Origin of the sequence: Micromonospora sp. NPDC050495 (genome assembly GCF_040655175.1) — a bacterium.
Lineage (GTDB): Bacteria > Actinomycetota > Actinomycetes > Mycobacteriales > Micromonosporaceae > Micromonospora.
Genome location: NZ_JBFAJK010000008.1, coordinates 1 through 112,107, shown reverse-complemented (window position 1 = coordinate 112,107; position 112,107 = coordinate 1). Strand labels below are relative to the sequence as shown.

The following is a 112,107-nucleotide window of genomic DNA, read 5'->3' as shown; positions in this document are numbered from 1 at the left end:
CGACGGTCTCCAGGTCTTCCGGCACGAAGCCGGCGGCGCGCAGCCGGTCGCCCAGGTCGGCCGGCTCGTCGTGGCCGGTCAGCTTCCACTCGACCGACTCGCCCCGGGCGCGGAAGAACTCGACCTGCCGGGCGATCAGGGCGTCCAGCTCGGCGCCGGCCAGCCCGTCCAGGGTCCGGTACGTGATGAAGCCGCCCCGGTCCAGGTTGAGGACCCGGAACAGCGGGCCGTCCCGGTCGATGATCACCCCGGCCGGCACCGGGTCCGGCAGCTCGGGTCGGATCTGCGTGTCATAGGCGTCGCGCAGGCGTCGCGCGTCAAGATCGGTCATCCCCTCAGGCTAGGCACCGGGCAAAGCGGATAATCGACGACGTGTGGCAGATGATCAGACGCTGGTTCGACCCGCGCGAGCTGCGGTCGGTCGGCACCACCCCCGACTACCGCTTCTCGCTGGCCAACGAGCGGACGTTCCTGGCCTGGCTGCGGACCGGGCTGGCGCTGATCGCCGGCGGGCTCGCCGCCGCACAGTTCCTGCCGCAGCTGGCCCTGGAACACCTGCGCGAGGTGATCGCCGTCACGCTGCTGCTGCTCGGGGCCGCCGTGGCCATCCGGGCGGTGGACCACTGGGCCCGGACCGAGCGGGCGATCCGGCTGGGCGAGGAACTGCCCGCCTCCCGCTTCCCGGCCATCCTCGCCCTGGTCGTGGCGCTCGGCGCGCTGCTGCTGGTCGCCGCCGTGCTGACCCGGGCCCTCGGGTGACCCGCGACCCCGGGCTGCAGCCGGAACGGACCCGGTTGGCCTGGCGGCGCACCCTGCTCTCGCTCACCGCGGTCACCGTGCTGGAGGTGCGGCTCTCGCTCACCGGCGGGACCGTGGACGCGCTGCTGGGCGGGGTGGCCGTGCTCGGCTGGCTGGCCATCCTGCTGGTCACCTGGCGCCCGGCCACCGGCACCGGGCTGCGCCGCGGGCCGCGCTGGGCGCTCCCGCTCACCGCGCTGGCCGCCGCCGGGTCCGCCCTGCTCGGCGTTCTGCACGTGCTGAGCGGGCTGCGCTGACCGCCACCGGTGGTCCATGATGACCGGCATGGTTCGCCTGTACGGGCTTCTCTTCCTCGCCGAGGTCGTGCTCGCCGTCTGTGCCCTGATCAGCTGCCTCTCCGCCGAGGAGGGGGAGATCCGGGCCCTGCCGCGGGTCGCCTGGGTGCTGATCATCCTGTTCTTCCCGCTGGTCGGGTCGATCGCCTGGTTCGTCGCCGGGCGGGAGCCGGCCGGGCGGCGTCCCCGTACCGCCTGGCCGGTCGGGAACGGCTTCGCCGAAACCGAGCGCCGCCGGCCGCTCGCGCCGGACGACGACCCGGAGTTCCTGGCCGGGCTGAAGGAGCGGGCCCGCCGCGACGACCAGGACCTGCTCCGCCAGTGGGAGGCGGACCTGCGCCGCCGCGAGGAGGAGTTGCGGCGCCGCACCGACGACCGGGACCGGCCGGAGGTCTGAGCGCCGCCGGCGTGCCCCGGGCGGGCAGAATCGACGCCGTGCGGATCAACCTGCTCGGGCCCCTGGAGCTGCGCACCGACGCCGGCACACCGGTCGAGGTCGGCGGCGCCCGGCTGCGCCGGCTGCTGATCCTGCTGGCGCTGGAGCCGGGCCGCACGGTCACCGTCGGGCGGCTGGCCGACCAGGTCTGGGCGGGCGACCCCCCGGCGGGGCCCGCCAACGCGTTGCAGGCCCTCGTCTCCCGGCTACGCCGCGCCGCGCCCGGGCTGCCCGTGGAGGCCCGGCCCGGCGGCTACCGGCTGGCGGTCGCGCCGGACGAGGTCGACCTGCACCGGTTCGAGACCGCCGTGCTGGCCGGGCGGACCCGGCTCGCCGCGGACCCGGCCGGCGGGCGCCGGCAACTCGCCGAGGCGCTGGCGCTGTGGCGGGGGCCGGCCCTCGCCGACGTGGCCGAGGCCGACTTCGCCCGGGCCCCGGTGGCCCGCCTCACCGAGCTGCGACTGGCCGCCACCGAGGACCTGGTCGAGGCGGGCCTGGCCACGGCGGAGGTGCCGGCGGCCCTGCTGCCCCAGCTACGCGAGCTGGCCGCCGCCCACCCGCTGCGGGAACGCCTGGCCGAGCTGCTGATCCGGGCCCTGCACCGGGCCGGCCGGCCGGCCGAGGCGCTGGCCGAGTACGGCCGGCTGCGCAGCGCGCTGGCCGACACCCTCGGCACCGATCCCGGACCCGGGCTGGCCGCCCTGCACCTGGAGATCCTCCGTGGCACGCCGCCGGCCGCCCCGGCCGACCCGGCACCCGCGCCCGCCCCGGCCGGCTCGGCCCCGCCGACCGCCCCGGCCGAGCCGGCCCCGCCGACCGTCCCGGCTCACCGGGCGCCCCAGGCCGGCAACCTGCCCGCCACCCTGACCAGCTTCGTCGGGCGGGCGGAGGCGGTGGCGCGGGTCGCCGCGCTGCTCGACCGGCACCGGCTGGCCACGCTCACCGGCCCGGGCGGGGCGGGCAAGACCCGGCTGGCCGTGGAGTCGGGCCGGGCGGTGGCCGGGCGCTTCCCGGGCGGGGTGTGGCTGGTCGAACTGGCCCCGGTCACCGACCCGGCCGAGGTGCCGCCGGCCGTCCTCGCCGCGCTGGGGCTGCGCGAACACGCGCTGCTGGCCCGCGCCGGGCGCGGCGCTCCCGAACCGGCCGATCCGGTCGACCGGCTCGTCGAAGCGCTCGCCGGCCGGACCGCCCTGCTCCTGCTGGACAACTGCGAGCACCTGCTCGACGCGGCGGCGGCGCTGGCCGAACGGCTGCTCACCGCCGGGCCGGGACTACGGGTACTGGCCACCAGCCGGGAGCCGCTGGGCGTCACCGGCGAGGCGCTGTGCCCGGTCGAGTCGCTGGCGCTGCCGCCGGCCGACGCCGACCCGGCGACCGCGCTGGCGTACCCGGCGGTGCGGCTCTTCGCCGACCGGGCCGGCGCGGCCCGCCCGGACTTCGCGGTGGACGGCGGCACGGTCGGCCCGGTGGTGCGGATCTGCCGCGCCCTGGACGGCATGCCGCTCGCCATCGAGCTGGCCGCCGCCCGGCTGCGCGGGATGACCGCGGCGCAGGTCGACGCCCGGCTGGACGACCGGTTCCGGCTGCTCACCGGCGGCAGCCGGACCGCGCTGCCCCGCCACCAGACGCTGCGCGCGGTGGTGGACTGGAGCTGGGACCTGCTCGACGGCGGGGAACGGGCGCTGTGGCGGCGGCTGGCCGTCTTCGCCGGCGGCGCGACCCTCGACGCGATCGAGCGGGTCTGCGCCGACCCGCCCGACGGGACGGCCGACGGGGCCGGGCCGGGAGCCGTCGCCGACGTGCTCGACCGGCTCGCCGCGCTGGTGGAGAAGTCACTGGTAGTGGCGGGCGGTGGCGAGCCGCGGTACCGGATGCTGGAGACCATCCGGGAGTACGGGCTGGACCGGCTCGCCGAGGCGGGCGAGGCCGACCGGCTCCGGCGGGCACACGCCACCGAGTACCTGGCGCTCGCCGAGACCGCCGAGCCGTGGCTGCGTACCGGCGCGCAGCTCGACTGGCTGCGCCGGCTCGCCGCGGACCACGACAACCTGCACGCCGGCCTGCGGTACGCCGTCGCCACCGGGGACGCCCCGGTCGCCGTCCGGTACGCCGCCACGCTCGGCTGGTACTGGTGGCTCAGCGGCCAGCGGGCCGAGGGCGCGGAGCTGGCCGCCCAGGTCTTCGCGCTGCCCGGGCTGGCCGGCCGGACCGCCCCGGACCGGCTCGCGGTGGCCCTGACCATGGCGGCGCTGAATCTGATCTCCACCCGCAACGACGTGCCCACCGGCATGGGCTGGCTGGAGCAGGCGGCGGAGCTGTCCGTCGGCCAGGAGTCGCGGCATCCCGTGCTGCGGCTGGTCGGGCTGGTCGTCGCGGCGTTCCGCCACGGGCTGCCGCCGCAGGCCCCGAACGAGCTGGCCGCGCTCTTCGCCGACCCCGACCCGTGGGTGGCCGGCACCGCCCGGCTGTTCCAGGCGCACACCACGTTGAACGCGGGCCTGCCCGACGAGGCGGCCGAGGCGGACCTGCGCATCGCGCTCGACCACTTCCGCATGGTCGGGGACCGCTGGGGGATGTCCTTCGTCCTCACCTCGCTGGCCGACCTGTTGGACCGGCGGGGCGAGGCGGCCCGAGCCACCCCGTTCCACGAGGAGGCGCTCGGCTACTTCGAGGAGCTGGGAGTCCAGGACGACGTACCGGAGATGCGGCTGCGGCTGGCACACAACCTGTGGCGGCGCGGGGACCACGACCGGGCGCTGGCGGTGCTGTCCGAGGCCGCGCGGGAGGCGGCGAGCGGCTCCGACGAGACCCGGGCGGCGGTGGCGCACGGCCGGGCGGAGGTGCTGCGCGCGCAGGGCGACCGGGCCGGGGCGCGGGACTGCCTGCGGGAGAGCTTCCGGCTGATCGGCGACCGGACGGTCGCGCCGCAGTGGCGGGCGTTGCACGCCACCAGCCTGGCCATGCTGGACGCGCTCGACGGGGATCTGGTGGCCGCGCGCACCCACCACGACCGGGCGCTGGAGCTGGCCCTCGGCTCGCAGGACGCCCCGGTCGTCGGCGCGGTGCTGGTCGGCTACGCCGACCTGGCGGTCCGGCTGCGCCGCCCGGCCGCCGCCGCCGCGCTGCTGGGCGCGGCGAGCGGCGTGCGGGGCGGCCCGGACCACGCCATCCTGGACCGCCCGGCGGTGGAGGCCGCCGCCCGCGCCTCGCTCGGCGAGGCGGGCTTCGCCGAGGCGTACGCGGGCGGCCTGGGTTACCGGTTGGAGACCGCCGCCGAGGCGGTCCGGGTCACACTCGGCGGCTGAGCGCCCGCACCGACAGCGGCGCGAACACCAGCAGGATCCCGGCGGCCCAGAGCAGCGACTGCCCGACCGGGCTGGCCACCGGCCCGCCGACCAGCAGCCCGCGCAGCGCGTCGGCCAGGATCGTCACCGGGTTGACCTCCACCCAGTGCTGCAACCAGGTCGGCATCTGGTCGGTCGGCACGAAGACGTTGCTGGTGAAGGTCAACGGGAAGATCACCGTGAAACCGAAGATCTGCACCTTGTCGGGCTCGCTGACCAGCACGCCGACCAGCACCGAGATCCACGAGGCGGCGAGGGAGAAGACGAGCAGCAGGACCAGCGCGCCGAGCAGCCCGGCCGGGCCGTTGCCGAGCCGGAACCCGAGGATCATGCCGACCCCGAGCAGCAGCGCCAGCGACCAGGCCTGCTTGACCGTGTCGGCGACGATCCGGCCGGCCAGCGGCGCCCAGCGCGCCACCGGCAGCGCGCGGAGCCGGTCGAAGACGCCCTTGGTGAGGTCCTGGTTGAGCCCGAACCCGGTGGTCATGGTGGCGAAGAGCGCGGTCTGCACGATGATGCCGGGCAGCGCGAACTTCAGGTACGTCCCGGGTGAGCCGGAGATCGCCGTGCCGAAGACGTAGGTGAACAGCAGCACGAACATGACCGGTTGCACGCTCAGGTCGAGCAGCTCCATCGGGTTGTGCTTGATCTGCACCAGGCTGCGCCAGGCCAGGGTGAGGGTGTGCCGCACGCCGGCGAGCAGCCCCGGCCTGCGGGCCGGCGCGACCGGGGACGCGGTGGCGGTGAGGGTGCTCATGCCGGGCTCCCTTCCAGGGTCGGGGTGTCCTCCTCGGCCCGGTGGCCGGTGAGGGAGAGGAAGACCTCGTCGAGGCTGGAGCCGCGCAGGGCCAGTTCGGCCACGCGTACCCCGGCGTCGTCGAGGCGGCGGACCACGGCGGGCAGCACCTCCGGGTCGCTGACCCCGACGGTGACGGTCTGGTTGGCCACCTCCGGGGTGGCCCGGGCCACCTCGCCGGCGACGGCGAGCACCGTGGGCAGGTCGGCCGGGTCCGCCGGCCGGACGGCGAGCACCTGCCCGCCCACCTTCGCCTTCAGCTCCTCGGGGGTGCCCTGGGCGATGACCCGGCCGTGGTCGACCACGGCGATCTCGCCGGCGAGCTGGTCGGCCTCCTCCAGGTACTGCGTGGTCAGCAGCACGGTCACCCCGTCGGCGACCAGGGTGCGGACGATGTCCCACAGCTCGTTGCGGCTGCGCGGGTCGAGGCCGGTGGTCGGCTCGTCGAGGAAGAGCACCTGCGGCCGGCCGACCAGGCTGGCCGCCAGGTCGAGGCGGCGGCGCATGCCGCCGGAGTAGGTCTTGGCCGCCCGGGCGGCGGCGTCGGTGAGCTGGAAGTCGGCGAGCAGCTGCCCGGCCCGGGTCCGGGCGTCGGCCCGGGACAGCCCGAGCAGCCGGCCGATCAGCAGCAGGTTCTCGGTGCCGGTCAGGTTCTCGTCCACCGAGGCGTACTGGCCGGTGAGACCGATCAGCTGGCGCACCCGGTGGCCCTCGCGGCGCACGTCGTACCCGCCGACGGTGGCATGCCCCTCGTCGGCGGCGAGCAGGGTGGCCAGCACCCGGACGGCGGTGGTCTTGCCCGCGCCGTTCGGCCCGAGCAGCCCGAACACGGTCCCGGTGGGCACCGCCAGGTCCACGCCGGCCAGCGCGGTGGTCGCGCCGAAGCGGCGCACCAGACCCTCCGCGCGGATCGCGTATGTCATCGACAACTCCTGTCGTTCTCGGTGGTCACCCCACGATGAGCGACGGCGCTGACGTTACGGCGACGGCCGCTGACATTCCGCTGATTTAGCCCCGGGCAGCACGACGCGACCGCCGCCACCGGTCACCCGGCGACGGCGGTCGCGGTGTCGAGATCAGGCCAGGTTCGAGGAGCGGGGGTACGCGTCGGCCGGGTCGGTCAGCACATTGACCAGGTACGGCACGCCGGCGTCGAAGGCGCGGGCCAGGGCCGGGCCGAGGTCGGCGGCCTTCTCCACCGTCTCGCCCGCGCCGCCGAGCGCCTCGACCACCCGGTCGTAGCGCAGGCCGGGCTGGAGGTCGGCGGCGACGTCGTAGCCGTACATGGCCCGCATCGGGTGCTTCTCCAGCCCCCAGATGCCGTTGTTGCCGACCACGATGACCACGGGCAGCCGCTGCCGGGCCAGGGACTCGACGTCCATCAGCGAGAACCCGGCCGCGCCGTCACCCATCAGCACGCAGATCTGCCGGTCCGGGTGGCTGACCCGGGCGCCCATGGCGTACCCCAGGCCGGTGCCGAGGCAGCCGTACGGGCCGGGGTCGAGCCAGGTGCCGGGCTGGGCCGGCTCCAGGTACTTCCCGGCGTACGAGACGAAGTCGCCGCCGTCGCCGATGGTGATCGCGTCGGGGGCGAGCACCCTGCGCAGCTCCCCGTAGACCCGGGCCGGGCGGATCGGGTCGGAGTCGGCGGCCATCGCCTCGGCGTCGCGGGCCTTCGCGGCGTCCTCGGCGGTACGCAGCTCGGCGATCCAGCCGGCGTGGTCGGCCCGGTCGCCGGGGTGGTCGGCGAAGGCGGTGAGGATCAGCCGGAGGTCGCCGGCCGGGGCGGCGGCCGGCGTGACGTGCCCGGCGCGCTGGCTCGGCGCGTCGACCACGTGCACCACCCGGGCGTCGCCGAAGTCGCCGAAGGCGAGCCGGAAGTCCAGTGGGGTGCCGATCACCACGACCACGTCGGCGCCCTTGAGCGCGACCCGGCGGGCCTTGGCGAAGGCGAGCGGGTGCTGCGGCGGCAGGGCGCCCCGGCCCATGCCGTTGGTGAAGACCGGCACCTGGAGGGACTCGGCGGCGGCCCGCAGGGCGTCGACCGCGTCGCCCGCGTAGACGTCGGAGCCGGCGATGATCACCGGGCGGGACGCGGCGGCGATCAGCCGGGCCGCCTTCGTGACCTCCTCCGGGTCGGCCTCGATCGGGGCGACCGGGGTGACCGCGGGCAGCTCGGCGTCGCCGACGGAGAAGACCGCCTCGAGGGGGAAGTCGAGGAAGACCGGGCCGCGGTGCGGGGTGAGCGCCGTGGTCAGCGCCGCGGACACGGCGCGCGGGATGTCGTCGGCGCCGAACACGGTCTCGGCGTGCTTGGTGACCGGGGCGACCAGCGGCAGGTGGTCCATCTCCTGGAGGCTGCCGGAGCCCCAGCGGAACTGCGGGGCCCGCCCGCCGAGCACCAGCACCGGGGAGGCGTTGAAGTAGGCGCTGGTCAGGCCGGACACGCCGTTGGTGACGCCGGGGCCGGCGGTGAGCACGGCCAGGCCGGGCCGACGCTGGAGCTTGGCGACCGCCTCGGCGGCGAAGACCGCGGACTGCTCGTGCCGGACGTCGTAGATCGGGAAGCCGGTCCGGTGCGCCGCGTCGTAGAGCGGGAAGACGTGCCCGCCGGAGAGGGTGAACATCTCCCGTACGCCGTGCGCGCGGAGCGCCGCCAGCGCCAGCTCCCCGCCGTGCCCCTCGACCCGTTCCGTCATGGTCACTCCCCTTCGTCCAGGACCGGAGTCACACGCTACTGGCCGGTAGGCGAGATGTGAACAGCTCTCGGGTCGGCGGCGGGTGGCGCCGCCGACCCGGGAACGCGGTTCAGCGGCCGGTGAAGCCGGGCTTGCGCTTCTCGACGAAGGCGACCATTCCCTCGCGCCGGTCCTCGGTGGCGAAGAGCGCCGCGAAGAGCTGGCTCTCCCAGGCCAGACCCGAGTTGAGGTCCATGTCCAGGCCGCCGTCGACGGCCAGCTTGGCGGCCCGCAGCGCCTGCACGGGACCGGTCAGGAACGGCGTCACGTAGGCGACGGCCGCCTGGTAGACCTCGGCGGCCGGGACCACCTGGTCGGCCAGGCCGATCCGCAGGGCCTCCCGCGCGTCGACCATCCGGCCGGTCATGACCAGGTCCTTGGCGCGGGCCGGGCCGACCAGCCGGGCCAGCCGCTGGGTGCCCCCGGCGCCCGGGATGATGCCCAGCTTGATCTCGGGCTGGCCGAGCTTGGCGTCCTCGGCCACGATCCGCCAGTCGCACGCCAGGGCCAGCTCGCAGCCGCCACCGAGGGCGTATCCGGTGATCGCGGCGACCACCGGCTTGGGGATCCGGGCGATCGCGCCGAGCGCGCTGGACAGGTCGGCGGCCCGCTCCGCCATGTCCACGTAGGACATGTCGGCCATCTCCTTGATGTCCGCGCCGGCCGCGAAGACCTTCTCCCCGCCGTACACGATGACCGCGCGGACCTCGGCGTCGGCGGTGGCCGCGGCCGCGGCGGCGCGCAACTCCTCCTGCACCTGGGTGTTGAGCGCGTTCATCGGCGGCCGCTCCAGCCGGATGGTGCCGATGCCGTCCTTCACTTCCAGCCTGACCAGCTCGCCCACGCTGCCCTCACTTCCTCGTCGAAGTCGCGTGCCAACCTTACGACCCGGCTCGTTGGGGTAGACAGTGTGGTATCGACGGCTCCAGGTCGCTGCCCGGCGTCAGCCGCGCCGAGCTGGAGTTGCCGCAGCCGCGACACCCGGAGTGAGGCCATGACCACCTACTATGACGATCGAGCGGTGCAGGTGACCTCCACCGCGCTGCGGGTCGACGGCCGAACCTATCCGCTCGCCGAGCTGGGCATGGTGTGGCACCGGCGGGGCGGCCGCTCCTGGCGGGTGCTCGCCGGGCGGGGCGCCGTCGGCGCCGCCCTGGCCGGGCCGCTCGTGGCCGCCGTGCTCGGCATCGGGCTGGCCGTCTGGCTGCACCGCTCCGCCGTGGTCACGATCGCCATCGTGGGCGCCTCGGTGCTGATCGGCCTCGGCGTCGGTCCGCTCGCCGACGTGCTCTTCGAGCGCCTGGACCGCTCCTACGCCCGGGGCAGCCGGGAGCTGGAGATGTGGGCGCGCTGGCGCGGGCAGCCGGTGCGGCTGCTGCAGACCCGCGACGCGCTGCGGTTCGGGAAGATCTACCGGGCCATGCAGCGGGCGATGGAGCAGACGCCTCAGTCGAAGGTGATCGGCGCGTCCGGCAGCAGACCCAGGCCGCGCAGCAGGCCGTAGGTGTCCTGCTCGCCCCAGAACTGCACGATCCGCCCGCCGGCCAGCCGGTACATCTTGCAGGCGCTCTGCACCGTGGTGGCGCCCGTCGCGTCCCGCCGGTACGTCTGCGCCAGCGACACCACCACCCGGTCCTCGGCGGCGAAGATCTCCCGGATCTCCTGGTCGAGCACGGTGAGCCCGGGCGAGGAGACCGCCGCCTCGGGGTAGTGCCGGCCGCGCACCGCCGTGCCGGAGCCGTAGATCTCCACGTCCTCGGCGACCACCTCGGCCAGCTCGGCCAGATCCTTGGTGACGAAGGTCCGCAGATACCGCCGGACCACCTCGACGTTGCGCTCCTGCTCGCTCCCGACCGTCCCGGCCCCGCCCCGCTCCGCCATGCCGGCGACGCTACCCGGGCCAGGTCGGCCACGCCGCTCCACGCCCCGCCGCCCCCACCCTGCACCGCCCCCACCCTGCGCCGCCCCACGTCCCGCCGCCCCACGCCGTGCCGCTCCACGCTGCGCCGCCCGCACGCTGCGCCGCCCCCACACTGCGCCCGTCCCACGTCCCGCCGCCCCAGGGCCCGCCGCCCCACCCTGCAGCGCCTCCACCCGGTACCGCCCCCACCCTGCACCGCCCCACGCTGCACCGCCGCCATTTTTCGCCGATCCACGCTGCGCCGCTCCACGCTGCGCTGCCTCCGGTGAGGTCGTTCGTTGCCTTTGGAGCTGATATCACCAACGACTCGCCGGCCCGGCCCGGAGGCTCTCGTGCGCCCGCTCCGGGCCGGCAGGGGCGGTGGCGACCGGCGCGGCGATATCGCGAACGACTCAGCTCCACAGGGGCCATGAACCCACCCCGGCCCCAACGATCCCGCAGGCCCGCGCCGAGATACGGCCCCCGTCCAGCCCTCGTCCAGCCCTCGCGCCGGCCGATGGCCCGCCGGCGGGAGCTGCGGGCGAGAGCTGCCGGCGAGAGCTGCCGGCGAGAGCTGCGGGCGAGAGCTGCGGGCGATCCGCCGTGGGGATTCGCCGTAGGAAGCCGTCGAACATCCGCCGTGGGGAGTCGCGGTAGGAAGCCGCCGGCAATCCGCCGTCGGAGCCGCCGGAAACCGCACGATCCGGGCTTGAAGTCGGGTGGTTAGGCTTAGTGATGGTCCTCTATTACCGGGACGACGCCGTACAGGTCACCTCCGAGGCCATCCACGCCGGCGGCCACGTCGTCCGGCTCGCCGACCTCGGGTACGTCTGGCACGCGCGCGGCGTGACCACCCTGGCGGTGCGGGGACGGGTCCTCGGCCGGGGCGTGCTGGTCCTGCTCCTGTCGCTGCCGCCGCTGGTCGCCCTGGTCTGCGTGCTCTCGCTGGCCTGGGCCGCCCAGGACCGGGGCAACTGGAAGCTGGCCCTGCTCGTCCTGGGCGCGTTCGTGGCGGTCGGGCTGGTGCTCGCCCCGTTCCTGGAGCTGCCGCTCGGCTGGCTCGACCGCTCCTACGAGCGGGGCAGTCGGGTGCACGAGCTGTGGGTGCAGCACCACGGGCAGGAGGTGCTGCTGCTGCGTACGCCGGACGCGTTGCGGTTCGGGCAGATCTACCGGGCGGTGCAGCGGGCGATCGAGCAGCAGGGTGAACTCCGGCCCTGACCTCGCCTCCGAGCCGGCGCGGGTGTGGCCGCCGCCGCACCCCGCCACCCGGCGGCGCTGGCCGGGACCACGCACACTGGTGGGCATGGCGATTCCGCTCCCCCGGCCCGGCGCCGTCGTCGGGCTCACCCGCTCCGCCCTGGACCAGGCGCTCGGCTCGGCCGCCGCGTTCGCCGCCGTACCGGCCCGCGCCTTCGCCGTGCTCGACGAGGTGGAGGCGCTGCTGCGCCGGATCAACGGGGTGGTCGACCGGATCGAGGAGACCCTGGACCGCACCGACCGGGTACTCACCGACGCGGAGGGGGCGGTCCGGGAGGTCGCCGTGATCAGCGCCGCCGCGACCGAGGCGATCGGTACGGCGACCGAGGTCGCCGCGGCCGCCGCCGTGGTGGTCGGCGAGGCCGAGCAGGTCTCCGCCGCCGCTGGCGTGGTGGTCGGCGAGGCCGAGCGGGTGGCGCGTACGGCCGGGGTGGTGGTCGCCGACGTCGAGGCGGTGGCCGGGCGGGCCGCCGGCACGGTGACCGCCGCCGAGCAGGCGGCCGGCACCGCCACCGAACTGCTGGCGGCGTACGAGCCCGCGCTGCGCCGGGCCGCGCCGATGGCGGCCCGCTTCGTCGAGCAACTCAGCCCGGAGGAGGTGACCGCCGCCATCCGGCTCGTCGACGAGCTGCCGAAGCTCAAGGAGCACCTGACCTCGGACGTGCTGCCGATCCTGGCCACCCTGGACCGGGTCGGCCCGGACCTGCACGACCTGCTCGCCGTCACCCGCGACCTCAAGCTGGCCGTGGCGGGCATCCCGGGCCTCGGCATGCTGCGCCGCCGGGGCGAGCGGCTCACCGACGAACCGGACCGCGACGCCGCCGCCAACTGAACGGCAGCCGCGCCTCAGCAGTCGCAGACCACGGCGGAGCGGGGCGCAGTCAGCTCGTCCACCCGGCGGCGGACGGTCCCTTCCGGGGTGACCACCGGCAGCCCTTCCCGGGCCCAGTACTCGAAGCCGCCGATCATCTCCCGCACCGGCCAGCCGAGCCGGGCGAACTCCAGCGCGGCCCGGGTCGCGCCGTTGCAGCCCGGCCCCCAGCAGTAGGTGACCACGGTCGATCCGGGCGGCACCACCGCCGCGGCCCGGGTGGCGATCTGCGCGGTGGGCAGGTGCACGGCCCCCGGCAGGTGTCCCTGCCGCCAGGCCGCGTCGCCCCGCGAGTCGACCACCACCAGGCCGGGCCGGCCGGCCTCCAGGGCGGCGTGCACGTCGCTGACGTCGGTCTCGAAGCTGAGCCGGGCGAGGAAGTGGGCGGCGGCGGTCGCCGGGTCGGCCGGCGGTACGTCGAAGGTCATGCCTCGATCCTGCGGCTCGTCCCGCCGGCCCTGGGAGTGGCGTGATCGCCGACCACCGTTAACATCCCGCCATGGCTGCCGTGGACCGGAGCGTGGCGGTGCTCGCCTACCCGGGGATGTCCGTCTTCGAGACCGGCATCGTCACCGAGGTCTTCGGGCTGCCCCGGCCCGAGCTGGGCGTCGAGTGGTACCGGCTCACCGTCTGCGCGGAGCGCCCCGGGCCGGTGCCGGTGGTCGGCGGCGCCGCCCTGCACACCCCGTACGGCCTGGCGGAGCTGGCGGCGGCCGGCACGGTGATCCTGCCCGGGGTGCCCGACGTGACCGCCGACCCGTCTCCGGAGCTGGTGGCCGCGCTGCGCCGGGCGCACCGTCGGGGCGCCCGGCTGATGTCGATCTGCTCCGGGGCGTTCGCCCTGGCCGGGGCGGGTCTGCTCGACGGGCGGCGGGCCACCACCCACTGGCGGTACGCGGACCTGCTGGCCCGCCGCCACCCGGCGGTCACCGTCGACCCGGACGTGCTCTACCTCGACGACGGCGACATCCTCACCAGCGCCGGCAGCGCCGCCGGGCTGGACCTCTGCGTGCACGTGGTCCGCCGCGACCTCGGCGCGGCGGTGGCCAACGCGGTGGCCCGCCGGCTGGTCATCCCGCCGCACCGGGACGGCGGGCAGGCCCAGTTCATCGAGGCGCCGGTGAGCGTGGACCCGGACGACGACCGGATCTCGGCCAGCATGGCCTGGGCGGTCCGGCACCTGGCCGAGCCGCTGACCGTGGCGGCGCTGGCCCGGCACGCGCACATGTCGACCCGCAGCTACCTGCGCCACTTCGCCCGGGCCACCGGGACCAGCCCGATCCGCTGGCTGCTCGACCAGCGGGTCCGGGCCAGCCTGGCCCTGCTGGAGACGACCGACGCGCCGGTGGCGGAGATCGCAACCGCCGTCGGGTTCGACAGCCCGGTCACCTACCGGCACCACTTCGGCCGGGCGATGCGGACCGCACCGTCGGCGTACCGGCGGGCGTTCCGGGCCGGCGCGGCCTGCGGGAAGCGGCCCGCGGGTCAGGCCGGCCGGGCGTAGAGCTCGTCGATCTCGGCCCGGTAAGGCAGCGCCACCGAGGCGCCGAGCCGGCGTACGCAGGCCGCGCCGGCGGCCGCCGCCCAGCGCACCGCGTCGAGCAGTTCGCGCCCTTCGCCCCAGGCCACCGCGAGGGCGGCGGTGAAGGCGTCGCCGGCCGCGGTGGAGTCGACCACGTCGACCCGGACCGCCGGCACGTGCGTCGCGTGCCCCGCCCGGTCGACGTACCAGGCGCCGTTGCCGCCGAGCGTGACCACCGCCCGGGGCACCAGCTCCAGCAGCGCCGTCGGCTCGTCCAGGCCGCGGCCGGTCAGCGTGTGCGCCTCGCTCTCGTTGACCACCAGCAGGTCCACGGCGGCCAGCAGCTCCGCCGGCACCGGCCGGGCGGGCGCCGCGTTGAGCACCACGCGGGTGCCGGCCGCGCGGGCCGCGACGGCCGCCTCCGTCACCGTCTCGACCGGCACCTCCAGCTGCGCGACCAGCACGTCCGCCTCGCGTACGGCGGCCAGCTCGGCCGCGGTGAGGCCGGTGAACGCGCCGTTCGCGCCGGGGGTGACCAGGATCGCGTTCTCGCCGGCGGCGCCGACCAGGACCAGGGCGACCCCGGAGGCGCCGTAGACCACCCGGAGCTGGCTGGTGTCCACGCCGGCGGCGGTGATCCGCGCCTTGAGGGTCACCCCGAAGGCGTCCGACCCGATGGCGCCGAGGAAGACGCAGGACGCGCCGGCCCGGACCGCGGCGACGGCCTGGTTGGCGCCCTTGCCGCCGGGGAGCATCACGAACTCGCTGCCCAGCACCGCCTCGCCCGGCCGGGGCAGCGCGGGGGCGGTGCCGACCAGGTCCATGTTGGCGCTGCCCACCACGGCCACCCGGGTCTGCCGCACGTGTTCCTCCGTCGGCTCAGGCGGCCCGGGCGGTCCAGCGTTCGCCGGCCCGCTCGACGACCAGGGGCAGGCCGAAGGTCTTCGACAGGTTGTCGGCGGTGAGGGTCTCGGAGAGCAGGCCCTGGGCCACCACCCCACCCTCGCGCAGCAGCAGCGCGTGGGTGAAGCCGGGCGGGATCTCCTCGACGTGGTGGGTGACCAGCACCAGGGCCGGGGCGTCCGGGTCGTACGCCAGCTCGGCGAGCCGGGCGACCAGGTCCTCGCGCCCGCCCAGGTCGAGCCCGGCGGCCGGCTCGTCGAGGAGCAGCAGCTCGGGGTCGGTCATCAGGGCCCGGGAGATCTGCACCCGCTTGCGCTCCCCCTCGGACAGGGTGCCGTAGGCCCGGTCGGCGAGGTGGCCGATGCCGAGCTGGCTCAGCAGCGCGTGCGCGCGGGCCTCGTCGGCGCGGTCGTAGTTCTCCCGCCAGCGGCCCACGACGGCCCACGCGGCGGTGACCACCACGTCGGCGACCCGCTCGTCGGCGGGGATCCGCTCGGCCAGGGTGGCGGTGGAGAGCCCGATCCGGGTCCGCAGCTCGTTGACGTCCGTGCGGCCGATCCGCTCGCCGAGCACGTACGCGGTCCCGGTGGTCGGGTGCAGCCGACCAGCCGCGAGGTTGAGCAGGGTGGTCTTGCCGGCCCCGTTCGGGCCCAGCACCACCCAGCGCTCGTCCAGCTCGACCCGCCAGTCGACGTCGCGCACCAGCGCGGTGCCGGAGCGCTTGACGCCGACCCCGTCGAGGCTGACCACCAGATCCGCGTCCACGTGCGAGGGGGCGGCGGGGGCGCCGGCGGCGCCGGGGATCAGGTCACGAGTCACCGGTCCATCCAACCACGCAGCCCGCGAGGTGCCCCCCACGGGCGGCGTCACCGCCATATGGTGGGTCGCCATGCCCTTGCTCACCTCGCCCGGGAGGTCGTTGATGCCCGACCGCTGCCAGGAGCGGCGCCGATGAACGCGGTCATCGAGATCGCCGGGCTGCGCAAGTCGTTCCACACCGCACGTCAGGGGCGGCGGGTCGCCGTCGACGGCTTCGACCTGCTGGTCGAGGCCGGGCAGATCCACGGCTTCCTCGGGCCCAACGGCTCCGGCAAGACCACCACGCTGCGCGCCCTGCTCGGGCTGGTCAGGGCCGACGAGGGGCGGATGAGCGTGCTCGGGGCCAGCTCGCCCGAGCGGTTGCCGGAGGTGGCCGGCCGGGTCGGCGCGATCGTGGAGAGCCCCCAGTTCTTCGGCAACTTCACCGCCCGTAAGACGCTGCGGCTGCTGGCCGTCGCCGGCGGGGTGCCCACCAGCCGGGTGGACGAGGTGCTGGAGCAGGTGGGGCTGCGCGACCGGGGTGGCGAGCGGGTCAAGGGCTACTCGCTGGGCATGCGGCAGCGGCTGGCGGTCGCCTCGGCCCTGCTGAAGAACCCCGAGCTGCTCATCCTCGACGAGCCGGCGAACGGCCTGGACCCGGCCGGGATCCGGGAGATGCGGGACCTGATGCGGTCGCTGGCCGCGGCCGGGGTCACCGTGCTGCTCTCCAGCCACATCCTGGCCGAGATCCAGCTGATCTGCGACCACGTGACGATCATCAGCCGCGGCCGCCGGGTGGCCCACGGCCGGGTCGACGAGGTGCTGGCCGGCTTCGACCAGCACCAGTGGCGGGTCGGGGTGGCGGCGCCCGAGCAGGCCGCCGAACTGCTCGGCATGGCCGGGGTGTCGGTCACCACCCTCGCCGACCACCTGGTGGTCACCGGTGTGGACGACCCCGAGCTGATCAGCCGCACCCTGGGCGAGCAGGGCTTGTGGGTACGCGAGCTGGTCCCGCTCCGGCCGGACCTGGAGAGCGTCTTCCTGGAACTGACCGGCGCCCACCCGCAGCCGGCGGTGCCCCGCCAGGTGGACGGTGGGGTCCCGCCCGAGGGGCCGGACGGCCCGCTCATCGACCTCGACGTACGCGAGACCCGGGAGGTGGGCGCGTGAGGCTGGTCCGTGCCGAGTTGGAGCGGCTGGCCGCCCGCCGCTTCGTGCAGTTGATGGTGGTGCTGCTGCTCGGCGCCTTCGCGGTGACCGTGGTGACCACCCTGGGCGGGTCGCACCGGCCCAGCGTGGCCGAGTTGAGCCAGGCCCAGGCGCAGGCGGCCGAGGCGGTACGCGAGCTGGAGCTGCAGCACGACCGCTGCCTGGCGATCAAGGCGGGCACGGTCACCCCGGTGGAGACCGACTACATCCCCCGGAACTGCTCCGAGGTGGACCCGGCCCTCATGGAGCGGCTGCCCATGACGGCGGACTACCTGAGCGGGGTGTTCGTCTTCGGCCAGGAGGCGGAAGGGCTGCTCTACTTCCTCATCGCGTTCCTGGCGCTCTTCGGGTTCCTGGTCGGCGCCTCGTACATCGGTGCGGACCTGAACTCCGGCGGGGTGGTCAACCTGCTGTTGTGGCGGCCGCAGCGGCGGGCCGTGCTCGGCGCCAAGCTCGGCACCCTGCTCGGCGCGGTGCTGGTGCTGGCCGTCGTGGCGTCGGCGGCGTACCTCGCGGTGTTCTGGCTGATCGGCCAGCTCGCCGGGCGGCCCGGGCGGCCGGACTGGGCCGCGCTCGGGGTCACCCACGGGCGGGGCATGGTGCTGGTGCTGCTCGCCGCGGCGCTCGGGTTCGCCATCGCCACCCTGGGCCGGCACACCTCGGCGGCGCTCGGCACCGTCGCGGCGTACCTGGTGGTGTGGGAGCTGGGCGCCCGGCTGGTGTTCGACATCCTCTCGGTGAGTCGCCCGGAGCGGCTGATGCTCTCCACCTACCTGGGCGCCTGGTTGGCCGGGGAGGTCCGGTTCTTCGACAGCGCGTCCTGCGCGCGGGTGACCGAGACGTTCTGCGACGCCTCCTACACGGTCGGCTGGGCCCCCGGGATGGTGGTGCTGGTCGGGCTGACCGTGGCACTGGTGGTGGCCGCGTTCGCCGCGTTCCGCCGGCGGGACCTGATCTGAGCCGCCGGTGCGGCCCCCGGGGGCCGCACCGGCAACTCCTTGCAGACCAATGCCGCGTCGTGAAGAATTCCTTCACATGGCGGCAGGGGTGGCGGGCGACGGGCGGTCAGCCGACCGTCGAGCCGAACACCTCGTCGCGCACCGCGTCCAGCGCGGTCCGCAGCGCGCCCCGCAGGATCGGCTCCTCGGTGAGGCCGGTGCTGACCACCCGCGGCCGGACCAGCGTGATCGCCGCCACCTCGTGCTGCACCCGCTCGGCCAGCGCCGCCCCGCCGGCCCGGCCCACCTCGCCGGCGAGCACCACCAGCGGCGGGTCCAGCACCACGCAGGTGCTGGCCACGCCGAGGGCCAGCCGGCGGGCCAGTTCGTCCAGCATCGGGCCACCGGCCGTACCGGCGGCGACCGCCGCGCGGACCGCGTCGGCGGCGTGCTCGGCCGGGAAGCCGTGCTCGCTGGCCACCGCCCGGACCGCGTCGGCCCCGGCGAGCTGCTGGAACGCCGGCTTGGCCCGCTTCGACACGTCGCGCGGGATGGGTGCGCCGGGCACCGGGAGGTAACCGATCTCGCCGGCCGCACCGCTGCTGCCGTGGTGCAGCCGCCCGCCCAACATGATCGCCAGGCCGACGCCCGCGTCCACCCAGACCAGCACGAAGTCCCCGGTTTCCTGGGCGGCGCCGGACTGCGCCTCGGCGACGGCGGCCAGGTTGACGTCGTTCTCGAAGACCACCGGGATGCGCAGGTCCTCGCGGAGCGCGGCGAGCAGCCCGCTGTGCCAGCGCGGCAGGTTGAAGGCGAAGGTGATGTCGCCGCTGCCCGGGTCCACCAGGCCGGGGGTGCCCAGCACCACCCGGCGCACGCTGGACAGCTCCGCGCCGGCGCTGCTGGCCGCCTGCATCACGGCGTTGTGCACCACGCCGACCGGGTCGTCGGTGTCCTTCGTCGACTGCTCGGCCCGGCCGGCGACCGTGCCGGTGATGTCCGCGCAGGCGGCCACCACCCGCTCGGCGCCGACGTCCACGCCGACCACGTAGGCGCTGCCCGGGCGGACGGCGTAGAGCTGGGCGTTCGGGCCCCGCCCGCCGGCCTGCTCGCCCACCCGGGCGACCAGCCCGCGCTCCTCCAGCCGTTCGACCAGCTGGGAGGCGGTGACCTTGGACAGCCCGGTGAGTTCGCCGAGCCGGGCCCGGGTGAGCGGCCCGCGCTCGAGGAGCAGCTCCAGCGCCGCGCGGTCGTTCAGCGCCCGCAACAGGCGGGGGGTGCCGGGCAGCCGGGTCGCACTCATGCCACGTCCTCAATTTTCAGTAAAGTTTGCTAACCACCAAACGCCTGCAGCGGGGCGCCCGCTAGCGTATCGGCCGCCCCGGTACGGAGTCGTCGGACGACCCGGCAGGGAAAGGGGAAGACTCGTGGGATCCGATCCGGGACTGCGCCGCCTCGCGCTGGGCACCCTGCTGGCCGCGTACCCGGGACCGGTCCCGCCCGACTGGGCGGTCGACCTGCTCGCCGAGGGGCTCGCCGGGCACACGCTGTTCGGCACCAACATCCACGACCCGGCCCAGGTGGCGGCCAGCACCGCCGCGCTGCGCGCCGGTCGCCCGGACGTGATCCTCGCGATCGACGAGGAGGGCGGCGACGTCACCCGGCTGGCCCACGCCACCGGCAGCCCGTACCCGGGCAACGCCGCGCTCGGCGCGGTCGACGACCCGGCCCTGACCCGCCAGGTGTACGCCGCGATCGGCGCCGAACTGGCCGCCCTGGGCCTCACCCTCGACCTCGCCCCCACGGTCGACGTGAACAGCGCCGACGAGAACCCGGTGATCGGCACCCGCTCGTTCGGTGCCGACCCGGCCCGGGTGGCCCGCCACTCCGCCGCCGCGGTCGCCGGCCTCCAGTCGACCGGGGTGGCCGCCTGCGCCAAGCACTTCCCGGGGCACGGCGCGACGGTCGCCGACTCCCACTACGAGCTGCCGACCGTGGACGTGCCGCCGGCGGTGCTGCGCGAGCGGGACCTGCCCCCCTTCGCGGCGGTGATCGACGCCGGGGTCCGGGCGATCATGACCGCGCACATCCGGGTGCCGGCGTTGACCGGCGACGGGCCGGCGACGTTCAGCCGGGCGGTCCTGGTCGACCTGCTGCGGCACGAGTACGGCTTCACCGGCGCCGTGATCACCGACGCGCTGGAGATGAAGGGCGCCGCCCTGGCCGCCGGCGGGACCGGGCCGGCGGCGGTCCGCGCCCTGGCCGCCGGGGCGGACCTGCTCTGCATCGGCGCCAAGGTCGACGCCGGGCTGGTCGAGCTGGTGGTCACCGAGATCGTCGGCGCGCTCGGCGACGGCCGGCTGGACCGGGCCCGGGTCGAGCAGGCCGCCGGCCGGGCCGCCGAGCTGGCGAGCCACCGGCCCGGCCCCGGCGTACCGGCCGCCACCGCGGACGGCCTCGGGTACGCCGCCGCGCTGCGCGCGGTCCGCGTCGAGGGCGACCTCACCGGCCTGGTTCGGCCGCTCGTGGTGCAGGTGCACGCCACCTCCACCATCGCCGAGGGGCGGGTGCCGTGGGGGCTGGGTCCGCACCTGCGCGGGGTCGAGGAGGTCCGCGCCGTCGCCGGCGAGACCGCGCCGGACGAGCTGCGCCGGCGCGCCGGGGACCGGCCGATCGTGCTGGTCGGCCGCCACCTGCACCGGCTGCCGGGGGCGCGCGAGCTGGTCACGGCGCTGGCCGCCGCGCACCCGGTGATCGTGGTCGAGATGGGCTGGCCGGGTGACTGGCGGCCGGCCGGCGCCCGCGCCTTCGTCAGCACGTACGGCGCCAGCCACGCCAACGGGCACGCCGCGGCGGAGGTGCTCGGTCTGACCGGGTGAACCGGGCCGCGGTGGGTACTTGTTCCGGGTGGCCACCACCGACGCCTGGCTCCGCGCCCTCGCCGACCTGCTGTCCCGGTCGCACCGCGTCCCACCGGACCGGCTGCCGGCGGCGATCGACGAGGCGCTGCGCCCGCTCGGCGTCACCGCCACGGCCTACCTGATCGACGTGGAGCAGGACCTGCTGCGCCCGGTGACCGCCCCGGGCCGCCCCCGGCCCGAACCCCTGCCGGTGGACGCCAGCCTGCCCGGCCGGGCGTACACGGAGGTGCGGATCCGGGCCGGGCAGGACGGCCGGCTCTGGGTGCCGGTGGTGGACGGGACCGAGCGGCTGGGCCTGCTGGAGTTCGTCCTGCCGGCCGGGTCGGACCCGGGCGACGGCAGCGTGTGGGACGGCGCGCGGGCCATTGCCGGGCTGGTCGGGCACCTGCTGGCCGGCAAGCTGCGCTACGCCGACGCGCTGCACCGGGTGCGGCGCAGCAGGCCGATGGCGGTCTCCGCCGAGCTGCTCTGGCAACTGCTGCCGCCGCTGACCTTCGCCACCGACACGTTCGTGGTCAGCGCGGTCCTCGAGCCCTGCTACGAGGTGGGCGGCGACGCCTTCGACTACGCCCTGGACGGGGGCCGGCTCACCCTCGCCGTCCTGGACGGGGTCGGGCACGGCCTCCCGGCGACGCTGACCACCTCGGTGGCGCTCGCCGCGCTGCGGGCCGCCCGGCGGGTCCAGCCCGGGCTGCCGGAGCTGGCGGCGGCCATGGACGCGGCGCTGCGCAGCCAGTGGGCGGACGGGCGGTTCGTGACGGCCGTGCTGGCCCAGGTCGACCTGGACAGCGGGCGGCTGCGCTACGTCAACGCCGGCCATCCCGCCCCGGTGCTGCTGCGCCACGGCCGGGCCGTGCGCGCGCTGACCGGCGGGCGGCGGCTGCCGCTCGGCCTGGCGCCGGCCACCACCACCCCGGACGAGGTGCGGTTGGAGCCGGGCGACCGGTTGCTGCTCTACACCGACGGGGTCACCGAGGCGCGGAGCCGGGCCGGGGAGATGTTCGGGCTGCCCCGGTTGGCGGACCTCGCCGAACGGCACACCGGGTCGGGCCTGCCCGCGCCCGAGACGCTGCGCCGGTTGATCCGCGCCGTGACCGCGCACGCCGACGGCCCGCCCCGCGACGACGCCAGCCTGGTGCTGCTGGAGTGGTCCGGCGAGGCGGCTGAGCGGACGGAGCCCTGAGGCGGCTCAGCGCAGCTTGCGCCAGCCGCGGCCGGCGCTCGGGCTGTCGTCGCCCGCGCCGCCGGGAAGGCCGAGCAGGACGTCGACCGCGGTGATCCGGAGCACCCGGGCCACCACCGGCCGGGGACGGGTCGCCCGCAGGGTGGCGCCGCGACCGACGGCCTCCGCCGCGGCGCGCAACAGGGCGGCCACCCCGGTCGAGTCGACGAACCCGACGGCGCCGAGGTCGACCTCGACCGCCGCCAGGCCGGGCCGGTCCAGGACGGCCGCGAACGCGCGGTCGAACGCCGGCACGCCGGCCAGGTCGAGGTCGCCGGCGGGGGTGACGACCACCCGTCCGGGCCCCGCGTCCCGCGTACCGATTTCCATGACCCGCCCGTGTCCCGCGCCGATGCCGCCGCCCGGCACCCTACCCGGCGGGTACGTCACTCACGCTTGTTGACCGTGTTCAGGTCTTGTCGCGCGCACGGGACCGGTGTTGCGGCGGCCGGTGACCCGCCGGGCGCCCGGCCTCATCCATACGCTCCGTCACCGACCGCTCCGGACCTGAATCTGGCCTTATCGCAGGTCAAGTCCACTACCGGACAGCGGAAATCCGCTCAACACCCCTTGCTCGCACCTTTTTCGACACCTAGCGTTACCAAACAACGGGACCTGGGAGGAGAAGGCTGCGGACCGTGGATCCGGCCCGGGATCCACGGTCCGCGCCCGTTGCCCGGCCCGCGGCACCGCCGGCCCGGGCGGGACCGCCGCCCCGCGTCCGGTCAGCGCGGGAAGACCCCGAACGACGTCCAGCCCCGGTCCGGGAAGCCGGCGGCCTCGGCCACCCGGGCCGAGGCGTGGTTGCCGGCGTCGTGCAGGTAGGTCGGGACCGCCCCCTCGTCGAGCACCCGGCGGGCCGCCCGGGCCACCAGCCGCCGGGCCAGCCCCCGCCCCCGGGCCGCCGGCACCGTGCCGACGGCCAGTTCGTGCCCGTACGCGTCGTGCCGCTTGATGCCGACGCCCGCCAGGTAGCGCCCGTCGTCGTCCCGGACCACCAGCACCTCCCGGTCGAACAGGCGCAGCCAGGGCGGCAGCCAGGGCCCGGTCGGCGGCTCCCACTCGCCGGCGTCCGGCAGCCGCGCCGGGGCGGTGCACCAGCGGAACGAACCGGTGTGCGCGGCGAACTCGGGAGCGCCGACCACCGCCGGCAGCACGGGCAGCAGCTCCGCCCGCGCCCGCTCGCGGACCAGAGCCCGGACGGCGCCGACCCGGTCGGGCGGCACCGACAGGACGGCGCAGTCGGGTGCGGCCACGGCGATCGCGGGGCGCAGCCGGCCGTCCCACGCCGGCCGGGCGCGGCGGTGCGAGCGGACCACGTGCAGCCCCGGGCCGGCCGGCCACTGCCCGAGCCAGGTCGCCAGGTGCAGGAACAACCGCCGGTCGAGCACCGCGGCCCACCTCCTCCCCCGCCCGCCGTCGCGTTCGTGATCACGGTACGCCGGGCCGCGCGGCCCGGCGCGGCGGATCCGCGACGGCCGACGTAAGAACCTGGCAATGGTTCGACCCGGCCTGACCTGGCTAGGCTGGCCGCGCGACGGGAGGTACGCGGTGACGCAGCGGGTGCTGGTGGTCGACGACGACCGGACGGTCGCCGACGTGGTCTGCCGCTACCTGACGCACGCCGGTTACGAGGTCGACCACGTCGGCGACGGGCTGGGCGCGCTGGCCGCCGTGGCCCGCCAACCGCCGCACCTGGTGGTGCTGGACCTGATGCTGCCCGGGCTGGACGGGTTGGCGGTCTGCCGCCGGCTGCGGGAGCGCCCGGACGGCGTACCCATCGTGATGCTCACCGCGCGCGGCGACGAGGCGGACCGGGTGCTCGGCCTGCAACTCGGCGCCGACGACTACCTGAGCAAGCCGTTCTCCCCCCGCGAGCTGGTGCTGCGGGTCCAGTCGGTGCTGCGCCGCGCCGGCGGCGAGCCGGCCGCCGTCGCCCCGGCGGTGCTGCGCGACGACGGCCTGGAGGTGGCGACCGGGCCCCGGGTGGCCCGCCTGCACGGCCGGGAGCTGGCCCTCACCGTGCGCGAGTTCGACCTGCTCGCCCACCTGATGCGCCACCCGGCGCGGGCGTTCCGCCGGGCCGAGTTGCTGGACCGGGTGTGGGGGTGGAACTTCGGCGACCAGTCCACGGTGACCGTCCACGTCCGGCGGTTGCGGGAGAAGATCGAGGTCGACCCGGCGAACCCCCGACGCATCCTCACCGTGTGGGGCGTCGGCTACCGGTACCAGCGGGCCGATGGGTGACCTGGCGCTGATCTTCGGGGCCGCGCTGCTCGCCGCGCTCGCGGTCGGGCTGGCCGGCGCGGTCGCCCTGCGGCTGCTGCGCGTCCGGTCGATCACCGGGCACATCTTCGTGCTGCTGACCATGACGGTGGCCGCGGTGGCCGCCGGAGTGGCGGTGGTCGCCGAGGCGATGTTCCTCTCCCGGCACGACCTGGAGGTCGTGCTGATCACGGTCTCCGCCGCCGCCGTGGTGAGCCTCGCGGTCGGGCTGCTCTTCGGCCGCCGGCTCGCCGCCGCGGCGGTCTGGGCCGACCAGGCGCGGGAGCGGGAACGCCGGGTCGAGAAGGGCCGCCGGGACCTGGTCGCCTGGGTGTCGCACGACCTGCGCACCCCGCTCGCCGGGCTGCGGGCGATGGCCGAGGCGCTGGAGGACGGCGTGGTCGGCGACCCGGTGACGGTGGCCGAGTACCACCGGCGGATCCGGGTGGAGACCGACCGGATGACCCGGCTGGTCGACGACCTGTTCGAACTGTCCCGGATCAACGCGGGCGCGCTGCGGCTGTCGCTGTCGGCGGTGCCGCTGGGCGACGTGGTGTCCGACGCCCTGGCCAGCACGGCGCCGCTGGCCGCCGCCCGCCGGATCCGGCTGGTCGCCGCCGAGTCGGGCTGGCCGACGGTGGTCGCCAGCGAGCCGGAACTGGCCCGCGCGGTGGGCAACCTGCTGCTCAACGCGATCCGCTACACCCCGGACGACGGCACGGTACGCGTTGACGCCGGCCGCGACGCGGACACCGCGTGGCTGGCCGTGGCGGACACCTGCGGCGGCATTCCGGAGGACGACCTGCCCCGGCTGTTCGACGTGGCGTTCCGTGGTGAGCCGGCGCGCACCCCGCGCCCGGGCGACGGCGGGCCGGAGGGATCGGGCGGATTGGGCCTGGCAATCGTGCGCGGGCTGGTTGAGGCGCACGGCGGACGGGTAGACGTGCAGAACATCACCGATGGCTGCCGGTTCGTGCTCCGGCTGCCGGCAACGGGAACCTGACGCATCGATCATGCGTCATATTCATTTCCATACATGGACACCTTTCTCTGGGACGGTAATGGTCATGCCGATTCAGCCGAATGACCGGTACCAGCAGGACACCGAACGCAGCTGGGGGGCCGTCGATGACCCCGGGCGGTTCCCGGCGCAGCCCCGCTACCGGGAGGCCCGGGCCGGGAGCCCACTCTCCTGGGCCGAACTGAACGCGCTGCCGGCCCGGGTCTCCACCCGGAGCGGCCTGAACACCCGCTGAGGCGCCGGTGGCTGGCCGCCCACGCCGGGGCGACCCGCCGGCGGAGGAAAGCGACGACACACCCCCGGCGCTCCGAGCCGGCGTTGGAACACCTGTCGGGTAGCGTCTCCTGGTCCGAATCCCGGCCAACGACAGGAGATGCTCCGCGCATGGGCAAGAAGACGATCCACGTCTCCGACTTCAGTGGTCAGCTGCTGAGCCCCGACGACGAGGTGGCCAAGGTCGTCGTGCTCGAGCACCCCGACCTGGTCGCCGGGCCCGTGCAGCTGGACGCCACCCCGCTGGAGGTGGAGAGCATCGACGACGCGGCGCTGGACGTGGCGGTGGTGGAGATCCATGACCGGCACGGCAACGGCGAGCCGCGCCGGGTGGTGCTGACCGCCAGCGAGTTCGACGCCATGGCCACCGATGCGCCGATGGCGCAGCTGCTGCGGACCGCCGAGCGGGTCAAGCCGCCCAAGGCCCGCCGGGGCGCGGAGAAGGTCGACTACGGCACCATCGAGCACGCCGGCAAGCCGCACCGGGGCCGGGTCACCGAGGAGGAGGCCCGACTGGTCCGGGAACGGCTCGACGAGGTCAACAAGCGGCTCGCCGACGCCGGCATCCGCCAGGTCGACCCGACCGATCCCGAGCACGCCGCCCGGTACGGCTTCCCGACCGCCGACTGATCCACCGGCGGACCCGCGCCCCCGTGCCGCGGGCCCGCCGCCGACTCATGCCCGGACGGCGGGCCAGCGCGGCGGGCCGGGCGGCAGGGCAGGCGGCGGGCCGGACGGCAGGGCAGGGCGGGCCGGAGGCCCGTCAGGCCGTCTTGCGGGCGATCTCGGCGAGCGCACTGCCGACCGCGGCCTCCATGGCGTCCTTCTCCAGCCCGAGCCCGGCGAGCGCCCCGTCGCCGCCCTCCTCCTCGAGCAGGGCGAGCAGGATGTGCTCCGTGCCGATGTAGTTGTGGCCGAGCCGCAGCGCCTCGCGGAAGGTCAGCTCCAGGACCTTCTTGCCCCGCGCGTCGTAGGGGATCAGGTCCGGCACCTGCTCGACCCGTTCCGGCAGGGTCGCGGTGACCGCCTCGCGGAGCTGCTCCAGCGACACCCCGCGGGCCTCGATCAGCTTGGCTGCGAGGGCGTCCGGATCCGCGAGCAGGCCGAGCGTCAGGTGCCCCGGGCCGATCTCGGCGTTCCCGGCCGCCCGCGCCTCCTCCTGCGAGGCCACCACCACCTGGCGCGCCCGGTGGGTGAACCGCCCGAAGCCGGCGTTCGGATCAAGCGCCGCGGCCGTCTCGGCCTTGGCGGCCGAACGCTTCTGCGCGGCCTGCTTGCTGACACCCATGCTGCGGCCGATCTCCGTCCACGAGGCGCCGGAGCGGCGGGCCTGGTCGACGAAGTGACCGATCAGATGGTCGGCGACGTCGTCGAGGTGGTCGGCGATCACCACGGCGTCGGCGAGCTGGTCCAGCGCGTCGGTGCGCGCCTTCTTGATGCCCTCGATCAGGTCGTCGAGGCGTACCGGGTGGGTCATCTTGAACGGTTCACTCATGCGTCAACCATAGGTTGACGACGTCAGATCGTCAACCCTTGGTTGACGCTCATCGGGTGCCGAGCCGGTCCACTCCCCCGGCCGCGTTTCGCGCCGTGTACGTCCAGTCCGTCGCCGCGTCGGGGAACGCCATGACGAAGAACTTGGCCGCCCCGCTTCCGCCCGGCATGGCGCGCGCCGGCACCACGACGGGATCCCGACCGGCTGCCGAGGCCTCCACCGAGCCGACCGTCTCCCGCAGCGGCCCGTAGGCGAACTCCGTGACGCCGGGGCCGGTGCCGTCCACGTAGGCGCCACTGCCCGGCTCCGCCGCCCAGCCACCGCACCCACCGCTGTAGCTGCGCTTCATCGCCGCGTCCCGCAGGTCGAGGCAGAGCTCACCGGCCTCGTTTCGGAAGGCGACCAGAGTCCAGCCGCCACCGTCCACCACGCCGGAGGCGAGCGCCACGGGCTCGGTGCTCCGGTCGCCGGAGCAGCCGACGAGCCCGGCGCAGGCGACCGCCACGCCGGTCAGCCCGGCCAGCCACCTGCGCCGCTGACGTCCGCCGCCCGCGGCTGACGAGCCTCGTTGTCTCCGCGCCACAGCACCCCTCCGCGTCCGTCCACAGCGTCGTACCAGCCGGTCGAGGAGCACGGTACCGATGAACGGGACGGGCCGATATGGCCTGCCAGGTGGTTCGCCTCCTCAGCCTCACCCCGGTGAGGTCGAGCGCGGCGATGGTCAGCCTGGTCGCGGCGGGGCCGCTCCGGGAAAGGAGCGGCCCCGCGGTTCGCCGTTCAGCCCATTCGATCGGTCCGGCCGGCGTCCAGGATCACCTGGTACGAGCTGATCCGCACGGGCGACAGCGTCAGTCGCTCGTGGGCGAGCAGCTCACCCGTCTCCGGGTCGAAGATCAGCAGAGACTGCGCATCGTGTTCGCGGTCGTCAAAGGTGACGGCGACCCCGGCCCGACCGGCCCGGTCCGTCACCTGCCCCCGCCAGCGGAAGCCGGGCAGGTCGGCGAGGACCCGCAGGACCTCCGCCCGGATCGCACGCGGGACGACGTACTGCCCGTAGAGCGTGCTGACCTCCTTGCTGGCCGCCCCCGGCCCGTACTTGACCTTGAGCAGTTCGCGCAGCCGCGACGGGTCGGCCGGCGGTGGCGTGAGCTCCATGGGCGGCAGCGGGATCATGGTCGGATTCGCATGGAGACCGGCCGCCGGACGACGATCCAGTTCGCGTCGCCAGTAGTCGCGGGACTCCTGATCGGGGTACTCCGGCTCCAACTGCTTGTTCACCTGGCCGCCGGTCCCGTCCGCGGCCTGCCAGACCTTCGTCTCGCTGGCGAAGGCGACGTGGTGACGGCCGTCGGCGGAACTCATCACCGGATCGCCCCACACCTTCGTGTGGTGGTACGTGTACCGCCCGCCCTGGTGGTCGTACTCCGCGTCCTTGATCCTGCCGGCCAGCGCACGCAGGTGCGGGCCGGCCGCCGGCGGGTCGGCGGCGAACTGGTACGCGACCGGCACGAGCACCGGTCCCGCCGCGCTCCCCGACCCGCGCGGACCGTCCGGTGCGGGCCTGTCGAACGGCTGGAGAACGGCCACGGCACCGGCCGCGACCGCCAGCGTCCCCGCCGCCAGGACCAGCCGGCGGGTCGGGCGTACCGGGCGGCGCCGGGCGGCCATCGCGGTGCCGCCGGCCTGGTTGATCAGGTCGTGTGCCGAGACGCGCGGCGGTGCGACGGCGGCGGTCCGGGCCGGGTCGGCCGGGCCGAGGAGGGTACGGGTGCGCTCTGCTCCGAACATCACAGTTCCTCTCGCGTGGTGGCCAGCGCGGGGTGGCGCCGCGGCTGGGCGGGCCGGTCCGACATCGCCTCGGCGAGGCGGCGGCGGGCGCGATGCAGGCGCACCGCCGCGGTCGCCCGGGTGCAGCCGAGAACCTGGGCCGCCTCGGACACCGTCAACTCCTCCCAGCCGACCAGCCGGAGGATTTCCTGATCCAGTTCGCTGAGGCCGGTCAACGCGGCCAGGACGTCGGCGACCCCCACGGTGGCGTCGGCACCCGACGAGCCGGCCGCCCCGGCCAGGTCGGCACCGGTGATGGGCAGGACGTCGGGGGCGCCACGTCGCGACCGCCAGTGGTTCGCGAGGAGCCGGCGGGCCACCCCGTACAGCCAGGGCAGGCCGCGGTCCGGCACCTCCTGGCGACGGCGCCAGGCGACGACGAAGACCTCCTGGGCCAACTCCGCCGACGCGTCGGCGTCCGCGAGCCGGCGCAGGCCGTACCGCACGACATTCGCGTACTCCGCGACGTAGAGGCTGGTGAACCAGCCCTCGTCCCGGTTCCTCGGTGGACCCACCCGAACCCCCATTGCCTCGACGACTCTCACCCAGATTTGTGTCGTGACGGGGCCAACGATTACCGGCGAGCCGGCATCAGGGTATGGACGTCGGCGGCTCACCGCTGGCGTCGACGGGGCGGGTGCCGTTCACGAGGAGGGCTCCTCGATGCGGACGGCCGTGGTGGTGCTGACGCGGTAGGCGTGGGTGTGGCGGGCGGGCCAGCCGAGGAACCGGTCGAACATGTCTGCCGCGCTGCCCGTCACGCTCGGGTTGAGCCGGTGCAGGTCGTCGATCGCGTCGTGCAAGCAGCCGGCCAGATAGAGGAACAGGCTCACCTGTGCGTCCCGGTACTCGGCGGTGAGCGCGAGCTTCGCCGCGCCGCAGGGCCACGGCTGCCCGCACCGGCGGCACAGCCACAGCGGGCGCATCGGCAGATGCTCCACCTGGGCCGGTGCGAGCCGGTTCGCCGCGAGACGGCGTCGCTGCCCGGTCACCGCCGACCACCCGCGCGTTCCGACCTGTCGCCGATCGGCACGTCCATCTGGATCTCCTGCCGTGAGGTTGCCGCTGACCACCGGGCACCGCTGGGGATCGGCGCGTCGGCACGTCCAGGCTGGCCTGGGCGACGCACGGGCGGAATGTCTCGCCGGTGCACTCGCGGTGCACCTGCCGTCACCCCGGGTACGGCTACGATCACCTCCACCGATGACTGTCCGTGCCGGAGGGACGTGCGATGGCGACGGTGACGACCTGGACCGGCCAGGACGCGAACGCGCTCCGGAATGCGTTGCGGATGAGCGTGACCGCCTTCGCCGAGCACCTCGGCGTGGCACGGCGGACCGTGGCCAAGTGGAGCAGCCAGGGCGACAAGGTGCTCCCCCGCGCCGACATGCAGGCCGCGCTGGACACGGTGCTGTCCCGAGCCGCGCCTGAGGTGCGGGAACGCTTCGAGGCGCTGCGGACGGGCGGCACCGGCGAGGCAACTGCGGGTGCCTCGCGGCCGGCCGCCGGCACGGACGCGGATACTGGCGATGACGGAGTTGATGGCTCGGGTTCGGATGGTGACGTGCGACGCAGAGACCTCCTGCGCGGGGCGGCGATCGGCGTCGCCGCCACCCCCGACGTCGCACCGCTGCTCGACGCGCTCTGCTCGCCCGCGCCCCCGGACGGTGCGGCGCTGTCCTTCTCGCACTTCACCCGGGCCGTCGGCGCCGCCAAGGCCGACTACCAGGCCTGCCGGTACGAGCGCGTACTCGACCGGCTCGTGACGCTGCTGCCGTCCCTCGAATCGGTGAAGTCCAGCGCGGATGGCGAGCGACGGCAACGGATCGAGGCCCTGGCAGCCGACCTCTATCACGTCGCCGGCAGCGTCCTGCTGAAGCTGGGCGATCGGGGGATGGCCCTGATAGCAGCCGAACGCAGCACTCGGGCCGCTGCCCTGAGCCAGGACCCGGTGGCGATCGCCGCGAGCGCCCGGATCATGACCCATGCGCTGATGGGCAACGGCCACGACGCCCAGGCGGTGGCACTCGCCGGTAACGCCGCCGGCTCGCTCGACCGGGACACCCGCCTCGCGTCAACCGATGCGGTGGCCGTCTACGGCGCTCTCGTGCTGCGAGGGGCGATCGCCGCCGCCCGTCGGGATGACCGGGACACGGCACACGCGATGCTCGATGAGGCGACCTGCGCGGCAACCCGCCTCGGCTACGACGGCAACGACCGGTGGACCGGTTTCGGCGTCACCAACGTCCTGCTGCACCGGGTCACCATCGCGCTGGCCCTCGGCGACGCCGGGACAGCCATCGCGATCGCCCGCACGGTGCCGCTGGAGAAGGTGTCGCTGGCCGAGCGCAAGGCGTCGCTGTTCGTCGACGTGGCACGCGCCTACACCCAGTGGGGCCGCTATGAGCACGGCCTCGGCGCGCTGCGCACCGCGTACGAGGTGGCACCCGAGGAGATCCGGTGCCGACCGACGGTCCAGCGCGTCGCCAGAGACCTCGCCATGCTCAGCAACGGGTCTGCCCGCGCCGCCGCGGTCGGCTTCGCCCATAGCGTCGGGATCCGGTTGTGACCGGCGGTCACCTCCAGATCGTCGTCTGCGGCGCCGGTCCGGCCACCGACGTGGCCCAGCTCGTCAAGGCAGCCCAGGAACGATCCTGGACAGCGACGGTCACCGCCACGCCGAGCGCGATGGACTTCATCGAACCGCAGCCGCTCGAGAACCTCACCGGGCATCCGGTCCGATCGACCTACCAGTCGTCACCCAACACCGGACGGTCACTTCCCGCGAGCGACGCCCTGATCATCGCCCCCGCGACCTACAACTCGATCAACAAGGTCGCCCGCGGTCTGGCCGACAACTACGCCATGACCTCGGTCGCCGAGCTGATCGGCAGGCAGGTGCCAACCGTCATCGTCCCGTTCGTCAACGCCGCCCTCGCCGCGCGGGCACCGTTCCGGCACGCCGTGGCCAGCCTCCGCGACGAAGGGGTACGCGTCCTGCTCGGCGCCGACGACCAATGGGAACCGCACCCGCCCGGCAGCGGCAACGAGCGACAGAGAGCCTTCCCCTGGACGGTGGCTTTCACGACAGCCGCCCGGCTCGCCCACGAATCTGGGTCGGCCGCTGCCAGCCAGCCCCGATCGTGACGCCGTCCGGGCCTGTCCTCCCTGCCAGCGGCGCCTGCTGACGTCAGCACGCCCGCACACCACCGTGGACGGGCGCGGTCGGCCTCACCGCAACGCCAGCGTGACCTGCCCGGTCGCCGCCCCGGACGGGTCCACCACCAGGGTGTACGCCCCGGAGGCCGGCAACACCGCCGGCCCGAGTTCACCAGCTCCGTTGATCACGCAACCGGTGGTGACAGTGCTGCCGTCCGGCGCGCGCAGCGCCAGCACGCCGCACTGGTCCGGCAGGTCCGAGGCGGTCGCGCTCACCGTCACCGACGTGCCGGCGGCGGCGGTGAACCGGTAGCCGGTGACCGCGCCGGGCCGGTCCACGGCGGCGACGACCGGCGGCCCGCCGAGCGTGACCGTCGCCTCCCGGTCCCGGCTGGTGACCAGCCGCAGCGTGGTCGCGCCGGTGCCGCGTTCGATGGGGTCGACGACCACGGTGTACGTCCCGTCGGCGGGCAGCAGCGTGCCGTCGATCTCGCCGGCCCCGTTGATCACGCAGCCGCTGACGAGTTGCCGCCCCTCGGCGTCCCGCAGCTCCAGCGGTGAGCACTGGTCGGTGAGCGTGCTCGCGGGCACCTCCACGTAGACACGCTCGCCCTGCTGGCCGGTGAACCGGTAGCGGGCCCGCGCGCCGGGTTGCACGACCGTCGCGGTGACCGCCGGGCCGTTCGGCTGCACCGTGCCGTCGCTGTCCCGGGCCAGGTACACCCGCACCGCGGCGCGGCCGGTGTCACCGGGTGCGGCGGTGACCCGCAGCGCGTACCTGCCGGTGGCGGTGAGGTCGACGCGATCGACGTACCCGCGGCCGTTGATGTTGCAGCCGCTGGCGACCTCCCGGCCGCCCGGGTCGGTGAGCACGTACGGCGAGCAGCGGTCGCCGATTCCCGGTGCGGTGGCGTCGACGAAGACGGCGTCCCCGGCGCGACCGGCGAACGTCAGCGGCTCGCCGCCGGGCGTGAGGGTGGCGGTGGCGACCGGTGCGGCGGGGATCGGGGCGCCGGCCGGCGGTGCGACCCGTTCGGTGGTCGCGCCGGCGACGGCGAACTCGGGGCGCCCGCTCACCGCGACGTCGAAGACGCACTCGGCGAGCTGCGCGGGGGCGGTGACGCCGGCCCAGCGGCAGATCTGTTCGGCAGTCGCGCGCCGGGCCGGGTCGAGGTCGCCGACGGTGACCTCCCGTTCGGGGAACGCGCGATCGGTGAACGTGCCGGTGTCCTGCCCGTCGTCGTAGTGCAGCAGCGAACGGTCCGGGGCGATCCGCCAGCTGTCCGCGTACCCGGGATAGAGCTTCCCGAACGGCACCGGTTGGGCCAGCGCCGCCCCGGAGGCGGGCGCGATGTCGTCGGCCGGGTCGCCGTCGAAGTCGCCGAGCAGTCTGCGTACCTTTCCGGCCCGGCCGTCGGCCAGCCGGACCAGCACCCGGTAGCCGTAGCGGCCGATCTGGTCCACCGCCGCCGCCGAGCCGTCCGGCCAGGTCACGTCGTACCCGTCGGTGGGGCCGGTGTCCGACGGGCGGCGGGTGAGGCTGCCGCCGCCGGCCAGGTCGGTGCGGTCCGGCGGCGCGGGCCGCGGCGCGCCGTCGACGTGCACCCGGGTGCCGCCGTCGGTGAGCGTCAGCGCGACCCGGTGCCCGCCGACCCGGAACGCGACAGCCGAGTTGACCGAGGCGGTCCGGGTGCCGGCCATCGGCGTCTGGCGGACCTGGACCTCCAGCGGGTCGCCGCCGGTGGCCGCGACCAGCGTGAACTCGCCGACGGCCTGGAAGTCGTAGGCGACCCGGTCGAAGGTGACCAGGTGCGGGTCGCCGTTGCTACCGCCGCAGTCGGCGCCGTCCTCGCAGAGCTTCACCGGCCCCTTCGGCGGGGGCGTCTTCTTCGCCGGCTTCTTGCACTCGTCGAGGCTCTTCGGCAGCGGGTTCCCCTTGTACCCGGTGCGCGGTGGCAGACCCTTCGCCGCCCGGTAGCGGTTCTCCGCGAACGTCGCCTTCACCTCCGCGGTGGGGATCCCGGTGCTCCCGCACTGGCCCGGCGGGACCGCGTCGCGGGAGATGTCGTCGGCGTGGTTCAGCTCGTGGTAGAGCGCGGCGCAGGGGTCCCGGGCCACCCCGTCGTCGTACGGGTCGGTGGAGGTCGGGTTCCAGGTGACCGTGGACGAGCCCTTGCCGTCGGCGCTGTCCGGCGTCTCGAACGCGCCCGAGCCGCCCGGGGTGGGGATGATCCGCACCTTCGGGCTCTTCTTGTCCGTCAGCCGGGGCAGCAGGCCGGACGGGTCACCGCCGGGCGCGGCGAACCCCTTGAGGCAGCCGTCGACCGCGGCCTGGAAGTCGACGCCGCTGACCGGCACGCCGGCGGTCGGGTCGACGGTGTAGTCCGCGTGCGCCGGCCGGGACGTGCCGCCGACCAGCGCGCCCACGGCCACCAGCAGCAGGGCCACGGCGGCGGCGGCGGTCGGCCGCCGGCGGCGGGCCCGCAGCAGGATCACGAGCGCGCCGAGGAGCAGCACCAGCAGCAGCGCTCCGACGGCCAGCCAGAGCCAGCGAGGGCCGGGCGGGCCGCCGTCGCCGACCGTGAACGTGGTGCTCCGCAGCGCCGTGGCGCCCGGGCAGAGGTTCGTCGCGCCGGTGACCGGCAGCGTCAGGTAGCCGGCCGTGACCTCGTACCGGCCGGGGGCGCCGACCGGCCAGAGCGAGTCCAGGCCGCCGCCGTCGCCGGTGGCGGCCACCGAGCGGAGCACGACGTCCCCGGGCGCGCCGCCGTCGTGCAGCCGGACACCGGTGAGCGCCACGGTCGCCGTTGCGCCGGGTTCGACGGTGGTCAGGCCGGCGCCGGCCGAGGCGGTGATCCCGTCGTCGTAAAAGCTGCGGGTGAGCGCCGGTGTGAGGTCGCGCCCGTCCCGGCGTACCCCGGTGATCTGGACGGTGCCGACGGCGCTGGTGGGCAGCGCGCACGCCGACCCGGTGGAGTTCGTGACGGTGAGGTCGAGGCGGACCTGGTCACCGGCGCGGTAGTCCGCCTGCCCCGGGCGCAGCGCCAAGCCGAGGCCGCCGTCGGCGGGCGCCGCGGCGGCGCTCGCCGCCGGCGCCACCAGGGCCGTCACCAGTACGGCGAGCCCGGTCACGGATCGCAGCGTCCACCTCATGGTGGGGACTGTAGGGGCGCGGGCTCGCGATTCCCGTGCTCTGTCGGGGACCGGTCGGACGGGAGACGCTCAGTGTCGGCGCTGCGGCAGGACGAGCAGCGTCACGGAGTTCGCCGGGTACGTCGCGCTGACGCCGCCCCGGGTCACCCGCAGATCCTCGCCCCGGACGATCGAGGTGAGATCGGCCGGGCCGTAGCTGAACCGCTGCGCCCGGTCCCCGCCGTGGAATCCGGTGAGCGCCAACCGTGAGGTCAGATCCTCGCCCGTCTTGTTGACCACCATCACGGTGAGCGCCTTGTCGGACGAGCGTTGCGCCGCGTAGACCGCGAGCTGCCCCTGGTCGCTGCTGGCCGCCGACACGCTCAGGTCGCCGAATTTGCTCCCGGCTCCGTCGTAGTTCCGGTACATCCGGAACGCGTACGCGCCGGGGTCGGTGGGCTTGGGTTCACCCCAGATGGTGGCCAGGTCCAGACCCTCGCGCCCGAAGATGCCGAGTACGTCGGCCTGCGCGAGCGCGCCGTTGATGTCGTCCAGCGCGCCCCAGTTGTATTCGGTGATGGCGACCTTGGTGCCGGGGTAGTACTGCGCGACCCATGCCTTCATCTGGCGGATGAACTGCAACGGCGGCGCGTTCACCCCGCCGGGACCGATCCACGACTCGTCCACGTACGTCGGATCCCACAGCGATCGGGTGGACCGCAGCCGCAGCGCGTTGGCGTCCGGGTCCTTACCGCCGCTGATCTGCGGGTAGTAGTGCTGGTCGAAGTAGTCGAGGAAGCGTTTCCCGCCGTGGGCGTCGCTGAAGTCCTTCATGTTCTTCAGGTACCACTGCGACAGGTTGAGCCCGCCGTGCGCCGCCGCGTCCGCACCCGGCCCGCATCCGTCCACGCCGGACGCCACCCATTCGCAGTAGCCCCATCCGGACGGGCCGAGCACCGCCGCGCGCGGGTCGGCGGCCTTGACGGCCGCGGCGGTCGCCGTGCCCTTGCCGCCCAGCTCGTCGTAGCTCACCGGCTCGGGGTGCACGTCGCGATGGGTGGAACTCCACAGCACCGGCTCGTTGTCGAGTTCGTAGATCGGTACGCCGCCGCGTGCCGCCGGACCGAACTGGTTCACGAGATGCGACACCATCTCGCCCGCGAACGACGCGTCCGCCGGGATCGAGGTGTCCGTGGGGACCGCCCCGGTCAGGTTCGCATCGGCGTGCCGCCCGTTGCCACAGTTGGGGTCCCACTGGTCGAACGAGTCCTGCTCGGGAAAGCGGGTGGCCGGGAAGCCGCAGGCGAACGGGTGCGACGACGGCGAGTCCTTCGCCACCCAGCCGATCAACGGCACGGTGACCACCTGCTTGATCCCCGCGTCCCGGTTCCGCTGGACGAACGCCTCGAGGGTGTTGTCGGGCCCGGCCACGATGTTCTCGAAGTACCAGTCGCTGCCCGTGTTGTAGGTGTGGTTCTTGAAGTTGTAGCGGCTGCTCGCGTTACCGCCCCAGCGCGCCACCGGCGTGCCGAGTTCCGCGACGAGCGCGGGGTCGCCGCCGTTCATGCCGTAGATGTCGGGGCTGATCCGGTGCCGGGCGGCGGACACGTCCACGGTCAGGGCCAGCCCGGTGGCGGCCGCCGCCGGGTCGGCGACGGCCTGGGTGGTGAGCAGCCCCGCCACGAGAGAGCCGGCCAGCCCGATCGCCGTGGCCGGACGTGGCTTGCGCGGTCGTTGCACACCCATCAGAGACTCCTGCCGCCGATCAGCCCAGGACGGGCCAAGCTCGCATATATATTACTGACTGTCTATATCAAGTCAATCGAGCTACATCGATCAATGTCGGGTGACGTCGGGGCGCGACCACGGGACACGACAAAGGCCCCGACCCGGGGTGAACCACCAGGTCAGGGCCTTGATCGTTGGTGCGCCGCCAGGGACTCGAACCCCGAACCCGCGGATTAAGAGTCCGCTGCTCTGCCAGTTGAGCTAGCGGCGCTCGCTGACAACGGGACGAGACGTTAGCACAGCCGCGGCGTTCCGTGCCCATCAGCCACCCGCCGGCCCGGTGCGCCGGTCACGGGGTGGTCAGCACGTACAGCTGCAGGGGTTGGGCCGGCGGGGTCTGGTCCGCCGGCCGGGGCTGGTCCTGGTTCGAGGGCATGCTCTCCCAGCGCAGCACGTAGGTGCGGTCACCGGCCACCGAGGTCGCGGTCCGCACGCCGATGCCGGGGAACGTGGAGCGCACCTGGGTGATCTCGCTGGGCAGCACCGGGTCGGGGACGTCGGCCACGACGCCCATCGAGGACGGGTCGACGATCAACGACCGCTTGACCCCACGGCACGTGTACGGCACCCGCAGCCTGCCGTCCGGCAGCCCGCTCGCGGCGGACTGCAACGAGACGGGGAACGCCAGGGTGCCGGACCCGAGGATCTCCCACCGGCCGGTCCAGTTGGTGAGGCGGGTGATCCGCCAGCCGCCCGCGCCGTCCGGCTGGGCCGCGTAGAGCTGGTTGCCCAGGTCGGCGTCGTACTTGGTGTAGGTCACCACGACCCGGTTGGCGGCGTCGAAGCCGAGCCGGACGTTGCCGTTGACCACGCCGCCGTAGGTCGGCACCGGGTCGATGACCTCGGACCGGAGGTAGGTCAGCGGCAGGGCCAGCGGCCGGCCCGCGCTGTCCTCCCAGCTGACCAGGTCGCGGCTGCGGGCGTACGACGGCATGCTCGAACTGCCGGCGTCCGGGGTGTCCCGCCAGACCAGCGCCAGATGCCAGTAGCCGTCCGGCCCGCGCAGCGGACCCTCGGGGTAGCCGTTGCGGCCGGCCCCGTCGACGAGTGGGCGGCCGAGCAGGCTGGACCAGGTACGGCTGACCGGGTCGTACCGGTTGTAGTAGTTGGCGCCGTCGCCGCTGACCCGTTGCGGTAGCTGAACAGCAGGTCGCCGTTGGTGTGCCGGAGGAAGCGCGGATAGGTGACCGACCCCTCCACGGAGCTGTCCACCATGGTGGGGATCCGGGTCAGCGTGCCCACGTCGCCCGGCACCGAGGTGCGGAAGTAGACCAGCGGCACGGCGTGCATGTTGCCCGCCACGTGCAGGTTGCCGGTGCTGTCCAGCGCCATGGTGATGCCGTTGTGGCTGTCCCAGCCGAGCGTGGAGTCCAGCGTCCGGCGCGTCCAGGTGGTGCTGTCGAGCGAGCGCTTCGCCACGGTCATCCGGCGCTCGGCGTCGTAGTACGCCAGGTACTGCTCGGTGTCGGTGGTCAGGACCGCCTGGTCGACCGGGTGCCCCGCCCAGGTGGTCCCCACGTCGATGACCTGGCTGACGGTCCGGGACGCACCCGGCAGCGGGTAGTCGGCGGGGGCGCGGGGCGAGCAGTCCAGCGGCCCGGGCTCGGCGGGGACGACGGCCGGTTCGTTGCTGGTCTCCGCGGCGAAGAAAGGCAGGCTCACCGAGCCGCCCTGCGAGTACACCCCGGTGCCGCCGCCGGTGAGCAGGTCCCGCCAGCGCAGCCCGACGTACCGGTCGACGGCCTGCCCGGCCGGCACGCCCGCGCCGTCGATCGCGATGTGCACGCCGGTGCCCTGGTTCTTGGCGTCGACGCTGACGCTGAGGGTGGTCCCGGGCGGCGCGGGGACGCCCCCGCCGGCCAGCAGCGCGTCGGACGCGCCGGCGGACGACCGGGTCATCCGGACCACCTGCCACTGGGCCTGCCCGCCGTCCGCCTGGGACTGGCCGATGCGCAGCACGTAGTAGGTCTGGGTGCCGTCCCCGTGATCAACGATGTTGAAGGCCACGCCGGTCCACGGCCGGTAGGTCAGAGCCGGCTTGGGCAGGGTCAGCGACGTCTTGAGCAGGAACGTCGCGCCCAGGGTGAGGCCGCTCGGGTACATCAGCCGGTCGGCGGTCCCGGACGGGACCGCAGCGCCGCCGGCCAGGCCCCAGGTGCCCCGGGCGACCCGCCAGCCGTTACCGACCGCCCCGTCGGCCCGGTCGAACCCGTCGTGGAACGAGCGGTAGCCGGGCGCCGTCGTGGCCGTCACGGTGAAGTCGCGCAGCCCGACGGTGCCGGCCTGGGAATAGAGCCCGACGTTGCCGCCGCTGAGCCGGTCGGCCAGGCGCAGCGGGACGGTACGGTCCGCCTCGGCCGCGCCCGCGGTGATCCGGACGGCGGCTCCCCTGCCGTCAGCCGTCGCGGTCACCCGCAGGCCCAGCGCGCTGCCGGGGGCGGCGGCGAGCTCCCCCTCGCCCAGCAGGTCGGTGTCGGTCGCGCCGGCGGAGTGGTCGATACGCACCAGTTGCCACCGGGCCCGCGTCCCGTCGGCCTGGCTCTGCCCGGCCCGCAGCGTGTAGAACGTCTGGGTGCCGTCGGCATGGTCGATGACCTGGAAGGCGATGCCGGCCCAGAGCCGGGTGGAGCCCGCCGGGGCGGGCAGCACGAGCGAGGTGGCGATGTCGTAGCTCGGGCCGAGGAACAGCGAGTCCCGGACCAGCACCCGCTCGGCCGGGCCGGTGGCCTGGGCGGCGCCGGCCGCGATCGACCAGGTGCCGCGTGGCGCCACCCAGCCGTTGCCGACCGGCCCGTTCGTCCGCTGGAAGTCGTCGCTGAACGAGACGGTTCCCGCCGCGGCCGTGCCGGTCGCGGCGTCCGCCGAGGCGCCACCGGCCGCGGCGGCCGGTCCGCCGCCGGCCAGCAGCGCGGCCACCGCGACGGCGAGCGCCCGGACCCGCCCGGGTCGTGGGCGTCGGCTGGGCACCCTGCGGTTCGCGGGCATGACCGGGCTCCTCTACGACGGCGCGGGGCAGCCCCAGCGGACGCGCGGGGCGAGGAGCGATCGATTGTACGGATCCGGCCGCTCCTCTGTGGACCGTCGAGGCGCGCGGACGGCGGGCCGGCCGGTGGTCATCTGGATTCACCCGAAGGAGCCTGAGCGTCCCCGCCGGCTCATGCAGAGTCAAGAACGGCGTGAGTAGCCCAGTCCCGCCGGTTTGACTTTGGCCGCTCGCTTGGCTGCTCGCGCTTCCGTCTTCTCCCGTGCTGGCCAACCTGCGCTTGGCGCTTCTGTGCATGTCCGCCGCCCGGGCGGTCCTGTCCGGCCGAGCCAGCGGCACCCCGAAGACCCGTAACGCCCGGGTCGAGATGATCCGGGCTCTGCGCGTCGGCCGCCGCGGAGCGATGAAGCCCCGAATTTCCCGGCCAGCTCCGGACGAACCGACCGCCACCGTCTACACCGTGGCGCCAACCGCGCCCTCTGGCGCATCACCCTCGTCCGCATGCGCTGCCACCAACCCACCAAGGACTACGTCACCCGCCGCACCACGGAGGGCAAGACCAAGACCGAGATCATGCGATGCCCCAAGCGCTACATCGCACGGGAAACCTTCCACCTGCTCGCGTCGCCACCCCTGGACCAGGCATCCTTGCCTGGTGCCACCGCTACTGACTGAGGACGAGTACAAGGCAACGATGGGACCCCACCCCACAAGCGTGGGCCCGGACCAGGAACCCCCTTCGACTTCTGGCCCTACTTCGACTCCATCCCCAAAGAGGACTTCAACGGGCACGACTTCTTCGAAGGCCGCGTCACCTACGTCTGGCAGTCGCCAGACGGGGCACACCAACACGTCCTGGTCGACTGCGAGACACCCAACGTGTTTCTGGTCCTCGTACTCGACCTACATGCCTCCTCGGTCCTCGGCCACCACCTACTCGACCTCAACCAGCTCTACGGACTCGTCTGAGCCGCGCACCCGCCCTACTTGACGGATTAGGAGCGCCCACCTCGCTGGCAGCCGGCGAGTTGACCATCGATCGGCAGCTCCAGCGGGTCGGTGCCGAACTGCTGCACCGGTAGACGAAGACGGCCGCCTCGGACGCCACCCTGCCGCTGCCCGGCATCTGCACCGTGGTCTTCGACCGGCCGCCGCACCGTCCAGTCCGCCGCCCGGAACGCCGCCGGCCCCGGCTGGCAGCCGTCCGACCTCATCTTCACCACCCGGTACGGCCGGCCGGTCGAGCCAAGGAACTTCAACCGCTTCTGGGACCGGCGCGGTGATGCGGCGGGAATCCGGCGGATCACCGTGCGGGACGCCCGGCGGACCTGCGCCTCGCTCCTGGCCGACCTGGACGTGCATCCCCGGGTGGCGATGCAGATCCTCCGGCACGCTCAGTTCGCCATCACCATGGAGATCTACACGGTGGTCTCCTCGGCGGCCACCCCCGACGCACTCAAGCGGCTCGGCAGCGCGCTGGACCGCTGACTCGTGATTCGTTTACGTCATCAAGTCGGTAGGCGGCTACTGCTGTACTTCGCTGCTGTTGTACCGGCCCCGCTCACAAAGTCAGCGGCCCCGTAGAGGGCCGCTGAGCTGGAACAGAGTGGGTTCTGGCGGCAGGTTGGGGTCACGTAGGGGTCAACCTCGCCTCTCTGCTCACCGCCCGCGCGGCCACGCAATGGCCACTCGGGCACGACGTGACGAGGGGCGGTCAGCGATCTGGTGTCCCGAGTGTGACGGTGAGGTCCTCTTCGGCCGCCAGCACAGCACCGTCGAACTCCACCTGCGCGGCGGCCACTGCGGCTGCCCGGTCATTGCCTGGCCAGAAGTGGGTGAGCATCAGTCGGCGGGCGCCCGCCCGGCGAGCCCAGTGACCGGCCTCGGTGGAGGTCAGTAGATTGCGTGTGGGTCGGTCGGTCTCGCCGTCGCGGTCGGTGGCCTCGACGATGAAGAGGTCGGCGTCACGGCCCAGTTCGGCTAGCGCGGGGGTCGGGCCGGTGTCCCCAGAGTAGGCCAAGGCTATCCCGTCGGCCTGTATACGGATGCCAGCGTTGGGCACGTAGTGCGGGAGTGACAGTCCAGTCAGATCGAACGGCCCCACCCGGTAGCTGCCCGGCAGCGGATGCATGTCGAAGACCGCGTGCAGGTCGACGTCCGGCTCTAGACCGCTGATCCGGTCGAGCACGCCTGGCGGGCAGTACAACGGCAACCGTGGTCCCCCAGGCTCACCATAAAACCGCATCCGGAACAGCCCGTGCAGGTCAATGCAGTGGTCAGGATGCTCATGACTGATGACAACCGCGTCCACTGCACCATCTGGCCAGTGCCCGAGCAACCGCGGCAACGTGGCGTAGCCCAGGTCAAGCACCAAGCGGTAGCCGTCCCAGTCGACGGCGAAACCGCTACAGGCACGGCCCGGCTCGGGAAAGGCACCGGAACTGCCGAGCACGGTGACCTGTCGCATCCGCACAGCATGCCAGTCAGCAGCGGCGGATCGACCGGCGCTGGTCGCACCGCTTGAGCCGCTGCCGGGCGGTCTCTCGGCGGGTCGCCCATCGTCGCGTTGCGCGAGAGATAGACGGTCACGGCCATCACCGACGAGATCAAGACGCACATGGTGACCCTCTTCAGCCCCCGAGCACTCACCGAGCCACCACCACCCGGCAAGAGACACGAAAAAGGCCCCGACCCCGTGAAAATCACCAGGTCAGAGCCTTGATCGTTGGTGCGCCGCCAGGGACTCGAACCCCGAACCCGCGGATTAAGAGTCCGCTGCTCTGCCAGTTGAGCTAGCGGCGCTCGCCGGCAACGGGAAGAACATTAGCACGCCCTCGAAGCCGGTTTCCAATCCGATCCCGGCCTCCACCCTTCGGTCGAGGTTACCGGACAAAAAGGGGCAAAGAGCGACCCCGGGGTCCGGCAACGCCACCGTGATGCGGCACGATGGCGGCCAGGCACGCGAGAACAGAGGTGGGGATGGGCAGGTTCGCGCGGTCCGGGGCGATGGTGGGCGTCCTGGTCCTCACGGCGTCGTTGGCACTGGTCGGGTGCGGCGGCGACCAGCAGAAGAAGCCGACGTTCGTCTCCGGCAGCCAGCAGGCCCAGCCGAGCGCCAGCGCGACCCCGGCGGGCACTCCGCCGGTGGCGGCGGCGCCGCTGCGGCTGACCCCGGCCGACGGCGCCCAGCGCCGGCCGGTCAGCACCGAGATCAGCGCGACCGTCCCCGGCGGCGGGACGGTGACGAAGGTGGTCCTCACCGCCGCGAACGGCAAGCCGGTCGCGGGCCGGCTGCGCCGCGACGGCTCGTCCTGGGTGCCGTCCGCCCCGCTGAAGTACGCCACCCGTTACACCGCCACGGTGACCGGGACCGGCCCGGACGGCTCGACGCACCAGGGCAGCAGCACCTTCACCACGATGGCCCGACCGAAGTCGATGATCGGTTCCGGCCTGTACCTGTTCAGCGGCCGGACGTACGGCGTGGCGATGCCGGTGGTGGCGGAGTTCTCGCCGGGGATCCCGAAGAAGGACCGGGCCGCGGTGCAGCGCCGGATGTTCGTGCAGACGGATCCGCCCCAGCCGGGCGCCTGGCACTGGCTGCCCAGCGGCACGCAGGCCTACTACCGCGCGCCGGAGTACTGGAAGCCGGGCACCACCCTCACCGTGCGGCTGGCCCTGGCCGGTGTCCCGCTGAGCAACGGCCGGTACGGCAACGTCGACCGGAGCGCGACCGCGAAGATCGGCCGCCAGTTCGAGATGAAGGTGGACAACGCCAACAAGCGGATGACCGTGTACGAGAACGGCACGCTGATCCGGACCGTGCCGGTCAGTCTCGGCAAGAAGAGCACCCCCTCCTCCAGCGGCACCATGGTGGTGATGGAGAAGAAGGAGTCGACGGTCTTCGACACCCGGGACGAGGCGGACCCCCGCAACCGGTACGTCACGGAGATCGACTTCGCCCAGCGGCTGACCTGGGGCGGCGAGTACATCCACTCCGCCCCCTGGTCCGAGGGCGTGCAGGGCCGGACGAACGTCTCGCACGGCTGCGTGAACGTCTCGATGGCCAACGGCCGGTGGCTGTTCGACCGGACGCTGGTCGGTGACCCGGTGACCGTGCGCGGCACCCCGCGCCGGCTGGAGGCGGGCAACGGCTGGACGGCGTGGAACCTGAGCTGGTCGGAGTTCGTCGCCGGCAGCGCCGTCCCGGTGCCCGACGGCGGCACCGGTTCGCCCTTCTGAGCTCGGCGAATGTACCGTGGCCGGGAGCGATCTCGGTCCCGGTCGGCCTGGTCCCGGCCGCCGGAAACAGAGATCAGCCCCTGCGCACAGCGGCGCAAGATACCAGAATCGTTACATCCGGCTCGCGTGTTCCGGTTCACGTCAGGCAACGGGTATCCGTAGTCGTGCGTCTGTAGGGAACGATGGGACCGGGGACCACGACTGTGAGGGAATCATGCGAGACAGCCAGGACGAGCTGATCCGGCCCGGCACCACCCGGCGCGGGGCACGCCGCGGGTTCGCTGCCGTGGTGCTGGCCGCCACGCTGGCCCTGACCTCGGCCTGCACCGGCGGCGGCGGGGACAAGGGGTCGAGCTGGCAGGGCGGCGGCGGGGAGAGCGGGCCGAAGGCGTCGGCCACCATCACCGAGCCGGCCGCCGACGCCAAGGACGTGCCGGCCGCCACCGCCGTCACCTTCACCACGAAGGAGGCGACGGAGACCACCGTCGAGCTGAAGGACTCCGCCGGCGCGGCCGTCGAGGGCACCCTCGCGGCCGACGGCAAGAGTTGGCTGCCCGAGGGCGCGTTGAAGTACGGCGAGACCTACACCGCGACGGTGACCGCGACCGGTGACGACGGCAAGCCGGCCACCGCGACCAGCACCTTCACCACCATGGCGAAGCCGGGCAAGCAGGTCCGGGTCACCAGCTTCCTCGGCGACAACCAGGTCGTCGGGGTGGGCATGCCGCTGATCGTGAAGTTCGGCCGGGCCATCCCGGAGGACTACCGCGACGACATGCAGCGCCGGATGACGGTCACCGCGAAGCCGGCCCAGGAGGGCATCTGGCACTGGGTGAGCCCGACCGAGGTGCACTACCGGCCGAAGGAGTTCTGGAAGGCCAACAGCACGGTGACCTACAAGGTGCAGGCGGGTGGCCTGCCGCTCGGTGACGGCTGGTACGGCCGCTCCGACCTCACCGTCGACGTCAAGATCGGTCCGTCGTTCGTGATGACCGTGGACAACCACACCAAGCGGATGACGGTCACCAAGAACGGCAAGGCCGTCAAGACGATCCTGGTGAGCCTCGGCAAGAAGAGCACCCCGTCGTCCAGCGGCACCATGGTGGTGATCGAGAAGAAGCGCCACACGGTCTTCGACACGATGGAGGAGCTGGGCCCGGAGGAGGGCTACCGCACCGAGATCGACTACGCCCAGCGGCTCACCTGGGGTGGCGAGTTCATCCACGCCGCCCCCTGGTCCGAGGGCGTGCAGGGCCGGACAAACGTCTCGCACGGCTGCGTGAACGTCTCGATGAAGGACGGCGCCTGGCTCTTCGCCAACACCCGGATGGGCGACCCGATCACGGTCAAGGGCACCGAGCGCAAGCTCCAGAACGGCAACGGCTGGACCGACTGGAACATGAGCTGGGACGAGTACGTCAAGGGCAGCGCGCTGCCGTACGAGCCGCCGGCCGAGCCGGGTGACGCGACCGGCGAGCCGAGCGTCGAGCCGACCCCCTGAGGTCCGCGCGGTCCGACCCCCTCCCGCAGGAGGGGGCCGGACCGGGAACGACGGAAGCCCCCTCCCGCGGGAGGGGGCTTCCGTCGTGCTGGGGTGACTGATGGGAATTGAACCCACGACAACCGGGACCACAACCCGGTGCTCTGCCAACTGAGCTACAGCCACCATGCTCTCGCGCCGGACGAGCCGGGCGGGCGCGGACTAATAATAGCCACACCTGGGCCAGCCCCGTCCAGCGGGTTCGGGCGCGCGGCTCAGAGCTGGGCGGCGATGGCCTTGGCGGTCTCCACGTCCGGGCCGGGCAGCGGCACGAAGACGGTCCGCCGGTAGTACTCCAGCTCCCGGATGCTCTCCCGGATGTCGGCGAGCGCCCGGTGGGCCAGCCCCTTCTGCGGCTGCCCGAAGTACACCCGCGGATACCAGCGCCGGCACAGCTCCTTGATCGACGAGACGTCGATCATCCGGTAGTGCAGGTGCGCGTCGAGGCGCGGCATGTCCCGGGCGATGAAGCCCCGGTCGGTGGCGATCGAGTTGCCGCACAGCGGTGCCGTCCGGGGGTCCTTCACGTGCTGGCTGACGTAGTCGAGGACCAGATCCTCGGCCTCGGCCAGGGTGACCGCGGAGCGACGGACCTCGTCGGTCAGCCCGGACTTGGCGTGCATGGTCCGGACAATCTCCGGCATCGCCTCCAGCGCCGCCTCGTCGGCGTGGATCACCACGTCGACGCCGTCACCCAGCACGTTGAGATCCGGGTCGGTGACGAGCGCCGCGACCTCGATCAGCGCGTCCCGGCCCAGGTCCAACCCGGTCATCTCACAGTCGATCCAGACGAGAAGATCAGCCACCGGACCAGACTACGCGCCGCCGACCCGCCCGCGCCTGGAGCACCGGTGCCCGGCGGTGGACCGTTAGGGTTGCCCCCGTGCCAGCCGAACCCGTCGCACCGCCCGCCGTCACCGACGACGATCCGGGCGGGCGTACGGCGCGTCGGCTCGTCGCGCTGGTGGCGATCGCGGCGGTCCTGCCGGTGCTCTACTGGCCGGGCCGGGTGCACAACTTCTTCGACCTGAAGATCTACATGCGGGCGATGGACTGGTGGGCGGCCGGTCACCCGCTCTACGACTACGTGCAGCCGGACCGGGTGCAGGGGGCGCTCTACTTCACCTACCCGCCGTTCGCGGCGCTGCTGCTGCGGCCGTTCGCCCTGCTGCCGCTCGGCGTCACGGTGGCGATCTTCACGGTGCTGACCCTGCTCGGCGTGGTGCTGACCACCTGGTGGCTGGTCCGTCCGGTGCTCGACCGGCACGACCTGCACCGGGGGTTCCCGCTCGTCGTCGCGGTGCTGCTGGTCCTCGCCGTGGAGAGCACCCGGGAGACGCTGACCTTCGGCCAGATCAACATGCTGCTGGTGGTGCTGATCCTGGCCGACCTGCTGTTCGCCGTACCCGGGGGGCGGCGCTGGGCCGGGCTGGGCGTCGGGCTGGCCACCGCGGTCAAGCTCTTCCCCGGCATCTTCATCCTCTACCTGCTGGCCACCCGGCGCTGGCGGGCGGCGCTGGTCGCCTCGGCGACCGCCGCGCTCGCCACCCTGCTGGCGGCGGCGGTGGCGCCGGCCGACTCGTGGCGCTTCTGGACCCACGAGCTGTGGGCCACCGACCGGGTGGGACGCACCGACTACACCGGCAACCAGTCGCTGTTCGGCCTGCTCAGCCGGCTCACCGTGCCGGAGAAGCCGGCCCAGGTGCCGTGGCTGCTGCTGGTGCTGGCGGTGACCGGGTACGGGCTGTGGCGGGCGGCCCGGGCGGCGCGGGCCGGGGACGCGCTGGCCGGGCTCACCCTGACCGGCCTGGTCGGCGGGCTGGTCAGCCCGATCACCTGGACCCACCACCTGTACTGGTTCATCCCGGCGGTGGTGCTGCTGGTCGACGCCGCCCTGGACAGCGGGCGGGACACGCCGGCGGGGGCCCGTCGGCGCCGCTGGCTACTCACCCTCGCGGTGGGCACCACGTTCGTGATCATCTACGGGGTGGTGACGTTCGAGGACTGGGGAATCACCCCGGTACGCACCGACGACCCCGGGGAGTTCGTCGCCCGCAACGCGTACGTGCTGCTCAGCCTGCTGCTGCTGGTGGTGCTGCCGACCCGGCGTCCGACGCGCGCCCCCGGCACCCCGGGAAACATGCATCAACTGGACAGAACTCGCGACTGACGCCGTTTCAGCGCTAATCTGGTCCCAACTACCTCAAGTTTCTCCCAGGTAGCACCGATTCCCCCGGTGACGGTGGCCCTCCGCGTCGGCAGCGCGGGGGGCCACCGCCGTTCCGGCCCGGAGTTCAGGCGTCGGCCGGCGGCGCGGCGCCGTCCACGAGCGACGGGCGCGGCGTCTCCGCCACCCCGACCGGCGGCCACGACCAGGCGGCGTCCGGCGACAGGTCGGCCAGCGTCGCCGGACGCCGGCTCGGCACCGGACCGATCGCCGCCCGGCCCCGCTCGGCGTGCGCCGACCCGACGGCGACCAGTTGCCGCTCGGGCAGCGGCGGCGGCGCGCCCAGGCCGCTCAGCGACGTCACCCCGAGCCGGCCGGCCAGCACCGGCACCTGGTCCGGCTCGACGACGAAGACCACCTCCCGGGGCCGCACCCGCCGCAGCAGCAGCACCCCGGCGAGGGCGACCAGCAACAGCCCACCGGCCAGTAGCGCCCAGGCGACGCCCGGGAACCAGCCGGCCCGCACCTCCGCCCGCAGCGTCAGGGCCAGCTCGGCGCGCCCGTCCGGCCGCATCACCACCAGGCTCAGCGACTGCCCGGCCAGGTCGGCCGGGCTCCACTCCAGCGTGCCGATCCCCTCGCGTACCCAGAAGCCCTGGTCCGCCGGGGCCACCGTGACGCCGCCGGCAGTGGCCGGGCCGGCCGGGGCCAGCCGCACCGGCAGCGGGCCGCGGGTGAGCGCGATCCGCTCGACGGTGGCGTGCGGGGCGCCGGCCAGCCAGCGTCCCACCTCCTCGCGGGGGGCGAGGCCGAGGAAGGCCGGGCCGTCGGCGGTCCGGGCGGTCAGCCGCAGCCGGGCCGAGCCGGCCCGGGCGAACGGCGCCTCCGCGCGCAGCAGGCGGTCCACATCGGTGACCAGCACGGCCTGCCCGGGGGTGCGGAGGGTCTCGACGCGGGCGCCGAAGCCGCCGTCCGGGTCGGCGTGCTCGGCGGCGACCCAGAGGCCGACGCCGGCCAGCAGCGCCGGAATCCCCACGCTCAAGAGCAGCATGCCGGCGATCGTTCGCACGAACCGCATTCGCGTCGTCTCCCTCGGTAGCCAATTACCCGGCCGACCTTACCGACGCGAACCACACAATCAGCGGATATCCACGGCAAGCGCCGCAAGGACCCCGCAACGCCCGCCGGCCCGCCGGAGGATCCGACGGGCCGGCGACACGGGCGTGGGTCAGGACCTCGGCGTGGGCTCCCGACGGGTACGCCGGAACGCCAGCCCGCCGAGCACCAGGCCGGCCAGGCCGGCGACCAGACCGGCCACCCCGAGGGCGATGGCCGCGGAGTCGGCGTCCTCGTCGTCGTCGTCACCGCGGGCGGCCGGCGGGGCGCTCGCCGCCGGGGCGGACGGCCCGGCCGACGCCGAAGCGGCGGTCAGGGTGAGCACCGGGGCCGGGTCCTCCGGCTCCTCCGCGCCGGGGGTCGGCTCCTCGATCCAGCGGGACACGTTGCCGTCGGAGTAGGTCTGCAGCACCTTGAAGACCATCCGGTCGACCTGCGGCAGCGGCCCCATCGAGACCGGGAACTCCTGGAACTCGCCCGGCTTCACGCCGCCGGCGGTCGCGGTCCAGGTCAGCTTGGACACCGCCTCGGTGAGCTGGCTGCCGTGCACGTCGATCGGCGGGTCCACCTTGCGCTTCTCCACCGCCACCGTCCAGCCCGGCACCGGCATCGTCGACACCGAGCCGACCGGGGCGTTCTCCGGCAGGTTCACCTCGACCTTGGTGGTCGACGCCGTATCGCTCTCGTTGGGCACCCGGAACGCGAACCGGCCGTAACCGCCCTGGGTCGCCTCCTTCGGGTTGACCGTGACGTGCGCCGAGGCGGCCCCGGCCAGGCCGAGCACGGCCGTGGCCACGACGGTGAGGGTGAGCGCGGCGGCGGTTGCGGTACGCCGGAGTCGGATCATGGGTCGGAGCGCCTCTCGTTACGTGACGGGCACGGTGGCGGTCACCGTGGCCTGGTCGATGTCGGACGTGCGGACGGTGAACCGGAACTCCCACCGCCCGGCCGCCGGCAGGTTGATCTCACCGGTGGCGTGGTTGTCGGTCAGCGGCAGCAGCGGGATCTCGATCGGCTCGATGCCGGCCGACGGCAGCGCGGCGGTCGCCTTCCACTCCTTGACCGGCTGCGGCCGGTTGTCCTTCGTGTACGCGTACAGGTGCAGCGAGTTGTTGCCGCGCTCGGCCGGGTCCAGCTCGACCTGGAGGGAGTAGAGCGGGCTGGCCAGCGTGGCGGAGAAGTAGCCGGTGGGCGCCCCGGCCACGTCGGCGCCGGCGGTGCGGGCCGGGGTGGTCTGCACCAGGGTCGCCGACACGCCGAGCACCACCGCGGTGATCACCAGCTCGGCCAGCACCGCCCGGCGCATCGCCCCCGGCCGGCCCGCCGCGCTGCGCCGGCGCACCAGCGACCGGGAGTACGCGGCCACCCCGATCACCAGCGCGAACAGGATGATCTTGGCGAGCAGCAGCCGCCCGTACGTGGTGTCGACCAGCGCGGACAGGCTGGCCACCTCGATCAGCCCCTGCACGGTGCCGGCGAGCAGCAACGCGGCCACCGCCAGCGCCGCCCAGCGGGACCAGATCGGCAGGATCGCGTCCAGCTCCCGCTCGTCGGCGCGGCGCAGCAGGAACGCCGCGAGCATCACCAGGCCACCCAGCCAGACGGCCATGCTGCCCAGGTGCACCGCGTCCACCACCACCGACACCGCCGGCGCCGGGGAGGCCGCCGGGTGCCCGGCCAGCGGCCAGGTGAACAGCCCCGCCCCGGCCAGGATGGCCAGGATGACCGCGTCGGCCCGGCCGATCGGACCCGTGAAGAGCGGGCGGAGCAGGAACGCCGCCGCCGCGAGCAGCCCGAGCCGGACCAGGTGCGCGGTGCCGTACGTGCTGCCGAGCACGTCGCCCAGGCCCGCCCCGGTCACCTCGAACAACCCGCCGCCGTTGGTGTACGGCACCTGCAACCAGAGCTCGGCCAGGGTGGCCACGGCCAGCAGGCCCAGCCCCGACCAGGCCAGCCGGGCCGGGCCGCGGCGGGACAGCCGGCGCGGCCAGAGCGCCGCCAGCACCAGCGCCGGGCCGACCAGCAGCAGCAGGCCCGCGTACCCGGCGTACCGGGCGACCTTGACCGCGTTGCCCACCACCGGGTCGGCGCGGGTGTTCGTGCCGGAGTCGCTGGGCGGCGTCGACGGCGCGCCCACCGAGTAGGTGAACGCGCCGGAGACCGGGTGGCTGTCGGCGGAGATCACCCGGTAGCTCACCAGGTAGGTGCCGCGCGCCCCGGCGGAGTCCACCGGGATGGTCACCACCGTGCCCTTGAAGATCGGCTCACCGCGGTCGGCCCGGGAGCCGTCCGGCGCGATCACCCGGATCTTGTCCGGGACCTTGCGGACCCCCTCGCTGAAGGTCAGCACCACCTCGGCGGGCGCGCTCGGCACCACCGAGGCGGCAGTCGGACTGGTGCTCACCAGCACCGCGTGGGCGCTGGCCGGGGTGGCCGGGGCGAGCAGCAGGGCGAGCAGGGTGACCAGCAGACCGGCGGCGGCACCCAGCCGGGCGGCCCAGCGACGGTCGGCCACGGCCACGGGCCGGCGGCGTACGGCAGCAGTCATGACCGTCATGCTTCCCGACCCGACCCGCGTGCGGCGAACCGGCCTCATCCGCGCCCCGCACCGGGCCGCCGGCGGCGCCGCGCCGCGCCGGCCCGGGCGGCGGCGGGCGCCCGCCACGCGGACCGCGCCACGCGTACGTCGTCGCACGTCATGTCGGGTAGTCGGGAAACCGGCCGGAAAAGTTCCCGGCGTGGCCCGGGTCATGGAATGGGTCGAAGGACCCTGTCACCCACAGATACCCCGCGTAACCTCGACTGTCGTGACCCCCGCCCCGCGCGACACCCCCGCCGACGGCCCGACGCCGGGCGCCGCCCCGGACCGGGCGACCGGCTGGGCGCTGGCCGCCCGCGACGGCGACCCGGCCGCACCGGCCGCCTTCGTCCGGGCCACCCAGGCCGAGGTCTGGCGGTTCGCCGCCGCCCTGGTCGACCCGGACAGCGCGGACGACCTCACCCAGGAGACGTACCTGCGGGCGTTCCGGGCGCTGCCCGGCTTCGAGGGGCGCTCCAGCGCGCGTACCTGGCTGCTCGGCATCGCCCGCCGGACCTGCGCCGACCACCTGCGCACGGTGATCCGGCGGCGCCGGCTGGACGAACGGCTGGCGGCGCACGCCGCCACCGACCGGCCGTACCCCGACCCGGCCGGCGAGTTCGGCGCCACCGACCTGGTCCGCCGGCTGCCCGCCGAGCGGCGCGCCGCGTTCGTGCTCACCCAACTGCTCGGCCTGTCGTACGCGGAGGCGGCCGCGGTGGAGGGGGTGCCGGTGGGCACCATCCGCTCCCGGGTCGCCCGGGCCCGCGCCGACCTGGTCGACGCCGCCGGCGACGCGTTGACCGGTTGATGATGGAACCAATCACGGAACCCAGGCGACCAATGAGCGTGAGCACACCTCGCGTCCCGGCCACCCGCTGGACCACCCTCCGGCCCTGGCTGGGCATCGCCGCCCGGCTCGGGCTCGCCGCCGTCTGGCTCTACGCCGGCGGCAGCAAGGTCGGTGACCTCGGCGCCTCCGGCCGGGCGGTCAACGCCTACCAGCTCATGCCGTACGACGTGGCCGCGGTGCTCGGCGCCGCGCTGCCCTTCGTCGAGCTGGCCCTCGGCGTACTCCTGCTCGTCGGGCTGGCCACCCGGCTGGCCGCCGGCGTCGGCGCGGCGCTGCTGGTGGTCTTCATCGCCGGCATCGCCTCGGCCTGGGCGCGCGGCCTGGCCATCGACTGCGGGTGCTTCGGCAGCGGCGGCCAGCTCGCCGCCGGCCAGGCCCCGAGCTACCTGCCGGAAATCCTCCGGGACCTGGGCTTCCTGGTGCTGGCCGGATTCCTGCTGTGCTGGCCCCGCACCCCGTTCTCGGTTGACGGCTGGCTGGCGGGCGCACCTTCCATGGAGGACGAGGATGAGTAGTCGCAAGGGGCAGAAGAACGCGGCCCGGGTGGTCCGCCAGCAACTCGCCCGGGAGCAGCGCCGCCGGCGGACCATCTGGACCACGATCGCCGCGGTGCTGGTGCTGCTCATCGCCGGCGGCATCGGCTGGGCCGTGTACTCCAGCCAGAAGTCGACCAGCTTCACGGCCCCGCCCGGGGCCAACGACGCCGGCACCGGCATCGTCGAGGGCACCGGCAAGGTCACCATCGACCTGTACGAGGACTACCAGTGCCCGGCCTGCCGGCAGTTCCAGGAGACCAGCGGCGCGACCCTCAAGCAGCTGGTCAGCGAGGGCAAGGCGAAGGTGGTCTTCCACCCGGTCGCCTTCCTCAACCGCTTCTCCACCACCGAGTACTCGACCCGCTCCTCGGCCGCCTCCGGCTGCGCCGCCAAGGGCGGCAAGTTCAGCGAGTTCACCGACCAGCTCTTCGCCCGGCAGCCGCCGGAGAACAGCGCCGGGCTCAGCAACGACGAGTTGATCGACATCGGCGCGGGGGTCGGGCTGAACCGCGACGACTTCGCCTCCTGCGTCCAGGACGGCACCTACCGGTCGTGGACCGAACACGTCACCGACGAGGCGAGCAAGGCCGGCGTCACCAGCACCCCGACCATCAAGGTCAACGGCCGGGACGTCGCGGACCGCTCCCCCGAGGGACTCCGGGCAGCGGTGGAGGCGGCCGGCAAGTGAACCCGGCGCCACTGCGGCGGGCGGGGCTGGTCGTCCTCGCCGCGCTCGCCGCCCTCCTCACCCTCGCCAGCCCGGCCGCCGCGCACGGCGCGGACGCCCCCGACGGCACCGACTACCGGGCCACCGTGACCGCGGTCGCCCCGGCCCGGCCCGGCCTCACCGCCCGACTGGTGGAGGCCGGCGCCCGGCTGGAGCTGACCAACCGCACCGGCACCGACGTCGAGGTGCTCGGCTACTCCGGCGAGCCCTACCTGCGCGTCGGGCCGGGCGGCGTGTACGAGAACACCCGCTCCCCCGCCACCTACCTGAACCGCACCATCGCCGGCGACACCCGGCTCTCCCCCGAGGTGGACCCGGCGGCCACCCCGGTCTGGCGGCGGACCGGCGACGGCCCGACGGCCCGCTGGCACGACCAGCGGACGCTCTGGCTCGACCCGGCACCACCCGCCCAGGTCAGCGCCGACCCCGGCCACGAGCACCGGATCCGCGACTGGGTGGTGCCGCTGCGCGCCGGGGACCGGACCGTCGAGGTACGCGGCACCCTCGACTGGCTGCCGCCACCCGACCCGTACCCGTGGTGCACGGCCGCCACGCTCGGCTTCCTGCTGCTCGGCGCGGCCGGGCTGGCACCCGCCGGCACGCCCGCCGGGGTCCGCGCGCTGCGCGCGGTCGCGGCCCTGCTCACCGTGGGCGGGCTGGCCGCCGTGGCGACCGCCGTCGGCCGGGCCCTGGACGCCGGGGCCGACGGGCCGGGCGGGCTGGCGCTCGGGCTGCTCACCGGGCAGACCTGGACGCTGCTCACCGGGCTCGGCGCGGTCGCGGCCGGCGGGTACGCGCTGGCCCGCCGGGCGGCCGCCGACTTCCCGGTCACCCTGGCCGGGGCCTGCCTGGTGCTCTTCGCCGGGGTGCCGAACCTGGCCGTGCTGGCCCGCGCGGTGGCGCCGGTGGCCGGGCCGGCCGGCCTGGCCCGCCTCCTGGTGACGCTCGTCCTGGCCACCGGGGCCGGCGCGACCGCCGCCGGTCTGCTGCGGCTGCACACCGCCGCCCGCGCCGCCCGTACCGTCCGCCCGGGCCCCGCGCGTCCCGTCCCCCGCTGACCCCCGGCCCGGCGCCGCGACCGCGCCCGGCTGGTCCGCCGCGCCGATCGCCCGGCCGGGGTCAGCCGCGGTCCGGTCCCCGGCGCGCGGGTCAGCAGGGGCGGGGAACGGCGCGCGGGTCGAAGGCGTACGGCAGCTCGAGGCGGTGCTCGGCCAGCAGCGACGGGTCGGTGAGGAGGTCGAGGGTGGCGGCGTCGGCGACGATCCGGCCCCCGTCCAGGATCACCGACCGGGTGCAGAGCTCGGCCGCGTAGGGCAGGTCATGGGTGACCATCAGCAGGGTCACCGGCAGGCCGCGCAGGATCTCCGCCAGCTCCCGCCGGGCCGCCGGGTCGAGGTTCGACGACGGCTCGTCGAGCACCAGGATCTCCGGGTGCATCGCCAGCACGGTGGCCACCGCCACCCGCCGCCGCTGCCCGAACGAGAGGTGGTGCGGGGCCCGGTCCCGGTGCTCACTCATCCCCACCGCGGCCAGCGCCTCGTCCACCCGGGCGGCCAGCTCGGCGCCGCGCAGCCCCAGGTTCGCCGGGCCGAACGCCACGTCCTCGGCCACCGTCGGCAGGAAGAGCTGGTCGTCGGGGTCCTGGAAGACGATGCCCACCCGGCGGCGGATCTCCGCGAGGGTGTCCCGGTCCCGGCTGACCGTCAGGCCACCCACGCTGACCGTCCCCTCGACCGGCGCGAGGATGCCGTTGAGGTGCAGCACCAGGGTGGTCTTGCCGGCGCCGTTCGGGCCGAGCAGCGCCACCCGGTCGCCGCGCGGCACGGTCAGGTCCACCCCGTGCAGGGCGACGTGACCGTCCGGGTACGCGTACCGGACGCCACGGACGTCCAGGGAGGGCGGCTGCTGCACGTACCCGATCATGTCAGCACGAGCGCGACGGCGGCGATGGTGGCCGCGATCAGCGGCACCGTCGCGGCGGCCGCCCACTGCCCGGCGGTGGCCGCGCCGCCGCCCTGCCACACCGCGGGCATCCGGCCCGTGTAGCCGCGCGACACCATCGCCAGGTAGACCCGCTCGCCCCGCTCGAACGCGCGCAGGAACAGCGCGCCCACCCCGGCCGCGAAGCCGCGCAGCTGCCACAGGAACCGCGGGTCGTCACCCCGGGAGACCCGGGCCACCCGCATCCGCCGGGCCTCACCCACCAGCACGTCCAGGTAGCGCAGCATGAACGTGGCGATCTGGGTGAGCACCTGCGGGCAGCGCAGCCGGTCCAGGCCGACGATCAGGTCGCGGGTCGTCGTGGTCGCCGCCAGCAGCAGCGAGGCGAGCACGCCCAGCGTCCCCTTGGCCAGGATGTTCCACGCGCCGTGCAGCCCGTCCACGGAGAGGCTCAGCCCGGCCACCTCGACCCGCGCACCGGCGCCGAGGAACGGCAGCGCGAACGCGAAGAGCACGAACGGCAGCTCGATCAGCGCCCGGCTCGCCAACCAGCGCGGCCCGACCCGGGCCAGCGCCGCCACCCCCGCCACCAGCAGCGCGTACCCGCCGAAGGCCCAGTACGCCTCCCGGGGCGTGGCCACCACCGCGACGGTGAACAGCACCATCGCGGCGATCTTCACCTCCGGCGCGAGGCGGTGCACCGGGGAGGACGACTCGCGGTACAGCACGTGTGCATGCCCGGCGCCCATCGGTCGCGTACCCCCTCAGCGGGTGCCGGCGCGGGCCGCGCGCGCGGCGGAGGTCTCGTCGCCGGCGGGCCGGCCGCCCGGGCCGGCGGCGGTGGCGTCGGCCGTCGCGTCGCCCGGGCCGGCGGCGGGCGGCTCGCCGCCGACGCCGGCCGGGTCGGTCGCCGGGCCACGCCGGCGGGCCAGCCAGAACAGGCCGCCGCCGAGGGCGAAGGTGAGCAGCACGCCGAGCACCCCGGAGAGGCCGGTGGAGAGGAAACCGTCGCGTACGCCGCGGACGCCGTAGTCGGCGAGCGGGCTGTCGGCCAGCTCGTGCGCCCGGGCCTGCTGGGCCGGGCAGCTGCCGCCGGTGATCTCGCCGTCGGCGTCGACCGTGCAGCCCTTGAGCAGCGACGAGTCCAGCCCGTCCGGGTGCGCCGAGGCGTAGTTGCTGACCACGCCGGCCAGCAGCAGGGCGACCAGCAGGCCGCCGAGGAGGAAGGGCCAGGACCGCTTGCTCATCGGGCACCTCCGGCGACCGGGACGGCGGGAGCCGGCGCGGCCGGCTTCAGGGCGCGCAGCGCGTACACCAGGTCGGGGCGGACCTTCGCGACGGTGACCACCGTGGTCGCGGTGATCAGGCCCTCGCCGATGCCGATCAGCAGGTGCACCCCGGCCATCGTGCCGGCCAGCCCGGCCAGGTTGCCGCCCAGGTCGGTGGTGCCGCCCAGCCAGTACTGGAGCACGAAACCCTGGGACGCGACCACGACGCTGACCAGCGCCGAGACGAACGCCGTGACGGCCAGGCCGGCCGGGGTGCGCGGCAGCACCCGCAGCAGCAGCGCGACCAGCAGGTACGCCGCCGCCGTGCCGAGCAGCGCCATGTTGGTGATGTTGAGGCCCAGCATGGCGACCCCGCCGTCACCGAAGACCAGCGCCTGCACAACCAGCACCACGGCCACGCAGAGCGCGCCGACCCACGGGCCGACCAGCAGGGCGGCGAGCGCGCCGCCGAGCAGGTGACCGCTCACCCCGGCCGTGAAGATCGGGAAGTTGAGCATCTGCACGGCGAAGATGAACGCGGCCACCAGGCCGGCCATCGGCGCCAGCCGGTCGTCGAGGTCGCGGCGCCCGCGCAGCACACAGAGGGTGAGCGCGGCGAACGCGAACGCCGCGAAGATCGCGGCAACGGGACCGTCGATGATCCCGTTGGAGATGTGCATCGCCAGGGTTTCCACGAACCGAGCTTATTTGTGGAGAGCCGTTGTTGCCAATCCCTTGCAACAAGCCGTCGTGATCATCACGGTGGGCGCGTCACCACCGGACCGAGCCCACCCGGCGGCGGTATCGTCACCGCCATGACCGACCGCCTCAGCCCCGGCGACCCCGCCCCCGAGTTCACCCTCCCCACCGACAGCGGCGGGACCCTCTCCCTTGCCGACCTGCGCGGCCGCAAGGTCATCCTGTACGCGTACCCGGCCGCCATGACCCCCGGCTGCACCAAGCAGGCCTGCGACTTCCGCGACTCGCTCGCCTCGCTCCAAGCCGCCGGCTACGAGGTCGTCGGCATCTCCCCCGACAAGCCGCAGAAGCTGGCCACGTTCCGCGAGCGCGACGCCATCACCTTCCCGCTCGTCGCCGACACCGACAAGGCAGTGCTGACCGCGTACGGCGCGTACGGCGAGAAGCAGCTGTACGGCCGGACCGTCACCGGCGTGATCCGGTCCACCTTCGTGGTGGACGAGGACGGAAAGATCGAACGGGCGCTCTACAACGTCAAGGCCACCGGGCACGTCGCGAAGCTGCGCCGTGACCTCGGTCTCGACTGAACCTGTCGCACGCCGCCGCTACCGTCCGTGCGTGGTTCGCTACAAGTACTCGCCCGAGACGCTGGCGGCAGCGGCGGCGCGGGCCCGCAGCGTCACCGAGGTCATGCGGCTGCTCGGGGTGCGGATCAGCGGCGGCTCGCACGCGCACATCAGCCGGCAGCTCAAGCGCTTCAACATCGACACCTCGCACTTCACCCGCGGCCGGCACCACACCGGCCGGGCCGGCGCCCGCCGCACCGCCTCGTCACAGCTGCTGGTGCGGGTGCCGGACGGCTCCCGTCGTACGCCCGGCACCCGGCTGAAGTGGGCGCTGCGCGACATCGGCGTGCCGGAGGAATGCGAGGAGTGCGGCGTGGGCCCGCTCTGGCGCGGCCGGCCGCTCACCCTGCACGTCGACCACGTGAACGGTGACTTCCTCGACAACCGGCCCCCCAACCTGCGGATCCTCTGTCCGAACTGCCACAGCCAGACCGACACCTACGCGGGCCGGAACCGGAGCGCGGCGCCCCGGGCCGACCGCAGGACGCCCCGGACCGAGCCGACGCCGCCGCCGGCCGAGCCCACGCCCCGGCTTTCCGTGGCCGAGGTCGAAGACCTGGTGCGACAGGTGGACCGGGGCGCCCTCGGCCCGAGCGAGGCCGCCCGCCGGATCGGCTGCCACCGCAACCACGTGGCCCGGCTCCGCGCGCGCCTGGCCGCTCGGGACACCCTCGCGCCCGTCCCCGGGCAGGCCCGACCGGCGGAGTTCACGGAGACCGTCCTCGCGCACGCCCTCGCCCATCCTGACCTCGGCCCCCGCAAGCTCGCCGAACTCATCGCGGTGGCCACCGAGGGTGAGTGCACGGTCAGCCATGGAACGGTGTCGAACATTCTGCGGCGAGCCGGACTGCACACCGTCTCCGCACGACGCTCTAGACTCATCGGGCCAGCGGGAGTGGCGGAACGGCAGACGCGCAGGCCTTAGGAGCCTGTGTCCGAGAGGACGTGGGGGTTCGAAACCCCCCTCCCGCACCAGCAGCGGTCAAACGCGGACGGAGGCCAGTCGCGGGCCGCCATCCGCGACGGGCCGGCGTGCGGCCGGGAGCGGCCTCAGCCGCACGCGGCGGGCGCCGGGTCCGGAATGGCCGGCGCGGCGACGGCCGCGTCCACGGCGGGGGTGCCGGGCGGGCTGACCGTCGGGCTGGTCGAGGCGCGCGGGCGGGGCCGGGCCGACGCCGAGCGGCCGGGCGCCGTCGTACGGGCCGGGGTGGCGGCACCGCCGTACATCCGTACCGTGCTGCGCTGCGTCTGGCCGGGGAGCAGCCGGATGCCGGTGGCGGTGGCCCGGTGCCCGTACGCGTCGGTGACCCGGATGGTGTACGGGCCGGGTCCGGCGCCGGAGTCGATGAGCCAGTAGTTGTAGTCCTGGCGGGCGGCGGCGCGCCAGGCGCCGTTCTGCCGTACCTCGACGGAGCGCAGCGGATTGCCGTGGTCGCCGACGAGGACGGCGAACCACCACCGGGAGGCGCCCTCCTTGATCCGGAAGGTGAGCGGGCCGGGCAGCGGCGGGTTCACCACCGCGCGGTAGCTGACCTGCACGATGCCCTGCACCGGGTCGGCGATCCTCGCGAACGCCTCGGCGGAGAGGTCGAGGTGGCCGGGTTCGCACTCGGGGCACTGGTCCATCACGAGGACCCGGACGGTGCCCTTCGGGCCGGTGACGTCGAGGTGGCCGCCGCAGGCCGCGCCGGCCGCGTACTCGGCGGGTCCGAGGGCGACGTAGCGCCGGTTGTCGGGGGCGGCGGGGCGGGAGCAGTTGCCGCCGGCGCCCTTCGAGTCGTAGAAGGTCGCCTTGCCGCTGTGGACGGCGGCGCCCAACGGTGGGGCGGCGGGCAGCGCGCGGGGCGGCGTGGCGCAGGCGGGGGCGGCGCCGCCGCGTACCGCGAGGACGACGCCGAGCACGGCGGCGAGCGCGACGGCCGCTGCGGCGGCGAGCCGGCGACGGCGGCCGGCAGTGGCCCGGCGGCGGCCGGGGCCGGGCCGCGCGGAACCGTCGTCGGGGTCGGTGGGGGCGCTGCCGTCGGTCACGCCGGTCGATGCTGCCGGACCGGCGCGCCCGGGGACAAGCGGGCTAAGCGAAAGCTAAGCCCGCGGCTGCCCGGTCACCAGGCGGCGCCGATCCCGTCGCCCGGGTACCAGTGCCGGGCGGGGGTCTCCCGGTAGGCGAGGAAGCGCCGCCCGGTCCGCTCGGCGTGCTCGGCCAGGACGTTGGTGGCGGTCACGTTGTCGGTGAGCAGCAGCGCGCCGGGGGCGAGTTGCGGCTCGACGGCGGTGAACTCGCTCCTCTCGTGGACCCGGCTGTGGTCGCTGTCGTGCAGGAACAGGTCGACGGGCCGGTCGAGGGCGCGGATGGAGGCGACGGAGTCGCCGATGACGAGGTCGACCACCTCGGCCCAGGGGGTGGCGCGGGCCAGGTAGCCGGCGTCCGGGTTGATGTCGAGGGAGGTGAGCCGGCCGGGGTGACCCTCGGCGGCGTTGCGGAGCAGCGCGGCGGCCAGCACGCAACTGCCGAGCCCCTTGTCAACGCCGGTCTCCACCACGTGCCGGGGCGTGCGGGCGCGGACGATGGCGTACCAGCCGATCCGGCGGGCGTAGCGGACGTGCCGGTCGGCGAGGCCACGGCGGGACGCGGTGGCGGTGGCGGTCTCGATGTGCCGGCGCAGCTTCTCGTCGCCCTCGATCTCGGCGAACCAGTCGCGCACCTGCCGCACCGGCACGTCGCACACGACGCTGACGTACCAGGCCAGGTGGTGCCGGCTCAGCGTGGTGAGGTCGTACGTGTAGTTGTGGTGTTCGTGCGAGGTGAGCAGCCACCGGGCGGAGGTGGCCAGCACCCGGGCGTCGTGCCGGGCCACCCGGGCCAGCCGGGTGGGGAAGGCGGCGACGGGTGCCAGTGGCGTACGGGCGACGGCCCGCCGGAGCTTCGTTGCGTCCACCTCAGCCGTTGTACCAGTTCACAGCGGGGGCTGGCGAGGAAAGTTCCGACCCGCCGTCCGGGTGGGCGGTATTGACCGGCCGGACGAGGGTCCCCGAGCCGAATTCCGAGTCAGTAGCATCGCACCCATGTCAGACCGTCACCAGCTCGCCGACCCCGACACCCGCTTCCCGGCGTCCGAAGTGGATCCCGACGGCGCGCCCGCGCCGCGTCCGCGTCGCCGCCGGGGTCGGCGAATCGCCCTGATCGTGCTGCTGGTGCTGGTGCTGCTGGCCGGCGGCGGGCTGCTCGCCGGTGGCCTCTACTACCGCTCGGTCAACTCCTCGATCGACCGGGTGGACGCGTTCACCGGGGTGCCCGAGGAGTCCCGGCCGCAGGTGGTGGCCAGGGGCGCCATGAACATCATGATCCTGGGCAGCGACTCGCGCGATCCGGAGAACGCCGGGGGCTCGCGGAGCGACACGATCATCGTGGCCCACCTGCCGAAGGACCGGTCGAGCGCGCAGCTCATCTCGATCCCGCGGGACACCTGGACCGCCATCCCGCGGTCCGCGGCCGGCCGCGGCGGCCGCGATGCCAAGATCAATGCGGCGTACGCCTGGGGCGGGGTGCCGCTGATGGTGCAGACCGTGGAGAAGTTCACCGGCGTCCGGGTCGATCACGTGGCGATGGTCGACTTCTCCGGCTTCAAGGAGATCGTCGACGCCCTGGGTGGCATCGACATCGAGGTGGAGCAGAGCTTCACCTCGACGCACTCGCTGAACCCGGACGGCCGGCGGGAGTTCACCAAGGGCCGGCAGACCATGGACGGCGCCACGGCACTGGATTACGCCCGCGAGCGGTACGCCTTCGCCAACGGCGACTTCACCCGGATCAAGCACCAGCAGCAGGTGATCAAGGCGATCCTGGACAAGGCGGCCTCGGGCGGCACGCTGAGCAGCCCGACCAAGCTGAACGCGTTCGTCAAGGCCACCGCGAACTCGGTGTCCGTGGACAAGTCGATGTCGCTTGTGGACCTCGCGATGGAACTGCGTCACCTGCGCAGCGGCAACCTGGGCTTCTTCACCTGCCCGGTGAAGGGAACCGGTCGGATCGGCACGGAGAGCGTGGTGCTCCCCGACAACGCGAAGGCGAAGGTGCTGTTCGACGCGGTCCGCCGCGACGCGGTCCCGGACATCCTTTCCGCCGGAAAGTAGGACCCCGGTTTGTCGTGGCGGCTCTGGCGGCGTGACTGACCCGCTCGTATCCTTCGATCGCCCGTGGTCCGCGTGACGTCGACCGTGGGCTGTCACGGGGGAGGATCGACATGTCAGGCCAGTCGGCGACGAGGGATCCGGCTGCGGTGCAGTTCGGCGGGTCAGCGGGGCGCGGCGTCGGCGAGTCGGCCGGGGCGGCGGCCGACCCTGGCCTGCTGACCCCGGTCGCCGCCGTCCGCCTGTCACCCGCGCCGGCCGCCACCCCGTCGGTGCGGGCCGGTCTGGACACGACCGCCGTCCTCCCGTACGCCAGTTCCCGCGCCTCGAAGCGGACGCGCTGGCTGCGGGCGTGGATGCTGACCGTTCCGGTCGACGTCGCGGCGCTGCTCACGCCCCTGCTGGTGACGCAGAACTACTGGCGCGGGACGCTGGCCAACGCCGCGCTCGCGGTGGCCGTCTTCGCCACCGGCGGGCTCTACCGGGCCCGCCGTCATCTGAGCATCCTGGACGAGCTGCCCAGCCTCTGCGGGCGGCTGCTGGCCTGCGGCGCGGTGGTGGCCATCATCGCCGCCTACCGCCACGACTCGGTGCCGTACGTCAGCGGGTTCATGCACGGCGTCGCGCTCTCCGCGGTGCTGGTCATCGTCGGCCGGGCCGTCACCCGGAAACTGATCATCGTGGCCCGGCGCCGGCGCTGGCTGGAGCACAACGCCATCGTCGTCGGCGGTGGTCCGGTCGGTGTCGAGCTGGCCCGGCTGCTGCGCCGCTACCCGCAGTACGGGTTGCGTTTCGTCGGCTGCGTCGACGTGCCGTCCCGGCAGGAGGCCGGCGGGCTGCCGCTGATCGGCACGCTGAACGACCTGGAGCAGCTGGTCCGGCTGCTGGACTGTGACGTCCTGGTGATCGCCGACCCGGACTGCCCGGAGTCGACGGTGATGGAGTTCCTGCTCCGTCCGCTCAGCGCGCGGTGCGACCTGTGGGCGGTGCCGCGCCTGTGGGGTTCCCGGTCCCACGGGGGCTACCCGGACCACGTGGGCGCCATTCCGATCGTGCAGATCGGGGACACCACGTTGAGCGGGCCGCGGTGGGCCGTCAAGCGCGCCTCCGACGTGGTGCTCGCCGCGCTGGCGTTGCTCGTGCTGAGCCCGTTGCTGCTGCTCTGCGTGCTCGCGACGTTCCTCGACGGCGGCCGGGGCGTCTTCTTCCACCAGGAGCGGATCGGGCGGTACGGCAAGCCGTTCAAGGTGGTGAAGTTCCGCTCGATGCGGCCGGTGGACGAAAACGAGTCGCAGACGAACTGGTCCATCGCGCACGACCGCCGGGTCGGCCCGATCGGCCGGTTCATGCGCCGTACGTCGCTGGACGAACTGCCCCAGCTCTGGAACATCCTGCGCGGCGACATGAGCGTGGTCGGGCCGCGGCCGGAGCGGCCGTACTTCGTGGAGAAGTTCTCCGCCGAGTACCCGAACTACGCGATGCGCCACCGAGTCCCGGTGGGGTTGACCGGGCTCGCGCAGGTCAGCGGCCTGCGCGGCGACACGCCCATCTCCGACCGGGCGCGGTTCGACAACTACTACGTCGAGAACTGGTCGCTCTGGCTGGACATCAAGGTTGTCCTGCGTACGGTCGCAGAGGTGTTCCGCGGCGGCGGTCGTTGACCGGATCGGGCGTGGGACGAGCGAGGACGGCTGGTCCGGCCGCCGGCCGCGGTTCGGCTATCCGCTGACCGTGCTCGTCCTCGCCAGCACGTCGTCAACCGCCGCCGACCAGTGCGCGGCGAAGCGCTCGAGGCTGTTCTCCGCCCGTACGTAGGCGGTGGCGGCGGCGACCGCTGCCTGCCGGTCGGGCAGCAGCGTAAGCGCCCGGGTGAACTCGTCCAGATCCCCGGCGGGCGCGGTCAGCTCGAGGTAGCCGGGCACCCGGTCGACGAGCGTGCGGACGTAGCCGACCCGCGTCGTGACCACTGCCGTCCCGGTGGCCATCGCCTCCAGGATGGCCAGTGAACACGCCTCGTAGTCGCTGGGCGCGAGCACGCAGTCCGCTGCCTGGATCCAGGTCCGCAACTCCGTCGGCGAGAGGACACCGAGACTGGTCGCACCGGCGACCGAGCCCGAGCCGGCGGTCAACAACCGGTAGCCGGCGCGGGCCGCCGCGGCCACCGCGATGTCCGGCCGTTTGCGGGCCTCCGCCCGGCCGATGAACAGGGCCAGCCGTTCGTCCGCGGCGATCTGCAACTGCCCGCGGGCGACGTCCCGGTCGCCGATGGCGAACGTCCCGGTGTCGATCCCGTTCGGGATGACCCGATCGACCCGGAGCCGGTACCAGTGCTCGACCTCGGCTGCCGTGGGCGCCGAGACCGCCACCCGGTAGGCGCCAGCGCCCGCCCAGATCTCCTTCGCCGCGCCCTTGACCAGGAATTGCGTCTTCCAGGGCAGGGAGTAGTCGTTGGTGCGTGACCCGAGCCGGACGTGGTCCACCCAGCAGCCGTGGTAGACGTGGATCCGGGGCGCGGCGGTGCGGCGGCTGACCATGCCGTTGGTGATCGCCAGGTCGTGGGCGACCTTGTCGAGGTCGGCTGCGCCGACCACGGTGGACACGCCGCCGAGCCGTCCGATCACCTCGGCGAGCGTGTGACAGAACCGCTCGACCCCGCCCGAGTTGTTGACCGGGTTCGGACTGACGATGGCGACTCTCATCGCCGTGCCCATCGGGTGAGGCGCCGTCCGGCGGCGCGTACGAGCGGTTTCAAGCGCCGAGTAACCAGCGACGCCTGCTCGTGGAGGGGGCGGCGGATCAGGCCCTGCTGGCGCAACCAGGCGCCGTGTTTGCGCAGGAAGTACCAGTTGTTGCGCAGCACCGAAAACTCGTACCGGAGCTTCGACTGCCGATCGATCCCGCCGCCCTGCCGGGACCGGATGTACGTGTAACCCCGATCCGTCACCAGGGTCCGGTGGCCCGCCCGGGCAGCTGACACGTACAGGTCCGTTTCCTCTCGGTAGTAGTTGCCGGTGTAGGACTCGTCGTAGCTGACCGCCTCGAAGACCGAGCGCCGGAACAGCGCGTTGGCGGGCATCCAGACACACTGCGCCCACGCCGTCTGCGGGAAGAGCCCGGGCCGGTCCAGCTCCGGGCCGCCCGGCGTCCTCGGCACCCGGGCGATCAGATCCTCGACGTTCTCCGCCTCGCCGAGGTTGAACCAGGGCACACCGACGATGTCAGCGTCTGCCTCGTGCGCGACATGGAGAAGCTCGGCGATGAGATTTTCGCTGGGCACGTCGTCGTCGTCGATGACGAGCACCCACTCCGAGGTCGTGGCACGAATCCCCGCGTTCTTGGCCTTCGGTGGGCCGAGGTTGCGCTCGTTGACGATGACCTGGAGCCGGGGGTCTTCCTCAGCGAGGCCCCGCAGCCGGGCGGCCGTGTCGTCTGAGCTTCCGTCGACGACGAAGATCACCTCCCGGACCGCGGGCTGGGCCAGCGCCCATCGCGCCCTCGCGCAGGCGAGGTCGCTCCTGTTCCGAGTGGGCACGACCACGGAGACGGTGGCCCTGCCGGTGCGGTCCGCCTCGCCGTCGTGCAGCGGAGTGCCAGTCATCGTGACCTCCACATCAGGCGTTACCGGACTTTGTGCTGGCCCCCACCGATCCGGCGAGGATTCCGACCGCGACGCCCATCACCAGTGGCCACCGGCTCGTCTCGGAGAGGAACGGCGCGGTCATCAAACACAGGGGTGCGATCAGGCAGAACGCGGCGGCGGCCCGGACGATGGCGTCCGTGTCGGGTGCCCGCAGGGCCTTCAGCGCTGCCAGGCCGGCGACCACGAGGAAGAGGAGCACGAGTAGTGGTGCCGCCAGGCCATACCGCAGCCATTCCTGCAGCAGCTCGTTGTGTACATAGACCCGGGTGGCCTCGTAAGCGGCGAAGCCATCGATCTGGGGCGCGAGGGGGCCCACCCCGGTCCAGAAATTCGCCCGTACGTGCTCCCAGCCGAGGCGAAGGTCGCTGATGTGCCCGCCCGTGGACGCCGTCTGGTTAGCGCTGCTCTCCTCCTTCGGGGCGGCCGGCGCAGGCCGGGTGGGGACGGGCGCGGCCGGTTTCCCGCTCGCGCTCGACGGCCCGCTCGGGCTCGGCGGGTTGGTCGCCTTCGGCGTGCCACTCGGGCTCGCAGCCCCAACTCTGCCCGGTCCGCCGTTCTCGCTCGGTGTGCCGCTCTTGGCGGTTGTGCCTGGTGCGTCCGGGGTCCGACTGGCATCCGGGGAAGCGCTCGGTGCCCGACTCGCGGCCGTCGCTCCGTCCGCGCTCGGCACACTGCTCGGGCTCGGCATCCGACTCGTGGCCGGCGCACCGGTCGGGCTCGGTCCGCTGCTCGCGAGCTCGAAGCTGCCCGCGCTGCGCAGGCCGAGATCGGCGGCGAAACCCGGTGCGGCGAACACGACCGCCGCCACCACGAGTACCGCGAGCCCGAACTGGCGGATCATCGGCTTCCACCGCGGCCAGGCGAGCACGAAGACGACGACGAGAGCGGCCAGAGCCGCCAGCCACACGCTGCGCCGGAAACTGATCAGGACCAGGAGCAGCGCGGCGACGAGCACGCCCAGGTGACGCCAGTTCCTGCGCCCCGCGCCGGTCCCGAGCATGCCGATGAACACCGCCGCGGCGACCGCGGGCAACGCCGAGTCGTAGTAGACGAAGTAGTCGCTGAGCCGGTCGTCAGCGATCTCGCCGAGCGGGATGGCGACGGCTGCCGCGACGAGCAGGCCGGTCAGCGCCACGACGACCGCCGCCCGGAGCGACCTCTGGTCGTCCCGCAGCCGGCGCAGGCTCAGGCCGACGACGAGTCCGAGGACCAGCAGGATGAAGGGGCGGGCGTTCTGGTTGACGGCGGAGAAGACCGACTGCCCGTGGAGCAGGCCACTGCCGCTGGCCAGGACGACGAGCGCAACGGCCAACCCGAGCAGCGTGCCGCCGAGCGAACGGAGGCGGACGCGCTGCGGTGGCCACGACCGGGCGGCGGCGCACGCGGCCGTCAACGCCAGCGCCAGCAGGATCGGGATCTTTCCGGTGCCGAAGTACAGCTGGTGACCGAGCGTGGTCAGGACGCCGAAACGCCCGTTCGGCTTGATCTCCTCAGCGAGCACGGCCACGAGCACGGCGCCGGTCAGGGGAAGGCGGAGTACGAGCAGCGGCAACGCGATCGCGCAGACGACCCCGACCGGGGACGGCAGCGTCCAGACGATGTACGCGGCGCTGAACGCCGCGAGCGCCCAGGACGCCCACCCGAGCGGCCGCCAACCGGTGGCGGCGGACGGAGAAATGATGTCGTACGTCCAGCCCGGGAAACGCGGCGAAGCCGACCCGCCGCCGTCGGGGTCACCGGGAGGCTGTTGGAAAGGTCTGACGGCCGCGTGGTCCGTGTCCGAATCAGTCAAAGTCCCTCTGGAACCCATCGCTGCCTTTGCCCCGAAATCGGGTGCCGGCCGGCCTTCGCCGACCCGGAACCCTGCTGACCACAACGCCGAACCGGTTGCCGTGACAGTCGCGGGACGACCACAGGCCGAGCAACCCTGTGACCAGGGCGGCCGTGCAATGTGGTAGGTCGACCATCACGGCAGCGGCCGTCGCGGCACACAGTATCAGGAAAGGTGAACAGGAGCGTCGACGCGAACGCGTCGTACCCGCGGGGTGACCCGGGAGCGGGCCGGAGCAACCACCGGAAGCTCACTACGATGTTGGTACGTTTCGGTCGGAGGACTCGAATGATGGCAACGTTGCGCGCTCGCGGTCGATGGTCGCCACCCGGCAGCGTCACCCGCGGATACCCTCCGGAGCCGCAACTGGTCACCCGCCGCGCTCTCCTTGCCGCCGCTGGCGGCATTGTGGTCGCCGCGGACACGGTCCTCGCCGGCGACAGCCCGCGCCGGGCGCAGACCGTGGTGCTGCCGCCCCCGTCCGGCGGCGACGACACCACGGCCCTCAACACCGCTCTCCTCGCCGGGGCGGGCGGCCCGATTCAGGGGCACCGCGGGGCCCGCTACCGGGTCAGCGCACCCCTCGTGGTGCACAGCGGCACGACGCTGGCCATGTCGGGATGCACCGTGACCCTGACGACCGGTAGCGCCTGCAACCTCCTCACCAACAGCGCGGTCACCACCGGCGGTCGGGACCGGGACATCACCGTCGTCGGCGGCACCTGGGTGCGCGCGGAGGGGGTCGGCGGCGTCGGCCCCGACCTGCACACCCTGCGCTGGCGGCGGGTGGACGGCCTGACGCTCAACGGGCTGGCGGTGGAGACCGCCAGCGACAAGTACGCCATCTCCCTCGGCGACGTCACCGACACGATGGTCACCGGGATCAGGCTCGCCGTGTACTCGGACGGAGTGCACATCCAGGGGCCGGCCGCGCGGACCAGGATCTCCGGGATCCGGGGGTCGACGGGCGACGACACCGTCGCCATCACCCCTCGGGACTGGCAGGCCTATGACGACGTGTCGGGCCCGGTGACCGACACCGTCATCGAGGACGTCAACGTCGCCTCGCTCGCAGCGCTGGTCAAGGTGCTCGGCGGGTCGCCGGAGACCGCGGCGCTGCGTACCACGGTCCGACGCGTCGCGGGCGTTGCCGGCAACAACGTCATCTGGGTCGGGGACGACACCGCCGAGTGGCGCACCACCGGCGGCCGGGTCGACGATCTGCTGGTGGAGCAGGTGGCCGCGGCCGCCCTGCCCGGCCGGGGCGGTGTGATGCACATCAACGGCTCGGCCGTGGGGCACGTCCGGCTCCGGGGGTTGAAGGCCGACGGTCCCGACACGACACTGCCACTGGTGCGGTTCTCGCCGCTGGTTCCCGCAACCCTGGACACGCTCATGGTCGAGGACGTCGAGGTCGCAGAGCTCGGAGCCCTACCCCTGCTGGTGGTGGACGCGAAGGCGAGTATCCGACGGCTGCAGGTGGAGCGGTTGACCGCCGGGGGTGCGTCGGCCGGCGCCAAGGTCATCCGGATCGCAGGCGTGGTGGACGAGCTGACCGTCCGCACGGCCAGCATGACGGCGAGCGGCGACAGTCACCTGGTCGAACTCTCCGAATGGGCGGAGAACGCCGCAGTGCGCCAGGCGGACCTGTCCGGGATACGGGTCGTCGGCAACGGCGGCCTGGTCACCGCCAAGGCGGCCACCCACACCCTGCCAAGGCTGGCCCTCGACGACGTGCAGACCGCCGGGGCGCCCTGGCTGGTCGACCTCAACACCGAAACCGAGCTGCTGCTGTCGAACGTGCGCATCGACCACAGCGCCGGCGGGCTCGCCAACGTACGCCGGTCAGGCGCGGTGGTGGTGCGCGGCGACGGGCTGCGGTCGACACCCGGTTCGCGCGGGGTGTCGGTCGCCGCCGGCGGTTCGGTGGTGTCGTACGCGCCGGATCTCGCGGTCGACGTCAGCAAGCTCGTCCGGGTGGACGGCAGCCGGGCCACGAACACCAATCCCCGCCTGCCGTGCGGGACGGGGCCGGTGAGGTGCACCGGACTGACCTGGCGGCACCTCGAGACCGGCGCCACCTATTGACCGGAGGCGTGCTCACAGGGCCTTGCGCGACAGCACGCGCCTGAAGTCCGCCGGGGTGACGGCCCGCGCGGCCAGCACCGCCACACCGAACATGCCGGCAGCCAGCATCGCCTCGATCGGCCACGGAAGCCGGACCAGCCACAGCACGAGGATCGTGGCGGCGCCGAGGACGAGGACGCTCGCCATCTCCCGCAACGGCAGTCGCGACGCCATCGCCCGCGCGGCGAGCAGGCAGGTCGTGGCGCCGATGACGAACTCCGTGGCGGCCGCGACCGCCGCGGCGCCGGTGGCTCCCCACCGGGCGCAGGCCCAGAACTGTGCCGCGAGGTTGACCACCGCGACCGAGACCGTCAACACCGCGATCGGCCGTACCACCCCGAGCGCGGAGCAGATGGTCGTGCCGACGTAGCCGAGGGTGACGCCGACAAAGGCCACGGCGAGCAGGATCAGGGGCGTGACCGCCGGGCCGAAGTCGTCGCCGTAGAGGTAGCCGACGAGGGCGGGCGCGAGCGCGATCAGCAGGACCGCCGTGCCCGCGCCGATCACGGCGCCGCTGCGCGTCGCCAGACTGAGGACCAGACTCCGGCGGTGCGCGTCCATGGCCGCGCTGGTCGCCACGATCGGCAGCAGCGGGGCCACCAGCATGGCCGGGCCGAGCTGGGCGACGTCGAGGAACTTGTACGCGGCCGAGTAGTAGCCGACCTCGGCGGCGCCCTGCAGGTGGAACAGGATCACCGAACCGAGGCGGTAGTAGGCCATCACCGCCAACGAGCTGATCGCGAGGGGCCAGCTGAGCGCGAAGATCCGGCCCGCCTCCGCCCACGACGGCCGGCCCAGCGGCACCAGCCTGCGGTTGATCATCACGCCGATACCGGTCTGCACCGCGACGACGGCGACGAAGAACCAGCCGAGCAGCACGACGTCGCCGCCGGTGCGGGCGACCGTGACGACCGCGACCAGCCAGAGGACGCCCTGGATGAGGGCGAGGACGGACGACACCTCGGGACGGAAGCGCGCCGTCGCCCCGGCGGTGAGGATCGACGCCGCGGACAGCGGCGTCGCGATGGCGACGACGCCGACGACCGAGCTGGATTCGCCGAAGAGGCCGCCGGCGGCGGCGGCGAGCAGGCCGACCGTCGCGACGAGCGCCACCGACGTCCGGATGACCAGGCCGGTGCTCAGGATCCGGCCGGCGGACGCCTTCTCCCGGGCGATCCGGGAACTCACGGTGATCGTCGTGCCCATGTCGGCGACCTGCGCCGCCGCGGTGCCGAGGGTGAGCGCGAGGGCGAAGACGCCGAACCCGTCCGGGTTGAGGTAGCGGGCGAGGACGGAGTTGGTGGCCATGCCCACGGCCATGCCCACCAGCCGAAGGCCCAGGGAGACCGCCGTGGCCGCGCTGAGCCCGCGCGCCGACCGGGAGGTCTCCGCCGGTCCGGGCGCCGCGGGATCGGCCGGCGGGCTGTGGAACTCCTCCGGCTTGTTGGTGGTCCGTCCAGGCGAGGTCACCGGCCACACTCCCCGAAGATCCGTTCGTACGTGTCGAGCCAGCTCTCGCGGCCGTGCTGCTGCTCGACGTAGCCGACGCCGCTACCGCGCCGCGCCAGGATCGCCGACGCGCGCTCGGGCGTCAGTTCGGACGGGTCGTCGAGCACGAGGCCGCCGCAGCGGGCGACCAGCTCCGAGCCGGGATCTCCCCGGAACGCCACGATCGGCAGCCCGCCGGCGGCCGCCTCGAGCACCGCGGTCGGCGTGCCGTCGGTCTCGGCACCGCAGTAGAGGTAGAGGTCGCTGGCCGCGAGGAGGTCCGGCACGTCCTCCCGGTGACCCGTGAAGTGCACGTCGGGGTTGCCCGCGCTGAGCCGCTCCAGGCGCTCACGGTCGGGTCCGTCTCCGACGACGAGCAGGGCGCTCCCGCTGGCCACCGCCGCCGCGATGGCCCGGTCGTGGCGCTTGGCGAAGTGCAGCCGCGCCGCCAGAACCCCGACCCGGCGGTCGCGGAAGTGGCCGGGCAGCAGCCGTCGGCGCAACGCGTCCCGCGCGGCGGCCGACGGGGCGGCGTAGCGCCGGCTGTCGATCGCGTTGGGGACCACGACGAGCTTGTCCCGGCCGATCACGGGCTCGAGGTCGTCGGCCACGGCCGGGCTGACGCAGACCACCCGGGAGACGTGCTCGGCGGCGCGCGCGTAGCCGGCGAGCAGCAGCCGTCCGGCCGGTCCGCCCATCCACCGCCCGTGTTCGGTCCAGACCACCGGCGCCCGGCGGGACAGGGGCGCGGTCAGGGCGATCTGCTCCCGCTTGAACTGGAGGTGGTAGAGCGAGGAGTCGGCGATGGTCTGGGTCCGGCGCCGCTCGACCGGCACCCGCAGGAGCCCGGTGGCCATTGTCCGGCGCGACCACTTCGGCCCGAGCCCGATCTCGCGCCGGGTCAGGCCGTGCTCGTCCCATCCTGGGCACCGGCCGTACAGGACGACGTCGTGGCCGCGGTCCCGCAACCCCTGGCCGAGCGCGACGGTGTGCGCCTCGGCACCGCCGGCGGTGTCCGAGACAGAGACCATCGTGACGGTCAACCTGGACAAAACGGTGTTCTCCTCAACGGCTGCGGGTCCGGCCGTCGGCCCGGCTCTGCTGGGCTGCGACGTACTCGTGCAGGTAGTGCGTGGCGGCGTCCGCCGTATCGACCGGCTTCGCGCCGAGCTCGTGTGCGGCGACGATGGCGTCCCGGATCGCCGGGACGCTGGTGTCCCGGGCGACAGCGGTGGCCAGCTCGCCCAGGCCGCCGCACGGGGCCACCGCGGTCGGCACGCCCAGCCCGGCCGCCACCGCGAGTACGCCGGACTGGCTGGCGACCTGGTACGGCGCGACAACGACGTCGGCGGTCGCGACCAAAGCGGTGAACTCGTCGACGTCAAGGTAGCGGTAGGCCGTCGTCACCGCCGCCCCGCTCTGCCGGACCAGCGCGTCCAGCTGCCGGCCCGGTCCCAGGTCCGTGCCGACCACCGCACCCCGCCAGTCGGGCAGCTGCGCCAGGGCCCGCACGAACAGCTCGGGGTTCTTGTCGGCCCGGACCTGACCGGGCAGGAGGGCCAGCTTGCCGCCGTCCGGCTTCAGCTCGGTACGCCAGCGCTCAACGAGGTCGGGTCGCACCGGCGGCGTCCACTGCACCAACGGGACCCGGACGACGTCGGTCACTCCCCGGGCGAGCAGGCTCTGCCGGTCGGCGTCCGAGTAGACGAGGACCCGGTCGGAGCCCTGGAGCGCGCTGCGCAACGCCCGGCCGCCACCAGGGGCGTTCGACCGGACGAAGGTGTTGTGCGGGCTGGCGACGACAGTCGCGGCGCGGAGCCGGGCGACCGAGATCAGTTCCGGGGTGAGCGCGAACATGCCCTGGACGTGGACCACGTCCTGGGGGCCGATCACCCGGCGCAGGTGGGGCAGGGTGCGCAGCAGGTAGCGCGCCGACGTCCGGACCTGCCGGACCACCCGGTTGGACGAGGCCCGATGCCAGGTGACGCAGCGGCACAGCGCTACCGAGGCCGGCGCCGCGTCGCAGTCGTCCGCAGTGTGGACGACCACGTCCACGCCGAGCGCCGTCAGGCCGGCGGCGACCTCGACGGAGTGGTTGAAGACGCCGCCCCGACCACCCGACTCGATCAGGTGGACGCGCCGGATCACGACGCGGTCCCGCGGTCGGCGAGGGCCGTGATGCCGCCCACCAGCCCGGCGACCGTCTGGGACCAGCCGAGAGCGGCGCACCGCCGCCACGCCGTGTGCTCCCGCAGGTGCCGGTCGGACGGGTTCCGCAGCGCGTCGAGGATCGCACCGGCGAAGGCGCGCCGGCCGTCCGCCACCCAGTACGCGTCGGAGCCGGCGATCGCGGCCGGAAGGCCCTGAGCGGCGAACGGGGTCATGACGACCGACCGACCACGCGACATCGACTCGGTCAGTTTGAGCTGCGCGCCGCCGCCGGACGTGGCGGGGGCGACGGTCAGCGCGGCACCGGCGTAGGCGGGCACGACGTCATCAAGGGTGCCGTGCACCGCCACTCCGGGGAGGCCGGCGAACTCCTGGCGCAGGGCTTCGCTCCGCCGACCCGCGATGACCAGCCGAGCCTCGGGACGGTCGGCGTGCACGAGCGGCCAGGTGTCCCGGACCAGGGCGCGCAGCGCCAGCACGTTCGGCTCGTAGTCGTACGAGGCCAGCGCGAGGACGTAGCCGTCGGCCGGCGAGGGGGTGTACGGCAGGACGTCCACCCCGTTCGGGGTCAGGACGACGTCGCGGGTCCAGCCGCGAAGCACCTCCAGGTCCGGTTGGGAGAGCGCGACGCAGAGGGCGGCTCGGGCGGCCACCCGGGGCTCCCAGAAGGCCGCCTTGGCCGCCTCGGCCCGGCGCGCCACCCGCTGCCAGCCGTGCGCCGACGTCACCAGGGTGCGCAGCCGCCGGCTCTCGATGTTGGCGAACTCGACGACCTGGGGCGCCCGGCACGCCGCGGGGGGCGCCCACGCGGCCAGGTAGGAGTGGGACCAGTACATCGCATCGGGCCGGAACTCGTCGCAGAGGGCGCCGAGCGAGTCGGCGACGGGCGCCAGGTAGTGCCCGCCCAGGTGGGGACGGCCGGAGGCCCGGGTGCGTACGGCCGGCGGCGGCGACCAGGGCAGCGGGCGGGTCGCGACCGGAGGGTCCGGCTGGCGGGTGCCGTGGTCGGGGAAGGTCACCAGCACCTCGGCGTGGGCGCTCAGCGCCTCGGCGACCCGGGCGGTGCGGATGCGGCCGCCGTGCTGGGCCGGCCAGGGCGGTTCGACGCTGACGACGAGTACCCGTTTCACCGGCCACCGACCAGCTCGGACTCCAGCAGCTCGCGCAGCAACGCGCCGCGGCCCGACCAACCGTGTTCCGCCGCGCTGGCCATCCGGTCGTCGAGCACGGTGTCGGGCACGGGCCGGAGCAGGTCCGGCAGGCGGGCGGGGAAGTCGTCGCCCTCGGCCACCGTCACGTGCGGGTTGGTCCGCGCCAGTTCGGTGGCCGCCGGCAGCGGGGTGCTGAGCACCGCCAGCCCGGAGGAGAGGTATTCGAAGCACTTCAGGGGGCTGACCCCGCGGGTGTAGTCGTTGATCTCGTACGGGATCAGCCCGACGGCGCAGGTCCCGGCCAGCTCGGCGAGCCGGTCCGGGGTGAGCACTCCGACGTGCCGGGCGCCGAGGTCCTCGAGACGGCGCAGCTCGGCGTCGAAGCTGCCGCCGCCGGCGGCGAGCGGACCGGCCAGCAGCAGCTCGCCGTGCCCGCGCAGGGCGGTGGCGACGGATTCGAGGAGCCCCACGTCGAGCTTGTGGACGGTGAGGTTCCCGGAGAAGAGGACGGCGGGACGCCGCTCGGCCGCCGGCCGGCTCGCCGCCGTGAAGACGGACACGTCCGCCACGTTCGGCAGCAGCTCGATGCGGGGGAATCCGGCGGCGACGAGATGATCCCGGACCGCCGTGCTGGTGGCGATCGCGACGGCGGTGCGGGTCGACAGCGTCCGCTCGCCGCGGGCCACGGCCACGGCGTCCACGCCGGGGAAGGTCGCCAGCAGGTCCACGCAGTGGTAGACGACGACGTCGGCGGCCTCCTCCAGGCCGTACGTGACCGGGGTGAAGGTCCAGAGCACGCGGGGTCGTGAGCTGGCCAGCCAGGCAGCGGTGGCCCGCCGGAGCAGGGCGCGGTTGATCGGCCGGGTGGGCGTGCGGTGCAGCGGTACCACGAGCGGCGACACGATCTGGGCGTTCGCCGGCCGGGGCCGATGGGCCGGCGCTTCGCGGTCACCCACCGCCTTGCGGACCCGCCCGGCCATCCGGACCAGGTCGTCGCGGCTGAGCCGGGGCCGGCGCAGCCCCAGTGACTCGACGAACGTCACCTTCGTGCTGGTCGCGAGTTCCCGCGCGACGTAGTGCTGGTTCGTCGCGATCGGGGAATCCCATTCCGCGGTGCCCAACATCAGCACGTTCGCCACGGGCGATGCCGTCCCCATGCAGTAGTCCCCCGCTCGCAGTGCACTGAGCCCGGCACGATTATGCGCGGCCCCGCCCCCGGGCCCAACACCGGAACTCCTACTAGATCCGGGGACGCGGCCGGCGGGCTACCCCTCTTCGGTCAGCCAGGCGGCTACGTTCGCCTGGAAGACCTCGGGGGTGAACCGGCGGGCGTTGGTCATCGCCGCCTCGGCGGGGAGCTTCGCCGCCAACCGGATCGGCTCGACGTAGCCGGCCGGGTCGCTGGCGTCAACGAGGAAGCCGGTCTCGCCGGTCACCACCGTCTCCAGGAGCCCGCCGCGCGCCCACCCCACCACGGGGGTGCCGCAGGCCTGCGCCTCCACCGGGATCATGCCGAAGTCCTCCAGCGCCGGGTAGAGCAGCGCCACGGCCCCCCAGTACAGCTCGCGGAGCCGTTCCCTGCTGGGCCGGACCTCGAACCGGACCGGCACGTCGACGCGGGCGGCGAGCCGGCGCAGGTTCTCCTCCTCGGGACCCCCGCCGGCGATGACCAGCGGCAGGCCGGCAGCTGCCGCGAGCTCGATCATCAGATCGAAGTTCTTGTACGGGATCCAGCGGCCGACGCCGAGCAGGTACCGGCGGTCCTGGTCGCGCACCTCCCGCGGGGCCGCCCCGAAGTAGTCCACCTCCACCGGCGGGTTGATCACCCGGGCGTCCCGGCCCCAGAAGCGGCGGATCCGGCCCTGCACCTCGCGGGAGTTGGCCGCGTAGCTGTGCACGTGCCGACTCAACCGCCGGTCCCCCGCCTGCAGCACGGCGCGCACCGGCGCGAGCACCGGGTTGGCGCCCCGCTGGTCCAGGCCCGGACTCCAGACGTAGCGGGCCGGCGAGTGCACGTAGCTCAGGTGGCGGGTCCGCTCCGGGTCACCGATCCGGACGGTGTGCGCGAAGGCGTGGCTCGACGAGATGACGACGTCGTAGTGCGCGCGGGTCAGGGTCCGCCAGGTGAGCGGCATGAGCGGCAGCGCGAGCGCCTTGCTGCGCCGCAACGGTGTCCTCGCCAGCCAGGATTCACGGATGTCCGGGTCCACCGTCGCGTCGTCGTCCTTCCAGAGGACGAATCGCTCCGCGTGCGGCACGACCTCGGCCATGCTCAGGAAGACCTGTTCGGAGCCGCCGGTGGCGCCGAACCACTCATGGATCAGCGCGACCGAGCGATCGGCGAGGGTACGGGGTCCGGTGTCCGACGTGGACGAGGCGAGGCTCACCAGCGCTCCTCAGAAGACGACCACGTCGCGGATGTAGCTGGCGAAGCGACGCAACTGGTAGGCCTCCGGCACCGGTGAGGTCATCCGGATCACCAACTGGCGGTCGATCGCGCCGTCCTCACCGCTGCGGAAGTAGGCGACGACGACCAGGCCGTGCCGCTGCCCGCCGTCAACGTCGAGGATCTTCTCGGCGTAGCTGGCGTACTCGCCGCTGCGGATCCACTGCGCGCCCCAGGCCTCCTCGACACCGCGCATGGCGGTCTGCCACTGCCCGGTGCACGGCTGCGGGCAGTCCCGCACGATCACCTCACCGCCCAGCGTCTGGGCACCGGTCGCCGAGGTGCCGCACTGGTACTTGACGAATCCCTCGGCGCGGCCGGCGAGCGTGCACTGCCAGTTGGTGGGCACCTTCACCGGGAAGCCCAGGCCGTCGAGGTTCAACGTACGTACCGTGTCCCGTTCCTTGAACTTCGGCCACTGGGTCGGCCACGCGCCGGGCTTCGGCGGCTCCACGCCGGGCGACTCCGGCGGCGTGGTCGGCAGCAGCGGCGGAGCGCTGGTGCTGCCGCTGGCCACCGGGTGCGGCTTCTCGTCGCCACCGGAGCCGGCCCAGACAGCCAGGCCGCCGGCGCCGGCGAGCACGACCAGGACGAGGGCGGCGATGCCGACCCAGAGCCCGGTCCGGCGCCGGGGCGACGCGGAGGGGGTGATCCGGCGAGCGGGCGCGGTGAACGGCTCCTGCGGCGGCGCGCTGACCGGCAGCGGGTGCTCGGGCCGCAACGGGGCGGGACCCTGCTGCGGCACAGCGACCGGCTGGTGCTCCGGAGCCGGCGCGGGTGAGACCTGCTGCGCCTGCTGGGGCAGCGCCGCGTGCATCGCCCACGGCAGGGGCGCACCGGAGGTCGGGCTGGGCCCGCCGGAGGTCGGCACCCCGGAGACCGGCTGCGGCGGTTCGGTGACGGTGCCAGTCTCCGGGACCAGCACCTCGGTTGCGGACTCCGCCGGCAGCAACTCCATGCCGAGGGTCTGGAACAGCCGCTGCGCCCCCATCCCCTCTTCCGACGGGTACGCGACCCAGGGCTTCGCGGCGGCGAAGTCGGCGTTGACGTAGCGCAGGCCACCGGTGGTCAGCGCCATGGCGTTGGCGGCGTTGGCGAACGCCTCCCGCCAGGGCTGGTCGGTCGCCGCGGCGCCTTCGAGCACCGCCACCGTCACCAGCCGGTCCTGTCCGTCGATCGCCCACCACGCGGTGCCCACCGGGCAGACGCCGAGCGCCTCGGTGAACCTGTACGGACCGACCGGCTGCATGCGACAACTCCTCTGCTCATCCGCCGTGCGGATAGTACAGAGCCGGTGCTTGCGGCAGACTTCTCCGGTCGCCACCGCAAAACGCGCGTAGCGCCCCTCGACGGACGGGTTACCCCGATCGATCGCGGTCGGGATCGCTTTCGGAGGGCCGCGGATCGACCCGAACCGGCCGGCGCCGGACGGAGGTTGCGCAGTGAAAGTTTTCATGCATAGAGTCGCGATATGAATGAAAGCGGTGCGGCCCCCACCGACCGCCTGCTCGACCTCTTCCACGGCGTCCGGCTCACCCCCACCCAGCGCCGGATCGCGCACTGCCTGGTCCAGCACGCCGGCGCGGCGGCGTACCTGTCGGCGGCGGAGGTCGCCGAGCTGGCCGGCGTGAGCCAGCCCTCGGTGACCCGGTTCGCGATGGCGTTGGGCCACGACGGCTACCCGGCGCTGCGCCGCCGGCTGCGTGGGCTGACCGCCACCGACGGCGCCGCCCCGGCCGACGTCGGCAACGCGTTCCAGCGCGCGGTCCGGACCGAGATGGGCAACCTGGACCGGCTGGCCGGCGAGCTGGCCGACGCCGGCCGGATCGCCGAGGTGGGCAAGCTGCTCGCGGCCAGCCGGCCGCTGCCGGTGCTCGGTCTGCGCGCCGCCGCGCCGCTGGCCGCCTACTTCGCGTACTTCGCCGCGAAGGTACACCCGGACGTGCGGGTGCTCGACGACGGCGGCAGTCTGCTCGCCGACCGGCTCGACCAGGCCGCCGCCGCCGGGGCCACCGCGCTGCTCGCCTTCGTGCTGCCCCGCTATCCCCGGGAGACCCTGGACGCGCTGCGCGAGGCCCGCGACGCCGGGCTGACCGTGGTGGCGATCACCGACTCCCCGGTGAGTCCCGCCACCGACCACGCCGAGCTGGTGCTCCCCGCCGCCGTCGGCACCGATCTGGTCTTCGACCTGCACACCGCTCCGATGACCCTGGCCATGGTGGTGCTGCAGGCGATCTGTGACGCCACCCCGGCCGAGACCCAGGCCCGGCTCGAGGCGTTCGAGTCGTCCGCCGCCCGCCGCCAGTTGTTCCTCGGCTGAGAGGAGTACGACATGCACCAGCCCGTCCGCGCCGCCCGCGGCACCACACGCACCGCCAAGGGGTGGCCGCAGGAGGCCGCGCTGCGGATGCTGATGAACAACCTCGACCCGGAGGTGGCCGAGCGCCCCGAGGACCTGGTGGTCTACGGCGGCACCGGGAAGGCCGCCCGGGACTGGCCGTCGTACCACGCGCTGGTGCGGACGCTGACCGAGCTGCGCGACGACGAGACCATGCTGGTGCAGTCCGGCCGCCCGGTCGGCGTCCTGCGTACCCACGAGTGGGCGCCGCGGGTGCTGCTGGCCAACTCCAACCTGGTCGGTGACTGGGCGACCTGGCCGGAGTTCCGCCGCCTGGAGCAGCTCGGCCTGACCATGTACGGGCAGATGACCGCCGGTTCGTGGATCTACATCGGCACCCAGGGCATCCTGCAGGGCACCTACGAGACGTTCGCGGCGGTGGCCGCGAAGCGCTTCGGCGGCACCCTGGCCGGGACGCTGACGCTGACCGCCGGCTGCGGCGGGATGGGCGGGGCGCAGCCCCTCGCGGTGACCATGAACGGCGGCGCCTGCCTGATCGTCGACGTGGACCGGTCCCGGCTGGCCCGCCGGATGCACGACCGCTACCTGGACGAGATCGCCGACGACCTGGACGACGCGGTCCAGCGGGTGCTCGCCGCGAAGCGGGAGCGCCGGGCGCTGAGCGTCGGCGTGGTCGGCAACGCGGCCGTCGTCTTCCCGGAGCTGCTGGTCAAGGGCGTCGAGATCGACATCGTCACCGACCAGACCAGCGCGCACGATCCGCTGTCGTACCTGCCGGTGGGGGTGGAGCTGGCCGACGCCCGGGACTTCGCGGCGGCGAAGCCGGCCGAGTTCACCGACCGGGCCCGGGCGTCGATGGCCCGGCACGTGGCGGCGATGGTCGGCTTCCTGGACGCCGGCGCGGAGGTGTTCGACTACGGCAACTCGATCCGCGGCGAGGCGAAGCTCGGCGGGTACGAGCGGGCCTTCGACTTCCCCGGCTTCGTGCCGGCGTACATCCGGCCGCTGTTCAGTGAGGGCAAGGGCCCGTTCCGGTGGGCGGCGCTCTCCGGCGACCCGAAGGACATCGCGGCCACCGACCGGGCCATCCTCGACCTGTTCCCGGAGAACGAGTCGCTGGCCCGGTGGATCCGGCTGGCCGGCGAGCGGGTCGCCTTCCAGGGCCTGCCGGCGCGGATCTGCTGGCTGGGCTACGGCGAGCGGGACAAGGCCGGGGTGCGGTTCAACGAGATGGTGGCCGCCGGCGAGCTGAGCGCCCCGGTGGTGATCGGCCGGGACCACCTGGACTGCGGCAGCGTGGCCAGCCCGTACCGGGAGACCGAGGCGATGGCCGACGGCTCGGACGCGATCGCCGACTGGCCGCTGCTCAACGCCCTGGTCAACACGGCCAGCGGGGCGTCCTGGGTGTCCATCCACCACGGTGGCGGGGTCGGCATCGGCCGGTCCATCCACGCCGGTCAGGTCTGCGTCGCCGACGGCACCGCGCTGGCCGGGCAGAAGATCGAGCGGGTGCTCACCAACGACCCGGCGATGGGCGTCATCCGGCACGTCGACGCCGGCTACGACGACGCCCGCGAGGTGGCGCAGCGGACCGGCGTCCGGGTGCCGATGGCCGAGGGCCCGGCGTGACCGCGCGACCCGGCCCCGCGATCACGACCAGCGGGGGCACGGCGTGACCGAGCTGGCCGCGCGGTTCCGGAAGCTGTGGGACGAGATCGCGCCGGTCGGGCGGGACGCGGGCAGCGGCGGCTACCTGCGCTACGCGCTGACCGGGCCGGAGCTGGCGCTGCGCGACTGGTTCCGGGAGCAGGCCGGGCAGCGCGGCATGCCGGTGACCGCCGACGGCAACGGCAACCTCTTCGCCTGGTGGGGTGACCCGGCCGCCGGGGACGCGGTGCTCACCGGCAGCCACTTCGACTCGGTGCCGCACGGCGGGGCCTATGACGGGCCGCTCGGCATCGTCAGCGCGTTCCTGGCCGTGGACGAGCTGCGGTCCGCCGGGGTCACCCCGGTCCGGCCGGTGGCGGTGGCCGCGTTCGTGGAGGAGGAGGGCGCCCGGTTCGGCGTACCGTGCCTGGGGTCGCGGCTGCTCACCGGGGAGATCGCGGCCGACCGCGCGGCCGGGCTGCGCGACGCGGCCGGGGTGAGCTTCGCCGAGGCGCTGGGCGACCGGCCGGCGGGCGCCGACCGCGGCCTGCTCGGCCGCTTCGCGGCCTTCGTGGAGTTGCACGTCGAGCAGGGCCGGGCGCTGGTCGACCGGGACGCGCCGGTGGCGGTGGCGAGCGCCATCTGGCCGCACGGCCGCTGGCGGTTCGACTTCCACGGCGAGGGCAACCACGCGGGTACGACCCGGATGGCCGACCGCCGCGACCCGATGCTCACCTACGCGTTCACCGTGCTCGCGGCGAACAAGGAGGCCCGGCTGCGCGACGCGCACGCCACGGTGGGCCGGGTGGCCGTGGAGCCGAACGCCACCAACGCCATCCCGGCGCGGGTGACCGGCTGGCTGGACGCCCGGGCGGCCGAGCCGGGCACGCTGCACGGCCTGGTCGAGGCGGTCCGGGCGAAGGCCGCCGAGCGGGCGAAGCGGGACGGCACCGAGCTGACCTGCACCCAGGAGTCGGCCACCCCGCTGGTGGCCTTCGACGGCGGGCTGGCCGACCGGCTGGCCGGGCTGCTGGCCGCGCCGGTGCTGCCGACCGGGGCGGGACACGACGCCGGGGTGCTCGCGGCGCACCTGCCGACCGCCATGCTGTTCGTGCGGAACCCGACGGGGGTGTCGCACTCCCCCGCCGAGTCCGCCACCGACGCCGACTGCGCGGCCGGGGTGACCGCCCTGGCCCGGGTGCTGGAGGAGCTGGCATGCCGCTGACCCGCTGGCTGGCCGAGTACGCCTGGCTGCCCGACCACGCCGAGCCCACCCCGGACGTGCTGATCGAGGCCGAGGACGGCCGGATCGTCGCGGTCGCGCCGCTGGTCGGCGGCGGCAGCCCGGCCGCCGGGGTCGAGGTGCTCGGCGACGCCACCCGGCTGCCCGGGCTGACCCTGCCCGGGCTGGCCAACGCCCACTCGCACGCGTTCCACCGGGCGTTGCGCGGGCGGACCCACGGCGGGCGGGGCGACTTCTGGAGCTGGCGGGACGTCATGTACGACGTGGCCGCCCGGCTGGACCCGGACTCCTACCTGGCGCTGGCCCGGGCCACGTACGCGGAGATGGCGCTGGCCGGGATCACCTGCGTGGGCGAGTTTCACTACCTGCACCACGGCCCGGACGGGACGCCGTACGACGACCCGAACGCGATGTCGGCGGCGCTGGTGGAGGCCGCCGCGCACGCCGGCATCCGGCTCACCCTGCTGGACGCCGCCTACCTGACCGCCACCGTCGACGGCGAGCCGCTGGCCGGGGCGCAGCGGCGGTTCGGCGACGGGGACGCGTTGCGCTGGGCGGAGCGGGTGGCCGCCTTCCGCCCGGAGGACGACCACGCCCGGGTCGGCGCCGCCATCCACTCGGTGCGGGCGGTGCCGGCCGAGCAGCTCGCCACCGTCGCCAATCTGGCCCACCGGGCCGGCGTGCCGCTGCACGTGCACCTCTCCGAGCAGCCGGCCGAGAACGACGCCTGCCGGGCCGTGCACGGCTGCACGCCGACCCGGCTGCTGGCCGACCACGGCGTGCTCGGCCCGCACAGCACGGCCGTGCACGCCACCCACCCGACCAGCGCCGACGTCGGCCTGCTCGGGGAGAACCGGACCGGGATCTGCCTCTGCCCCACCACCGAGCGGGACCTCGCCGACGGTATCGGGCCGGCCCGCCGGATGGCGGACGCGGGCAGCCCGCTGAGCCTGGGCAGCGACAGCCACGCCGTGATCGACCTCTTCGAGGAGGCCCGCGCGGTCGAGCTGGACGAGCGGCTGCGCACCCGCCGGCGCGGCCACTTCAGCGCGGCGGAGCTGGTCGGCGCGGCCACCGTCGCCGGGCACGCCGCGCTGGGCTGGGGCGACGCGGGCCGGCTGTCGGTCGGGGACCGGGCCGACCTGGTCACGGTACGGCTGGACAGCGCCCGCACCGCGGGCGTGCCGCCGGTCGGGGCGTTCTTCGCGGCCACCGCCGCGGACGTGACGCACGTGGTGGTGGACGGCCGGACGGTGGTGGCCGACGGCCGGCACCTGACCGTCGACGTGCCGAGCGAGCTGCGCGACGCCATCGCGACGGTGACCCCGTGAGCGCGAGCCTGCTGGTGGACAACATCGGTGAGCTGGTCACCAACGACGGTGCCGGCGACGCCGGCCCGCTCGGCATCCGCCGCGAGGCCGCCGTGCTGGTCGAGGACGGCGAGGTGGCCTGGGTCGGGCCGGCCCGGGACGCTCCAGCCGCCGACCGGCGGATCGACGCGGCCGGCGCGGCCGTGCTGCCCGGCTTCGTGGACAGCCACGCCCACCTGGTCTTCGCCGGGGACCGGGCCGCCGAGTTCGCCGCCCGGATGGCCGGCGAGCCCTACACCGGCGGTGGTATCCGCACGACCGTGGGCGCCACCCGGGCGGCCTCCGACGGCGAGCTGCGGGCCACCGTGGCCCGGCTGCGCGGCGAGGCGATGCGGCAGGGCACCACCACCATCGAGATCAAGAGTGGGTACGGGCTCACCGTCGCCGACGAGGCCCGCTCGCTGCGGATCGCCGCCGAGTTCACCGAGGACACCACCTTCCTCGGCGCGCACGTGGTCCCGCCCGAGTACGCCGACCGTCCGGACGACTACGTGGGCATGGTGTGCGGGCCGATGCTGGCCGCCGCCGCGCCGTACGCCCGGTGGATCGACGTGTTCTGCGAGCGGGGCGCCTTCGACGTGGACCACGCGCGGGCCATCCTCGCCTGCGGGCAGGCGGTCGGCCTGGGCGTGCGGGTGCACGCCAACCAGCTCGGCCCCGGTCCGGGCGTGCAGCTCGGGGTGGAGCTGGGCGCGGCCAGCGTGGACCACTGCACCCACCTGTCCGACGCCGACGTCGACGCGCTCGCCGCCACCCGGGTCGACTGCATGTGCGCCGAGGGCGGGCACACCGCCACCGTCGCCACCCTGCTGCCCGGGGCGGAGTTCTCCACCCGGTCGCCGTACCCGGACGCCCGGCGGCTGCTCGACGCGGGGGTGACGGTGGCGCTGGCCACCGACTGCAACCCCGGCTCGTCGTACACCTCGTCGATGCCGTTCTGCGTCGCGCTCGCCGTACGCGAGATGCGGATGACCCCGGCGGAGGCCGTGTGGGCCGCGACCGCCGGCGGGGCGGCGGCGCTGCGCCGCACCGACGTGGGCCGGCTCGCACGGGGCGCGCGGGCCGACCTGATGATCCTCGACGCCCCGTCCCACCTGCACCTGGCCTACCGGCCAGGGGTTCCGCTGATCCGCCAGGTCCTGCACAACGGAGTGCCGCAATGTCCACAGTGATCATCCAGCCCACCGGGGTGTCCCCCGCCGACGTGCTCGCCGTGGCCCGCGGCACCGCCAAGGTCGTCCTCGACCCCGACACGGTGGCGGCGATGGCGACCAGCCGGTCCATCGTGGACGGCATCGAGGCGGCCGGCCGCCCGGTGTACGGCGTCTCCACCGGGTTCGGGGCGCTCGCCAACACCTTCGTGGCGCCGGAGCGGCGGGCCGAGCTGCAGCACGCGCTGATCCGTTCGCACGCCGCCGGCGTCGGCGCGCCCATGCCCCGCGAGGTGGTCCGGGCCATGATGCTGCTGCGGGTACGCTCGCTCGCCCTCGGCCGCTCCGGGGTCCGCCCGCTGGTCGCCGAGGCCCTGGTGGACCTGCTCAACCACGAGGTCACCCCGTGGGTGCCGGAGCACGGCTCGCTGGGCGCCTCCGGCGACCTGGCCCCGCTGGCGCACTGCGCGCTGGTGCTGCTCGGCGAGGGCTGGGTGCTCGGCCCGGCCGGCGACCGGATCCCGGCCGCCGACGCGCTGAGCCGGGTCGGCCTGGCGCCGATCGAGCTGGCCGCCAAGGAGGGGCTGGCGCTGATCAACGGCACCGACGGCATGCTCGGCATGCTGTTGCTGGCCATCCACGACGCGCGGCACCTGTTCGCCATGGCCGACGTGACCGCCGCGCTGGCCATCGAGGCGATGCTCGGTTCGGAGCGGCCGTTCCTGCCCGAGCTGCACGCCATCCGGCCGCATCCCGGGCAGGCCGCCTCGGCCGCGAACATCCACCGGCTGCTGCAGAACTCGGCCGTGATGGACTCGCACCGCGACGACCTGGCCCACGCCGTGCAGGACGCGTACTCGATGCGCTGCGCCCCGCAGGTGGCCGGCGCGGCCCGGGACACCCTCGACTTCGTCGAGGTGGTCGCCGGCCGGGAGCTGCTGTCCGTGGTGGACAACCCGGTGGTGCTGCCGGACGGCCGGGTCGAGTCGACCGGCAACTTCCACGGCGCGCCGCTCGGCTTCGCCGCCGACTACCTGGCCATCGCCGCCGCCGAGGTGGGCGCCATCGCCGAGCGCCGGGTGGACCGCCTGCTCGACGTCACCCGTTCCCGCGACCTGCCGGCGTTCCTCTCCCCCGACGCCGGGGTCAACTCCGGCCTGATGATCGCCCAGTACACCGCGGCCGGCATCGTCGCGGAGAACCGGCGGCTGGCCGCCCCCGCCTCGGTCGACTCGCTGCCCACCAGCGGCATGCAGGAGGACCACGTCTCGATGGGCTGGGCCGCGACCAAGAAGCTGCGCACCGTGCTGGACAACCTGACCAGTGTGCTCGCCGTGGAGCTGCTGTCGGCCGTCCGCGGGCTCCAGCTGCGCGCGCCGCTGACCCCGTCCCCGGCCGGCCGGGCGGCGGTCGCCGCGCTCGGTGACACCATCGGCGAGCCGGGGCCGGACATGTTCCTCGCCCCGCTGATGGAGGCGGCGCGCGAGGTGGTCCGGGGCCCGGAGCTGCGGGCGGCGATCGAGCGGGAGATCGGGCCGCTGAGCTGAGCGGTGCCGCGGTCGGCCGGGGCTGCTAGCGTTCGCCGCCGTGACCGATGACGACGCCGTGACCGCCCCGGACGGGGACGACCTGCCCGACCAGATTCGGACCTTCGTCCGCCGGCAGGTGGCGCTGGCCGAACTGCCCGCGGCCGCCATCGTTGCCGAGACGAGCTGCCGGAGCTGACCGTGGGCCGGCACGAGGGGATGGCGCTGGTGCGGCGGTTGTGCGGCCTCTCACCAGCCGGCACGCCGGTCCCCAACCCGGCCGGCTTCGTCGAGGTGACCGGCGACCAGGTCGGCTGGTCGGACCAGGCGGTGCCGCTGGACCTCCCGGAGGTGCTCGCACTGGTGCGGACCATGCGCCCGCTCAGTTACGACTTCCTCACCTGCTTCGGCCGCTCCGGCGGCTGCGTGCAGACCACCTGGAACCCGAGCGGGCTCTGGGTGGAGGAGCTGGACACCGAGGCGGCCCGCTCGGTCGGCCGGTACGCCACCCTGGCCGAGGTGGAACGGGTGCTGACCGTGCTGGCGGCCGAGGACCGGGTCGCCGTGCGGAAGCTGGGTGGCGAGTTGACCACGGTCCACCACCGCTGAGCGGTCGCCCGTGCCCGCTCAGGCGTAGGTGGGAGTATGGGCCAGCAGGGCGAGCGCGTCCGTGTCCGGCGTCCCCGGGCCAGGCTGGAAGGCGACGAACCGCTGCCCGTCCGGGGCGGTCAGGATCTCCGAGGTCAGCTCCAGCCGGCCCACTCCGGGATGCTGGAAGGTGCGCCGCGCGCCGCTCTTGACCCGTACGTCGTAGTGCCGCCACAACTCCGCGAACTCCTCGGCGGCCCCGGACAGCTCCGCGACCAGCCGGGCCAGTTCGGGTGAGTCGGGGTCGGCGGCGGCGACCGTGCGCAGGTGGGCCACGCAGTCCTCGGCCATCCGCCGCCACGGCGTGAAGAGCGTGCGGGCGACCGGATGGACGAAGACGTACCGGATCAGGTTGCGCCGCTGCGCCGGCCACTGCTCGATCCCGGCCAGCAGCCGGTACCCCTCCGGATTCGCGGCGAGGACGTCGCTGGTGGGGCTCAGCACGTACGCCGGGGTGGGCCGGACGCTCGCCAGCAGCAGCCGCAGCCCCGGCCGTGGGGCGGCGGCCGGGCGCGGCCGGCGCGCGGATCGACCGGCCGCGTTGCGGGCCAGCGCGTGCAGGTGGGCCCGCTCGTCGTCATCGAGGCGCAGCGCCGTGGCGAGCGCGTCGAGAACGGCGGGGCCCGGGTTGGTGTCCCGGCCGCGTTCCAGCCGGATGTAGTAGTCGACGCTCACCCCGGCCAGGGCCGCCAGTTCCTCGCGGCGCAGGCCCGGTGTCTGCCGACGGCCGGTGCCCGCCGGCAGCCCCACCTCGGCCGGACCGAGCCGGGCCCGCCGGTTGCGCAGGAACTCGCCGAGGGCGCCATGATCGACCACCCGTCGAGTCTGCCAGCCGCCGACCCGGCGGGGGTGGCCCGGTCAGGGCCTGTCCCGGCGCGGTCTCCCGGCCGGTCCGGCCAGCCGGGAACCTGGGCGGCATGACACGATCTCGGATCCTCATCGTCGGCGGCGGCTCGGGCATGGGGCTGGCGCTGGGGGAACTGCTGCTGCACGGCGGCGCGGAGGTGACCATCGCCGGGCGCTCCGCCGACCGGCTGGCCGCCGCGGCCCGGCGCCTGGACGCCCCGGACCGGCTGCGCACCCACCCGGTCGACGTCGCCGACGATGAGCAGGTACGACGGCTGGCCGGCGACTGTGGACAACTCGATCACGTGGTGGTCACCGCCGCCGACATGACGGGGGCGTACGGCCCGCTGGGCGACTTGGACCTCGACGCGGCGCGGGCGGTCCTCGGCACCAAGGTGCTCGGGCCGTGGCTGGTGGCCAAGCACATCGGGATCGCCCCGAGCGGTTCGCTCACCTTCACCTCGGGCATCGCCGCCTACCGGCCGGCACCGGGCGGCTCGATGGTGGCGACCGCGAACGGCGCGTTGGAGTCGCTCGTCCGGGCGTTGGCGCTGGAACTCGCCCCGGTCCGGGTCAACGCGGTCTCCCCGGGCTGGGTGGACACCCCGATCTGGGACACCTTCGCGGGCGACGCCAAGCAGGCCCGGCTCGCCGCGATGGCCGAGCGGCTGCCGGGCGGCCGGGTGGGTGATCCGGCCGACATCGCCCGAGCCTTCGTGGCGGTGCTGGAGAACAGCTTCATCACGGGGACGGTGCTGCACGTCGACGGGGGGCACCGGCTGGTCTGACGGGCGGTCTCCTCGCCGTCCGCGTCGAGCGGACGGCGAGGACGGCCCGGTCAGGCGGCCGGCGGGAGCACCTTGGCGACCAGCTTGGCCAGCTCGCGCAGCGCCTTGCCGCGGTGGCTGATGGCGTCCTTCTCCGCGGGCGTCAGCTCGGCGTTGGTCCGCTCCTGCCCGTCGCCCAGGAAGATCGGGTCGTAGCCGAAGCCACCGTCGCCGCGCGGGGCGCGCAGCAGCCGGCCGGGCTGGCGGCCGTCGACCAGGTGCTCCTTGCCGCCGGGCAGCACCAGCGCGACGGTGCAGACGAACGCGGCGCCCCGGTGCTCGTCCGGCACGTCGGCGACCTGGTCCAGCACCAGCTGGAGGTTGGCCCGGTCGTCGCCGTGCCGGCCGGACCAGCGGGCGCTGAACACGCCCGGCATGCCGTTGAGCGCGTCCACCGACAGCCCTGAGTCGTCGGCGATGGTGGGCAGGCCGGTACGCCGGCAGCCCTCCCGCGCCTTGATCAGCGCGTTCTCGCCGAACGTCAGCCCGGTCTCCGGCAGCTCCGGGTACTCCTCGACGTCGTCGAGGCCGACCAGGGCGATCCGGTGCGCGCCGAGCGCGCCGTCGAGGATCCGCTGCAACTCGACGAGCTTCTTGCGGTTCCGGGTGGCGAGCAGGACCTTGTTCATGTTCAGCGCCTTCCGCTGCGCGTCGGCCAGTTCATCAGGTGAGCGCCTTCCGCTGCGCGTCGGCCAGTTCCAGGCAGCCCGCCACGCCCAGGTCGAGCAGGGCGTCGAGCTGGTCGCGGGCGAAGATCCCGGCCTCGCCGGTCCCCTGCACCTCGACGAAGTCGCCGGTGCCGGTGCAGACCACGTTCATGTCGACCTCGGCCGCCACGTCCTCCTCGTAGCAGAGGTCCAGCCGTGGCTCACCGGCGATGATGCCGACGCTCACCGCGGCCACCGAGCGGTGCATCACCTTCTCCACCTTGCCGGCGAGCGATTTCCGCTCGGCCAGCCAGGTCACCGCGTCGTGCAGCGCCACGTAGGCGCCGGTGATCGCGGCGGTCCGGGTGCCGCCGTCGGCTTGGAGCACGTCGCAGTCGAGCACCACCGAGTTCTCGCCGAGCGCCTTCAGGTCGACGCAGGCCCGCAGGCTGCGACCGATCAGCCGGGAGATCTCGTGGGTCCGCCCGCCGACCCGGCCCTTGACGCTCTCCCGGTCCGAGCGGGTGTTGGTGGCCCGGGGCAGCATCGCGTACTCGGCGGTCACCCAGCCGAGGCCGGAGCCCTTGCGCCAGCGGGGCACCCCTTCGGTGACGCTCGCCGTGCAGAGCACCCGGGTCGCACCGAACTCGACAAGGACCGAGCCCTCCGGGTGGGTGCTCCAGCCCCGGGTCAGCGTCACCGGTCGGAGTTGGTCGGGCCGCCGCCCGTCAGGTCGCACCATGCCTGCACCTTATGCGGTGCCCGGAGTGAACCGTCCCCGGGTGCCCACCCGGTTCAGTCGTGCCAGCCGACGCTCAGCGTCACGGTGACCGAACCGTCGACGCTGCTCCGCCCGCTGCGCGGCAGGACGCCGACCACGGTCGCGGTGATCGAGAAACCGTCCCGCTTCCAGGTGAAGACGCGGCAGGTCGGAAGGTCGGGATCGGCCAGGCAGGTCCGCATCCGGTCCACGGTGATCGGCAGGCCGGCGTTGACCAGCCACGCCTGGAGGCTCTGCGCCACGTCGACCGGGCAGGTGCCCCGCGGGCAGTCGAGCTGGTAGCTGGCGCCGGCCCGGTTGTCGTCCGCCGAGACGCCGGCGGACGTGAAGCCGGCGGGCACGCCGGCGTCCTCGACCATCTCCTTGCGCTGTTCCTGTAGCTGGCGGGGCTGGTACCAGCCGTTGTAGGTGACCGCGCCGCAGCAGCAGAGCCCCAGCAGCAGCACGCCGACGGCGAGCAGGACCGCCACCACCCGGCCGGTGCCGGAGCGCTTGCGCGGCGCCGGGTGCGGGCCGACCGGGAAGGGCCCCGGGTACGGCGGCTGCGCCGGACCGCCGGCCGACCCCGGATACGGCGGCTGCGACGGGCCGCCCGGCCCCGGGTACGGCGGCTGCGGCGGACCGCCGACCGACCCCGGATACGGCGGCTGCGGCGGACCGCCCGGCCCCGGGTACGGCGGACCGGCCGGCGACGGCCAGCCCGGCGCGGGCGGCTGCGGGGCGGGCGGCCAGCCGGACGGCGGGTGCGGGCCGGGTGGGCCGGAGGAGGGGTCGGTCACCCGCGTGATCTTAGGGCGGGTGCGGTGGTGGCGGCTGCCCCGCCGGCCGGCCGGGGCACCGCCCCGGTACGCCGGTCAGACGTCGTAGCAGGCGCCCGGGCGGACCACGTCCAGCGGGCCGGCGTACGCCCCGGCCGCCGCCTCCACCGTGTGCGACTCACTGCCCCAGGCCGGCACCAGGTGGGTGAGCAGCAGTCGACCCACCCCCGCCTTGGTGGCGTACTCGCCCGCCTCCCGGCCGGTGAGGTGCAGGTCCGGCGGGTTCTCCACCCCGTCGAGGTAGCTGGCCTCGCAGAGGAACAGGTCGGCGCCCTGGGCCAGGCGCAGCAGCGCGTCGCTGGGCGCGGTGTCCGACGAGTAGCAGAGCACCTTGCCGCCGTGCTCCAGCCGCACGCCGTACGTCTCCACCGGATGGTTCATCCGGTCGACCGTGACGCTGAACGGGCCGATCGGGAAGGTGCCCGGTTCGAGGGCGTAGAACTGGTAGACGTCCTCGAGCGTGCCGTCCGGCTGGCCGTAGGCGGCGTTGAGCCGGTCGGGGGCGCCGGCCGGGGCGTACACCGGCATGGGCGGGTGCGGGCCGTCCGGGCCGTACCGGCGGACCACCACGTAGGTCACCGCGTCGAGCATGTGGTCGCAGTGCAGGTGGGTGAGGATGATCGCGTCGGGTGCGTGCAGGCCGGCGTAGCGCTGGAGGGTGGAGAGCGCCCCGGAGCCGAAGTCGACCAGGAGCTTGAAGCCCTCGGCCTCGACCAGGTAGGCGGAGCAGGGTGACTCGGGGCCGGGGAAGCTGCCCGCGCAGCCCAGGACGGTCAGTCGCATCGGGTTGCCCCGATGTCACGCTTGGTAGTCGACACGCCGGCAATGACACCGCCGATGATCTCTACCGACGCGTTCGTCACGCTGCGCAGCCTACGCGTCGGCCCGGTCGGGCAAGAATCATCTACCGGAAGTTGTCATCAACGTGACACCCACACACGTCCGGTCCCGAAGCCGGCGGACGGGCCGGTCGACGGGTACCGCCGACCGGCCCGGCGACCGGGCCGATCAGGCCCAGAGCTGGCCCTCCAGGGCATCCTCGGCGTCGGCGAGGGTGCCGCCGTACGCCCCGGTGGAGAGGTACTTCCAGCCGCCGTCGGCGATCACGAACGCGACGTCGGCGCGGCGGCCGTCCCGGATCGCCTCGTGCGCCACCGCCAGGGCGGCGTGCAGGATCGCGCCGGTGGAGAAGCCGGCGAAGATCCCCTCCACCTCGACGAGCTGCCGGGTGCGCAGCACCGCGTCCCGGGTGCCCACCGAGAAGCGTCGGGAGAGCACCCCGGCGTCGTAGAGCTCGGGGACGTACCCCTCGTCGATGTTGCGCAGGCCGTAGACCAGCTCGCCGTAGCGCGGCTCGGCCGCGACGATCTGGATGTCCTCGACCTTCTCCCGCAGGTAGCGCCCGGTGCCCATGAGCGTGCCGGTGGTGCCCAGCCCGGCCACGAAGTGGGTGATCGTGGGCAGGTCGTGCAGCAGCTCCGGCCCGGTGGTCTCGTAGTGGGCGCGGGCGTTCGCCTCGTTGCCGTACTGGTAGAGCATCACCCAGTCGGGGTGCTCGGCGGCGATCTGCTTCGCGGTCGCGACGGCCTGGTTCGAGCCGCCGGCGGCCGGCGAGAAGATGATCTCCGCGCCGTACATCCGGAGCAGCTGGACCCGCTCGGTCGAGACGTTCTCCGGCATCACGCAGACCAGCCGGTAGCCGCGCAGCTTGGCCACCATGGCCAGCGAGATGCCGGTGTTGCCGCTGGTCGGCTCCAGGATGGTGGCACCGGGGCGGAGCCGGCCGGCCTCCTCGGCCGCGCGGACCATGAACAGCGCCGCCCGGTCCTTGATGCTGCCGGTCGGGTTCCGGTCCTCCAGCTTCGCCCAGAGCCGCACCGGCGGCGCCCCCTCGGGCACCGCCGGCGACAGCCGCGGCAGCCCCACCAGGGGCGTGCCGCCGCACGCGTCGAGCAGGCTGTCGTACCGCGTCATGACGCCGCCCTCAGCGGGCGACGGGCGCGCGGCGCCCGGCGAGGGCGGCGGCCGCCGCGAAGCCGAAGGCGCCGCCGGCCACGGCCGGCAGGATGGTCACGCTGTCGCCGTCGTTGAGCTTGGCGTCGAGCGCGCCGAGGAAGCGGACGTCCTCGTCGTTGACGTAGACGTTGACGAACCGGTGCAGCACGCCGGCGTCGGTGACCAGCCGGGCCTTGAGGCCGCCGTGCCGGGAGTCCAGATCGCTGAGCAGGTCGTTCAGCGTGTCACCGCTGCCCTCGACGACCTTCGCGCCGCCGGTGTAGCTGCGCAGGATGGTGGGGATGCGAACCTCGATGGCCATGATGTCTCGTGCTCCTTGTCCGGGTGTGCCAGGTGACGGGTGAGAGTGCGGTGCCGGGCGCTGAGAAGATCAGCGGCCGGAACACTCGTAGTCGACCGTCGCCGGGCTCTGCCCGAACATGTAGGACTGGACGGCGTGCGGGTCCACGGCGGCAGCCACGATCCGGACCGGCTCCTCGGTGACCACACCGTCGACGATCCGGAAGGAGCGGATCTCCTCGGTGTCGGGCTCGCGGGTCGAGACGAGCAGGTAGTGGGCCCCGGGCTCACCGGCGAAGGAGATGTCCGTGCGGGACGGGTACGCCTCCGTGGCGGTGTGGGAGTGGTAGATGACGACCGGTTCCTCGTCGCGGTCGTCCATCTCCCGCCACACCCGCAGCTGCTCCATCGAGTCGAACTCGTAGAAGGTCATCGAGCGGGCGGCGTTCTCCATCGGGATGTGCCGGGTCGGGGTGTCGCTGCCGGCGGGACCGGCGACCACGCCGCACGCCTCGTCCGGGTGGTCCCGACGCGCGTGGGCCACGATCGCGTCGATGATCGACCGGTCGATGCTCAGCACGCCGCCCAGCCTAGCGCCTGGCCCTCCCGGGCGGCGAGGGTGGCAACCGTCACCACTCAGTCGATCAGGGCGTTGAGCAGGGATTCCTGCAGATAGCCGAGATACGCGTAGACCGACAGTTGGAACACCCGCGACGAGCTGGGGTCCTCGGCGACCGCGTCGTCGAGCTCCTCGCCCAGGTCGGTGCCGTCCTTGATCTCCAGGCGTACGCCCATCGCCAGCCGGGCGTCGTTGAGCGCGCGCAGCCACGCCTCGGCCGCCTCCGCGTCGAGGCGCACCTCGCCGCCGGCCTCCCCGTCGGGCAGCGCGGCGAGGATCGCGCCGGCCTGGTCGATCTTCGCGGTCTTCAGGTCGCCCTCGGTGTACCGGCGGAACTCCGCGGTGCTCGCCGCGTCGTCCGGGTAGACCTCGGGGAAGAGCCGGCCGACCACCGGGTCGGTGTGGTCGAAGCCGTCGGTCAGCAGGCCGACCACCTCGGAGGCCACCTTGCGCAGCACCCGCACCTCGTCGACCGCGAAGGTGGCGACGTAACGGTCGCCGTGGCGACGGAACATGCTCACAACGCCGTCCTTGTCCGCACCCACGGGGCTCGTGACACCGGCCCCCTCCTCGCCCTCACGACCGCTCCACGGTCGCCCAGAGCCCGTACGCGTGCAGCTGCGAGGCGTCGTGCTCCATCCGCTCGCGGGCCCCGCTGGAGACCACCGCCTTGCCCTTGTGGTGCACATCCAGCATGAGCTGCTCGGCCTTCTCCCGGCTGTATCCGAAGAGTTTCTGGAACACCCAGGTCACGTACGTCATGAGGTTGACCGGATCGTCCCAGACGATGGTCACCCACGGCCGGTCGGAAGCCGGCACCTGGTCGGTGTCCGGCGTCTCGACCGGTGCAACCTGTGGAGCCGCCATGCCCCCCATCGTGCCACCGGATCCCGGGAACCGAGGAACCGGAACGCCGCGCCCGCCGGGATCACCCTCCCGGGCCGCGTACCGCGACCCGGCCGGCCGCCCGGCGGCCGCCCCGTCAGGCGAGCAGGATGCCGTGGTCGACAGCATCGGAGAGCACCGCGCCCAGCGACAGACGGATCACCTCGAAGCGGCGGGACACCTCGCGGGACAGTTCCAGCTCCACCTCGCGCAGGGCCCGCTGCGCCCAGGACCGCGCGCCGTTCGGATCGTCGTTGCCGGGCAGCCGCCAGTGCTGCCAGCAGCCACCGGAGAGGGCCACCCCGACCGGGGGCAGCACCTCGTCGCGGTCCGCGCCGGGGAAGCCGGCGAGCGCCTCGAACGCGCCGCCACCGGCCAGCCCGGCCACCCCGGCCGTGCTGGTGACCAGGAGCACCTTGTCCAGCTCCCGGCCGGCCGGGTAGTCGGCGAGGCCCCACCGCACGGCGTGGGTGATCCGCCGGCGTACCCCCTCGGCCAGCGGCGCCCCGAAGGCCCGGGCGGCCGTCTCGTCGACGACGCTCCGGGCCGCCTCGTCACACTGGGCGGTGGCCAGCAGCGACAACGCCTCCATCTCCCGGTCGAGCAGCTGCGGCAGGCCGGCGCAGCCGACCCCGAACACGATCTCCTGCACCACCCGCAGGTGGATGTTGGCCAGTTCCAGAGCGAGGTGCTGGCGGATCCGCTGGGCGCAGGCCCGGGTCCGCCGGTCCAGCCGTTCCACGAGGTCACCGGCGTCCAGGCCGGGCACGACCGGCACCTTGCCGTGCGCGCCGGGCGGTTCCGGCGGGCGGACGCTGGCCCGCCGCAGACCCTCGTCCGCGGCCCAGCCGACCAGCGCCCGACGCAGCGGCGCGTGGTCGGTCGGACGCACGGCGTGCCAGCGGGCGGTGGCCAGGTCGGGCACCGCGGAGAGCAGGGCGGCCCGGTGCGCGGCGAGGCAGACCTCCGCCGGATCGACCGCCCGCCCGGCGGGACGGGGAGCGGTGCCGCCCCGGCGGACGGCCGACGACTCGGACGCCCCCGAGTCGTCCGTCACCGCCGGGCCGTCCGCCGGGGCCGTCCAGCCGGCCGCACCGGGCGTGACGGTGAAGTGCACCTCCACCCGGGCCTGGGCGACCTCGCTGAGCAGGTTCAGCTCGGCGGCCGTGAACGCCTGGTCGGCGGAGATGACGAAGAGCAGCGCGCCGGCCCGGCCCACCGTCTCCAGCAGCACCCGACCGCCGGCGACGCCGAGCGCGCCGGTGTCCGGCGTGTCGAGCACCGAGAAGTGGCGCAGCAGCGGGTTGGGCAGGCTCAGCTCCACCCGGCGCGGCGGCCGGGCCAGTGCCGGCCCGGCCGCGAGCGGGTCGACACCGTACGAGTGGGGTTGCCGGTAGCCGGGCACGTACGCCGCCCGGGTCGCCGCCCGCGCGTGGTTGACCAGCAGGTAGCTGCCCTCGGGCGCGACCAGCATGCCCGGGTCCACGGTGAGCAGGCCGGCGAGCAGTTCGCGCCGCCCGGCGCCGGCCGGTCCCGCGACGACGACCGCGAGCGGCTCCTCGGGGCTGGGCTCGCCGGCGCCGAGCCGGGTGGGCAGCGGCACGCAGCGCGGCGACTCGCCGGCCCGGCCCGGGTCGGGCACGTCGACCGGCGACAGAGGACCCGGCTTCATCAGGTGGCCTCCCGGTCCGGCGACCGGGTGTGGACCGGCCGCATGGGGGGGATCCGGTGGTGACACACCGGATGTCGGAAGACTACGGCTGTCGGGTGTCCGACACGGAACAGGCAGAATACTCACCGTTAATCGAGCGATTACTCAACTTCGTTGCGTGACGATGCAGCCGCGTACGGAACAGCGTCGATATGCTGCAGCGATGAGTCGCTGGGACTTCGTCGGCCGCACGGATGAACTGCACCGCCTGCTGTCGGCGATCGGCGGCCCGGACGGGCGCGGCCTGCTCTTCAGCGGCAGCGCCGGGGTCGGCAAGAGCCGGCTGCTCCGGGAGGGGGTGGCCGCGCTCTCCCCCGACCGGTACGCCATCTGGTCGGTCTCGGCCAGCGCCACCACGGCGGCGCTGCCCTTCGGCGGCCTCGTCCAGGTCCTCCCCGCCGAGCAGCCGCAGGGGCTCTCCCCCGCCGGCATCCTGCGCTGGGCGGTGGACCTGCTCCAGGAACAGGCCGCCGGCCGGCCGATCGTGCTCGCCATCGACGACGCCCACCTGCTCGACCCGCCCTCGGCGGCGCTGGTCCACCTGATCGCCCGCGCCGAGAACACCACCGTCATCGGCACCCTGCGCAACGGCGAGCAGATCCCGCTGCCGATCCGGGCCCTGTGGACCGACGACCTGGTCGACCTGGTCGAGTTGGGCCCGCTCGGCCCGACCGAGACGACCGGGCTGCTCGCCGCCATCCTCGACGGGCCGGTCGACGCGGGCACCGCCGACCGGCTCTTCCGGCTCTCCGCCGGCAACGCGCTGCTGCTGCGCGAGCTGGTGCTGGCGGTCTCGAGCAGCGGCGAGCTGAGCCGCACCTACGGGATCTGGAAGTGGACCGGCCGGCTGGAGCTGGCGCCCAGCCTGACCGACCTGATCGACACCCGGATCGGCCAGCTCACCCCGGGCGTGCGGTCGGTGGTCGAGCTGGTCGCCTTCGGCGAGCCGCTCGGCCTGCAACTGCTGCAACGGGCCGCCGACCCGGACGACGTGGAGACGGCCGAGGAGCGCGGCCTGATCAGCATGGTCCACGACGACCGGCGGCTGGACGTACGGCTCGCCCACCCGCTCTACGGCGAGGTGATCCGGCGGCACTGCCCGGTCAGCCGGACCCGCCGGCTCCAGGCGACCCTGGCCGACCTGCTCGAGCAGGTGGGCAAGCGCCGCCGGGACGACCTGCTGCGGGTCGCCGTGTGGCGGCTCGACTCCGGTACGGCCCAGGACCCGGCGCTGCTGCTCGACGCCGGCGCCCAGGCCTTCGGCCGGTACGACGTGCCGCTGGCGACCCGGCTGGCCCGGGCCGCGCTGGAGGCCGACGGCGGCTTCTACGCCGCCGAACTGCTCGCCACCATCCTCATGTTCGCCGACCGGCCGAGCGAGGCGATCGAGGTGCTCGACTCGGTCGCCGGGGAGATCCACGACGACCGGCGGCGCGGCCGCTGGCTGACCGTGCGGGGCATGGTCAGCTACTGGGGACTGAGCCGCGAGTCCACCGTGGAGGAGATCGCCGCCCAGGGCGCCACGCTGGCCGACCCCGCCGACCAGGCCCGGGTCCGCGCCTTCGAGGCGATCATGCGGCTGCACCGGCTGGACACCGGCGCCGCGCTGCGGCTGGCCCAGGCCGTGCTGGACCGGCCGGCCGCGCCGGTGGCCGCGCGGGAGCTGGCCCGCTGCACCATCGCGCACCTGCAGGCCGCCCAGGGGCAGTACCGGCGCAGCGCCACCGCCATCGCCCGGGTGCAGGCCGAGGCGGCCCGCTGGCGGAACGACATGCCCTATCTCCAGCTCGCCATGGAGCTGGCCCGGGGCACCCGGCTGGCGCTCTCCGGCGACCTGACCGGCATCGACGCGATCGTCGCCGACGAGTTCGCCGACCTGGCCGGCGCCGGCGACTTCCGGCTCGGCACCGGCTACCTGGCGATCCTCCAGGCGTACGCGGCCCGGCTGCGGGGGCGCAGCGACGAGGCGCTCAAGACCAGCCTCGGCGCCTGCGCGGTGCTGGCCACCAGCCAGGTGTACGCCGGCCTGGCGCACGCCGAGCGGGCCCAGGCCGCCGCGTTGCGCGGCGACGCCGCGCACGCCGCCGAGGCGATGGCGGAGGCGGACCGCACCCACGCGCCCGGCATGGCGGTGCTCTACCCCTGGCTGGAGCAGGCCCGGGGCGCGGTGTACGCGGCCGCCGACGACCTGCCCGCCGCCGTCAAGCACCTCTGCGCGCTGGCCGACCGGCTCCGCGCGGACGGCTTCGCCGGCCACGAACTGCTGGTCCTGCTCGACCTGGTCCGCCTCGACCAGGCCGCCGCGCCGGTCGGGCCGACCTGCACCGACGGCGGCCGGCGTACCGTGGCGCAGCGGCTGGCGGAACTCTCCGAGCGGGTCGACGGGATGCTGCCGCCGCTGGTCGCCCGGTACGCCCGCGCGGCCGCCGACGGCAGCCCCACCGACCTGCTCGCCGTCGCCGACGATTTCGCCGCCCGCGACCTGGTGGTGTACGCCGCCGAGGCCACCGCGCTGGCCGTGCAGCGCGCCGGGCGCGACGGCACCGGCCCGGCCCGGGAACGCCTCGCCGCCCTGCTGCGCCACGGCGACCGGCTCGCCACCCCGGCGCTGCGCCAGCTCCGCCCGACGCTCAGCGAGCGGGAGTGGGAGATCGCCCGGCTCGCCGCCGAGGGCGTCACCAGCCGGCTCATCGCCGAGCAGCTCTACCTGTCCAGCCGCACCGTGGAGAACCACCTCCAGCGGGTCTACAGCAAGCTCGGCGTGGCCGGCCGGGCCGAACTGCGGGCCGCGTTGCGGTCGATGCCGGGGCACGACGGCACGGATCCGGCCTGAACTCTAGGCTGGAGGCCGTGAGCACCCTTCGCCCCGCGCTGCTGACCGACCACTACGAGCTGACCATGGTCAGCGCCGCCCTGCGCGACGGCACGGCCGACCGCCGCTGCGTCTTCGAGGTGTTCAGCCGGCGGCTGCCCGCCGGCCGCCGCTACGGCGTGGTGGCCGGCACCGGCCGGCTGATCGAGCTCATCCGCGACTTCCGGTTCCAGCCCGAGGAGATCGACTTCCTGCGCCGTACCGGCGTGGTGGACGACCGGGCCGCCGAGTGGCTGGCCGGCTACCGCTTCACCGGCGACATCGACGGGTACGCCGAGGGCGAGCTCTTCTTCCCCGGTTCGCCGATCCTCACCGTCTCCGGCGGCTTCGCCGAGTGCGTGGTGCTGGAGACGCTGGCGCTGTCGGTGCTCAACCACGACTGCGCGGTCGCCGCGGCGGCGGCCCGGATGGTGACCGCGGCCCGGGGGCGGGCGCTGATCGAGATGGGCTCCCGCCGGGCGCACGAGGAGTCGGCGGTGGCCGCGGCGCGGGCGGCGTACCTGGCCGGCTTCCGGTTCACCTCCAACCTCGCCGCCGGCCTGCGGTACGGCATCCCCACCGCGGGCACCGCGGCGCACGCGTTCACCCTGCTGCACGACGACGAGCAGGCCGCCTTCGCCTCGCAGGTCGCCACCCTGGGCAAGGACACCACCCTGCTGGTCGACACGTACGACATCAGCCAGGGCATCCGGAACGCGATCGCGGTCGCCGGGCCGGAGCTGCGGGCCGTCCGGATCGACTCCGGCGACCTCGCGGTGATCGCCCAGCAGTCCCGGGAACTGCTCGACTCGCTCGGCGCCACCGAGACGAAGATCATCGTCTCGGGTGACCTCGACGAGTACGCCATCGCCTCGCTGGCCGCCGAGCCGGTCGACATGTACGGCGCCGGGACCGCCGTGGTGACCGGCTCCGGCGCGCCCACCGCCGGCCTGGTCTACAAGCTCGTCGAGGTGGACGGCCGCCCGGTGGTCAAGCGCTCCGAGCACAAGGCGACCATCGGCGGCCGCAAGGTGGCGGTGCGCCGGCACAAGCCGACCGGCACCGCCACCGAGGAGGTCATCGTGCCCCAGGGCGTACCGGACCGGCAGCCGAACGACCGGCTGCTCCAGCGCTCCTTCGTGGCGGACGGCGAGCCGGTGCCGCTGCCCACCCTCGACGAGTCGCGGGAACACCTGCGGCAGTGCCTGATCTCCATCCCCTGGGAGGGGTTGAAGCTCTCCGGCGGCGACCCCGCCGTCCCGGTGACCGTGGTACCCGCGAGCTGAGGAGGGACCGTTCCATGGGCAAGGCCCTGATCATCGTGGACGTGCAGAACGACTTCTGCGAGGGCGGCTCGCTCGCCGTGGCCGGCGGGGCCGACGTGGCGGCCGGCATCTCCCGGCTGCTGGCCGACGAGCCGGGCCGGTGGGAGCACGTGGTGGCGACGAAGGACTACCACATCGACCCGGGCGCGCACTTCGGCGATCCGCCGGACTACGTCCAGTCCTGGCCGCGGCACTGCGTGGTGGGCACCGCCGGGTCCGAGTTCCACCCCGACCTGGTGACCGACCGGGTCGAGGCGATCTTCCACAAGGGCGAGCACGCGGCCGCGTACTCCGGTTTCGAGGGGCACGCCTCCGACGGTGAGTGCCTGGCCGACTGGCTGCGCCGGCACGACGTCGACCGGGTCGACGTGGTGGGCATCGCCACCGACCACTGCGTGCGGGCCACCGCGCTGGACGCCGCCCGCGAGGGGTTCGCCACCACCGTCCTGCTGGATCTGACCGCCGCCGTGGCCCCGCAGACGCTGGACGTGGCGCTGCGGGCGCTGGACGGCGCCGGGGTCACCATGGTCGGCGAGCCTGTGATCAGGAACCCTTGACCAGCTAATCGGTTGCCGCTGTAGTACCGCCCGTCGAGGATGTCGCGGGAGGTACGGACCGTCGTGAACTTGAAGCCTTACCGGGAGGCACTCGCCCTGCCCGGTCTCCGCTCGCTGCTGCTGATCTCGGTGCTGGCGCGCATCCCGCTCACCGCGACCGGGGTGACGCTCACCTTCCACGTCCTGCTCGACCTCGGCCGCGGCTACGGCGCGGCCGGCCTGGTCGGCGCGGCCTCCACGGTCGGCAACGCGATCGGGGCCCCGCTGCTCGGGCGGCTGGTCGACCGGCGCGGGCTGCGCCCGGTGCTGGTGCTGACCACCGTCGCCGAGGGCGTCTTCTGGACGACCGCGCCGACGTTGCCGTACCCGGTGCTGCTGCCGGCCGCGTTCCTGGCCGGGCTGGTCGCCCTGCCGGTCTTCTCGGTGGTCCGCCAGTCGGTCGCCGCGCTGGTGCCGGCCGAGCGGCGCCGCCCCGCGTACGCGCTGGACTCGATGTCGGTCGAGCTGTCGTTCATGGTCGGCCCGGCGCTGGCGGTGGCCCTCGCGGCGGCCGTGTCGCCCCGCGTCACCATGTGGGCGGTGGGCGTCGGGATCGTCGCCTCGGGGATCGGCTTCTGGCTGCTCGACCCGCCCACCCGCAGCGTCGACGAGCCGGCCGGCCCGCACCGCCGGGTGCCCCGCCGGGAGTGGGTCACCCCCCGGCTGCTCGCCGTGCTCGCGGTCAGCCTGGCCACCACACTGGTGCTCGGCGGCACCGACGTGGCCGTGGTGGCGGTGCTGCGGGCCGGCGGCGAGGTGAGCTGGACCGGCGTGGTGCTGGCCGGCTGGGCGGTGGCGTCGCTGGCGGGCGGCTTCGCGTACGGAGCGCTCACCCGCTCCCCGTCCCCGCTGGTCCTGATGGCGGCGCTCAGCCTCGCCACCATCCCGGTCGGGCTGGGCGGGGCGCACTGGTGGCTGCTCTGCCTCGCGCTGGTGCCGGCCGGCGCGCTCTGCGCGCCCACCATCGCCTCGACCGCCGACGCGGTGAGCCGGCTGGCCCCCGCCGCCGTACGCGGTGAGGCGATGGGGCTGCACGGCTCGGCCGTCACCGTCGGCATCGCCCTGGGCGCGCCGCTGGCCGGCGCGGTGATCGACGCGTCGGCGCCGATGTGGGGCTTCGTGGTCACCGGCGTGATCGGGCTGCTGGTCGCGCTCGTGGTGCTGCCGGTCGCGCTGGGCCACCGCCGCGAGCCGGCCGCCCCGCCCGCCGGGGAGCCGGTGCGGGTCGGCGTCTGACCGCTCGCCAGCCGGTACGGGTCGGGGTGTGACCGCCGGCCGGCCGGGGCCGGCGGCCCGCCCGGCCGGTCGCCGTAACAGCTTCGACACGGTGCCGGGAAGGGGGACAACCCGGCGAACGGCTTCTCGACACAATGGGAGCGCTTCCACCACTGCGTCTCGAGGAGTTGCCGTGAACCGTGCCGTCCTACGCCTCGTTGCCGTGGCCACGCTGTCGATGGCGATGGCCGCCTGCACCAGCAGCAGTGCCGAGACCCCGGAGCCGACGGCCTCGGCCGGACTCGACACCGGGGCCGACTGCCCCGGGCTGGCCGAGCAGGGCCGGCGGATCGTGTTCGGTCAGCCGCTCGGCACCGAGCTGGGCGGCCTCGTCCTGGGCACCGGCAGCACCGGGGTGGTGCTGGCGCACATGGCCGGCGGCGACGTCTGCCAGTGGTTGCCCTACGGGCGGGAGCTGGCCGACCGGGGCTACCGGGTGCTCGCCTTCGACTTCGCCGGGTCCGGTTCCTCCCCGGGCAGCGGCGTGTCCCGGGCCGAGCAGGTCCAGGCGGCGGCCGCCACGCTGCGCGCCGAGGGCGCCAGCCGGACGGTGCTCATGGGCGGCTCGATGGGCGCCACCTCGGTGCTGGCCGCCACCCCGACGCTGAACCCGGCGCCGGCCGCGGTCGTCGCGCTCTCCCCGCCCACCGCCTACGGTGACGCGGACGCCAGCACGGCGGCCCCGAAGATCACCGTCCCGGTCTTCTACGGCGCGGGCGAGCTGGAGGCGAACTTCCCGGACGCGGCGCGGCAGCTCTACAACGCCACGCCGAAGACCACCCAGCGGCAGCTGGTGCTGGCCCCGAGCAATCAGCACGGGTTGTTCCTGGTCGACCCGGGCACCGGGGAGGCCGGGATCCGGGATCAGGTGAAGGCTTTCCTCGACCGCCACGCCCCGACGGCCTAGCCGTCCCCGACCACCCGCGCCGCGGCCCGCCGAACCGGACCCCGGCGCGGCACGGGCCGGCCGCCACACACGGAACGGGCCCCTTCCCCACCGTCGCCGGTGGGGAAGGGGCCCGTTCGACGAGCGGTCAGCGCCGGTCGATGCTACCGGCGGTGTCCTCCTGGTAGCTGGCGCCACCGTCGGACTCGCTGGTCAGCGGCTTGGCGCCGCCCTCCGGCGGGCCGGCCAGGGTCTGCCCGGCGGCCAGCTCGGGGAACTTCAGGTCGAACGCCGGCCGCTCGGAGCGGATCCGCGGCATCCGGTCGAAGTTGCGCAGCGGGGGCGGGCTGCTGGTGGCCCACTCCAGCGAGTTGCCGTGACCCCACGGGTCGTCGACCTCGACCACCGGCCCGGTCTTGTACGACTTCCAGCAGTTCCAGATGAACGGCAGGGTCGAGATACCGGTAATGAACGCGCCGATCGTGGAGATCGTGTTCAGCGTGGTGAAGCCGTCGCTGGGCAGGTAGTCGGCGTACCGGCGGGGCATGCCCTCGTTGCCCAGCCAGTGCTGCACCAGGAACGTGGTGTGGAAGCCGATCATGGTCAGCCAGAAGTGAATCTTGCCGAGCCGCTCGTCGAGCATCCGGCCGAACATCTTCGGGAACCAGAAGTAGATGCCGGCGAAGACGGCGAACACGATCGTGCCGAAGAGCACGTAGTGGAAGTGCGCCACCACGAAGTACGAGTCGTGGATGTGGAAGTCGAGCGGCGGGCTGGCCAGGATCACCCCGGTGAGGCCGCCGAAGAGGAAGGTCACCAGGAAGCCGATGGCGAAGAGCATCGGCGTCTCGAAGGTGATCTGCCCCTTCCACATGGTGCCGATCCAGTTGAAGAACTTCATGCCGGTCGGCACCGCGATCAGGTAGCTCAGGAAGCTGAAGAAGGGCAGCAGCACCTGGCCGGTGGCGAACATGTGGTGCGCCCAGACGCTCATCGACAGGGCGGCGATGGAGATGGTCGCGGCCACCAGGCCCTTGTAGCCGAAGATCGGCTTCCGGGAGAAGACCGGGATGACCTCGGTGATGATGCCGAAGAACGGCAGCGCGATGATGTAGACCTCGGGGTGCCCGAAGAACCAGAACAGGTGCTGCCAGAGCATCGGCCCGCCGGTGGCCGGGTCGTACACGTGGGCGCCGATCAGGCGGTCCGCGGCGAGCGCGAAGAGCGCGGCGGCCAGCAGCGGGAAGACCAGGATCGCCAGCAGGCTGGTGACCAGCATGTTCCAGGTGAAGATCGGCATCCGGAACATGGTCATGCCGGGGGCGCGCAGGGTCAGGATCGTGGTGATCAGGTTGACCGCGCCGAGGATGGTGCCCAGACCGGAGATGGCCAGGCCCACCACCCACATGTTCGCGCCGACGCCCGGCGAGTGCTCGGCGGTGCTCAGCGGCGTGTAGGCCGTCCAGCCGAAGTCGGCCGCGCCGCCCGGGGCGATGAAGCCGGCGGTGGCCATGGTGCCGCCGAACAGGTACAGCCAGTAGGCGAAGGCGTTGAGCCGGGGGAACGACACGTCGGGCGCGCCGATCTGCAGCGGCACCACGTAGTTCGCGAAGGCGAACACGATCGGCGTCGCGAAGAACAGCAGCATGATCGTGCCGTGCATGGTGAAGAGCTGGTTGTACTGCTCGGGCGACAGGAACTGCAGGCCCGGACGCGCCAGCTCGGCGCGCATGATCAGGGCCATCAGGCCGCCGATCATGAAGAACGCGAACGCGGTGACCATGTACATGATCCCGATCTGCTTCGCGTCCGTGGTGCGCAGCAGCCGCGCGATGGCCGACCCCTTGACCGGCTCGCGGACCGGCCAGGGCCGGGTCACGACCGGCTTGGGTGCGACGGTGGTCACGAGTGGCCTCCGGTTCTCGGTTGTCCCGCTCGGCACGCGCTCATCCTGCGCAGCCGTCATCCGTAGGGAGGATAGTCCCCGGTAGGTCGGGACGCCGCGTGGGGTGGGCGACTACGATCTTTCGCCCCGGGGGCGGCATCAGAGCGGACCGACCAGCAATCGGTAGTGCTCCTGGAAGATCCGTCCGCCGCGTCCGCGCAGCAGCGGGTCGCGCAGCGCCGGCGGCACGTCCCGGGTCCGGTTGCGGTCCCGGGTCCGGTCCCGCACCCAGCGGGTACGCGGCCGGCGCCGGCTCTCGTACGCGATCAGCGCGGCGTCGACGCTGCTGGCGGCCTTGAGCGACTCGGCGAGCACCACCGCGTCCTCGAGTGCCATGGCGGCTCCCTGGGACAGCGTCGGCGCGGTGGCGTGGGCCGCGTCACCGACGAGCAGCACCCGGCCGTGGAACCAGCGCCCCAGCTCCACCTCCTCGGTGAGCTCGGCGTGCACGTCGTCGAGGGCGGCCAGCACCTCGGGCACCGGGCCGCCGTAGTCGCCGAAGAGTTCGCGCAGCCGGGCCAGCGGGTCCGCCGGGACCGTGCTGCCCGCCTCGTCCGCGTAGCAGTGCAGCCGCCCGGCGCCGATCGGTGCCACCAGGAAGCCGGCGCGCTGGCCGAGCAGCGCGGTCCAGTCGGCGACCCGGGGCCCGCCCCGGACCACTGCCCGGTAGACCACCTGGCCGGCGGGGCGCGGCGGGCCGCCGAGCGCGGCCAGGGTACGTACCGCCGAGCGCGGCCCGTCCGCGCCGATGACCAGGTCGTACTCGGCGCGGGTGCCGTCGGTGAAGGCAACGGCGACGCCGCCGGGCAGCGGATCGACGCTGCGTACCTCGGCGCCGTGCCGGACGGCGCCGCCGGCGCCGGTGAGCAGCACCCGGTGCAGCTCGGCGCGGGGCAGCACCCGGCACTCCCCGACCCCGGCCCAGAGGGCGTCGAGGTCGACCTCGCAGAGCGGCACGCCGGCCGCGTCGAGGAAGCGCTGCCGGTGGATGACCTCGCCGAGAGGGCGGACCGGGCCGTCCAGGTCCAGCCGGCGCAGCGCCCGCGCCGCGTTACCGGGCAGGTAGAGCCCGATGTCACCGCGCTCGGTCGGGGGGAGCTTCTCGGTCACGTCCGGTCGGAACCCCGCCAGGCGCAGCGCCCGCGCCACGGCGAGACCGGCGATGCCCGCGCCGACGACGAGGATGCGCAGGGGGGAGCCACCCATGGTGGTGTACGCCTCCGGAGGGGTTCGGCACGCGTTGGAGGCAAGACACTACTCCCCGCAACCAGTGCGCGGTAGACCCTCATCGGCCGTGCCGGCCGGCCCCTCGGTACGCCGTGCCGATCCCACCCGGCGCAACTCCCACCCCGGCCGGAGGCGGCGAACGGCGGGTCGGGCAGGGCCCGACCCGCCGTTAGGCTGCCCCGCGCCGGCGACCGGGTGGCCGCCGGCGCGGCACGGGTCACGCGCCCGACGTCGGGTCCCGGACCACCTGGGTGTCGTAGAGCGTCCGCACCTGAACGTCGGTCATCGCACCCTGGTACGTGCCGACCTCGTCGATCGTGCCGAACAGCGGGTTGACATCACCGAGACCGCTGCCGACCTTGAGCGGGCCGTTCGCCTGCCACGGCTGCCAGGCGGCGTTGAGCGGGATGCTGGACGTCGCGCTGCTGGTCTCCGACCGGTAGATCTCGCCGTCGACATACAGCTTGAGCTGGCGGTGCCCGACGTCCAGCACGCCCACCAGGTGGTGCCAGCTGGCGTCCGGGTCCTGCGCCGGAGCGGCCACGATGGTGGCGCCGGTGCCGCCGTCCTGGGTGGCCGCGTCCTTGAGCATCTTGAACTTCCACTCGCCGCCGTTGTCCGGCAGGTAGTAGAGGTAGAAGCCGTTGTTGACGGTGCCCTCCTGGGCCATCACGATCTGCGGCACATCGGTCCGGTCCAGCTTGACCCAGGCCGAGACGGTGAACGACTGGTCGGTACGCAGCACCGGGGTGTTCTGCCAGATCGTGTACTGGAGGCCTTCGGCGTCCGGCGGGGTCACCCCCGTCTTGTAGGCCGTCCGGGCCCACTCCCTGGTCCCGGTCTCGCCGTCGATGGTGTTGTCCAGGGCCAGGCCGGTGTCCCGCAGACCCTCGGCCATCGGGTCGGCGCCCCGCTGCAGCGCCAGCCACCGGTCGAAGCCGGTGAGGTCGGCCGCCTGGCAGGTGTCGGCCAGGTCCTGGATGTAGCACGCGGCGGACCGGGCGAAACTCCACTGGCCGACGGTGATCGGAGTCAGCATCCCGGGCTCGTCGAAGCCGCCCGAGTCGGGGTCCGACTTGAGCTGGCCGGTGAAGTCGTGGTCCACCAGCACCCGGTCATAGACCTGCACGTCGGCGATCGAACCCTTCCAGTACTTGTTCTTGGCGCCGTCGACCCAGCCACGGCCCACCGCGAACACCCCGCCGGCCTGCCACGGCGTGCTCGGTCCGGCCGACTCCATCGCCGGCTGGTCGTCGACGTACAGCCGGATCTTGCCGGCCGCCCGGTCGTAGACGCCGACCAGGTGCACCCACTTGCCGACCTCGGTGGTTGCGATCGTCTGCGTGGCCGCCCGGGTGACGCTGGACTGAGCCGAGTTGTTCTTCATGCTGAACGACCACTTCGCCACCGAATCCACCATCCGGGTGCCCAGCTGGAAGCCGGCCGCGTCGGCGCCGTCCTGGACCAGCGCCACCGTGTCCCAGGTCGGCATCGCCGGCAGCCGCACCCAAGCCGCGACGCTGAACGACTGGCTGGTGTCGACCACCGGCATGGCGGTCTGCGCCTCGCTGGTGCTGCCGTTCATCGTGGCCACCGAGCCACCGATCAGGTGCGTGTCACTGGACCAGGTCACGTTGCTGGCGGTCAGCGGGCTGTCCTTCACCAGCGGACCGGCCCCGTCGGTGTCTCCGTAGCCGGACTGCTGGTCGGCCAGCGCCGCCGCCTGGGACTGGCCGGGGTAGGTCTCCAGCGTCCACCGGGCCACCGCCGGCCGGGGCCGGGCCACCACGAACTCGGTGCTGCCGTAGCCCTCGTTCAGCGTGCTGTCGACCGCCGAGGCGTACAGGATGTTCGTGCCGTAGTTCGGCGCGGTCAGGGTCACGGTGACCTGCTTGACGCCGTTGACGGTGGTCGCCGGCACGCTCGTGGTGGCCGCCGTCCAGCCGTACTTGAAGGTGGTCACGTCGGTGGCCGTCGAGGAGAGCCGGAACGTGCCGGGCTGCCCGGGACCGGCCGGCATGGTCACCACGGTGACCGTGACCGGCGGCACCGTGGTGTCCGCCTTGAACTGGCACCAGGCCGACCAGCCGCTCCACTGCGAGTAGGGCGCCGGGTCCACGGCGGTCACCCGGAACGCGTACGTCTTGTCCTTGGCCAGGGTGACCGGGGCGGTGACCGCCCGGCCGTTCGCCGGCGCGGACACGTTCGCCGGTTTCGGCTTGCGCGCCGGGTAGGTGTCGGTCACCGTGCCCATGCCGCCGGACGGCACCTCGATCCACTCGTAGGTGCCGGTCAGCGCCTGGGTGGTGTCGGCGTCCGGGTAGACCGCCGAGAAGGTCGGGGTGAGCGTGCCGATGGTGGTCACCCCGGAGGTGGCGCAGGCCACGCCGGCGATCTGGAAGTTGGTCGGCTTACCGGGCCGGGAGTCGTAGTCGACGATCAGCTTGGCCTTGCTCGGGGTGAACTTCTTCCAGCGGTCCTGCGCCGTCTCGTACTCGCCCTCCGGGTTGCAGGCGCAGAAGCCGACGGTGAGCGTGCTCCAACTGCCGGTGGCGGCGGCCTGGACCTGGCTCTTCACCCCACTGCCGGTGAAGTTCATCGTCATGTCCGGCTGCGGCGAGTCCGAGCAACCGCTGCCCTTGTTCGCGTGCCCCTCCGCCGAGTCCATCCACGACTTCAGCTTCATCGTGGAGAAGGACGCCTTCATGGTCGCGTTGATCACCGGCACCAGGTACATGTGCGCCCAGGTGTTCCCGCACGACCAGGAGTGGTAGAGGTTCATCTGCACGTACGCCGAGTAGATGTACTTGCCCTTCAACGACACCGAGCCGTTGGTGGTGGGGAACTCGAAGTACGACCGGAACCGCGACCCGACGCACGGCCCGTCGGGGCTGTAGCCGACCCGGGCCACCGAGTAGTCGGTGTTGGTGCAGCCGTCACTGGTCGCGTAGGCCCACCGCGACTTCGCCACCGACCAGGCCGGGTCGACGTAGACCGGGTAGGTGGCCGCCGCGAGCAGCGCGGCGTCCGGCACCAGCCGCAACTCGCCCTTGGCGACCCGGGTGGCGACGGCCGCGGTGCGCGCGCCGTCCCCGGCGGTCAGCGCGTCCGACCGGGCCCGGGCGGCTTCCTGGGCGGCCGGCGCGGCACGCTTCGGCAGCGCGGAGTCCCACATCACCGCCGGCTGCGACCGGGCGATGGCGGTGGCGCCCGCCGCGGCGGTCAGCGAGCCGTCCGCCTGCCGGGACAGCGTCACGTCGCCGCCGGTCTTCAGCGCGATCTCGCGGACCGCCGGGTTGGCCGCCGCCGAAGGGCTCTTCACCACCAGCACGTGGGTGAAGCCGGTGTGGGTGGCCCGTACCACCAGGTCCACGTCCGGCAGTACCCCGGCGTAGGTCGCGGAGTCCCCGGACACCGTGGGCGTCGGCAGCCGCCCGGGCCAGGAGAAGGTCAGCGAGCGACCGGCCCGCGTCAGGCTGATCAGCGGCCGGTCCCCGCCGGCCGAGAATGCCACGTCGGCCACCGAGGCGACCGGGCGCAGCAGCCCGTCCGCGCCGGTCCGCAACGACAGGTCGACGTCGGCCCAGGTGCCGTCGGCACGGCGGGTGCGCTGCGGCTCGACCGCCGACTCGAGCCGCAGCCGGCCGTCCGGCTGGGCGATCACCTGGGTGTACTCCGACCGCGACGAGCCGACCACCACGGGTCGGCCGCACGCGGCCGCCGTCGCCACCGCGTCCCGCTCGGAGGCTTTGGTGTCGGCGCAGGCCGGTGCGGCGGCGGCGCGGGCCGGCGCCGGGGTCGCGGCGGTGACGGCGACGACGCCGGCCGCGGCGGCCAGGGCCACGGCGGTCAGGCCGGCCAGGCGGTGACGGATCGGATCGGGACGGCCTGTCCCGCTCCACTTTTTGGGCAGGGTCCAGCGTTGCGCCATGTGCACTCCCCCGTGTCAGGCATTGAAGATCAGCGACACCGTATGTGGACGGTGGGGGGTGGTCAATCGGCCGTTCAGCGCAGTCGCGAAGGGTGACCGCGCCCCCGGCGCGCAGACGCGGACGGTGACCGCGCCCCCGGCGCGCACGCCCGGCCTGCGGCGGCTCACCGAGGGTGGAAAGACCAGGGCGATTCGGTCGGCGCAGTTGCACAACGGTTTCAGACATGTGAATGTGTTGAGGAACCATGGGAGCGCTCCCGGACGTACCCCACCACACCTTTCGGCGCCCCGCGCCGAGCCAAGGAGCATCATGAAGCGTCCACTCAGGGCGATCGCCGCCGCCGGCCTGCTGGCCGCCAGCTCGATCGTCGCCATCGCCCTCGGCGGCACCGCCTCCGCCGACACCCAGATCTGTGACCAGTACGGCTCGACCACCATCGGCGGCAAGTACGTGGTGCAGAACAACCGCTGGGGCACCACCGCCCAGCAGTGCATCAACGTCACCTCGAGCGGGTTCTCCATCACCCGGCAGGACGGGACCGGCAACACCAGCGGCGCGCCGGTCTCCTACCCGTCGATCTTCGTCGGCTGCCACTACACCAACTGCTCGCCCGGCACCAACCTGCCGGCCCAGGTGAAGAACATCGGCAGCGCGCCGAGCAGCATCAGCTACAACTACGTCAGCGGCGCCGTCTACGACGCCGCGTACGACATCTGGCTCGACCCCAGCCCGAAGAAGGACGGGGTGAACCAGATGGAGATCATGATCTGGTTCAACCGGCAGGGCCCGATCCAGCCGATCGGCTCCGTGGTCGGCAACGCCAACATCGCCGGGCGGACCTGGGAGGTCTGGCGGGGCAGCAACGGCTCGAACAACGTCATCTCGTACGTGGCGCCGTCTCCCATCACCAGCCTGAGCTTCGACGCCATGGCGTTCATCGCCGACACCCGCAACCGGGGCGCGATCACCAACGACTGGTACCTGACCAGCATCCAGGCCGGCTTCGAGCCGTGGCAGGGCGGCGTGGGCCTGGCCGTCAACTCCTTCTCGCAGACCGTCAACACCGGCGCCACCCCGCCGCCCACGACCGCGCCGCCCACCACCGCCCCGCCGACCACCCCGCCGCCCTCGGGGGGCAGCGGCTGCGCGGTCAAGTACACCCCGAACGCCTGGAACAGCGGCTTCACCGCCGACGTCCAGATCACCAACACCGGCGGCAGCACCATCAACGGCTGGACGCTCAGCTACAACCTGCCCTCCGGGCAGACCATCACCAGCGCCTGGAACGCCACCGTGACCCAGAGCGGATCCGCGGTGACCGCCCGGAACGTCGGCTACAACGGCACGCTGTCGCCCGGCGCCTCCACCAGCTTCGGCTACCAGGGAACGCTGAGCGGCTCGTACTCCTCGCCGACCAGCTTCTCCCTGAACGGAACAACCTGCACCAGGTCCTGATCCCGGGCGTACGAGACGGGGGGCGCGGTCCGTACGGACCGCGCCCACCCCCACGCCCCCCACCTCCAACGCTACGG

99 protein-coding genes, 4 tRNA genes and 3 pseudogenes (1 of these 106 only partly in view) are annotated in these 112,107 nt (G+C 74.0%); 48 read left to right on the top strand and 58 right to left on the bottom strand.

Going from position 1 to position 112,107, the window contains the following annotated elements:
- Positions 1-331 carry the 5' portion of a GNAT family N-acetyltransferase gene (locus AB0I11_RS11840; RefSeq protein WP_357317482.1) on the bottom strand. 467 nt of this gene lie to the left of the window's left edge, so the window shows 331 of its 798 coding nt (coding positions 1-331); it begins with the start codon at positions 329-331; its stop codon lies off the left edge, out of view.
- Positions 332-372: 41 nt separating this feature from the next.
- On the opposite strand from AB0I11_RS11840, the gene AB0I11_RS11835 reads away from it, so the two are divergent.
- Genes AB0I11_RS11835 through AB0I11_RS11820 form a run of 4 tightly spaced genes read left to right on the top strand, consistent with a single transcriptional unit; the run spans position 373 to position 4,835 of the window.
- A complete protein-coding gene (locus AB0I11_RS11835; protein WP_357317478.1) occupies positions 373-759 on the top strand; it encodes a DUF202 domain-containing protein in 387 nt (128 codons plus the stop codon).
- Positions 756-1,055 carry a DUF202 domain-containing protein gene (locus AB0I11_RS11830; RefSeq protein WP_357317475.1) on the top strand — a complete coding sequence of 100 codons (300 nt, stop codon included), beginning with the start codon at positions 756-758 and terminating at the stop codon, positions 1,053-1,055. Before AB0I11_RS11835 ends, AB0I11_RS11830 begins: the two co-directional genes overlap by 4 nt.
- 28 nt (positions 1,056-1,083) lie before the next feature.
- Positions 1,084-1,491, top strand: a complete 408-nt coding sequence (locus AB0I11_RS11825; protein WP_357317472.1) for a PLD nuclease N-terminal domain-containing protein — start codon at positions 1,084-1,086, stop codon at positions 1,489-1,491.
- A 38-nt stretch (positions 1,492-1,529) separates the two neighbouring features.
- Positions 1,530-4,835, top strand: coding sequence for a BTAD domain-containing putative transcriptional regulator (locus AB0I11_RS11820; protein ID WP_357317469.1), 3,306 nt, complete (start codon positions 1,530-1,532; stop codon positions 4,833-4,835).
- Here the strand turns inward: AB0I11_RS11820 and AB0I11_RS11815 are convergent.
- From AB0I11_RS11815 to AB0I11_RS11800, 4 genes are all read right to left on the bottom strand, one after another.
- Positions 4,819-5,631 carry an ABC transporter permease gene (locus tag AB0I11_RS11815; RefSeq protein ID WP_357317466.1) on the bottom strand — a complete coding sequence of 271 codons (813 nt, stop codon included), beginning with the start codon at positions 5,629-5,631 and terminating at the stop codon, positions 4,819-4,821. The genes AB0I11_RS11820 and AB0I11_RS11815 overlap by 17 nt on opposite strands.
- The gene (locus AB0I11_RS11810; protein ID WP_357317463.1) at positions 5,628-6,593 is read right to left on the bottom strand and encodes an ATP-binding cassette domain-containing protein; all 966 of its coding nucleotides are present in this window, start codon (positions 6,591-6,593) and stop codon (positions 5,628-5,630) included. Before AB0I11_RS11810 ends, AB0I11_RS11815 begins: the two co-directional genes overlap by 4 nt.
- A 153-nt stretch (positions 6,594-6,746) precedes the next feature.
- Positions 6,747-8,369: an acetolactate synthase gene (locus AB0I11_RS11805; RefSeq protein WP_357317460.1), complete on the bottom strand. Its 1,623-nt coding sequence runs from the start codon at positions 8,367-8,369 to the stop codon at positions 6,747-6,749.
- A 109-nt stretch (positions 8,370-8,478) separates the two neighbouring features.
- A complete protein-coding gene (locus AB0I11_RS11800; RefSeq protein WP_357317457.1) occupies positions 8,479-9,252 on the bottom strand; it encodes an enoyl-CoA hydratase-related protein in 774 nt (257 codons plus the stop codon).
- 150 nt (positions 9,253-9,402) lie between these two features.
- On the opposite strand from AB0I11_RS11800, the gene AB0I11_RS11795 reads away from it, so the two are divergent.
- Positions 9,403-9,912 (top strand): DUF6232 family protein, encoded by a 510-nt coding sequence (locus AB0I11_RS11795; RefSeq protein WP_357317454.1) that lies wholly within the window; start codon positions 9,403-9,405, stop codon positions 9,910-9,912.
- Here AB0I11_RS11795 and AB0I11_RS11790 read toward each other — a convergent pair.
- Positions 9,855-10,289, bottom strand: a complete 435-nt coding sequence (locus AB0I11_RS11790) for a nuclear transport factor 2 family protein (protein ID WP_357317451.1) — start codon at positions 10,287-10,289, stop codon at positions 9,855-9,857. The two genes, AB0I11_RS11795 and AB0I11_RS11790, sit on opposite strands and share 58 nt — an antisense overlap.
- A 754-nt stretch (positions 10,290-11,043) precedes the next feature.
- Here AB0I11_RS11790 and AB0I11_RS11785 point away from each other — a divergent pair.
- The gene (locus AB0I11_RS11785) at positions 11,044-11,529 is read left to right on the top strand and encodes a DUF6232 family protein (protein ID WP_357317448.1); all 486 of its coding nucleotides are present in this window, start codon (positions 11,044-11,046) and stop codon (positions 11,527-11,529) included.
- Positions 11,530-11,614: 85 nt separating this feature from the next.
- A complete protein-coding gene (locus tag AB0I11_RS11780; RefSeq protein WP_357317443.1) occupies positions 11,615-12,400 on the top strand; it encodes a hypothetical protein in 786 nt (261 codons plus the stop codon).
- 14 nt (positions 12,401-12,414) lie between these two features.
- Here AB0I11_RS11780 and AB0I11_RS11775 read toward each other — a convergent pair whose 3' ends face one another.
- Complete coding sequence (locus tag AB0I11_RS11775; protein ID WP_357317440.1) at positions 12,415-12,867, bottom strand: rhodanese-like domain-containing protein; 453 nt, start codon at positions 12,865-12,867, stop codon at positions 12,415-12,417.
- 71 nt (positions 12,868-12,938) lie between these two features.
- Here AB0I11_RS11775 and AB0I11_RS11770 point away from each other — a divergent pair, with 71 nt between their 5' ends.
- Entirely contained in the window at positions 12,939-13,943 is a 1,005-nt protein-coding gene (locus AB0I11_RS11770; protein ID WP_357317437.1) for a helix-turn-helix domain-containing protein, read from the top strand.
- Here AB0I11_RS11770 and AB0I11_RS11765 read toward each other — a convergent pair.
- Together AB0I11_RS11765 and AB0I11_RS11760 are read right to left on the bottom strand one after the other, a co-directional pair.
- A complete protein-coding gene (locus AB0I11_RS11765) occupies positions 13,925-14,824 on the bottom strand; it encodes a ribokinase (protein ID WP_357317434.1) in 900 nt (299 codons plus the stop codon). The genes AB0I11_RS11770 and AB0I11_RS11765 overlap by 19 nt on opposite strands.
- 16 nt (positions 14,825-14,840) lie before the next feature.
- On the bottom strand, positions 14,841-15,740 hold the full coding sequence (locus tag AB0I11_RS11760) for an ABC transporter ATP-binding protein (protein WP_357317790.1): 900 nt from the start codon (positions 15,738-15,740) through the stop codon (positions 14,841-14,843).
- 75 nt (positions 15,741-15,815) lie between these two features.
- On the opposite strand from AB0I11_RS11760, the gene AB0I11_RS11755 reads away from it, so the two are divergent.
- Both AB0I11_RS11755 and AB0I11_RS11750 read left to right on the top strand, forming a co-directional pair.
- Positions 15,816-16,832 (top strand): ATP-binding cassette domain-containing protein, encoded by a 1,017-nt coding sequence (locus AB0I11_RS11755; RefSeq protein ID WP_357317431.1) that lies wholly within the window; start codon positions 15,816-15,818, stop codon positions 16,830-16,832.
- Entirely contained in the window at positions 16,829-17,830 is a 1,002-nt protein-coding gene (locus tag AB0I11_RS11750; protein WP_357317428.1) for an ABC transporter permease subunit, read from the top strand. Before AB0I11_RS11755 ends, AB0I11_RS11750 begins: the two co-directional genes overlap by 4 nt.
- A 106-nt stretch (positions 17,831-17,936) precedes the next feature.
- Here AB0I11_RS11750 and AB0I11_RS11745 read toward each other — a convergent pair whose 3' ends face one another.
- Positions 17,937-19,112, bottom strand: a complete 1,176-nt coding sequence (locus AB0I11_RS11745) for an ROK family transcriptional regulator (protein ID WP_357317423.1) — start codon at positions 19,110-19,112, stop codon at positions 17,937-17,939.
- 124 nt (positions 19,113-19,236) lie between these two features.
- On the opposite strand from AB0I11_RS11745, the gene AB0I11_RS11740 reads away from it, so the two are divergent.
- Both AB0I11_RS11740 and AB0I11_RS11735 read left to right on the top strand, forming a co-directional pair.
- Entirely contained in the window at positions 19,237-20,688 is a 1,452-nt protein-coding gene (locus tag AB0I11_RS11740) for a glycoside hydrolase family 3 N-terminal domain-containing protein (RefSeq protein WP_357317420.1), read from the top strand.
- A 28-nt stretch (positions 20,689-20,716) separates the two neighbouring features.
- On the top strand, positions 20,717-21,913 hold the full coding sequence (locus AB0I11_RS11735) for a PP2C family protein-serine/threonine phosphatase (protein WP_357317416.1): 1,197 nt from the start codon (positions 20,717-20,719) through the stop codon (positions 21,911-21,913).
- Positions 21,914-21,919: 6 nt separating this feature from the next.
- Here AB0I11_RS11735 and AB0I11_RS11730 read toward each other — a convergent pair whose 3' ends face one another.
- Together AB0I11_RS11730 and AB0I11_RS11725 are read right to left on the bottom strand one after the other, a co-directional pair.
- Complete coding sequence (locus AB0I11_RS11730; protein WP_357317411.1) at positions 21,920-22,282, bottom strand: STAS domain-containing protein; 363 nt, start codon at positions 22,280-22,282, stop codon at positions 21,920-21,922.
- Positions 22,283-22,677: 395 nt separating this feature from the next.
- Complete coding sequence (locus tag AB0I11_RS11725; RefSeq protein ID WP_357317408.1) at positions 22,678-23,343, bottom strand: GNAT family N-acetyltransferase; 666 nt, start codon at positions 23,341-23,343, stop codon at positions 22,678-22,680.
- A 160-nt stretch (positions 23,344-23,503) separates the two neighbouring features.
- Here AB0I11_RS11725 and AB0I11_RS11720 point away from each other — a divergent pair, with 160 nt between their 5' ends.
- From AB0I11_RS11720 to AB0I11_RS11705, 4 genes are all read left to right on the top strand, one after another.
- Positions 23,504-24,199 carry a response regulator transcription factor gene (locus AB0I11_RS11720; RefSeq protein ID WP_357317405.1) on the top strand — a complete coding sequence of 232 codons (696 nt, stop codon included), beginning with the start codon at positions 23,504-23,506 and terminating at the stop codon, positions 24,197-24,199.
- The gene (locus AB0I11_RS11715; RefSeq protein ID WP_357317401.1) at positions 24,192-25,220 is read left to right on the top strand and encodes an ATP-binding protein; all 1,029 of its coding nucleotides are present in this window, start codon (positions 24,192-24,194) and stop codon (positions 25,218-25,220) included. Before AB0I11_RS11720 ends, AB0I11_RS11715 begins: the two co-directional genes overlap by 8 nt.
- Before the next feature lie 64 nt (positions 25,221-25,284).
- Positions 25,285-25,473: a DNA repair protein gene (locus tag AB0I11_RS11710; protein WP_357317398.1), complete on the top strand. Its 189-nt coding sequence runs from the start codon at positions 25,285-25,287 to the stop codon at positions 25,471-25,473.
- Positions 25,474-25,622: 149 nt separating this feature from the next.
- Positions 25,623-26,141, top strand: coding sequence for a hypothetical protein (locus AB0I11_RS11705; protein WP_357317395.1), 519 nt, complete (start codon positions 25,623-25,625; stop codon positions 26,139-26,141).
- Between the two features lie 133 nt (positions 26,142-26,274).
- On the opposite strand, the gene AB0I11_RS11700 is transcribed toward AB0I11_RS11705, so the two are convergent.
- The 5 genes from AB0I11_RS11700 to AB0I11_RS11680 form a co-directional block, all read right to left on the bottom strand.
- A complete protein-coding gene (locus AB0I11_RS11700; RefSeq protein ID WP_357317392.1) occupies positions 26,275-27,006 on the bottom strand; it encodes a Clp protease N-terminal domain-containing protein in 732 nt (243 codons plus the stop codon).
- A gap of 49 nt (positions 27,007-27,055) precedes the next feature.
- Positions 27,056-27,511 carry a hypothetical protein gene (locus AB0I11_RS11695; RefSeq protein WP_357317389.1) on the bottom strand — a complete coding sequence of 152 codons (456 nt, stop codon included), beginning with the start codon at positions 27,509-27,511 and terminating at the stop codon, positions 27,056-27,058.
- 272 nt (positions 27,512-27,783) lie between these two features.
- A complete protein-coding gene (locus tag AB0I11_RS11690; protein WP_357317386.1) occupies positions 27,784-28,794 on the bottom strand; it encodes a CU044_5270 family protein in 1,011 nt (336 codons plus the stop codon).
- Positions 28,794-29,348 (bottom strand): sigma-70 family RNA polymerase sigma factor, encoded by a 555-nt coding sequence (locus AB0I11_RS11685; RefSeq protein WP_357317383.1) that lies wholly within the window; start codon positions 29,346-29,348, stop codon positions 28,794-28,796. Before AB0I11_RS11685 ends, AB0I11_RS11690 begins: the two co-directional genes overlap by 1 nt.
- Positions 29,349-29,477: 129 nt before the next feature.
- Positions 29,478-29,825 carry a hypothetical protein gene (locus tag AB0I11_RS11680; protein ID WP_357317380.1) on the bottom strand — a complete coding sequence of 116 codons (348 nt, stop codon included), beginning with the start codon at positions 29,823-29,825 and terminating at the stop codon, positions 29,478-29,480.
- A 239-nt stretch (positions 29,826-30,064) separates the two neighbouring features.
- Here AB0I11_RS11680 and AB0I11_RS11675 point away from each other — a divergent pair, with 239 nt between their 5' ends.
- Both AB0I11_RS11675 and AB0I11_RS11670 read left to right on the top strand, forming a co-directional pair.
- A complete protein-coding gene (locus AB0I11_RS11675) occupies positions 30,065-31,402 on the top strand; it encodes a hypothetical protein (RefSeq protein ID WP_357317377.1) in 1,338 nt (445 codons plus the stop codon).
- Positions 31,399-31,980, top strand: coding sequence for a flavoprotein (locus AB0I11_RS11670; protein ID WP_357317374.1), 582 nt, complete (start codon positions 31,399-31,401; stop codon positions 31,978-31,980). The genes AB0I11_RS11675 and AB0I11_RS11670 overlap by 4 nt, the downstream gene beginning before the upstream one ends.
- 84 nt (positions 31,981-32,064) lie before the next feature.
- Here the strand turns inward: AB0I11_RS11670 and AB0I11_RS11665 are convergent, their stop codons facing one another.
- The 4 genes and pseudogenes from AB0I11_RS11665 to AB0I11_RS11650 all read right to left on the bottom strand — a co-directional run bounded on the left by AB0I11_RS11665 (position 32,065) and on the right by AB0I11_RS11650 (position 38,337).
- Positions 32,065-35,145 carry a VWD domain-containing protein gene (locus AB0I11_RS11665; protein ID WP_357317369.1) on the bottom strand — a complete coding sequence of 1,027 codons (3,081 nt, stop codon included), beginning with the start codon at positions 35,143-35,145 and terminating at the stop codon, positions 32,065-32,067.
- Positions 35,146-35,214: 69 nt separating this feature from the next.
- Positions 35,215-36,870 (bottom strand): glycoside hydrolase family 44 protein, encoded by a 1,656-nt coding sequence (locus AB0I11_RS11660; protein WP_357317365.1) that lies wholly within the window; start codon positions 36,868-36,870, stop codon positions 35,215-35,217.
- A 177-nt stretch (positions 36,871-37,047) separates the two neighbouring features.
- Positions 37,048-37,123: transfer RNA gene (locus AB0I11_RS11655), tRNA-Lys, on the bottom strand.
- A gap of 78 nt (positions 37,124-37,201) precedes the next feature.
- A pseudogene (locus AB0I11_RS11650) lies at positions 37,202-38,337 on the bottom strand (BNR repeat-containing protein).
- Between the two features lie 2,059 nt (positions 38,338-40,396).
- Between AB0I11_RS11650 and AB0I11_RS11645 the strand changes: the two are divergent.
- Together AB0I11_RS11645 and AB0I11_RS11640 are read left to right on the top strand one after the other, a co-directional pair.
- Positions 40,397-40,570, top strand: a complete 174-nt coding sequence (locus AB0I11_RS11645; protein WP_357317363.1) for a hypothetical protein — start codon at positions 40,397-40,399, stop codon at positions 40,568-40,570.
- Positions 40,571-40,908: 338 nt separating this feature from the next.
- Positions 40,909-41,383: pseudogene (locus tag AB0I11_RS11640) on the top strand (tyrosine-type recombinase/integrase); the annotation flags it as partial.
- Between the two features lie 226 nt (positions 41,384-41,609).
- On the opposite strand, the gene AB0I11_RS11635 reads toward AB0I11_RS11640, so the two are convergent.
- Both AB0I11_RS11635 and AB0I11_RS11630 read right to left on the bottom strand, forming a co-directional pair.
- Positions 41,610-42,362 carry an MBL fold metallo-hydrolase gene (locus AB0I11_RS11635; protein WP_357317360.1) on the bottom strand — a complete coding sequence of 251 codons (753 nt, stop codon included), beginning with the start codon at positions 42,360-42,362 and terminating at the stop codon, positions 41,610-41,612.
- 259 nt (positions 42,363-42,621) lie between these two features.
- Positions 42,622-42,697, bottom strand: a tRNA-Lys gene (locus AB0I11_RS11630).
- A 177-nt stretch (positions 42,698-42,874) separates the two neighbouring features.
- Here AB0I11_RS11630 and AB0I11_RS11625 point away from each other — a divergent pair.
- Together AB0I11_RS11625 and AB0I11_RS11620 are read left to right on the top strand one after the other, a co-directional pair.
- Positions 42,875-44,134, top strand: coding sequence for an Ig-like domain-containing protein (locus AB0I11_RS11625; protein WP_357317357.1), 1,260 nt, complete (start codon positions 42,875-42,877; stop codon positions 44,132-44,134).
- Between the two features lie 214 nt (positions 44,135-44,348).
- Positions 44,349-45,635 (top strand): Ig-like domain-containing protein, encoded by a 1,287-nt coding sequence (locus tag AB0I11_RS11620; protein WP_357317354.1) that lies wholly within the window; start codon positions 44,349-44,351, stop codon positions 45,633-45,635.
- Between the two features lie 89 nt (positions 45,636-45,724).
- Here the strand turns inward: AB0I11_RS11620 and AB0I11_RS11615 are convergent.
- Positions 45,725-45,800 (bottom strand) — tRNA-His (locus AB0I11_RS11615).
- 89 nt (positions 45,801-45,889) lie between these two features.
- Positions 45,890-46,480 (bottom strand): oligoribonuclease, encoded by a 591-nt coding sequence (gene orn / locus AB0I11_RS11610; RefSeq protein ID WP_357317351.1) that lies wholly within the window; start codon positions 46,478-46,480, stop codon positions 45,890-45,892.
- 77 nt (positions 46,481-46,557) lie between these two features.
- Between orn and AB0I11_RS11605 the strand changes: the two genes are divergently transcribed.
- A complete protein-coding gene (locus tag AB0I11_RS11605) occupies positions 46,558-47,844 on the top strand; it encodes a glycosyltransferase 87 family protein (RefSeq protein WP_357317348.1) in 1,287 nt (428 codons plus the stop codon).
- Positions 47,845-47,877: 33 nt separating this feature from the next.
- Here the strand turns inward: AB0I11_RS11605 and AB0I11_RS11600 are convergent.
- The 3 genes and pseudogenes from AB0I11_RS11600 to AB0I11_RS11590 all read right to left on the bottom strand — a co-directional run.
- Positions 47,878-48,397, bottom strand: a pseudogene (locus AB0I11_RS11600) (hypothetical protein); the annotation flags it as partial.
- Between the two features lie 672 nt (positions 48,398-49,069).
- Positions 49,070-49,804: a YcnI family protein gene (locus AB0I11_RS11595; RefSeq protein ID WP_357317345.1), complete on the bottom strand. Its 735-nt coding sequence runs from the start codon at positions 49,802-49,804 to the stop codon at positions 49,070-49,072.
- An 18-nt stretch (positions 49,805-49,822) separates the two neighbouring features.
- Positions 49,823-51,505, bottom strand: coding sequence for a copper resistance protein CopC (locus tag AB0I11_RS11590; RefSeq protein ID WP_357317343.1), 1,683 nt, complete (start codon positions 51,503-51,505; stop codon positions 49,823-49,825).
- A 259-nt stretch (positions 51,506-51,764) separates the two neighbouring features.
- Here AB0I11_RS11590 and AB0I11_RS11585 point away from each other — a divergent pair, with 259 nt between their 5' ends.
- The 4 genes from AB0I11_RS11585 to AB0I11_RS11570 are packed head-to-tail and all read left to right on the top strand — an operon-like array spanning position 51,765 to position 54,709.
- Positions 51,765-52,346, top strand: a complete 582-nt coding sequence (locus AB0I11_RS11585) for a sigma-70 family RNA polymerase sigma factor (protein ID WP_357317340.1) — start codon at positions 51,765-51,767, stop codon at positions 52,344-52,346.
- Between the two features lie 32 nt (positions 52,347-52,378).
- Positions 52,379-52,903 (top strand): MauE/DoxX family redox-associated membrane protein, encoded by a 525-nt coding sequence (locus AB0I11_RS11580; RefSeq protein ID WP_357317337.1) that lies wholly within the window; start codon positions 52,379-52,381, stop codon positions 52,901-52,903.
- Complete coding sequence (locus AB0I11_RS11575; RefSeq protein WP_357317334.1) at positions 52,896-53,612, top strand: thioredoxin domain-containing protein; 717 nt, start codon at positions 52,896-52,898, stop codon at positions 53,610-53,612. The genes AB0I11_RS11580 and AB0I11_RS11575 overlap by 8 nt, the downstream gene beginning before the upstream one ends.
- Positions 53,609-54,709: a hypothetical protein gene (locus AB0I11_RS11570; RefSeq protein WP_357317331.1), complete on the top strand. Its 1,101-nt coding sequence runs from the start codon at positions 53,609-53,611 to the stop codon at positions 54,707-54,709. Before AB0I11_RS11575 ends, AB0I11_RS11570 begins: the two co-directional genes overlap by 4 nt.
- Positions 54,710-54,800: 91 nt before the next feature.
- Here AB0I11_RS11570 and AB0I11_RS11565 read toward each other — a convergent pair whose 3' ends face one another.
- The 4 genes from AB0I11_RS11565 to AB0I11_RS11550 are packed head-to-tail and all read right to left on the bottom strand — an operon-like array spanning position 54,801 to position 57,555.
- On the bottom strand, positions 54,801-55,574 hold the full coding sequence (locus AB0I11_RS11565) for an ABC transporter ATP-binding protein (RefSeq protein WP_357317328.1): 774 nt from the start codon (positions 55,572-55,574) through the stop codon (positions 54,801-54,803).
- A complete protein-coding gene (gene cbiQ / locus AB0I11_RS11560) occupies positions 55,571-56,341 on the bottom strand; it encodes a cobalt ECF transporter T component CbiQ (RefSeq protein WP_357317324.1) in 771 nt (256 codons plus the stop codon). The genes AB0I11_RS11565 and cbiQ overlap by 4 nt, the downstream gene beginning before the upstream one ends.
- A 15-nt stretch (positions 56,342-56,356) precedes the next feature.
- A complete protein-coding gene (locus tag AB0I11_RS11555) occupies positions 56,357-56,839 on the bottom strand; it encodes a PDGLE domain-containing protein (protein ID WP_357317321.1) in 483 nt (160 codons plus the stop codon).
- Positions 56,836-57,555 carry an energy-coupling factor ABC transporter permease gene (locus tag AB0I11_RS11550; RefSeq protein ID WP_357317318.1) on the bottom strand — a complete coding sequence of 240 codons (720 nt, stop codon included), beginning with the start codon at positions 57,553-57,555 and terminating at the stop codon, positions 56,836-56,838. The genes AB0I11_RS11555 and AB0I11_RS11550 overlap by 4 nt, the downstream gene beginning before the upstream one ends.
- Before the next feature lie 120 nt (positions 57,556-57,675).
- Between AB0I11_RS11550 and bcp the strand changes: the two genes are divergently transcribed.
- The 3 genes from bcp to AB0I11_RS11535 all read left to right on the top strand — a co-directional run bounded on the left by bcp (position 57,676) and on the right by AB0I11_RS11535 (position 59,160).
- Positions 57,676-58,146 carry a thioredoxin-dependent thiol peroxidase gene (bcp, locus tag AB0I11_RS11545; RefSeq protein ID WP_357317314.1) on the top strand — a complete coding sequence of 157 codons (471 nt, stop codon included), beginning with the start codon at positions 57,676-57,678 and terminating at the stop codon, positions 58,144-58,146.
- Positions 58,147-58,177: 31 nt separating this feature from the next.
- Positions 58,178-59,110, top strand: coding sequence for an HNH endonuclease signature motif containing protein (locus AB0I11_RS11540; protein ID WP_357317310.1), 933 nt, complete (start codon positions 58,178-58,180; stop codon positions 59,108-59,110).
- A tRNA-Leu gene (locus tag AB0I11_RS11535) sits at positions 59,075-59,160 on the top strand. Before AB0I11_RS11540 ends, AB0I11_RS11535 begins: the two co-directional genes overlap by 36 nt.
- A gap of 75 nt (positions 59,161-59,235) precedes the next feature.
- On the opposite strand, the gene AB0I11_RS11530 is transcribed toward AB0I11_RS11535, so the two are convergent.
- Both AB0I11_RS11530 and AB0I11_RS11525 read right to left on the bottom strand, forming a co-directional pair.
- On the bottom strand, positions 59,236-60,213 hold the full coding sequence (locus AB0I11_RS11530; RefSeq protein WP_357317306.1) for an expansin EXLX1 family cellulose-binding protein: 978 nt from the start codon (positions 60,211-60,213) through the stop codon (positions 59,236-59,238).
- A 74-nt stretch (positions 60,214-60,287) separates the two neighbouring features.
- Positions 60,288-61,121, bottom strand: coding sequence for a class I SAM-dependent methyltransferase (locus AB0I11_RS11525; protein WP_357317302.1), 834 nt, complete (start codon positions 61,119-61,121; stop codon positions 60,288-60,290).
- Between the two features lie 127 nt (positions 61,122-61,248).
- Here AB0I11_RS11525 and AB0I11_RS11520 point away from each other — a divergent pair, with 127 nt between their 5' ends.
- Entirely contained in the window at positions 61,249-62,316 is a 1,068-nt protein-coding gene (locus tag AB0I11_RS11520) for an LCP family protein (protein ID WP_357317299.1), read from the top strand.
- Positions 62,317-62,426: 110 nt separating this feature from the next.
- Positions 62,427-63,974: a sugar transferase gene (locus AB0I11_RS11515; RefSeq protein WP_357317296.1), complete on the top strand. Its 1,548-nt coding sequence runs from the start codon at positions 62,427-62,429 to the stop codon at positions 63,972-63,974.
- A 57-nt stretch (positions 63,975-64,031) separates the two neighbouring features.
- Here AB0I11_RS11515 and AB0I11_RS11510 read toward each other — a convergent pair whose 3' ends face one another.
- Genes AB0I11_RS11510 through AB0I11_RS11500 form a run of 3 tightly spaced genes read right to left on the bottom strand, consistent with a single transcriptional unit; the run spans position 64,032 to position 67,829 of the window.
- Positions 64,032-65,012, bottom strand: a complete 981-nt coding sequence (locus AB0I11_RS11510; RefSeq protein ID WP_357317293.1) for a glycosyltransferase family 4 protein — start codon at positions 65,010-65,012, stop codon at positions 64,032-64,034.
- On the bottom strand, positions 65,009-65,911 hold the full coding sequence (locus AB0I11_RS11505; protein WP_357317289.1) for a glycosyltransferase family 2 protein: 903 nt from the start codon (positions 65,909-65,911) through the stop codon (positions 65,009-65,011). The genes AB0I11_RS11510 and AB0I11_RS11505 overlap by 4 nt, the downstream gene beginning before the upstream one ends.
- A 13-nt stretch (positions 65,912-65,924) precedes the next feature.
- Positions 65,925-67,829: a hypothetical protein gene (locus AB0I11_RS11500; protein ID WP_357317286.1), complete on the bottom strand. Its 1,905-nt coding sequence runs from the start codon at positions 67,827-67,829 to the stop codon at positions 65,925-65,927.
- A gap of 363 nt (positions 67,830-68,192) precedes the next feature.
- Between AB0I11_RS11500 and AB0I11_RS11495 the strand changes: the two genes are divergently transcribed.
- Positions 68,193-69,872, top strand: a complete 1,680-nt coding sequence (locus AB0I11_RS11495) for a hypothetical protein (RefSeq protein ID WP_357317283.1) — start codon at positions 68,193-68,195, stop codon at positions 69,870-69,872.
- A gap of 12 nt (positions 69,873-69,884) precedes the next feature.
- Here the strand turns inward: AB0I11_RS11495 and AB0I11_RS11490 are convergent, their stop codons facing one another.
- From AB0I11_RS11490 to AB0I11_RS11460, 7 genes are all read right to left on the bottom strand, one after another.
- Positions 69,885-71,381, bottom strand: coding sequence for an oligosaccharide flippase family protein (locus AB0I11_RS11490; protein ID WP_357317280.1), 1,497 nt, complete (start codon positions 71,379-71,381; stop codon positions 69,885-69,887).
- A complete protein-coding gene (locus AB0I11_RS11485) occupies positions 71,378-72,430 on the bottom strand; it encodes a glycosyltransferase family 4 protein (RefSeq protein WP_357317277.1) in 1,053 nt (350 codons plus the stop codon). Before AB0I11_RS11485 ends, AB0I11_RS11490 begins: the two co-directional genes overlap by 4 nt.
- Positions 72,431-72,464: 34 nt before the next feature.
- Complete coding sequence (locus AB0I11_RS11480) at positions 72,465-73,547, bottom strand: glycosyltransferase family 4 protein (RefSeq protein ID WP_357317274.1); 1,083 nt, start codon at positions 73,545-73,547, stop codon at positions 72,465-72,467.
- Positions 73,544-74,698, bottom strand: coding sequence for a glycosyltransferase (locus AB0I11_RS11475; RefSeq protein ID WP_357317272.1), 1,155 nt, complete (start codon positions 74,696-74,698; stop codon positions 73,544-73,546). Before AB0I11_RS11475 ends, AB0I11_RS11480 begins: the two co-directional genes overlap by 4 nt.
- Positions 74,695-75,876: a glycosyl transferase family 1 gene (locus AB0I11_RS11470; protein WP_357317269.1), complete on the bottom strand. Its 1,182-nt coding sequence runs from the start codon at positions 75,874-75,876 to the stop codon at positions 74,695-74,697. Before AB0I11_RS11470 ends, AB0I11_RS11475 begins: the two co-directional genes overlap by 4 nt.
- A gap of 108 nt (positions 75,877-75,984) precedes the next feature.
- Positions 75,985-77,106 (bottom strand): glycosyltransferase, encoded by a 1,122-nt coding sequence (locus AB0I11_RS11465; protein ID WP_357317266.1) that lies wholly within the window; start codon positions 77,104-77,106, stop codon positions 75,985-75,987.
- Positions 77,107-77,115: 9 nt separating this feature from the next.
- Positions 77,116-78,414, bottom strand: a complete 1,299-nt coding sequence (locus tag AB0I11_RS11460; RefSeq protein WP_357317263.1) for a hypothetical protein — start codon at positions 78,412-78,414, stop codon at positions 77,116-77,118.
- A gap of 222 nt (positions 78,415-78,636) precedes the next feature.
- Between AB0I11_RS11460 and AB0I11_RS11455 the strand changes: the two genes are divergently transcribed.
- Genes AB0I11_RS11455 through AB0I11_RS11420 form a run of 8 tightly spaced genes read left to right on the top strand, consistent with a single transcriptional unit; the run spans position 78,637 to position 87,070 of the window.
- Positions 78,637-79,485 (top strand): MurR/RpiR family transcriptional regulator, encoded by an 849-nt coding sequence (locus AB0I11_RS11455; protein WP_357317260.1) that lies wholly within the window; start codon positions 78,637-78,639, stop codon positions 79,483-79,485.
- Positions 79,486-79,497: 12 nt separating this feature from the next.
- Entirely contained in the window at positions 79,498-81,153 is a 1,656-nt protein-coding gene (gene hutU, locus AB0I11_RS11450; RefSeq protein WP_357317257.1) for a urocanate hydratase, read from the top strand.
- A gap of 43 nt (positions 81,154-81,196) precedes the next feature.
- Entirely contained in the window at positions 81,197-82,396 is a 1,200-nt protein-coding gene (locus AB0I11_RS11445) for an allantoate amidohydrolase (protein WP_357317254.1), read from the top strand.
- The gene (locus tag AB0I11_RS11440) at positions 82,393-83,745 is read left to right on the top strand and encodes a formimidoylglutamate deiminase (protein WP_357317786.1); all 1,353 of its coding nucleotides are present in this window, start codon (positions 82,393-82,395) and stop codon (positions 83,743-83,745) included. The genes AB0I11_RS11445 and AB0I11_RS11440 overlap by 4 nt, the downstream gene beginning before the upstream one ends.
- The gene (gene hutI / locus AB0I11_RS11435; protein ID WP_357317251.1) at positions 83,742-84,956 is read left to right on the top strand and encodes an imidazolonepropionase; all 1,215 of its coding nucleotides are present in this window, start codon (positions 83,742-83,744) and stop codon (positions 84,954-84,956) included. Before AB0I11_RS11440 ends, hutI begins: the two co-directional genes overlap by 4 nt.
- On the top strand, positions 84,944-86,482 hold the full coding sequence (gene hutH / locus AB0I11_RS11430; protein WP_357317248.1) for a histidine ammonia-lyase: 1,539 nt from the start codon (positions 84,944-84,946) through the stop codon (positions 86,480-86,482). The genes hutI and hutH overlap by 13 nt, the downstream gene beginning before the upstream one ends.
- A gap of 40 nt (positions 86,483-86,522) precedes the next feature.
- Positions 86,523-86,660, top strand: a complete 138-nt coding sequence (locus tag AB0I11_RS11425; protein WP_357317245.1) for a hypothetical protein — start codon at positions 86,523-86,525, stop codon at positions 86,658-86,660.
- A 2-nt stretch (positions 86,661-86,662) separates the two neighbouring features.
- The gene (locus AB0I11_RS11420) at positions 86,663-87,070 is read left to right on the top strand and encodes a hypothetical protein (protein ID WP_357317242.1); all 408 of its coding nucleotides are present in this window, start codon (positions 86,663-86,665) and stop codon (positions 87,068-87,070) included.
- Positions 87,071-87,088: 18 nt separating this feature from the next.
- Here the strand turns inward: AB0I11_RS11420 and AB0I11_RS11415 are convergent, their stop codons facing one another.
- Positions 87,089-87,925, bottom strand: coding sequence for a helix-turn-helix transcriptional regulator (locus AB0I11_RS11415; protein ID WP_357317239.1), 837 nt, complete (start codon positions 87,923-87,925; stop codon positions 87,089-87,091).
- 101 nt (positions 87,926-88,026) lie between these two features.
- Between AB0I11_RS11415 and AB0I11_RS11410 the strand changes: the two genes are divergently transcribed.
- Positions 88,027-88,743 carry an SDR family oxidoreductase gene (locus tag AB0I11_RS11410; protein ID WP_357317236.1) on the top strand — a complete coding sequence of 239 codons (717 nt, stop codon included), beginning with the start codon at positions 88,027-88,029 and terminating at the stop codon, positions 88,741-88,743.
- Between the two features lie 50 nt (positions 88,744-88,793).
- Here AB0I11_RS11410 and rdgB read toward each other — a convergent pair whose 3' ends face one another.
- The 10 genes from rdgB to AB0I11_RS11360 form a co-directional block, all read right to left on the bottom strand.
- Entirely contained in the window at positions 88,794-89,411 is a 618-nt protein-coding gene (gene rdgB, locus AB0I11_RS11405; RefSeq protein WP_357317233.1) for an RdgB/HAM1 family non-canonical purine NTP pyrophosphatase, read from the bottom strand.
- Between the two features lie 34 nt (positions 89,412-89,445).
- Positions 89,446-90,171 (bottom strand): ribonuclease PH, encoded by a 726-nt coding sequence (gene rph, locus AB0I11_RS11400; protein ID WP_357317230.1) that lies wholly within the window; start codon positions 90,169-90,171, stop codon positions 89,446-89,448.
- A gap of 53 nt (positions 90,172-90,224) precedes the next feature.
- On the bottom strand, positions 90,225-90,989 hold the full coding sequence (locus tag AB0I11_RS11395) for a hypothetical protein (protein ID WP_357317227.1): 765 nt from the start codon (positions 90,987-90,989) through the stop codon (positions 90,225-90,227).
- A 75-nt stretch (positions 90,990-91,064) separates the two neighbouring features.
- The gene (locus AB0I11_RS11390; RefSeq protein WP_357317225.1) at positions 91,065-91,811 is read right to left on the bottom strand and encodes an MBL fold metallo-hydrolase; all 747 of its coding nucleotides are present in this window, start codon (positions 91,809-91,811) and stop codon (positions 91,065-91,067) included.
- Positions 91,812-92,036: 225 nt separating this feature from the next.
- On the bottom strand, positions 92,037-93,002 hold the full coding sequence (locus tag AB0I11_RS11385; RefSeq protein WP_046569874.1) for a pyridoxal-phosphate dependent enzyme: 966 nt from the start codon (positions 93,000-93,002) through the stop codon (positions 92,037-92,039).
- 10 nt (positions 93,003-93,012) lie between these two features.
- Positions 93,013-93,345 (bottom strand): MoaD family protein, encoded by a 333-nt coding sequence (locus AB0I11_RS11380; protein WP_357317222.1) that lies wholly within the window; start codon positions 93,343-93,345, stop codon positions 93,013-93,015.
- Positions 93,346-93,414: 69 nt separating this feature from the next.
- On the bottom strand, positions 93,415-93,903 hold the full coding sequence (locus AB0I11_RS11375; RefSeq protein WP_357317219.1) for a M67 family metallopeptidase: 489 nt from the start codon (positions 93,901-93,903) through the stop codon (positions 93,415-93,417).
- Between the two features lie 56 nt (positions 93,904-93,959).
- On the bottom strand, positions 93,960-94,457 hold the full coding sequence (locus AB0I11_RS11370; RefSeq protein WP_197087907.1) for a DUF2017 domain-containing protein: 498 nt from the start codon (positions 94,455-94,457) through the stop codon (positions 93,960-93,962).
- Positions 94,458-94,518: 61 nt separating this feature from the next.
- Positions 94,519-94,809 carry an ATP-dependent Clp protease adapter ClpS gene (gene clpS / locus AB0I11_RS11365; RefSeq protein WP_046569865.1) on the bottom strand — a complete coding sequence of 97 codons (291 nt, stop codon included), beginning with the start codon at positions 94,807-94,809 and terminating at the stop codon, positions 94,519-94,521.
- Between the two features lie 115 nt (positions 94,810-94,924).
- Complete coding sequence (locus AB0I11_RS11360) at positions 94,925-96,499, bottom strand: hypothetical protein (protein WP_357317215.1); 1,575 nt, start codon at positions 96,497-96,499, stop codon at positions 94,925-94,927.
- 202 nt (positions 96,500-96,701) lie between these two features.
- Between AB0I11_RS11360 and AB0I11_RS11355 the strand changes: the two genes are divergently transcribed.
- The 5 genes from AB0I11_RS11355 (at position 96,702) to AB0I11_RS11335 (ending at position 103,492) form a co-directional block, all read left to right on the top strand.
- Positions 96,702-99,371, top strand: coding sequence for a LuxR C-terminal-related transcriptional regulator (locus tag AB0I11_RS11355; protein WP_357317212.1), 2,670 nt, complete (start codon positions 96,702-96,704; stop codon positions 99,369-99,371).
- Positions 99,372-99,388: 17 nt separating this feature from the next.
- Positions 99,389-100,675: a nicotinate phosphoribosyltransferase gene (locus AB0I11_RS11350; RefSeq protein ID WP_357317209.1), complete on the top strand. Its 1,287-nt coding sequence runs from the start codon at positions 99,389-99,391 to the stop codon at positions 100,673-100,675.
- A gap of 14 nt (positions 100,676-100,689) precedes the next feature.
- Positions 100,690-101,271, top strand: coding sequence for an isochorismatase family protein (locus tag AB0I11_RS11345; protein WP_357317206.1), 582 nt, complete (start codon positions 100,690-100,692; stop codon positions 101,269-101,271).
- 39 nt (positions 101,272-101,310) lie between these two features.
- The gene (locus AB0I11_RS11340) at positions 101,311-102,546 is read left to right on the top strand and encodes an MFS transporter (RefSeq protein WP_357317203.1); all 1,236 of its coding nucleotides are present in this window, start codon (positions 101,311-101,313) and stop codon (positions 102,544-102,546) included.
- Between the two features lie 172 nt (positions 102,547-102,718).
- Positions 102,719-103,492, top strand: coding sequence for an alpha/beta hydrolase (locus AB0I11_RS11335; protein ID WP_357317200.1), 774 nt, complete (start codon positions 102,719-102,721; stop codon positions 103,490-103,492).
- Positions 103,493-103,619: 127 nt separating this feature from the next.
- On the opposite strand, the gene ctaD is transcribed toward AB0I11_RS11335, so the two are convergent.
- The 3 genes from ctaD to AB0I11_RS11320 form a co-directional block, all read right to left on the bottom strand.
- Positions 103,620-105,377: a cytochrome c oxidase subunit I gene (gene ctaD / locus AB0I11_RS11330; protein ID WP_357317197.1), complete on the bottom strand. Its 1,758-nt coding sequence runs from the start codon at positions 105,375-105,377 to the stop codon at positions 103,620-103,622.
- A 138-nt stretch (positions 105,378-105,515) separates the two neighbouring features.
- Positions 105,516-106,622, bottom strand: coding sequence for an FAD-dependent monooxygenase (locus AB0I11_RS11325; RefSeq protein WP_357317194.1), 1,107 nt, complete (start codon positions 106,620-106,622; stop codon positions 105,516-105,518).
- A 238-nt stretch (positions 106,623-106,860) separates the two neighbouring features.
- Positions 106,861-110,574, bottom strand: coding sequence for a LamG domain-containing protein (locus AB0I11_RS11320; RefSeq protein WP_357317190.1), 3,714 nt, complete (start codon positions 110,572-110,574; stop codon positions 106,861-106,863).
- Positions 110,575-110,884: 310 nt separating this feature from the next.
- On the opposite strand from AB0I11_RS11320, the gene AB0I11_RS11315 reads away from it, so the two are divergent.
- On the top strand, positions 110,885-112,030 hold the full coding sequence (locus AB0I11_RS11315) for a cellulose binding domain-containing protein (RefSeq protein ID WP_357317187.1): 1,146 nt from the start codon (positions 110,885-110,887) through the stop codon (positions 112,028-112,030).
- Positions 112,031-112,107: the final 77 nt, after the last annotated feature.

Excerpts from the sequence above, each read along its gene's own strand:
- AB0I11_RS11485 (WP_357317277.1), bottom strand. The coding sequence starts at position 72,430 with ATGGTCTCTGTCTCGGACACCGCCGGCGGTGCCGAGGCGCACACCGTC.
- rdgB (WP_357317233.1), bottom strand. The coding sequence starts at position 89,411 with ATGAACAAGGTCCTGCTCGCCACCCGGAACCGCAAGAAGCTCGTCGAG.
- AB0I11_RS11590 (WP_357317343.1), bottom strand. The coding sequence starts at position 51,505 with ATGACTGCTGCCGTACGCCGCCGGCCCGTGGCCGTGGCCGACCGTCGC.
- AB0I11_RS11345 (WP_357317206.1), top strand. The coding sequence starts at position 100,690 with ATGGGCAAGGCCCTGATCATCGTGGACGTGCAGAACGACTTCTGCGAG.
- AB0I11_RS11580 (WP_357317337.1), top strand. The coding sequence starts at position 52,379 with ATGAGCGTGAGCACACCTCGCGTCCCGGCCACCCGCTGGACCACCCTC.
- AB0I11_RS11705 (WP_357317395.1), top strand. The coding sequence starts at position 25,623 with ATGGGCAAGAAGACGATCCACGTCTCCGACTTCAGTGGTCAGCTGCTG.
- AB0I11_RS11565 (WP_357317328.1), bottom strand. The coding sequence starts at position 55,574 with ATGATCGGGTACGTGCAGCAGCCGCCCTCCCTGGACGTCCGTGGCGTC.
- AB0I11_RS11370 (WP_197087907.1), bottom strand. The coding sequence starts at position 94,457 with ATGTTCCGTCGCCACGGCGACCGTTACGTCGCCACCTTCGCGGTCGAC.
- AB0I11_RS11620 (WP_357317354.1), top strand. The coding sequence starts at position 44,349 with ATGCGAGACAGCCAGGACGAGCTGATCCGGCCCGGCACCACCCGGCGC.
- clpS (WP_046569865.1), bottom strand. The coding sequence starts at position 94,809 with ATGGCGGCTCCACAGGTTGCACCGGTCGAGACGCCGGACACCGACCAG.
- AB0I11_RS11460 (WP_357317263.1), bottom strand. The coding sequence starts at position 78,414 with ATGCAGCCGGTCGGTCCGTACAGGTTCACCGAGGCGCTCGGCGTCTGC.
- AB0I11_RS11790 (WP_357317451.1), bottom strand. The coding sequence starts at position 10,289 with ATGGCGGAGCGGGGCGGGGCCGGGACGGTCGGGAGCGAGCAGGAGCGC.
- AB0I11_RS11320 (WP_357317190.1), bottom strand. The coding sequence starts at position 110,574 with ATGGCGCAACGCTGGACCCTGCCCAAAAAGTGGAGCGGGACAGGCCGT.
- AB0I11_RS11360 (WP_357317215.1), bottom strand. The coding sequence starts at position 96,499 with ATGAAGCCGGGTCCTCTGTCGCCGGTCGACGTGCCCGACCCGGGCCGG.
- AB0I11_RS11690 (WP_357317386.1), bottom strand. The coding sequence starts at position 28,794 with ATGTTCGGAGCAGAGCGCACCCGTACCCTCCTCGGCCCGGCCGACCCG.
- AB0I11_RS11340 (WP_357317203.1), top strand. The coding sequence starts at position 101,311 with ATGTCGCGGGAGGTACGGACCGTCGTGAACTTGAAGCCTTACCGGGAG.
- AB0I11_RS11380 (WP_357317222.1), bottom strand. The coding sequence starts at position 93,345 with ATGGCCATCGAGGTTCGCATCCCCACCATCCTGCGCAGCTACACCGGC.
- AB0I11_RS11715 (WP_357317401.1), top strand. The coding sequence starts at position 24,192 with ATGGGTGACCTGGCGCTGATCTTCGGGGCCGCGCTGCTCGCCGCGCTC.
- AB0I11_RS11810 (WP_357317463.1), bottom strand. The coding sequence starts at position 6,593 with ATGACATACGCGATCCGCGCGGAGGGTCTGGTGCGCCGCTTCGGCGCG.
- AB0I11_RS11455 (WP_357317260.1), top strand. The coding sequence starts at position 78,637 with ATGAATGAAAGCGGTGCGGCCCCCACCGACCGCCTGCTCGACCTCTTC.
- AB0I11_RS11555 (WP_357317321.1), bottom strand. The coding sequence starts at position 56,839 with ATGAGCAAGCGGTCCTGGCCCTTCCTCCTCGGCGGCCTGCTGGTCGCC.
- AB0I11_RS11770 (WP_357317437.1), top strand. The coding sequence starts at position 12,939 with ATGGCTGCCGTGGACCGGAGCGTGGCGGTGCTCGCCTACCCGGGGATG.
- AB0I11_RS11760 (WP_357317790.1), bottom strand. The coding sequence starts at position 15,740 with ATGGCGGTGACGCCGCCCGTGGGGGGCACCTCGCGGGCTGCGTGGTTG.
- AB0I11_RS11390 (WP_357317225.1), bottom strand. The coding sequence starts at position 91,811 with ATGCGACTGACCGTCCTGGGCTGCGCGGGCAGCTTCCCCGGCCCCGAG.
- AB0I11_RS11745 (WP_357317423.1), bottom strand. The coding sequence starts at position 19,112 with ATGAGTGCGACCCGGCTGCCCGGCACCCCCCGCCTGTTGCGGGCGCTG.
- AB0I11_RS11805 (WP_357317460.1), bottom strand. The coding sequence starts at position 8,369 with ATGACGGAACGGGTCGAGGGGCACGGCGGGGAGCTGGCGCTGGCGGCG.
- AB0I11_RS11660 (WP_357317365.1), bottom strand. The coding sequence starts at position 36,870 with ATGGGTGTGCAACGACCGCGCAAGCCACGTCCGGCCACGGCGATCGGG.
- AB0I11_RS11635 (WP_357317360.1), bottom strand. The coding sequence starts at position 42,362 with ATGCGACAGGTCACCGTGCTCGGCAGTTCCGGTGCCTTTCCCGAGCCG.
- AB0I11_RS11325 (WP_357317194.1), bottom strand. The coding sequence starts at position 106,622 with ATGGGTGGCTCCCCCCTGCGCATCCTCGTCGTCGGCGCGGGCATCGCC.
- AB0I11_RS11645 (WP_357317363.1), top strand. The coding sequence starts at position 40,397 with ATGCGCTGCCACCAACCCACCAAGGACTACGTCACCCGCCGCACCACG.
- AB0I11_RS11575 (WP_357317334.1), top strand. The coding sequence starts at position 52,896 with ATGAGTAGTCGCAAGGGGCAGAAGAACGCGGCCCGGGTGGTCCGCCAG.
- AB0I11_RS11675 (WP_357317377.1), top strand. The coding sequence starts at position 30,065 with ATGGCGACGGTGACGACCTGGACCGGCCAGGACGCGAACGCGCTCCGG.
- AB0I11_RS11515 (WP_357317296.1), top strand. The coding sequence starts at position 62,427 with ATGTCAGGCCAGTCGGCGACGAGGGATCCGGCTGCGGTGCAGTTCGGC.
- bcp (WP_357317314.1), top strand. The coding sequence starts at position 57,676 with ATGACCGACCGCCTCAGCCCCGGCGACCCCGCCCCCGAGTTCACCCTC.
- AB0I11_RS11505 (WP_357317289.1), bottom strand. The coding sequence starts at position 65,911 with ATGACTGGCACTCCGCTGCACGACGGCGAGGCGGACCGCACCGGCAGG.
- cbiQ (WP_357317324.1), bottom strand. The coding sequence starts at position 56,341 with ATGGGCGCCGGGCATGCACACGTGCTGTACCGCGAGTCGTCCTCCCCG.
- AB0I11_RS11470 (WP_357317269.1), bottom strand. The coding sequence starts at position 75,876 with ATGGGGACGGCATCGCCCGTGGCGAACGTGCTGATGTTGGGCACCGCG.
- AB0I11_RS11355 (WP_357317212.1), top strand. The coding sequence starts at position 96,702 with ATGAGTCGCTGGGACTTCGTCGGCCGCACGGATGAACTGCACCGCCTG.
- AB0I11_RS11730 (WP_357317411.1), bottom strand. The coding sequence starts at position 22,282 with ATGGAAATCGGTACGCGGGACGCGGGGCCCGGACGGGTGGTCGTCACC.
- AB0I11_RS11755 (WP_357317431.1), top strand. The coding sequence starts at position 15,816 with ATGAACGCGGTCATCGAGATCGCCGGGCTGCGCAAGTCGTTCCACACC.
- hutU (WP_357317257.1), top strand. The coding sequence starts at position 79,498 with ATGCACCAGCCCGTCCGCGCCGCCCGCGGCACCACACGCACCGCCAAG.
- AB0I11_RS11825 (WP_357317472.1), top strand. The coding sequence starts at position 1,084 with ATGGTTCGCCTGTACGGGCTTCTCTTCCTCGCCGAGGTCGTGCTCGCC.
- AB0I11_RS11780 (WP_357317443.1), top strand. The coding sequence starts at position 11,615 with ATGGCGATTCCGCTCCCCCGGCCCGGCGCCGTCGTCGGGCTCACCCGC.
- AB0I11_RS11595 (WP_357317345.1), bottom strand. The coding sequence starts at position 49,804 with ATGATCCGACTCCGGCGTACCGCAACCGCCGCCGCGCTCACCCTCACC.
- AB0I11_RS11795 (WP_357317454.1), top strand. The coding sequence starts at position 9,403 with ATGACCACCTACTATGACGATCGAGCGGTGCAGGTGACCTCCACCGCG.
- AB0I11_RS11785 (WP_357317448.1), top strand. The coding sequence starts at position 11,044 with ATGGTCCTCTATTACCGGGACGACGCCGTACAGGTCACCTCCGAGGCC.
- AB0I11_RS11385 (WP_046569874.1), bottom strand. The coding sequence starts at position 93,002 with ATGACGCGGTACGACAGCCTGCTCGACGCGTGCGGCGGCACGCCCCTG.
- AB0I11_RS11815 (WP_357317466.1), bottom strand. The coding sequence starts at position 5,631 with ATGAGCACCCTCACCGCCACCGCGTCCCCGGTCGCGCCGGCCCGCAGG.
- AB0I11_RS11520 (WP_357317299.1), top strand. The coding sequence starts at position 61,249 with ATGTCAGACCGTCACCAGCTCGCCGACCCCGACACCCGCTTCCCGGCG.
- AB0I11_RS11410 (WP_357317236.1), top strand. The coding sequence starts at position 88,027 with ATGACACGATCTCGGATCCTCATCGTCGGCGGCGGCTCGGGCATGGGG.
- rph (WP_357317230.1), bottom strand. The coding sequence starts at position 90,171 with ATGGTGCGACCTGACGGGCGGCGGCCCGACCAACTCCGACCGGTGACG.
- AB0I11_RS11625 (WP_357317357.1), top strand. The coding sequence starts at position 42,875 with ATGGGCAGGTTCGCGCGGTCCGGGGCGATGGTGGGCGTCCTGGTCCTC.
- AB0I11_RS11510 (WP_357317293.1), bottom strand. The coding sequence starts at position 65,012 with ATGAGAGTCGCCATCGTCAGTCCGAACCCGGTCAACAACTCGGGCGGG.
- AB0I11_RS11315 (WP_357317187.1), top strand. The coding sequence starts at position 110,885 with ATGAAGCGTCCACTCAGGGCGATCGCCGCCGCCGGCCTGCTGGCCGCC.
- hutH (WP_357317248.1), top strand. The coding sequence starts at position 84,944 with ATGTCCACAGTGATCATCCAGCCCACCGGGGTGTCCCCCGCCGACGTG.
- AB0I11_RS11700 (WP_357317392.1), bottom strand. The coding sequence starts at position 27,006 with ATGAGTGAACCGTTCAAGATGACCCACCCGGTACGCCTCGACGACCTG.
- AB0I11_RS11775 (WP_357317440.1), bottom strand. The coding sequence starts at position 12,867 with ATGACCTTCGACGTACCGCCGGCCGACCCGGCGACCGCCGCCGCCCAC.
- AB0I11_RS11665 (WP_357317369.1), bottom strand. The coding sequence starts at position 35,145 with ATGAGGTGGACGCTGCGATCCGTGACCGGGCTCGCCGTACTGGTGACG.
- AB0I11_RS11710 (WP_357317398.1), top strand. The coding sequence starts at position 25,285 with ATGCCGATTCAGCCGAATGACCGGTACCAGCAGGACACCGAACGCAGC.